The sequence below is a fragment of the Promicromonospora sp. AC04 genome (genome assembly GCF_003058225.1).
Classification (GTDB): Bacteria; Actinomycetota; Actinomycetes; order Actinomycetales; family Cellulomonadaceae; genus Promicromonospora.
Genome location: NZ_QBUG01000006.1, coordinates 1 through 113,060, shown reverse-complemented (window position 1 = coordinate 113,060; position 113,060 = coordinate 1). Strand labels below are relative to the sequence as shown.

Here is a 113,060-nt window from a genome sequence, read left to right as displayed (position 1 = left end):
GACTTGCGCGTCGAACGGTCCTCGGTGGACCGCACGGTGATGTCCAGGGTCGGGGCGTAGCCGAGCACGTGGTCGAGCGCGTCGGCGGCGTCCACGCGGCTGGCCGTCCGTCCGATGACGACGGCCAGCTCGCCCTCCTGGTCGGTCCGCACGTCGCTGTACGGCAGCCGGATCGCATCGGAGGGCCCGATGACCGAGGAGCTCGCCTTGAGGAACACGCCGTACTCGGCGATGGTCTTCTGCTCGCCCATCTCGGCCTTGTGGTCCAGGTAGTTGACCGGTGCGCCGACGACCTTGCCCGGGCGGGCGATCGGCGCCGCGAGCCGGGTGCCGTCCAGCGGGCGGCTCGGCAGCCCGTCCAGGTCCAGGGCGGCGAGCTCGGCCAGGGTGCCGCCGCGCTCCAGGTACGCGAGCAGCGGACCGCCCGGTCCGGGCCCGGCAATTCCCAGGGCATCGGTCAGGTCGACGAGACGGTCCTGGACGACGGCGTGCAGGCGGGCGTCGACGGTGCTGGCTAACCTCATCGTCAGTTGCTCCTTCGGTAACGTGACACAACCATCGGCGGTCGGAGTAAGGTATGTCAAGTATCGATCGGGCTGTTGATCTTCGACCAGAGGAAGGCGACCTATGACAAAGGCGACCAAAGCCGCCGGAGAACACCCCCGCCTGCCCCGCACCCGCCAGGGCTCGCCGCCGAGCCTGCTGCTGACCCTGCTGGGCGACTACTGGTGGGGACGCGCCGAACCGCTGCCGTCGGCCGCCCTGGTCGAGCTGCTGGCCGACTTCGGGGTCAGCGACGTCGCCGCCCGAGCCGCGCTGAGCCGCATGGTCAAGCACGGCCTGCTCGCCAGCACTCGCTCCGGCCGGAACACCTTCCACGAGCTCACGCCGCGCGCCCAGACGGTGCTGAGCGACGGCGCCGCCCGGATCTTCAGCTTCGGCGCCGACGACGGCGAGCCCTGGGACGGCCGCTGGAGCGTCGTCGCGTTCTCCGTGCCTGAGGCCAACCGAGCAGCCCGCGAGGCGCTGCGCACGCGCCTGCGCTGGCTCGGCTTCGCACCGCTCTACGACGCGCTGTGGGTCTCACCCCACGAACATCACGCCGAGGCGCTCGCCGAGCTGGTCGAGCTCGGGGTCACGGCGGCCACCGCCTTCGTGGCCACGGCACCCGACCTGCCCGCGACCGTGCCCCCGCAGAGCGCATGGGACCTCGAGGGCCTGGCCGCGCTTTACCAGGCGTTCGTCGACGACTGGGAGCCGACTCACGCCGCGCTCGGGCGGGGCGCGATCGACCCGGTGGACGCCCTCGTCCGGCGCACCGAGCTGATGGACGCCTGGCGCGCGTTCCCGGGCCTCGACCCCGACCTGCCGGCGTCGCTCCTGCCGACGGGGTGGCCTCGGCCGCGGGCCCGCGAGCTCTTCCTGGACACCTACGAGCGGCTCGGCGTCGCGGCCTCGGCGCGCGTGCGCGAGGTCATCGCCCGGCACGCACCCGAGCTCGCCGACCACGCGGCCGAGCGCGGCCCGGTCAGCAGCTGAGCGCCGCCCGCAGCTCCGGCGGCACCGCGCACGGCAGGCCGGCGTCGTCCACGTGGACGCAGGTGGTCGAACCCTCGATGCAGCTCGTGCCGTCCTTCAGCACCCGCCAGGCGTAGCTGACCGACGTCCGGCCGACCGCCGAGGCCGCGATCTCGACCACCACCTCGTCGCCGAACCGCAGCGGGGCCAGGAAGTCCACCTGGAGCCGGCGGCGCGGGAACCGGGTCAGCTCGGGCCAGCCGAGCGAGCGGAGCAGCTGGTGCTCCGCCCGCTCGGCCCAGCGCAGGGCGGCGGTGTGATGGATCCGGCCGCCCGCGTCCGTGTCGGCGAACTCGACCCGGACCGGCTCACGGTGCGAGGGCATCGGTCTCCAGCGGAGGCAGCGTGATACCGCTCGTCTGCCCGGCCGGGGCGAAGGTGGACGGCCAGGCGTCGGCGATCGCCTCGGCCGACCAGCCGCCCTCCCGGTAGGTGACCGCGAGCTCCTCGGAGTACGAGTACAGCGACAGCTTGTCGCCGCCGACGCCGATCGCCTGCCCCGTGACGCCCGCGCTGCGGTCCGAGGCGAGCCACACCACCAGCGGCGCCACGTCCTCCGGACCGCCGAGCGCATGCTCCCGGCGCACCACGCGCGGCAGGGGCTCGCCACGCTGGTACGCCTCGGCGACCTCCTTGTAGACGGGGATGGTCGCGGTCATCGCGGTGATCGCCGTCGGGATCACCACGTTCACCGTCACCTGTGCGCGCGCCAGCTCCAGCGACCAGGTGCGGGCCATCGCGACGACGCCGGCCTTGGCCGCCGCGTAGCTCGTCTGCCCGAAGTTGCCGTGCTGCCCGGCCGGGGACCCGACCACGACGATCCGGCCTCCCTCGCCCTGCTCCCGCAGGCGGGTCGCGGCCGCACGCACCGTGGTGAACGTGCCCCGCAGGTGCGTGCCGACGACGACGTCGAAGTCGTCGTCGGTCATCTTCCACAGCACCCGGTCGCGGATCACCCCGGCGTTCGCCACGAGCACGTCGAGCCGCCCGAACTCCTCGACCGCGGTCCGCACGAGCAGGTCGGCGGTGCTGGTCGGGCCCACGGGGGCGACGACGGCGACCGCCGCGCCGCCGGCGTCGGTGATCGCCCGCACGGCACGCTCGGCGGCGCCGCCGTCGACGTCGTTCACCACGACCTTCGCGCCGGCCGCGGCGAGCGCCGTCGCGTAGGCCAGCCCGAGGCCCTGCCCGCTGCCGGTGACGATCGCGACCTTCCCGGTCAGGTCGATGTGCCCGCTCATCCGAGGAACCTCAGGACCATCACGGCGACGACGCCGGGCTTCGCCTGGCCCTCGACCTCGACGACGTTCTCGAACACCGTCTGGTACCCGCCGGGCACATCGGTGACCTCGCGGAGCGTGGACTGCACCCGGACCCGCGCGCCGACGGGCACCGGAGCCGGGAAGCGCAGGCGGTCCAGCCCGTAGTTGATGCCGGTCGCCACGCCCGTGACCTCGAAGATCTCGGCCATGAGCGGGACGAGGAGGCTCAGCGTGAAGTAGCCGTGCACGATGGTGCCGCCGAAGGGAGACCGCGCGGCGGCCTCGGCGTCGACGTGGATGGGGTTGTGGTCGGCGGTGAGGTCGGCGAAGTCGTTGACCTCCTCCTGGCTGACGGTGCGCCACGACGACGGGCCGAACACCGTCCCGACGTGCTGGGGCAGGTCGGCCAGGGCCACTCTCGTGGGGGCTGTCGCCGTCTCGGGCGGTGTGGGTACTGGGGTCATCGGCTCGCTCGCAATCGAGGTCGTTGGTTCGTGAGGAGGGTCGGGTGGGCTGAGGTTTTCGGAGCTGGGCAGAGTCGGGGCGGGCTATCCGTCGACGCGGACCACGACGGCCCCGGCGGAGTCGCCGGCCGCGCAGCCCGTGAACAGACCGGTGCCGCCGCCGCGCGCGTGCAGGGCGTGGACGAGCTCGGTGATCGCCCGGGCGCCGGTCGGTCCCTGCGGGTGGCCGTAGACCAGCGAGGACCCGTAGGGGTTCATCCGCTCGAGCGGGTAGCCCATCTGGTCCGAGAACCAGAGATCGTTCACCGAGAACGGGTTGTGCGTGGTGACCACATCGACGTCGGACATCTCGATCCCGGCGTCCGCCAGGGCCACGCGTGCGGCTTCGACAGGCGCCTTGGGCATGTATGCGGGCTCGGCGCGGCCGAACCCGGTGGCCAGGATCTGCGCGGTGACGCCGTCCTGCCCGAGCTCCCGGGCCCGGTCGCCCGTCGCGACGACGACGCCGGCGCAGCCGTCGGCCGGGTGGGTCTGCGACCCGTAGGTGACCACTCCCCCGGGCCTGACGGCTGACAGCTTGGCCAGCCCCTCGGCGGTGGTCGGGAAGACGCCGTGGTCCTCCTCGACCCAGTCGGCTCCGTCCTTACCGCCCCTCCCGCCCTTGGTACGCGGGAGGCGCACGGGCACCATGTACTGCCGCTGGACGGCGCGGTCGTCGGCGAGCGAACTCAGGTACTGCTCGTAGCGCATCAGCGTCACCTCGTCGACCTGCTCGCGCGTGTAGCCGCCGTCGACGGCGGTGTTCTCCGCTGTGTCGTTCATGCTCTGGCCGGTGGTCGGGTCGAGCTTCATGGGATCGAGCACCCAGTGCTCGGCCAGCGGGGCGCCGCCGGTGCTGCGCTGGCTGGAGTAGAGCATCAGCGGGCCGTTGCTGGTCCGGTCGGTGATGACGCCGATCGTCGTGGCGTGCGCGCCGAGCTCGACCTGGGTGGCCAGGTGCTCCACGACCACCGCCGACGTCGCGCAGGCCCGCGAGAGCCACGGTCCGCCGTACCGGCCCGCGCCCAGGCGCCGGGACACGAGGGTCACGCCGTAGAACCCGTACTGCTGGGGCACGGTGCAGCCGAGCGTCCACTCGGTGATCTCCTCGGGCGGCAGGCCGCGGGCCTCCAGCGCCCGGCCGGTGACGTCGACGGCCAGGTCGAGGCTGTTCACCTCCGCCAGGGGGCCCTGCCACTTGGCGAACGGCGAGGTCCAGCTCAGGCCGAAGGGGATGTACGCGTCGCGGAACCTCATGTGTGCTGACCTGTCTCTAGCTCGGGGACGTGGGTGCGCAGAGCGCGCATGTTGAGCTTTCCGCTCGGGCTGCGGTCCAGGGCGTCGACGAAGAACACCTTGCGCGGCTTCTTGTAGCCGGCGAGCCGCCGCCCGACCTCCTCCTGGACCTGCTCCACGGTGAGCGACGCGCCGGGAGCGGTGACGACGTACGCGGTGACTACCTCTCCCCACCGCGGGTCGGGCGTGCCGAAGACGACGGCGTCGGTCACACCGGGGATCGCTGTCAGGACCGTCTCGACCTCGCCGGTGAAGACCTTCTCCCCGCCGGTGTTGACCACCGCCGACCCGCGGCCGAGCAGCTCGACCAGCCCGTCGCCGAGGACCCGCACGTGGTCTCCCGGCATCACGTACCGGACGCCGTTGATCGTGGGGTACGCCTCGGCGGTCCGCACCGGGTCGTCGTCGTAGCCGAGCGGCATCTGCCCGCGGTAGGCCAGGACGCCGGTCGCTCCCGGGACGTCCTGGACCTCACGCATCTCGGCGTCGAACACGACGGTGCCGGGGGCCAGCCGCGGGTGGCACGGGATGTCCTGGGGTCCGCGGACCACCCCGTAGGCGAACGGCCCGCCCTCGCTCGAGCCGAAGATGTCGATCAGCGTCGCCCGGGGGGCGTGGCCGATGAGCCGCAGCTTGAGGTCGTCGGACCACGCCATGCCGGAGCTGAGCACGGTGGTCAGGCTGGTCACGGAAAGTCCGGCGCCCTCGGGCGAGTCGAGCGCGTCGACGAGCGGGCCGACGACGGCGTTGCCCGCCACGATCAGCCGCGTCACCCGCATCTCGTGGATGGTCCGGGCAGCGGCCAGCGGGTCGTGGCTCACCGACGGCAGGAAGATCACGCACCCGCCGAGGACCAGCGCGTTCATCACGTTGAACAGCGCAAGGGCGTGCATGAGGGGGGTCAGCGGCAGGGTCACGGTCGGCGGGAGGTCCGTGCGCGCGGCGATGCGCGTCACCTCGTCGAGGTCCTTGGGGACGACGACGGGCAGGGAACCGTAGATCGAGAAGAGCTGGCTGTCGAACAGATTCCCGTGCGTCCAGACGACGGCCTTGGGCGTACCCGTGGTGCCGCCGGTGAACATGAAGATCTGGTGGTCCGGGGACAGCGACCGCGGGGCGAGCGGCTCGGCGTCCAGCGCGGTGGCGAACGGCCGGCCGGGCGCGGTGGGGCCGTCGTCGTCGGGCACGGCGAGCACGAGGGCCGGCAGCGGGACGTGGGGGGCGGCGTCGCGCACGTGCCGCCCGAGGCTCGTCGGGTGCACGAGGGCCGCGGCGCGCGACGCGCGCAGCAGGTCGGCGAGCTCGCGGCCCTGGTAGCGGAAGTTGATGTTGACCGGGATCGCCCCGATCTTGTACGCCGCGTACACGGTGACGAGGTACTCGACGCGGTTGTACATGAAGATCGCGACGCGCGACCCCGCGCCGAGGCCCTCGGCGCGCAACGTGCCGGCGACCCGGGCCGCTGCGTCGTCCAGCTCGCGGTAGGTCATGCTGCGGCCGTCCGCGATGACGGCGGCCCGGTCGGGCACCGCGCGAGCCACGGACTCCCAGATGGTCGCGTAGTTCGCTCGGCTCAGATGGTTGTTCGGGGTCGGCTGGTCCACTGCTCACATCCTCGTGGGCGGGCCTCGGTCGACTCCCGAGCCTCAGGCGAGGTTCAGGCGGCCGACCGTCGGCGAGGCTTCGATCGTGCCCCACCGACCCGCACGACGTCAAGCAGTTTCGTGACGCCCGTCATGAGAAAGTCGAATGTCAGCCGGCCGACGACACCACCGACCGGCCCAGCAGGCCCGTGAGACCGGCCCGCGCCGCGCCGACGAACGCCCCGCGCAAACGCCGGAAAGTGGCCGCAGAGCGGCCGGACGGCCAGTCGGCCGAGAGGTGCTCGGCGGGCAGCCGCGGGTCGGCGCGCAGGAGCGCGAGCCAGTCGGCCCCCAGGGCCGTCATGTCCCGCAGCGGGTCGGACGAGCCCTCGACATCGGCCCAGGTCTCGAGGAACTCGCGGTGGTGGGCGGCGATCTCGTCGAGCCGCCAGGCCGAGCGGACCGCCCGCGTCGCCGAGAAGCCCTCGATCTCGTACGCGCGGAACGCGGACAGCTCGACGTCGGCGAGGTCGCCGTCGAGCGGGCGGAGCGCGGAAGCGACATCGACGTCGCCGGGGGCGATCCACAGTCCGTCGCGCAGCAGGCCGAAGCCCGCCCAGGTCAGGGCTGCCCGTACCCGGTGGCGCGCGTCCCGCTGGCTCTCGGGCACGGAGAACGTCACGAGGGTCCACCCCTTGCCGACGGGCGCGAAGGGCTCGTCCGCGAGCACGCGGCCCCGCGCCTCGCGGAGCACGGACTCGCCGGCCGGAGCGAGGCCGTAGGCCACCTCCCGGCCCGAGCGGACCTTCTCGAGCAGGCCCCGGCGGCTCATGCGGGCGAGAGTGGCGCGCGTCGCGGCGTCGCCGACGCCGAGCTCGGCGAGCAGCCCGATGAGCACCGCGGAGGGAACGCGCTCGACATCGGCGTCGAGCACGAACTCCCCGAGGAACGCGAGGAGCAGCTGCTCGGGGCGGCGCGACGCCCGGCCCGCCGCGACACGTTCCCCGCCGCCCTGAGGTGCTGACATGCCCTGGAGTATTCCAGAGGTGCTCCGGACAGGAGTGAAGAGCCGAGGCCGTTGACATGCATGACATGTTGGCTGCACTCTGTACGCGCAAGTGTCATGCATTTCTCGCAGCCTCACGATTCAACGACGAATTGGGGAACCCTCATGAGCCGACGACGTTCCGTCGTTCTGGCCGCCTGCACGGTCCTGCTGGGCCTGGGCCTGGCCGCCTGCGGCGCTGACGCCGCAGATCCCGGCGAGACCACCCAGGACGGCACCCGGGCAGTGACGATCGGCGCGCTGACCATCAGCGAGACCGCGCCGCTGTGGGCCGCCGTCGACGCCGGCGTGTTCGCCGAGCACGGGCTCGACGTGACCGTCCAGCCGATCCAGGGCGGCGCTCAGGCGATGCCCGCGCTGATCAACGGCGACGTCGACCTCATGATCGGGCAGCCGTTCGGCGCCCTGCGGGCGACCGAGCAGGGGCTGCCGGTCGCGATCGTGGCCGGGTACGCCGAGAGCTACCCCGACGGCGACGACATCAACGCCGTGGTCGCGGGCGCGGGTTCGGACATCGTCCGGCCGGCCGACCTCGCGGGCGCGAAGGTCGCGGTCAACTCCCTCGGCGCGGCGGGAGACCTCACCATCCGGGCCGCCGTCGAACAGGACGGCGGGGACCCCGCGGCCATCGAGTTCGTCGAGGTGGCCTTCCCCGACGCGGCGGCCCAGCTGGAGGCCGGGAACATCGACGCCGCGTGGGTCCCGGAGCCCTTCGTCTCCATGATCACCGGAGCGGGCGGCACCAAGGTCGTCTACCCCTATCAGGCGGTCATCCCCGGGCTGCCCACCCTCGTGGTCCAGACGACCACCCAGACCGTCGAGCAGGACCCCGAGCTGGTCGCCGACGTCCGGGCGGCGCTGGCCGACGCGTTCACCTGGGCCGAGGAGAACGACGACGCCGTCCGCCAGTCGCTCGTCGACAACCTCGAGATCCCCGCGGAGGCCGCGGCGAACCTGCCGCTGCCGCGCTTCACCACGGCGGTCGACGCGGCCACCATCGAGGCGCTGGCCGACCTGGGAGTCCAGTACGAATACTTCCAGGAAGCCCCGGACGTCGACGCGATCCTCGCCGAATGATGGCATCGCTGACCGGATCCATCGCCCGATCCCGCACCGCGGTGTCCCGGCCGGCGCGACGGGCGCCGGCGGGACGGCGGCGGGCGCTCGGCCTGGTGGGGATCGGCGGGTTCCTGCTCGCCTGGGAGGTCGTTGCCCTCTTGGAGGTGGTCAGCCGCACCTACCTGCCGACCGCCTCGACGACGCTCCTCCGGCTCGGCCGTGAGCTCACCACGCCGGACTTCTGGGTCACCCTGGGCGACACGGTCATCACGTGGTCGGCCGGGCTGGGGATCGCCGTCGTCGCCGCGATCGCGCTGGGGGCCGTCGTCGGGCTCGTACCGTTCCTCGAGCGGGCCACGCACAGCAGCGTGGAGTTCCTGCGGCCGATCCCCTCGGTAGCGATCATCCCGCTCGCCGTGCTCGTCGCCGGGCTGTCCCGGGAGGCCGCGCTCATGGTGGTCGTGTACGCGCCGTTCTGGCAGGTATTCGTCCAGGTGCTGCACGGCGTCGCCGACGTCGACCCGGTCGCCCGGGACACCGCCCGCAGCTACGGGCTCGGCCGGCTCGACCGGCTGCGCCACCTCGTGCTGCCGACGGCCCTGCCGTACGTGATCACCGGGTTCCGGCTCGCCGCGTCGGTGGCCTGGTCCTGACCATCACGGCCGAGCTGGTGATCGGCAACCCGGGCCTCGGACGGCAGATCGAGCTCTACCGGTCCGCCCCGGACGCGCCGGGCCTCTACGCGCTGGTGCTGGTCACGGGCGGGCTCGGCATCCTCGTCAACCTCGCGACCCGCAGGGTCGAGCGGCGTCTGCTGCACTGGCACCCCTCGGTGCGCAGGGAGGAGGCACGATGACGCGGACCCGGCTCCGGCCTGTAGCAGGGGCGCTGCGCGCCGTCGGGTACGCGGCCGGGCTGCCCGCGCTCGCGCTGCTGGCCTGGGCCCTGGCCACGGACCGGTCGGCCTCGATCTACTTCCCGCCGCCGGGGACCATCGCGAACGCCTTCGCCGCCACCTGGTTCGGCCCGGCGTTCACGACCGACGTGCTGCCGAGCCTGGGCCGGTTCGCGGTCGGCGTGCTGCTGTCGATAGTCATCGGAGTCGTCGCCGGCACCGCGATCGGCACGACCCGGTGGCTGCGGGACCTGCTGGAGCCGCTGTTCGAGTTCTTCCGCGCGGTCCCGCCCGTCGTGCTGGTACCTGTGCTCATGCTGATGCTCGGCGTCGGGGACTCGATGCGGATCGCCGTCATCGTCTCGGGCTGCGTGTGGCCCGTGCTGCTCAACACCGTCGAGGGGGTGCGCGGCGTCGACACGGTGCTCACCGAGACGTCCCGCTCCTACCGCGTCCGGGGTGCGCTGTCGCTGCGCTACGTGGTGCTGCCTGCCGCGAGCCCGCAGATCATGGCCGGCATCCGCCTGTGCCTGTCGATCGGGCTGATCCTCATGGTGATCTCGGAGATGTTCGCGTCGTCGTCGGGGCTCGGTTACCGGATCGTCTACTTCCAGCGCAGCTTCATGATCGCCCAGATGTGGAGCGGCATCGTGCTGCTCGGGCTCATCGGCGTCGCGGTGGCGACGCTCTACGGGATCGCCGAACGGCGCGTCCTGCACTGGTACCACGGCATGAGAGAGGTGGCACGTGGCTGACACGGGAACACTGTCCGTACGGGACCTCGGCAAGACCTACCCGGTGGGAACGGGCGAGGTCGAGGCGATCCGGTCCATCAGCTTCGACGTCCGGGCGGGCGAGCTGGTCTGCATCGTCGGCCCCTCGGGCTGCGGTAAGACGACGCTGCTCAAGTGCCTGTCGGGGCTGCTCAGCCCGACGACCGGGTCGGTGCTGCTCGACGGGCAGGCCGTGCTCGCGCCGCCCGAGAAGATGGCCGTCGTCTTCCAGGAGTACGGACGCAGCCTGTACCCGTGGCTCAGCGTGCGGGACAACGTGGGCCTGCCGCTCAAGGCGCGCGGGGTACCGCGCGACGAGCGGGAGCAGGCCGTCCGGGCGGCTCTCGAGGAGGTCGGGCTGGGCCAGGCCCTCGCGTCGTTCCCGTGGCAGCTGTCCGGTGGCATGCAGCAGCGGGTGGCGATCGCCCGGGCCATCGCGTACCAGCCGGAGGTGCTCGTCATGGACGAGCCGTTCGCGGCCGTCGACGCGCAGACCCGCGCCGACCTGGAGGACCTGGTCCGGCGCGTGTGGCAGGACCTGGGGGTCACCGTCATCTTCGTCACCCACGACATCGACGAGTCGGTGTACCTGGGCGAGCGGGTGCTGGTGCTGTCGAGCTCGCCGACGGTGGTCCAGGAGGACCTGGCCGTCGACCTGCCGGCCGCACGCGACCAGATCTCCACCCGCGCCCTGCCCCGGTTCACCGAGCTGCGCACGCACGTCCACGAGCAGATCCAGCACGCCAAACGCGGCGCCCGGACGCCGCTTCCCCGCCCAACCAGCTGACCACGCGGTTGCTGCCGGATCACCGGCCGGTACCGGTAGCAACCGCATGGTCAACGGGAGTCAGGTGGCGGGCGCGTGGTGGCCGTGGGTGTCCAGGATTCTGGTGAGGAGGCGGCGCAGGGTGGTCTGCTCCTGCTCCGTGAGGCCGGCGGTGAGCGAGGCGTCCACCTGGGCCGCGTGCGGCACGAGCCGGCGCAGCTCGGCGCCGCCCGCCTCGGTGAGCCGGACGAGGTTGCGGCGGCGGTCCGCGGCCGCCCTGGCCCGCTCGACCAGCCCCCTGGCCTCGAGCCGGGCGACCAGGCCCGCGACGGTCGAGCGGTCCAGGTCGAGCGCGTCGCACAGCTCACGCTGGCTGGCGCCGCCGGTCCGGTGCAGCACGTTGAGCACGCCGAACTGGACGTTGCTCAGCCCCTGCCCCGCCTCCTCGGCCCACACCGCCAGGTGCACCTGCTGAGCACGCCGGATGAGGAAGCCGACGTGCTCGGGCAGGTAGAGGGACTGCCGGCCGCCGACGTCGTCGGCCCGCTCGGGCCGGTCGGGCCCGTCGGGCCGGTCGGGCCGGGTCGCGGCGACCTCGCTTCGCTGAGTCATGTACCGATCATCACAGCCAGCGCGGCGGCTCGGGCACGGGCGCGCCATCGGACGTGACCAGGCCGCGTGACCCCCGGCCCGTCGCCCACCGCGTCAGGTCCGCCGCGGTCCCGCGCACCGTCACCGTCCCGTTGGGCACCGTCCCGTCCGGCACCGTCCCGTCCGGCACCGTCCAGTCCGGCGCCGTCCCGTCCGGCGCCAACGCGTAGGTGACCTCGCGGTCGACGGGTTCGAGCACGAGCGCCGGCAGGCCGTCCGGGCCCAGGCGGCGCCGCCACGCACCGACGACGTCGGCGAGCAGCGCGTCGAGCAGCTCGGGCGGGAAGTCGTCGAACGAGCCGCCGTTGTCGAGGTCGACGGCGTGCACCCACACCTCCCGCGTCCGCATCCAGACGGTCTCGGAGGCCGGCACGACGCGGCCGAGCGCCGTGCGCACCGGTGCGCGCCACGCCTCCTCGGGCAGGTCCCGCCACTCCACGTCCAGGTGCACAGCTGCATGGGCGCAGAGGTTGCGCAGCGCCCGGGCGGGGAGCGTCGCGGCGAACTCGATCTCCTCGTCGCGCTGGGTGGGCGAGGCGTACATCGGCGTCTCGACGCCCGTGGCCGCCCACTCGGTGAGCCGGGTGAGCGCACGGGCGTTCAGTCCGACGTGCGCGACGACGTGCCGACGCGTCCAGCCGGCCACCAGCGACGGCGCGTCCAGCCGGTCGTTGCGGAGCTCGTTGAGCTTGCGGGAGAAGTACGCCTGCCCACGGCGGGCGAGCAGCAGGCCCGCAAGGAGCCGCGGATCGGTGGCCTGGTCGGTGCGAGCCGGCATGGCTCAGCCCTCCTTGACGACGGCGTTGCGCAGGGTGCCGAGCCCGGTGACGGACGTGACCAGCTCCTGCCCGGGCGCGAGGTAGCGCGGGGGCTTCCGGGCGTGGCCGACGCCGCCCGGCGTCCCGGTGGCGATGACGTCGCCGGGGTGGAGCGTGACGATCTGCGAGATGTAGGCCACGAGCGCAGCGGGGCCGAAGACCATGTCGTCGATCGGTGTGCGCTGCACCGGTTCGCCGTCGACCTCCGTCACCAGCTCGCCCCCCGGCTCGACGGCGTCGAGCGTCGTCAGCCAGGGGCCGAACGGCGTCGTCGCCTCGAACGTCTTGCCCTGCAGCCACTGCGGGGTGCGGTACTGGAAGTCGCGCATCGTCACGTCGTTGAGCACGGCGTAGCCGGCGATGGCGTCCGCGGCCTCCGCCACGGTGAGCCGGCGCGCGGTCCGGCCGACGACGACGGCCACCTCGCCCTCCCAGTCGACGGCGTCCGCGGCGTGCGCCGGCAGGACGACGGGGTCGTACGGGCCGATCAGCGCCTCGGGGAACTTGGCGAAGAGCGTGGGGTGCTCGGGCAGCTCGCGCCCCATCTCCCGGATGTGGTTGCGGTAGTTGAGCCCGATGCAGACGATCTTGGCCGGGCGCAGCACCGGCTGCGCCCAGGCCTGCGGGTCGAGGCCGGCGAGGTCGTGCGCCGGGCCGTCAGCGGAACGTGCGACCGAGGCCCACTGCGGGTCCTGGAGCAGGCGGCCGACGTCGGCGTGGCCCGGTATCTCGACCGCGACCCGCTCATCGACGCGGACGGCGGCGGTGCTCTCGCCGAGACGGAGGGTGGCGAGCCTCATGCGAGGTCCTCGTTTCGCTGGCCGGGGCGGTAGGTGCGCGTGAAGTGCAGGCGGTCGACGATCGGGCCGTCGTTGAACCGGAACAGGTCGAACTGGCTGTCCGCGTGCAGCGACCACGGGACCCAGCTCGGCACGGCGAACAGGTCTCCGGTGTGCAGCCGGTGCTCTCTCTCGCCGAGCACGACGGTGCCCTCGCCCTCGAACACCTGCCACACCGAGGACCCGACCTCGTGCGTGACCGGCGTGGAGGCGCCGGCGCGGAGCCGGTGGAACTCGCAGCGCAGGGTCGGCATCACGTCGCCGCCGGTGGTCGGGTTGACGTAGCGGATGGCGGCATGACCCTGCCCGACGGTCGCCGGGTGCCCGGCGTCCTCCAGCGCGAGCTGCTCGGTCAGGGCCCGGTCGGTGTGCTCCCAGCGGTACGCGGCGAGCGGCGAGCTCGTGGTGTCCTCGAGGCCGCTGAGCGGGCGCAGGCCGGGATGGGCCCAGAGCCGCTCGGAGCGGGAGACGTCCGGGGACGCCTCGTCGGTGACGCGCTCCGAGCCGAACTCGAAGAAGCCGACGTCGGCGTAGTGCGAGAACGGCACGTCGAGGCCGTCGATCCACGCCATCGGCCGGTCGGTGTCGTTGTGGTGGCCGTGGAAGTTCCATCCCGGCGTGAGCAGGAGGTCGCCGCGGCGCATCGCGACGGGGTCGCCGTTGACGACCGTCCAGACGCCCTCGCCCTCGACGACGAACCGGAAGGCGTTCTGGCTGTGCCGGTGCTCGGGCGCGGTCTCGAACCCGCCGAGGTACTGGATCGCGCACCAGAGGGTCGGCGTCGCGTAGGCCGTGCCGGGGAGCCCGGGGTTGGCCAGGCCGATCGCCCGCCGCTCGCCCCCGCGCCCCACGGGCACGAGCTCGCCCGACCGCTCGGCGAGACCGAACAGCGTGGACCACTCCCACACGTGCGGCACCGCCTTCGGCGAAGGCGTGAAGGGCATGAGGTCGTCGCGCTGGGTCCACAACGGGGACAGGTTGTGGGTGTCGAAGTCGGCGTAGAGCTGCTTGAGCTCCGCGGTGTCCGCCGTGCCGTCCATCTCCTGCATGGTCGCTCCTCCTGGTGGCGTCGTCGCCATTCGTTGGCATGCCAACGATAGGGTCATACGCGCGCCAAGTCCACCGCCCCCGACAGGCCGGGGCGCGGCCGGCGCGGCCGTCGTCGGCGCCCGGTCACCCATCAGGCGGACGAACCCCCCGGGTGAATTGTCCTGATAACGTTCTCCCGAAATCGAGCCCCCAGCCTCGACCGAACGGATCCAACATGCCCCAGAAGGACACGACCGGTCCGCGACCGGGCCACGCCCGCGAACCGCTCTCGTCGCCACGCAAGGTCACCCGCCGGGCGATCCTCGCCGGCACTGCCGTCGCCGTCCCGTTCGCCGCCTGGTACGCGTGGGCGGCGCGACCGGACGGGACCGGGACGCTCGCGGGAGCGGACGGCTCGGCCGTCCCGGCCGGCCACCCTGTACCGGGCAGGTCCCCGAGCGCCTCGGCGTCCGCGTCGCCGTCGGCCTCGGTGTCGGCCTCCCCATCGCCGTCGGCCTCCCCGTCGGCCGCTCCCTCGCCGTCCGCCTCGCCGTCAGCGACACCCTCGCCGACGCCGGAGCCCGTGGACCCGACCCGGCCCGGCCTGCTGCACTCCGCGTCCGACCTCGAGCGCACAGCCGGCCGGGTCGCCGCCGGCGCCCAGCCCTGGGCATCGGGCTGGGACCGGCTGGCCGCCAACGGCCGGTCCCACGCCGACTGGTCGCCCCGCCCCCTGCAGGACGTGATCCGCGGCGGCGTCGGCGACAACGTCGCCCAGATGTACATCGACATCCACGCCGCCTACCAGAACGCCCTGCGCTGGCGCCTCACCGGCGAGAAGGCGCACGGCGACACCGCCGTGGCCATCCTCAACGCCTGGTCGGGCACCCTGCGCTCCCTGGGCGGCAACGCCGACCGCTACCTCGCCTCCGGGATCTACGGCTACCAGTGGGCGAACGCGGGCGAGCTCGTGCGCGACCACCCGGACTTCGACCTGGCGCGCTTCCAGAAGATGCTGCTCGGGATCTTCTACCCGATGAACGAGGAGTTCCTGACCTACCACAACAACGCGGTGATCATGAACTACTGGGCCAACTGGGACCTGTGCAACATGTGCTCGATCCTGGCCATCGGCGCCTTCACCGACCGCAAGGACCTGGTGAACCGGGCCATCGACTACTTCAGGAACGGCGAGGGCAACGGGTCCATCAAGAACGCCGTTCCCGTCGTCTACCAGCGCGAGGGCCTCGCTCAGTGGCAGGAGGCCGGCCGCGACCAGGGGCACACCGTCATGGGCATCGGCCTCATGGCGACCTTCTGCGAGATGGCCTGGCACCAGGGCGTCGACTGCTACGGCTACGACAACAACCGGTTCCTCAAGGCCGCCGAGTACGTCGCCAAGTACAACCTCGGCTACGACGTCCCGTTCACGGAGTACGCGTGGCAGTCCGGCCCCAACACCAACGCCGCGCACGTCGGATGGGGCACGCAGACGGTCGTCAGCGCCGCCGGACGAGGCCACGTCCGGCCCGTGTGGGACCTCGTGCTCGGCCACTACGCCGGGCGCAAGGGCCTCTCGGCGCCCTGGACCCGGCGGATGGCCGCGAGCATCCGGGCCGACGGCGGGGGCGGGGACTACGGCAACGGCGGCGGCTTCGACCAGCTCGGCTTCACCACGCTGATGCACGCCGCCGGGTAGGTCGCCGACAGCCGGTGGGCCGGGCCGCGCGGTCCGGCCCACCGATGCCCGATACTTCTACGATGACGCGTGAACTCGCCCTGGACGGTCGCACGGCCGTCGTCACCGGCTCCGCCAGGGGTATCGGCGCCGCCACCGCGCTTCGGCTCGCGGAGGAGGGTGCCGGCGTCTTCCTCGTAGACCTCTCGCCCACCGTGCTCGACGTCCGGGACGAGCTGCGCGCCGCCGGGCACCGGGCCGCGGCGTCGGTCATGGACGTCTCCGACGAGTCCGCCTGGGCCGACGCCGTCGTCGCCTGCCGCGCCGAGGTCGGCCACCCCGCGATCCTGGTGAACAACGCGTACGCGACCAGCATCGCGTCGCTCGAGGACACACCGCTGTCCAGCTGGGAGCTTCAGCTGCGGGTCACCCTCACGGGCGCGTTCCTCGGCACGCGGGCACTGCTGCCCGACCTGACGGCGTCGCGGCATGGCTCGGTGGTCATGGTGTCGTCGGTGCACGCGCGCTTCGGGCTGCCGGGCCGCGCCGCGTACGCCTCGGCCAAGGCGGGGATGACCGGGCTGGCCCGCCAGCTCGCCGCCGAGTACGCGCCCGCCGTCCGGGTCAACAGCGTGCTGCCCGGCCCCGTGCTCACGCCGCACTGGGACGGCGTCGGCGAGGCGGAGCGGGCGAGCGCCGCCGCGGCGACGGCCCTCGGACGCCTGGGTGAGGCGTCCGAGGTCGCCGACGCGATCGCCTACCTCTGCTCGGACCGCGCGTCGTTCATCACGGGCGTCGAGCTCAATGTCGACGGCGGCTGGAGCATCACCAAGGACTCGGTGTGACGGAGGCCGGCCGCCTGCGGGAGTTGAGCTCGTCGAGCGCCGCCCGCAGGCGGTCCGGCGCGCCGGACGGCAGCCGCACCAGCTCGTCCTGAAGGGTGCGCTGGTCGGTCCACTCCTTGAGCGAGCGCAGGCTGGTGCCCGACTCCGGGCCGAGAGCGTCGAAGGCGTCCAGCACCGCCGCGTACGCCTCCGGGTCGTCGGCGATCTCGCCGAGCGTCGAGCCCAGCGTGACCGGCCGCGGCTCGGCCCGCACCCGGGGGTCGGGGACGGTCCACTCGTGCCGTCCGGAGCCCACCTCGGTCTCGTCGCCGGACGCCGCGCCGGGCAGCACCACCACCGCGGTGGTGTTCGGGGGCACCATCGCCCGCACCACGAGCCGCCCGTCCCGGGCCGCCCAGCCGGCCTCGGCGATCCCGTACGGGGTCTCGTGCCGGGTCGAGGCCCGGTCCAGGCCCGCGATCGGCACGGGCGCGATCCGCAGCCGCCGGTAACCGGGCGCGTCCGGGGCGAGCCCGGCCACGGTGCGGTGCAGCCAGTCCGCGACGGCGCCGAAGGCGTAGTGGTTGAACGACGTCATCTCGCCGGGGTTGATGCTCCCGTCGGGCAGCATGCTGTCCCACCGCTCCCAGACCGTGGTCGCGCCCATCGTCACGGCGTACAGCCAGGACGGCACGCCGGTCTGGAGCAGCAGGCGGGCGGCGACGTCGGCATGGCCCGTGACGGTGAGGGCGTCCTGGATGATCGGCGTACCCACGAACCCGGTGCCGATGCGGTAGCCCGCGCGGCGCACCAGCCAGGCGAGCCGGTCGCCCATCACCTGGCGCGTCGCCCCGTCCACGAGGTCGAACCGGATGGCCAGCGCGTAGGCGGTCTGCGCGTCGGAGACGACCCGCCCCGCCGGGGTCGTGTACTCCCGCACCCAGGCCTGCCGGGCCCGCTCGGCGAGGTCGCCGTACCGGCCGGCGGCCGCGTCGTCGCCCAGCTCCCGCGCCGCGGCGGTGACCAGCTGCAGCGAGCGCACCAGGTGGGCGCTCGCCACGATGTCCGGGTCCGCCTTCGCGCCCGCGGGGTCGTCCGGCGGCGCGTCCGGGTCGAGCCAGTCCCCGAACTGGAACATGCCCTCCCACAGCAGGCGGTCCCCTGCGATACCCAGCAGGACGTCGGCCCAGGCCCGCATGCTCGCGTACTGCTCCGCGAGCGCCCGCCGGTCGGCGAACCGTTCGAGCAGCGTCGAGGGCACGACGGTCGCCGCGTCGCCCCACGCGGCGGCCGGCGCCGACCCGAAGGACAGCACGAACGGCACCACGATGGGGCAGACGCCGCCGCGGTCGGCCTGCTCGACGGCGACGTCGCGCAGCCACGACGCGAGGAAGGCGTCGCTGTCGAAGAGGTAGCTCGCCGTCGGGCCGAAGACCTGGATGTCGCCCGTCCACCCGAGGCGCTCGTCGCGCTGCGGGCAGTCGGTCGGCAGGGAGACGAAGTTGCCGCGCATCCCCCAGACCACGTTCTCGTGCAGCCGGTTGACCCGCTCGTCCGAGCTGTCGAACCAGCCGGTGCGGCGCATGTCGCTGCTGACGACGACGACGGTGATCGCCGCCCTGGCCGTCTCCACGTCGAGCTCGCCGGGCCAGCCGTCCAGCTCCGCGTACCGGAACCCGTGGAAGGTGAACTCGGGCTCGAACACGTCCGCGCCGCCGGAGAGCACGAGGTGGTCGGTGGCCGCGGCGGCCCGCAGCGGGCGGACGCCGAGCTCCCCGTCCTCGAGCACCTCGGCGTGGCGGAGCGTGATGACCTGCCCCCGCTCCCCCATGACCTGCACCCGGAGCCGGCCGACGAGGTTCTGACCGAAGTCCAGCACGGTCCGGCCGGACGGCGTGGTGATGACCTCCCGCACGGGCAGCTCGTCGACCCGCCGCACGGGTTCGGCGATGGCGGGCTCGGGCACGACGTCGGACGCGTCCACCCGCACCGCCGGCCAGGCCGAGTCGTCGAACCCGGGCAGGCTCCAGCCGGGTACGGCACGGCCGGCGTCGATCCGCTCGCCCGCGTAGATGCCGCTGGTCACCACCGGTCCGGTCGCGGCCCCGCGCCAGTCCGGCCCGGTCGTCAGGACGCGGGTGGTCCCGTCGGCGAGCTCGACGTGCAGCTGCACCGCGGCGGCGGGCTGGTCGCCGTAGAACGTCCGGGCGGCACCGTGGAAGCCGTACTGCTCGGTCCACCACCCGCCGGCCAGGCGGACGCCGACGGCGTTGGCCCCGGACCGGAGCAGCGCGGTCACGTCGGTGGCCTCGTGCACGAGGCGGTGCTGGTAGGCCGTCCAGCCTGGTTTGAGCACGGCGTCGTCGACGTCCTGCCCGTTGATCTCCACCTGGTAGACGCCGTGGGCGGACGCGTAGAGGGTCGCGCGGGTCACCTCGCCGTCCAGGTCGAGCTCGGCGCGGAGCAGGCCGGGCGTGGCGGGCTCGGCCGGGTCGGTGAGCCCGACGAACGACGCCGCCCACTCGCCGTCGGCCAGGAAGGTGCTGCGCACCGTTACCGGCTCGCTCCACGGTGAGATCTCGCCGTCGGTGCCGGTGACGCGCACCTCCAGGGTGTGCCGGGCGTGCGGCGCCAGGGCGTCGAACGGCCAGGGCACGAACCGGGACTCGTCCGTGTCCAGGCGTCGCACCTGGTCACCGTCGAGCCGCACCTCGGCGCCGGCCTGCCACCAGCCGGGCACGGCGGACTCGACGGTCCAGCTCAGCCGCGGGGTGGGGTTGTCGGCGAAGGCGCCGTCGGTGCGGCGCTCGACGCGCACGCGGCTGACGGAGGTCGCGGCGCCGTCGGTGGGCAAAGGGGTGTTGTTCATCAATGAACCTCTCTCAGCCTTTGACCGCGCCGGACGTCATGCCGGCCACGATCTGGCGGTTGAAGAAGATGTACATGACCAGCGGCGGGACCGTGATCAGCAGGATGTCCATGAACAGCAGGTTGAACTGGCTGACCATCTGGCTCGTGAAGTTGTAGAGCGTGAGCTGGACGGTCGCGTTCTCGTCGCCGGGCAGGAAGTACAGCGGGTTGGTGAAGTCGTTGAACACGTTGACGGCCTGCACCACGACGATCGTGATGATCACGGGCCGCAGCAGCGGCAGGATGACGGTGAAGAACAGGCGCAGCGGTCCGGCGCCGTCGATGATCGCCGCCTCGTCGAGCTCCCGCGGGATCGTCGCGACGAACGCGCGGAACAGCAGGATGCAGAACGAGAGCCCGAACGTCGCCTCGATGAGGATCAGGCCGGGCATGGTCTTGAACAGCCCGATGCTCTGCAGCACCCACACGGTCGGGACCACGGCCGGCGGAACAATCAGCCCCGCCAGCACGAAGAAGTTCACCACCCCGTTGATCCGCGACTGCCGCCGCTGCAGGAGGTAGCCCACCATCGCCGCGAGGATCACCATGATCACGACGCTCACGACGGTGAGGACCGTGCTGTTGACGAAGGCCCGCACCACTATGCCGTCGCGCGTGGCGAGCACCTCGGTCAGGTTCTCGGCGAACGCCCAGGTGGTGGGCCAGGAGAACTCGAGGCGGGAGGCCTCCGACGCGTCCTTGGACGCCGTGAAGAAGATGAACACGAACGGCACGAGGAACACGACCACCGACACGAGGATGGCCACGATGCCGACGGCCCAGGAACCGTTGCGCCTCATAGCTCGACCGCCTTCCGGTTCAGCAGGATCGAGATCGGCACCATGATTCCCGTGACCACCAGGAACAGGATCACGTTGCCCGCGGTGGACAGCCCGTAGAAGCCGGCCTGGTACTGCTTGTAGATGACCGAGCCGATGACGTCGCTGGTGAACCCCGGCCCGCCGCCCGTGGTCGCCCAGATCAGGTCGAACGACCGCAGCCCGCCGATCAGGGACAGGATGATGACGGTCGCCGTTGCGGGCTGGACCAGGGGCAGCGTGATGGAGCGGAACTGCTGCCAGCGGCCCGCGCCGTCCACGCGTGCGGCCTCGAAGTACTCCTGCGGGATGGCGACGATGCCGGCGATGTAGATGAGCGTCGCGATGCCGAGCCCCTTCCAGACGTCGACGGCGGCGATCGTCAGGAGCGCCATGTTCGGGTCGGTGAACCACCCGGGGCCGTCGATCCCGAACGCGGCGAGCATCGTGTTGACCACGCCGTCGAACGGGTCGAGCAGGGCCGTGAAGGTGATGCCGACGCCGATCGTGGACACGAGCACCGGGAAGAACACCACCGACCGCAGGTAGCCGCGGCCGATGAGCTGCGACGTGAGCAGCACGGCGAGCGCCAGCCCGAGCACCACCTTGGCGCCCGACGTCACGAACCCGTAGACCAGCGTGTTGGTGAACCCGCGCGAGAGCTGCGGCTCCGAGAAGAACTGGACGTAGTTCTCCAGGCCGATGAACTCGACGTCGAACAGCGTCCAGCGCGTGAGGCTGAAGTAGAACGACGCGAACGTGGGGATCGCGAAGAAGATCAGGTAGAGCACGCCGGCCGGCAGGTAGAACCACGACGGGTAGGTGGCGCGCTGGGTCAGGGAGGTGCGGGCCGCCGTCCGGCGGCGTCTGGCGGCCCGCACCTCGGTTGCGGCTGACATCACCAGCCCTCGAGGCCCAGCTGCTTGGCCTGCTTCTCGACGTCCTGGTCGTAGAAGGCGGCGGCGTCCTCGGCGCTGCGGATCTGGGAGCCCACCTCGACGGTCGCCTGCTCCAGGTTCGGCCCCTTGACGGGCGAGATGAACTCCAGGGCGTTGGCGGTCTTGCCGGCGTCGAAGTAGGCCTGGATGTCGTCGAGCAGCGGCGGCGCCGAGTCCAGCACCTCGCACGTGCCCGCGTACGGTCCGGCGGGCGGGAGCAGCTCGTTCTGGATGTCGCACCCGGCTTCGCTGTTGACGAACGCGACGAACTCCTTGGCCGCCTCGAGCTCGGCGCCCTCGGTCGACTTGGGGATGTAGACCGCGTTCGGCTGCCAGATCGTCGCCTGGGTGTTCTCCGCGTCCGTGGCGGGGAGCGCGAAGAAGCCGATGTCGTCCACGGCGTCGGGCGTGTTCTGCAGGATCGTCTGGATCACGTTCGACAGCATCGGGTAGTGGACGCCCTCACCCTCGGCGACCATCCGGGCGCCGTCCGGGAACGTCGCGGACGGGAAGTCCTCGTTGAAGAAGCCCGCCTCGGCCACCTCCTGCTGGTGCTGGAACCCCAGGAGCGCGGGTTCGTCGGCGTAGAACCGCTGGTGCGCCGTGTACTGCTCGGCCCATTCGGGGTCGACGGCGGTCACGTTGGCGAAGTCGCCCAGCACGAAGAGCTGGCTCGTCCACGTCTCGCCGTAGGTCTGGATGACCGGCGCGACGCCGTCACCCTCCGCCGCGATCCTCTCGTTGTTCGCCATGAAGTCGTCCCAGGTCTCCGGGACCGTGAGCCCGAGCTCCTCGTAGAGCGGCTTGTTGTAGACGATGCCGCCGGCGAAGGACGCGCCCAGCGGTGCGCCGTAGGTCCCGTTGTCGGTGCTCACGACGGGGACGAACTCCTCGGTGAGCGAGCCGACCCACTCCTCGTCGCTCAGGTTCACCAGCGTCGAGTCCGGGTTGAGCGCCTGCAGCAGGGAGCCGGAGTTGTAGAAGAAGACGTCGGCCATCTCCCCCGTGGACAGCCGGGTCTTGATCAGGTTGTCACCCTCGGCGCCGCCCGGCCGGATCTCGACCGAGACCGAGACGTCGGGGTGCTCGGCCTCGAAGGCCTCGACCAGGGCGTCGGCGACCTCGGGGTTCGGCGCGTCGTTGGTCGTGAGAAAGGTGATCTCGGTGGTGCCGGTGTCTCCACCGGACGACGAGCAGCCGGCGAGGACGAGCAGCGGGACCGCTGCCGCGGCGACCACCACACGATGACGAGTGCTGCGTGCACGAAATGCGTGGGACATCTCTCTACCTCCTTGTAGAGCGAAAGGATCGTAGAGCGATCTACACTCCGTCGAATGAATCCTTTCAGCGGGACCACGCTAGCGAGGGCCCTGTAGGGTGTCAACCGATCTACAGAATCGGGAACAGAGTCGTGACCTCAGCAGAACCCAGGCGGGACGACGCCCGGTCGCCGGCTCCGACGCCGCCGCCGAGCGCCGATCCCGGCCCCCGGCCCTCGACGATCCAGGACGTCGCCCGCGAGGCCGGCGTCTCGCGCGCGGCCGTGTCCAAGGTGATCCGCAACGCGTACGGCGTCAGCGACCGGATGCGCACCCAGGTCGAGGCCGCGATCGAGCGCCTCCAGTACCGGCCCCGGGTGGCCGCCCGGGCGATGCGGGGGGCGAGCTTCACGCTCGGGTTCGAGATCCCCCAGGTGGGCAATGACTTCCTGACGATGATCGTCGACGGCGCGACGGAGGTGCTCGCCGGCACCCCGTACCAGATGATCATCGCCCCGCTCGGCCGGGACCAGAAGAGCGACATGGCGATAAACAGCCTCGCGGACCGCCAGGTCGACGGCATCGTGGCCATCTCGCCGCGCGTCGACCCCGCCTGGCTCGAACGGATCGCCGAGCACACTCCCCTGGTGATGATCGGCAGGCACGACAGGTCGGACCGCTACGACACGATCACCGGCGACGACCGGTCCGGCGCCGAGCAGGTCATGTCGCACCTCATCGAGCTCGGCCACCGGCGGATCACCCACCTGACCATCCACCCGTCCCGGCCGGAGCCGCCCTGGGCGGGCCAGGCCGGCGACGAGCCGCACGTCATCCGTAACGCCGTCTACCGCGAGCACATGCAGGCGCTCGGCGTCGAGCCGTCGGTGATCCACACGCTGTTCGACGGTTCGGAGGCCCACGCGGCGACCCGCGCGCTCCTCGACTCCCCCGACCGCCCGACGGCGATCTTCGCGGGCAACGACACCCTCGCGATCGGCGTGCTGAGCGCCGTCGCGGAGGCCGGTCTCGACGCGAGCGACGTGTCGGTGGTGGGCTACGACGACGTCCCGATCGCCCGGCACCCGCTCGTCTCGCTAACCAGCGTCGACCAGAGCGGCATCGTCATGGGGCGCGAGGCGGTACGGCTCCTGCTCGAACGGCTGGCGGGCCGGACCGAGGCCGTGCAGTCCCAGATCGCCGCCGAGCTCCGCGAGCGCCGGTCGAGCGCGGCGCCGCGCCGACCCTGAGCGGTGAGGCGGCGTTCGCGTCCGACGACGGCCGGCGGACTTACGCTGAGACGAGGGCCATCGACGGGAGGTGCCGGCACATGCGGCTCTGGTCACCGGATCCGGTCCTGCTCGACCGCCAGGGCCGGGCCTCGTGAGATCCACCCCGCACGTCGCGTCATCGCCCGACCCGCACTTGCGCGTGCCGCGCTGGCTCCGCGTGACCGTGCCGGCCGTGCTCATCCTCGCCTGGCTCGTGGGTGCGGCGATCGGCGGCCCGTACTTCGGCCGCGTCGACGAGGTCTCGTCCAACGACCGCACCGCGTACCTGCCCGCCACCGCCGAGGCGACCGAGGTACAGGGGCGGCTCTCCGGCTTTACCGAGGGTGACGCGTTGCCCGCCATCATCGTCTTCGTCGCGCCGGGCGGTTCCGCGGACGGGCTCACCGGCGACGACCTCGCCGCCGTCGACGAGCGGCTGAAGGTGGTCGCCGGCCTGGACGCCGTGGACGGCGCCGTCTCCCCGGCCATCCCCTCCGACGACGGCGCCGCCGCGCAGGCCTTCGTGCCGCTGTCCGGCTCCGCCGACCTCGGCGAGGCAACGGGCGAGCTGCGCGAGACACTGAGCACCGGCCTGCCCGACGGCGTCGAGGTGTACATCACGGGCCCCGCGGGCTTCTCCGGCGACCTGGTGTCGGCGTTCGCCGGCATCGACGGCATCCTGCTCGGCGTCGCCCTCGCGGCGGTGCTGGTGATCCTCATCGTCGTCTACCGTTCGCTGCTGCTGCCGCTGGCCGTGCTCGCGACCAGCATGTTCGCGCTGTGCCTTGCGTTGCTGACGGTCTGGCACCTCGCGCGGTCGGGGGTGCTGCTGCTCAGCGGACAGACCCAGGGCATCCTCTTCATCCTCGTCATCGGAGCGGCGACCGACTACGCCCTCCTGTACGTCGCGCGCTTCCGTGAGGAGCTGGCGCACACCCCTGACCGGTGGACCGCCACCCGGCGTGCCCTGCTCGGCTCGTTCGAGCCGATCCTCGCGTCGGGCGGCACCGTCATCGCGGGCCTGCTCTGCCTCCTACTGAGCGAGCTGCGCTCCAACAGCGCCCTCGGCCCGGTTGCCGCCGTCGGGATCGTGTTCGCGATGCTCGCGGCGCTCACCCTGCTTCCCGCGCTGCTGCTCGCGCTCGGCCGAGCGGCGTTCTGGCCTCGCCGCCCGGCGTACGACCCCGCCGCGGCGCGGGCCGGCACCCCGGACCGCGGGCTGTGGGGGCGAGTCTCCCGCGGCATCCGCACCCGGCCCCGGACCATCTGGATCACGACGGCGGTGGCCCTCGCCCTCGGCGCCGCGGGGATCACACAGCTTCAGGCCTCCGGCGTACCGCAGTCAGAGCTTGTCCTCGGCTCCTCCGAGGCACGCACCGGGCAGGAGCGGCTCGCAGAGCACTTCCCCGCCGGTTCCGGGAGCCCGGTCTACGTCGTCGCGCCGCAGGGCGAGCTGCAGCGGGCAGCCGACGTCCTGCTGCGGGAGGACGGCATAGCACAGGTGGCCGTCACCGCGGACACCCCCAGCGGGACCGCTCCGGTGACCGCCGACGGCATCGAGGCGGCCGGCCGGCCGGGTGGCGTGGCGGGTGGACCCGTGGAGGCGGCCGCGCCCGAGCCGGTGGTCTCCGACGGCGCAGTGCTGCTCCAGGGCACGCTCGGCGATGCCGCGGACTCGGCGGCCGCCGAACAGACCGTCCGCGACCTGCGCACCGCCTACGCCGACGCGGTGCCCGAGGCGCTCGTAGGCGGCGAGTCCGCCACCGACCTCGACACGAACGACGCGTCGATCCGGGACCGTGCCCTCATCGTGCCGCTCGTGCTCGTCGTCATCCTCCTGATCCTCATGCCGCTGCTGCGCGCCGTGCTCGCACCCGTGCTGCTGGTCCTCACCACCGTGCTGTCCTTCGGGACCGCCATGGGCGTGGCCGCTCTGGTGTTCAACGCTGTCGGGTTCCCCGGTGCGGACCCGGCGGTGCCGTTGTTCGGCTTCGTGTTCCTCGTCGCGCTCGGGATCGACTACAACATCTTCCTCATGACCCGCGTCCGCGAGGAGTCGCTCGCGCACGGCACGCGGGAGGGTGTGCTGCGCGGGCTGAGACTGACCGGTGGCATCATCACGTCGGCAGGCCTCGTGCTCGCCGCGACCTTCACTGCGCTCGCGGTCATCCCCGTGCTCTTCCTCGCGCAGCTCGCCTTCATCGTCGCCTTCGGCGTGCTGCTCGACACGTTCGCCGTCCGGTCGCTGCTGGTCCCCGCCCTGTCCTACGACGTCGGCCGGGCAATCTGGTGGCCCTCGAGGCTGGCCGGGCCCCCGGCGGCCGGGAACCCATAGCCGATCGCGATCCGGGGGTTGACGCCCGTTCCTAACGCGCGTAAGTTCCTCTCCTAACGCGCGTTAGTACGAAGGAGCGTCAATGTCGACGAGCGATGCCACACGCCGCCGCCCCCGTAGCGAGGGGGGCGGGCGTCCGCGACGCGGCGCCACGATGGGCGACATCGCGGAGCGGGTCGGCGTCTCCCGCACGACGGTCTCGTTCGTGCTCAACGACCGGGCCGACGCCGGGATCCCCGACGAGACGCGTCGCCGCGTGATCGACGCGGCCGCCGAGCTGGGCTACCGCCCGAACGCTGGGGCCCGCGCGCTCGCGGCGCGCCGGAGCGACTGGTACGGGATCGTGACGGAGATCGTCACCGCGCCGTTCGCGGTCGACGTGATCAAGGGCGCTCAGGACCGCGCTCTCGAGCAGGGCAAGTTCCTGCTGATCACCTCGAGCGAGCCGGAGGTGGCCACCGAGGCCGCCGGGATCGAGAAGCTGCTCGAGCAGCGCGTCGAGGGGATCCTCTACGCCGCCACCTGGCACCGGGCCGTCCGCGTGCCGGACGTCGTCCGCGAGGTACCGGCCGTGCTCGTCAACTGCTTCGACGCCGAGGGCAGCCTCCCCGCCGTCGTCCCGGACGAGGTGGGCGGGGGCCGGCGCGCCACACAGCGGCTGCTCGACGCCGGGCACACCCGCATCGGGTTCATCACGCTCGACCCGACGATCCCCGCGAGCGTGGGCCGCCGGCAGGGCTACGAGGAGGCGCTCGGCGCAGCCGGCGTCCCGGTGGACCCGTCGCTCGTGGTCGCGGGCGATGCCACCGCCGACGGCGGGTACGCGTCCGCCTGCGAGCTCCTGGATCGCGCGGACCGCCCGACGGCGATCTTCTGCGGCAACGACCGGATGGCCATGGGGGCCTACGACGCCATCAAGGAGCGTGGCCTCGCGATCCCTCACGACGTCGCCGTCGTGGGGTTCGACAACCAGGAGCTCATCGCCGCGTACCTGCGTCCGCGGCTCACCACCATCGCCCTTCCCTTCCAGGAGATGGGCGCTCGCGGCGTCGACATGCTCGCCGCGCTCACAACGGGTCAGTCGATCGGCACGGAGACCGTGACGATCGACTGCCCGCTGCTCGAACGGTCGTCGGTCTGACGCCAATCAACCCCGGCGACCACAACACCCACCCTTCGCCTTCAGCGATGAAGAGAGGAATGCGATACCGATGATTACACGTTTTCGCCCGGTTCGGCGCGCAGCGCGCGTGGTCGCGCTGGCGCTCGCCGGCGCCCTTGCCCTCGCGGCATGCGGGACGGGCGGCTCCGGCGGTGGCACCAACGAGGGTGCCTCCGCTGTGCCACTGATCGTGCCGCGCGAGGACATGGGGACCTTCGTGCGCAACTTCAACCCGTTCTCGCCGACCGTCGCCCCCATGACCCAGCAGGCCGTCTACGAGCCGATGTTCGTCTACAACCCGGCGGACGGCAGCACGACGCCGTGGCTCGCGACCGAGTGGCGCACGTCCGACGACGGGAAGGAGCTGACCTTCTCGCTGCGTGACGGCGTCCAGTGGTCCGACGGCGAGCCGCTGGTGGCCCAGGACGTCGTCACGACGTTCGAGCTGCAGAAGAAGCTTCTCGGCGGGCTGGACTACCTCGAGAAGGCCGAGGCGGTCGACGACGCAACCGTGGTCTTCCACCTCAACCGCGTCAGCTCGCCGGCCCTCTACGAGATCGGTCAGCAGATCATCATCCCGGACCACGTGTGGTCCGAGGTGGACGATCCGGCCAAGGACGCGAACGAGACCCCGGTCGGCACCGGGCCGTACACGGAGGTGCTCAGCTTCGAGAACCAGTCGTTCGACCTCGGGCCGAACCCGAGCTACTGGCAGCCCGAGAAGCAGAAGATCCCGTCGATCCGCATGCTCGCGTTCGCGGGCAACGACGGCGCGAACCTGGCCGCCGCCAACGGCGAGGTGGACTGGGCGCCGCAGTTCATCCCCAACATCGAGCAGGCGTTCGTCGCGCGGGACCCGGAGCACAACCACTACTGGTTCCCGCCGACCGGCTCGATGATCAACTGGCAGCTCAACACGACGAAGGCGCCGTACGACGACGTCGACGTCCGCAAGGCGCTCAGCATGGCGATCGATCGCGAGCAGATCGTCAACGTCGCGATGCAGGGTTACACCCACCCCGCGGACTGCACCGGTCTGTCCGGCGGCTACGACACGTGGCGCGACCAGTCCCTGGCCGACTCCTGCGAGTGGACGCAGCGTGACGTGGAGGCCGCCAACGCGTTGCTCGACGAGGCCGGCTACCCGCGCGGCGGGGACGGGAACCGCACGCTCAAGGACGGTTCTCCCTTCACCGTCACGATCTCGGTGGGCTCCACGTCGTCCGACTGGCTGTCGGTCGCCGAGATCATCTCGCAGAACCTGGCCGAGATCGGTGTCGAGGCCACCGTCGACTCGCCCGACTGGTCAGCCGTGGTGGCGGGCTACGAGGAGGGCTCCTTCGACAGCGGCATCGTGTGGAGCAACAACGCCCCGACGCCGTACCAGTTCTACCGCGGCACGATGTCGACCGAGACGGTCAAGCCCGTGGGCGAGCAGACGCTGGAGAACTACCACCGGTTCGGCGACGAGCAGGCGGACGCCCTGCTGACGGAGCTCGCCGCGACGACGGACCAGGACGCCCAGCGCACGATCGTCAACGAGCTCCAGGCCGAGTTCGACGCCGAGGCCCCGGTGATCCCCCTGTTCCCGGGCCCGGAGTGGGGCGCATACACCGACGCCCGGTTCACGGGCTGGCCGTCCGAGGACGACCCGTACGCCACGCTCAGCACGCGCGCTCCGACCACGGTGCTGGTGCTCACGACCCTCGAGCCCGCGCAGGGCTGACCGACGCCCGGCCGGCGTGACTCGCGCCGGCCGGGCGCCACACCATCACACCTCCCGCACCGCACCGAAAACGGAGGACGCCGTGCACTTCGTCCTGCGGCGACTGGGCTTCTACCTGCTCGCCTTCTGGGTGTCCATCACCCTCAACTTCCTTCTTCCGCGCTTCATGCCGGGCGACCCCGTCTCGCGGATGTTCGCCCGCTCCCAGAGCCGGATGACCCCCGAGCAGATCCTGCAGCTGCGCCAGCTCTTCGGGGTCGACGACCGCCCGCTCTGGCAGCAGTACCTCGACTACCTGGGCAACGTGTTCACGGGGGAGATGGGAGTCTCGATCTCCCGCTTCCCGACACCCGTCGTCGAGGTCATTGCCGGGCAGATCGGCTGGACCCTCCTCCTGGGCGGGACGGCGCTGCTGATCGCCGTCGTCGTCGGCAACCTCCTGGGCATCCTCGCCGCGTGGCGACGCGGCGGGTTCCTCGACTCGATGCTGCCGCCGGTCCTCGTCTTCGTCGGCTCGTTCCCGTACTTCTGGCTCGCGATGGGCGCGCTCTACCTGTTCGGGGTCTCGTTCGGGTGGTTCCCGCTGCGCCACGCGTTCAGCGCCGGCAGCTCCCCGGCCTGGACCGGCGAGTTCGTGAGCGACGTCGCCCTGCACCTCGTCCTGCCCGCCGTCACGATCGTCGTCGTCTCGATCGGCGGCTGGATGCTCGCGATGCGGAACACGATGATCGCCACGAACGCCGAGGACTACATAGTCATGGCCGAGGCGAAGGGCCTGCGCCCGGGCCGCATCATGTTCCGCTACGCGGCGCGCAACGCCATGCTCCCGGCCGTGACGTCCTTCGGGATGTCCCTCGGCTTCGTGGTCGGTGGAGCGCTGCTGACCGAGGTCGTGTTCGCCTACCCCGGCGTCGGCTACCAGCTCCTCGCCGCCGTGCAGGGACTCGACTACCCGCTCATGCAGGGCATCTTCCTCACGATCACGGCGGCCGTGCTGATCGTGAACTTCCTCGTCGACATCGTCTATGTCCGTCTCGACCCGCGCGTGCGGGTCTCCTGACGGAGCCAAGGAGACCGAGACCGTGTCCGTCACAGAATCCACGTCAGCATCCCTCGGCGCCCCCTCGGGAGTCGGCTCACGTCCCACCCCGAACGCGCGCCCCGACCTGGCATCCGACGCGTCGCCCCCGCCAGGGCCCGCCGGTCGGCCCGCTCCTCGTCGCGGGCTGCTGCGCAGCCTGTTCCGGAACCGTAAGGCGACCGTCGGCGTCGGGATCCTGCTGCTCTTCGGCGCGCTCGCACTCCTCGCGCCCCTCCTGGCCCCCGGGGACCCCATGGTCATCACCGACGCCGGTTCCCAGGCGCCGTCCGCCGAGCACCTGCTCGGAACTACGGCCAAGGGTCAGGACGTCCTCGCCCTCACCCTCTGGGGCGCCCGGTCGTCGCTCGCGGTCGGGCTTCTCGTCGGCCTCGCCGCGACCCTGGTGGGCGTGACGGTCGGGCTCGCCGCCGCCTACTTCGGCAAGGTCACCGACGACTTCCTGTCCCTCGTGACCAACGTCTTCCTGCTCCTGCCGGGGCTGCCGCTGCTCGTCGTCCTGGCGGCCTTCCTGCCGCCGGGCACCGGGACCGTGATCGTCGTCCTCATCGTCACCGGATGGGCCGGGGCGGCGCGCGTGCTGCGGTCGCTGGCGCTGTCCATCCGGGCGAAGGACTTCGTCGCCGCGGCGACCGTCACCGGCGAAGGCCCGGGCTGGATCATGTTCCGCGAGATCCTGCCCAACATGGCGTCCATCGTCATGAGCACGTTCCTGGGCGTGGTGATCTTCGGCATCGGCAGCCAGGCCGGGCTCGAGTTCCTGGGCCTCGGCGACATCTCGGTCGTCTCGTGGGGCACCAACCTGTACTGGGCCAGCAACGACGGCGCGCTCATGGTCGGTGCCTGGTGGGCCTTCCTGCCCTCGGGTCTGTGCATCGCGCTCGTCGCCTTCGCGCTCGCGCTCCTCAACTACGCGGTCGACGAGGTGACGAACCCGCGGCTGCGCGTGCCCCGGCGTCGGCGCGCCGGGGTGCGCGCGCCCGGCGGCGGGACGGCCGTGTCCGGTGCCGCGGAAGCCGTCACGGGCCCCGCAGGCGCGAACGGGCACGGCGCGGCCCCCGTGCTCGAGGTGCGCGACCTCACCGTCGAGTACCGGAGCGAGAACCGCACGGTCGTCGGTGCCGACCGCGTCTCGTTCACCATCGGCGAGGGTGAGGTCTTCGGCCTCGCGGGCGAGTCCGGCTGCGGGAAGTCGACGGTCGCCCATGCGATCATGCGCCTGCTGCGCGAGCCGGCCGTCATCACCGGGGGGAGCGTGCGGTTCTGCGGGCGCGACGTGCTCGCGATGCCGGACGACGAGCTGCGCAGCCACCGCTGGCGCGACGTCGCGATGGTGTTCCAGTCCGCCATGAACTCGCTCAACCCGGTCATGACCATCGGCGACCAGATCGTCGACGTCTTCACCACGCACGAACGTGTCTCGCGCACCGAGGCGCGGCGGCGCGCCGGTGACCTGCTGGAGCTCGTCAAGATCGAACGTTCGCGCCTGCGCGCCTACCCGCACCAGCTCTCCGGTGGTATGCGACAGCGCGTCGTGATCGCGATGGCCGTGGCGCTGCGCCCGCGGCTGCTCATCATGGACGAGCCCACCACGGCGCTCGACGTCGTCGTCCAGCAGGAGATCATGTCGCAGATCGCGGACCTGCGCCGGGAGCTCGGCTTCGCCGTGCTGTTCATCACGCACGACATGTCGCTCATGATCGAGCTCTCCGACCGGATGGCCGTGATGTACGGCGGACGGTTCGTCGAGTCCGCACCCGCCGCGACGATCCTCGCGGAACCGCGGCACCCGTACACGCGCGCTCTGATGAACGCGTTCCCGCCGTTGACCGGGCCCCGCACCGAGCTCAGGGGTCTAGCCGAGGGCGTGCGGTTCACCGGCATCGGCGACCTCGTCGAGGTGGCCGGAGGCCACTGGGTGGCGCCGCACGACGAACCCCACGACCAGGAGGTCCCAGCATGAGTGCCACGACCGACCACGCACCCGGCCGGGCCGGCATCGCCGACCCCGCCACGCCGGTGGTGCAGATCCGCGGGCTGGTCAAGGACTTCCCGGTCGGCGGACTCCTCTCGAGTGCCACGTTCCGGGCGCTCGGCGGTATCGACCTCGACGTCCGGCGGGGCGAGATCATGGCCCTCGTCGGCGAGTCCGGCAGCGGCAAGTCCACGATCGCGCGTTGCCTGGCGCGCCTCGAGCAGCCGACGTCGGGCACGCTCCTGGTCGACGGCGTCGACGTGCTGAAGACCGAGCCGCGGCGCGCTTCTCGCGCGTACCGGGCCAAGGTGCAGATGGTCTTCCAGGACCCGTTCGGTTCCCTGAACCCCGCGCACCGCGTCGAGCACTTCCTCACGCGGGCGCTCCGGCTGCACCGCCGCACGGCCTCGGACGCCGCACTCAGGAGCCGGCTCGCCGAGCTCATGGACACCGTCGACCTCGACCGGGCAATGCTCGACGCGTATCCCCACGAGCTCTCCGGCGGCCAACGTCAGCGCGTCGCGATCGCCCGCGCGCTCGCCGTCGAGCCGGAGGTCATCCTCGCGGACGAGCCCACGTCCATGCTCGACGTGTCGGTGCGCATCGGGATCCTCAACCTGATGCGGCGCCTGCGCGACGAGCGGGGCATCTCCGTGCTCTACATCACCCATGACCTCGCGGCGGCACGGTACGTCGCGGACCGGACCACCGTGATGTTCGCCGGCGAGGTGGTGGAGGCGGGCGAGTCGACGGCCCTCATGGCCGATCCCGCCCACCCCTACACCCGGCTGCTGCTGTCGGCCGTCCCGGACCCGCGCCGCGCGGGAACGTTCGACCCGGTCGAGCGGGCCGCGCTGCGTGCGCAGGTGCTCGGCGCCACGACGTGCCCCTACGGGGCCGACGAGCAGTGCCGGGACGACGCGCCGGTACAGCATGTCGTCGCACCCGGCTGGACCGTGCGTTGCCACCGCTTTCGCCCGCAGGCCGAGGTGGCCCGCCGGGCTCTCGACGTGGCCGGAACGGCCTCCGCCTGAACACCGCCCGCCCCGGACAAGGAAAGAGCTGCATGAACGAGCTGACCGTCGGCACCGCACGACGCGCCGACGACGGGATGGTCGAGCGCGCCGAGGCCGACCCGCATCGACCCCGCTTCCACTTCGTCTCGCCGGCCGGATGGCTCAACGACCCGAACGGTCTGAGCCAGTGGGACGGGACGTTCCACCTCTTCTACCAGTACAACCCCTACTCACCCGTCCACGACCGCATCCACTGGGGGCACGCCACCAGCACCGACCTGGTCCACTGGACGGACGAACCGGTCGCGCTCGTCCCCGGCGAGACCGGACCCGACGCCGAAGGATGCTGGTCCGGCGTTCTCGTCGACGACGGCGGGACCCCGACTGTCGTGTACTCGGGGCGGCACGCCGGGCGCGAGCTGCCGTGCGTGGCGGTCGGCTCCGCCGACCTGCGCACCTGGACACCGGTCAAGGAGAACCCGGTCATCGCCGCCACTCCCCCGGATGTGGACGTCACCGCATACCGCGACCACTGCGTCTGGCGGGAGGACGGCCGGTGGCGCCAGCTCGTGGGATCGGGCATCCGGGGCCGGGGCGGCGCCGCGTTCCTGTACGAGTCCGCCGACCTGCGCTCCTGGACGTACGTCGGCCCGCTCGTGGTCGGCGACGCGTCGATCGGCGCGCTGGGGGACCCGGACTGGACCGGGACGATGTGGGAGTGCGTCGACCTGTTCCGGCTCCCTGGCCAGGACGCGACCACGGACGTCCTCGTCTTCTCCGCGTGGGACGAGGGGGTCACCCACCACCCGCTGTACTGGATCGGCGCCTACGCGGGCGACGCCTTCACGCCGCACCGCCTCGGTCGACTCGACTACGGCGGCCGATACTTCTACGCTCCGCAGTCCTTCCAGGACGCTCAGGGCCGGCGCCTGATGTTCGGGTGGCTGCAGGAGGGCAGGCCGGACGCCGCGGCGCTGCTCGCCGGATGGTCGGGCGTCATGTCGCTGCCTCGGCAGGTGACCCTGTCGCCCGACGGGGCACTGGCCCAGGAGCCCGCTCCCGAGGTCAGCCTGCTGCGGCGCGAAGGCATCAGCACCGCCCCGGGCCTGCTGGGCGGCGGCGAGCGCCGGGCCGTCGAGATCTCGGGGGATCAGCTCGACCTCGAGATCGATGTCGTCCTGGCGCCGGGTTGCAGCCTCGAGCTGGACGTCCGGGCCGCCGGACAGGTCGACGACCCTGCCGGGGAGCGCACGCGCCTCGTGCTCGAGCGCGAGCAAGGCGGCGCGGTCATGCTGCGCCTGGACCGCTCGCGGACCAGCCTGGACCCCGCCGTCGACGCGACGCCCCGGTCGGGCGAGATCCCGGCCGGGCCCGACGGCGCGGTGCGGCTGCGGGTGATCGTCGACCACTCGGCCCTGGAGGTCTTCGCGAACGGCCGGCCGCTCACCGCGCGGGTCTATCCGACCCGGCTCGACGCCACCGGCGTCGAGCTCGCCGCTCCCTCCGGTGCGGTCACCGTGACCCGCCTCGACGGCTGGCACATGGCCGACGCCTGGGACGACCGGACCCGGGAGCTCTGGCCGACGCCCTGACCACGCCCGCTTCAACACGACGCAGCGCACGCAATCGCGACAGAGAGGTCGACCCCTATGAACACCATCCAGCCAACCCGCCGAGCCCTGATCCTTGGTGCGGCCAGCGGCCTCGCCGCCGGCGCCGCGGGTGGCGCGCTCGGGCCTACCGGTGCGGCGGCCCACGCCTCCGCGAGCCCTGCACCCGACAAGCGCAGAGGAGACCGGCGCGTGCACCAGACCTATCGTCCCGCCTACCACCTGAGCGTCCCGGACAACTGGAAGAACGACCCGCAGCGCCCCGTCTACCTCGACGGCGAGTACCTCTACTACTACCTGTACAACGCCGACTACCTCGCCGGCGGCCCTGGCACGGCCTGGCGGCTCACCACGACCCGTGACCATGTCTCGTTCGCCGACCAGGGTGTCGCCATCCCGAAGAACACCAATCCGAACGGTGACTGCTGGTCCGGATGCCTCGTCGTCGATCACGCGAACACGGCGGGGTACGGGGCCGGCGCCGTCATCGCGCTCGTCACGCAGGCGCCCGCCGGCAAGCAGGCGCAGTACCTGTGGTACTCGACCGACCGCGGTCGTACGTTCCAGGCCGGTGGCACCGACCCGGTGCTGCCGAACCCTGGCGAGCACGACTTCCGGGACCCCAAGGTCATCTGGGACGACGCGCGGTCGCGCTGGTTCATGGCGAACGCCGAGGGGCACCGGATCGGGTTCTACGCGTCGGACGACCTGCACCGCTGGGAGAGGGTCGGTGAGTTCGTGCGGGACGACATCGGGCTGCTCGAGTGCCCCGACATCTTCCCGATGCGAGCCGGCGACGGCTCGGACCACTGGATCCTGGGAACCAGCGCCAACGGCAAGGGACGCGGGCTTCCGGCGACGTACGCCTACTGGACCGGTGGCTTCGACGGGGCCGGCTTCGTCCCGGACGAGGCGGAACCGCAGTGGCTCGACTGGGGGTACGACTTCTACGGCGCCGTGACCTACCCGCACCACCGAGCGGACGGGACCGAGGACTCCGCCATCCGTCACGCGCTCGGGTGGGCGAACTTCTGGGACTACCCCCACAACGCACCCAGCATGGCGACCGACGGCTACAACGGCGACGACATGATCGTGCGGGACGTGCGACTCGAGCGTGGCGACGACGGGACCTACTACCTCGCATCGCAGCCGACGGCGGCGCTCTCCGACCACGTCACCCGCACCCACCGGCTGGGCGACGTCAGTGTCGACGGCACGCGCGATCTCGACGTGACCGCGAGAGCGTACGAGATCTCGTGCGACCTCGTGTGGGACCCCGCGAACCGGCCCGGCAACATCGGGTTCGAGCTCTGCCGGGCGCCCGGCGGTGGGCGGCACGTCGCGGCGGGCGCCTACCTCGACGGCGGGTTCGTCTTCGTCAACCGGCGCCCGACCTTCAACCCGGCCGGGGGCGAGTCCCAGACACCTGTCGACCGGACGGCCGGACGCCTTCGCTTCCGAGCCCTGGTCGACCACGCCAGCGTCGAGGTCTTCGTGGGTGACGGCCGGATCGTGCACTCGCACAGGGTCTTCCCGCTGGCCGGCGACAACCACATCCGACTCTTCTCCTCTGGCGGGGTGGCGACGTTCGAGGACCTGACGGTGCGGGAGCTCGAGGTGAGCTGACCCGCCGCAGGGCACCTCAAGAGTTCTCGACGTGCCCTGCGGAGCGTCACACGTCCGGCCCCGTCGAACCTCCGTAGGTGGCGATCTTGTACTCCGTGGCCGCCAGCGAGAGGGTCAGCTCCCGGATCCGGCGCCGGATCGTGTCGCGGTGCTCGAGCAGGATGTCGAGCCGCTCGGGCTCGGTCTGCTTCCCGGCGTCGACCAGCGAGACGTAGTGCTGCAGGTCCCGCATCGGCATGCCGGACAGCCGCATCCGGGTGAGGAAGACCAGGCGCCGCACCGCCTCGGCGTCGTACACCCGATGGCCGACGGCGTCGCGGGACACCGCGACCAGGCCGGACCGCTCGTAGTAGCGCAGCGTGTGGGGCGAGACGTCGAGGTGGGCGGCGGCCTCGGCGATCGTCATGGGCTCGGGCGTCCCGGTCAGGTCCGCGAGGGCGTGGATCACCTCGACCGACGGCGCGCCGTCCTCCCCCAGCGCCGCCAGCGCCCGCGACATCAGATCGTCCGTGGCCATGGTCTCCAGCCTAGAAGGCCCGGACGGCCGGGGGCACGCCCGGGAAGTCCGCCGACTCGCTCACCCGGGCCCACTTGTCGACGTCGTCGAGCGCGCGGACGTAGGCACGCTTGAGATTGCGGACGGACTCGGCCCCGAGCGGCAGCCGCAGCGGTGCGTCGAACGCGTCGAGCACCTCGCGGATCACGGAGGCGCCGCGCTCCGGGTCGCCCTCCTGGATGCCGTCGGCCTCCGCCATGTTCGCGCGCACCGCGCCGGTCACCGCGTCGTAGGACGGGTCCTGCGCCGCTGTGTTGAGGACCTCGGACGCGTTGAACTCGGTGCGGAACCGGCTGGGTTCCACGATCATCACCCTGATCCCGAACGGGGCGACCTCGCCGGCGAGGGCCTCGGACCAGCCCTCCAGCGCGAACTTGCCTGCGGAGTAGCTGCCGACCGCCGGGAACGACATGCGCCCGCCCTGGCTGCTCATCTGCACGATCGCGCCCGAACCGCGTTCCCGCATGTGCGGGAGGACCGCGCGCACGTAGGCGGCAGGACCGAACAGGTGCTGGTCGAGCATGTCCCGCAGCTCGCCGTCGCTGACCTCCTCCGCCGCCCCGACCTGCCCGGCACCGGCGTTGTTGACGAGCACGTCCACCTGCCCGAACGCGTCCAGGGCCCGCCGCACGACCGCGGCGGCCGCACCCGTGTCCCGCACGTCGTGCTCCACCGCGAGCAGCTGATCCCCGTACCGGGCCTGGAGAGCGTCGAACCGGGCGGCCCGGCGCGCCGTCCCGACGACCCGCTCGCCGGCCCGCAGCGCGGCCTCGGCCAGGGCCAGGCCGAGACCCGAGCTCGCGCCGGTGATGATCCATGTCCTGCTGTTGGTTGTCGTCATGCCGGCGACGCTAGGTCTTCGAGCGCGCTCGAAGGCAAGCCCTGGCGGACGCCGGCCGGGACGCCGTCCGCCAGGGTCAGCGCGTCGGCGACCTGCCCGCGGTGGACCCGGGTCTGCTTGGGCATGTTCCAGCCGACGACGGCGCGGGCGACGCCGCCGCTGCGACAGAGCGCGACGAAGCGGCGGGCTGCCGGGTCGCCCTCGACGACCTCGACCTCGGCGTCGGCCGGGATCAGGCCGTGGACCATCACCTTGACGTCGTACTGGTCCGTCCAGAAGTACGGGACCGGGGTGTACGGCTGGTCGGCGCCCAGGATGTTCGACGCGACCGCCACCGCCTGCTCGGTCGCGTTGGTCCGGTTCTCGAGCCGCAGCAGGGCACCGAGGCCCTGGTGCCGCCACCGGGCCACGTCGCCGACCGCGTAGATGCCGTCGGCCGCCCGGCACGTGGCATCGCAGACGATCCCGTTCTCGCAGGTCAGTCCGCTGTCGGCCAGCCAGTCGGTGGCGGGGATGCCGCCGATGGCGACCACGACGACGTCGGCCGGCAGCCGCTCGCCGGACTCCAGGACCACCCCGGTCACCCGGCCGGACACGCCGGCCAGCCCGCTGACTCCGGTGCCGAGCCGCAGCCTGACGCCCTGCTCGGTGTGCAGGTCGCCGAGCAGGCCCCCGGCCCACGCACCGAACTGGCTCTCCATCGGGACGGACTGCGGCCCGGCCAGGGTGACGTCCAGGCCGAGGCCGCTGCCCGTGGCCGCGACCTCGGCGCCCAGCACCCCGTCGCCGACGACGACCAGCCGGCCGGCGACGGCGAGCTCCGCACGCAGGGCGACGGCGTCGTCGAGGGTGCGGATCACGTGCACGCTGGCCAGGTTCGCCTGCCCGGGGAAGGTCCGCGCCCGCACGCCGGTCGCGATCACTATCGCGTCGGCGCCCAGCCGGCGCCCCGACTCGGTCCGGACGGTGCGGTTCATGACGTCCAGGCCGGTGGCCCGGTCGCCGAGGACAAGCTCGGCGTCCAGCGCCCGCAGCGCGGGCTCCGGGCGCAGCTGCGCCCGGACCGGCTCCCATGCGCCCGACAGCACCTGCTTGGAGAGCGGCGGCCGGTCGTACGGGAGGTGCGTCTCGTCGCCGAGCAGGGTGATCCGCCCCTCGAACCCCTTGCGGCGCAGGGCCTCCGCGGTGGTCAGGCCGCCGGCCGAGGCGCCGACGACCAGGACGCTCCCGGGCGGGACAGTCACTCGATCAGGCCGATCGCGGCGGCCGGGCAGACGCTGACGGCTTCACGGACGGCGTCGTGCAGCTCCGGGCCGGGGGCCTCGTCGAGCAGCATCACTATGCCGTCGTCGTCGCGCTGGTCGAACACGTCCGGGGCGACCAGGACGCAGGTTCCCGCGCCGCAGCACTTGTCTTCCTCGACGATGACCTTCATCTTGTTCCCTCTTTCGTGAGCTCGTGCTTCGAACGGACCGCTACCACTGCACCGGGAGCTCGCTCAGGCCGCCGACGGCGAGGCCGTCGACCCGCACGAGCTCCTCGGCGCCGACCGCCAGGTCCAGCGTCGGCAGCCGGCGGAGCAGCGTCTCCAGGGCGACCTGGAGCTCCGTCCGGGCCAGCGCCTGGCCCAGGCAGGAGTGGGCGCCCGCGCCGAACGCGAGGTGCGGGTTCGGGCTGCGGGTCAGGTCGAGCTCGTCCGCGCCGGCGAAGGTCGACTCGTCGCGGTTGGCGGCGGCCATGCTGCACACGACCGTCGTGCCGCTCGGCACGGCGACGCCGGACAGCTCGATCTCCGTGTCGATGTAGCGGACCATGCCGAACCCGGCGTTGGCGTCGAAGCGCAGCGCCTCCTCGACCGTGGACCGGACGAGCTTGGGGTCGGCCAGCACCTGCTCCCAGCGCGAGCGGTCCGCCAGCAGCATCGCGACCATCTTGGTGATCATGTTGGCGGTGGTCTCGTGCCCGGCCACCAGCAGCCCCTGGCCCGTGGCCACGAGCACCGCCGTCGACAGCGGCCGCCCGTCGGCGTCGGTGGCGTCGATCAGCTCGCTGAGCAGGTCGTCGCCGCGGTTGGCCCGCTTCAGCTCGACGTGGTGTGCCATGTAGGTGCCGAACTCGGTCATCGCGGCGACCATCTCGTCCTGCGTGTAGCGCGTCATGCTGAGCATGCAGTCGGACCAGTAGGAGAACTTGTCCCGGTCGCTGTCCGGCACGCCGAGCATGTCGCAGATCACCCAGACCGGGAGCGGGAACCCGAAGGCGGCCTTGAGATCGACCGGGCCGCCCTTCTCGATCATCGAGTCGATCAGCTGGTCGGCCATCGCCGTGATCCCCGGCCGCAGGGCGGCCATCCGCTTGGCGGTGAACCACTTGCCGACCAGGCGTCGCCAGGTCAGGTGGCCCTCGCCCTCCTGCGGCAGCACCGTCGCCATCTCGCTGTTGAAGAGGCCGCCGTCGTCGGTGTCGGCGACCCGGGCCGCGTCCTTCTTGCCGGTCCCCCGGCTGAACCGCGGGTCGGACAGGACGGCCCTCACGTCGTCGTACCGGGTGACGAGCGACGCCGGGTCGCCGCTGGCGAACCGCACGTGGGCCACCGGGCACTTGGCGCGCAGCTCGGCCCACTCAGCAGGCGGCTCCAGCGCAAGGTCGGAAGGAATCGGGTAGGACAGGATCTCGGACTCGGTCATGAACGGGATCTCTCTGGTGGGGGTTCCTTGGTGCCGAGGGCGAGCTTTCACCCCCGGTGACCTCAGTAGATCGACCAGAGTGACCTAAGTCAAGCAACTGCTTTAAAATTGACGGAACCTGACTCTCCCCTGGAAGGGACCCCCGTCTGAGGTGGCGTTCCAGCCCCACCGGAGCAAAGCTCTCTAAGCTATAGCCCACAACGAACAACGAGAGACAAGAGGTCACAGTGCAAGCCAAGCCGACGCGGGCGGACAAGGTAGCCCAGACCCGCGAGCGGATCCTCGACGCGGCCGAGCGGCTCTTCGCCGAGCACGGGCTGTCCGCGGTGTCCAACCGGCAGATCAGCGAGGCCGCGGGCCAGGCGAACAACTCCGCCGTCGGCTACCACTTCGGCACCAAGTCGGAGCTGATCAAGGCGGTCGTCAGCCGCCACGTCCTGCCGATGGAGCAGATCCGCGAGCGGCTCCTGGCCGAGCTCGGCGACGATCCCGGGGTCCGGGACTGGGTCGCCTGCACCGTCCGGCCGATGACGGACCACCTCGCCTCGCTGCCCGGCGTCACCTGGTGGGCCAGGCTCGTCGCCCAGATCTCGACCGACCCGAGCCTCTACCTGGCGGAGCTCGACGAGTCCACGGCGTCCGACGTCCGGCGACGGACCGACGAGGGGCTGCGCAGCAGCGTGCCGAGCCTGCCGGACGAGGTGGTCGACGAACGCGAGCGCATGGTCCGCAACCTCGTCGTCTACGTCTGCGCCGAACGCGAGCAGGCCCTCGCGGAGGGCTCCCCCACCGCTCGCGCGACCTGGGACGAGACCGCCGTCGGCCTGATCGACGCGATCACCGGTATCTGGCAGGCGCCGGTCACGCCGGTAGTGCGGGCCGGCTGAGCCGCGCCGCGGCACCCACCGCGGCTCGCCGCCGCGTTCAGCGCAGCACCACCGTATGGATCGCCGCGATCAGGCCGTTGGCGATCTGCAGCCGGATCAGCGCCACCGGGTCGCCGCCCTGCGTGGCGACGACGGCCATCCCGTCGTCCAGGGCCAGCGGCGCCAGCGTCCAGCCGGACTGCGGGCCCAGGTACCTCAGCGATCCGCTCGCCACCCGCTCGGCGCCGACGTCGAACCCGACGCGCCTGCCGTCGAGGGTCGCCCAGCCTGACACGTCCGGGTGCAGGGTCCGGGCCAGCGCATCCAGGTCTCCCCCGGCGCACGCCGCGATGAAGCTGTCGACGACGTCCTGGAGCCTCGGGTCGGGGCGCGGCACGTCCGACGTCGGACCGGACTCCCGGATCGCCCGCCGGGCGCGGCTGGCGAGCTGGCGGCACGCGGCGGGAGTCCTGCCCACCGTCTCCGCCACGCTGTCGAAGGGGATCCCGAACACGTCGTGCAGCAGGAACGCCGCACGCTCGCCCGGTGTGAGCCGTTCGAGCACGACGGCTAGCGCGCGCCGGATCTCGTCGTCCAGGGTGACGCGGTCCGCCGGGTCCGGCGCGTCGGCAGCGCCGTCGAAGCCCCACTCGGTCGGGTCGTGCGGCGCGGAGAGGCGGCCGTGCGCGGACCCGATCCGGTCCAGCGCGAGCCGCCGCACCACCACTACCAGCCAGCCGCGCAGGTCCCGGATCTCGCCGACCTCCTGCGTCGCCAGGCGGGCGAACGCGTCCTGGACCACGTCCTCGGCCTCGGCGGGGTCGCCGAGGATCCGGTGCGCGACGGCGAGCAGGTAGGCCCGGTCGGCCCGTGAGGAGGCGGCAACGCGTTCGGCCGCGGTGGGTTCGGCCCGGTCCGGTTCGGCTGCGCCGCGTTCGGTTTCGCTCATGCTCACAAGACGATCGTTCACCCTCGGATGTGACAGCTCGGCGCGGCAGCTCCTGCGAGACGGCTCCGGTGAGACGGCTCCCCAGCGACAGCGTCACACACTCGCCCACTCGTTCGTCCTGTCCCGCACCGGCCGGCAACCCGCCGTCCGACAAGCTGAAGGAGCCACCATGCTCACCACCACCCTGTGGGCGGCGCAGATCATCCTCGCCCTGTTCTTCCTGTTCGCGGGCCTGCCCAAGATCCTCGGCCGCGGCATCGACCGCTGGACCGGGTTCGACGACGTCCCGCGGCCCCTCACGATCCTGATCGGCATCGCGGAGGTCGCCGCGCCGGTCGCGCTCGTGCTCCCGATGCTCCTGGGCGGCCTCGAGTGGACAACTCCCCTCGCAGCCGCCGGCCTCGCGGTGGTCACGCTCATGGCGTGCGGCTTCCACCTCCGGGCCGGCGAGTGGCTCCCGGCCCTCGAGACAGCGATGTGGGCGATGCTCGCGGGCGCCGTCGCCGTCGGTCGCTGGGGCCTCCTGGCCACCGGGCCGTCCCTGACGCCCGAACTCCTGGTGCCCGTGATCGGGGTGCTCGTGGTGGCGCTCGTCGTCAACATCATCGCGATCTTCCGGACGCCGGCGCCGTCGCGCGCCGAGGCACTCGACACCGAGGCGGCGCGCGCATGAGGCTCGCGGTCGTCGCGGCCACCGGTGGCGTCGGCCGGCACCTCCTGGACCAGGCGCTCGTGGCCGGACACTCGGTCACGGCCCTCGTCCGCACCCCGGCGAACCTTCATGTGTCGGTCCCCGCGGTAGCGGTGGACCTCGCCGCTCCCGACACGGCACTCCTGCGCGAGGCACTCGTGGGCCAGGACGCCGTTCTGTCGTGCCTCGGGCCGCGAGGCACTGGCGAGTACGGGATCGTCGAACCCGGCACCCGGGCACTCACCGAGGCGATGCACGACGCCGGGTGCCGCCGCATCGTCGCCGTCAGCGGCCTGGGCGTCTCCACGGTCCCGACGCCGAGCCGGCCGCACCCGCCCCGGCGCGAGCCGGGTGCGGGCGTATGGAACCAGTACGTCGCGACGCCGCTGGGACGGCGCATGCTGGGCGACCACTTCGTGGACGTCGCGATGATGGAGCACGTGCTGCGCACGAGCGGGCTGGACTGGACGACCGTCCGCCCGCCGTATCTCAGCGACGGCCCGGCGACCGGCCGCTACCGCACAGCGTTGGGTCACGGCGTTCCTTGGGGCGTCCGGCTGTCCCGGGCGGACACGGCCCACCTCATGCTCCGGGTCCTGGACGACGCGGCGATGATCGGTCAGGCGGTGGGTGCCGCGGACTGATCTGGGCGACGGCGACCGCCGTACCGAACCGCAGCCGGTCTCACTGGCGCAGCAGCGGCAGAGTGATCTGATCAAGGATCTCCTCGATCGCACCGGGGTCGACCGTGCCACGCGCGAAAAACTCTGAGCGGATCAGGTCCAACGGGAGGGTGAGCTCGCGGGCGGAGCGCGGCCGCGCCGCCAGCTCACCACGGCCCTCGGCGCGTGTGACCACGGTCGCGACCATCTCCTCGGGCAGCACGTCGACGAGCTCGTCACGAACCGTCGCGGCAAAGGTGCTCTCGCCTGCGCTCTCGGTCAGCAGCCCCCACACGACGTCGGGAGTGACGTCTCCCGCCACCCGGACTACAGCGTTCATCAGCGCGAGGAGGTCGCCCCGGAGCGAGCCGGTGTCAGGCGGGACGATCGCACGGTGCCCGCTCGCGAGCGCGGCGTGCACCAGGTGGGCGCGGTTGGGCCAGCGTCGGTAGAGCACCGGCTTGCTCGTCCCGGCTCGTTCCGCGACCCCAGCGATCGTCAAGCCCGCATAGCCGTGCTCGGCAAGCTCGTCCCAGACAGCAGCGAAGATCGCCGCCTCGAGCACAGGGCCACGCCGTCGGGTGCCGGGAGAATCGCTCATCCGCCGATCTTAAGATACCTTGCGTTCCCTTTCGAGCCGGCCTACGGTTAGGATACCGCGAGTATCCTATCGACTGGAGCAAGCCATGCCCATGCCGCGTTCGTTCCGCCGCGTCGCCCGTGCCCTCAACCCCGCCGTTCGCCCGCTCGCACGCCGGCTGCCACCACTCGCGGTCGTGAACCATGTTGGGCGCACGACCGGGCGGCAGTACGAGAGTCCCGTCATGGCGTTCCAGACCGAGAGCGGATGGATCGTCAGCCTCGCCTACGGAAGCGACGTGCAGTGGGCTCGGAACCTCGATCGCGCAGGCAGCGGTGCGCTGACCCGGGCCGGGCGCACGCACCAGGTCAGCGGGATCCGTGCCATCGGCTGGAAGGACGCCGCACCGTCCCTGCCCGCTTGGGCGCGCGGCGTACTGCGCTCGGCGAACGTTGAGGACTTCCTCCTCCTCATCCGCTGAGCAGACGCCGTTGAAGGCGGTCGAGCCGGAGACCTGCTACACCCTGGTAGGCCTGACGCAGCATGGCGGCGAGCGGGCCGGAGTGCGTGAAGTCGTGCCGCACGAGCGTGCGTCCGCCCTCCGCGCCGAACTGCCAGTCGCCGATCTCCGCGAAACCGGGCACCTGCCACACCATCCGGATGAGGTCCGGGTCCATCGCCTCGTAGGCGAAGGTGCCCTTCAGTCCCGGCCGGACAGTGATCCGATACTCCGCTTCGAGGGTGGCCGCGGCGGGTCCGGCAAGGCTGAGGAAGGCGGAGTTCCACGAGGGGAGGGACAGCGCGTCGAGCAGGACCTCGCGCACCCTCGCCCGTGGGGCGTCGATGAGCAGCGTCGCGCTGCCGGTCGCGGTCACCCTGCGACCTCCGCCGGTGCGCCGCCCCTGCGGACCACGGCCTGCCCGGCCGGGAACGCGCCCGCGAACGCCCGCAGCAGCGTCAGCGCCTCCGAGACCGGCGTGCCCGTCGTGAGGCCGTCGATCCTCTCGTACAACCGCTCCTCCACCTCCGCGATCCTTGCCGCCAGCCGCTCGCCGTCGGCGGTCAGGGCGAGGGTGACGCGCCTGCGGTCGGTCGCGCCCGCGCCCCGGTCGACCAGTCCCACGGTGACCAGGCGGTCCACAAGCCGGCTCGGGCTTCCGCCCGTCTCGCAGACCAGCAGCTCGCCCAGCCCGGCCAGGGTCAGGGGTTGATAGTCGGCCAGGACACGCACCACCTCGGCCTGCGACGGCGTCACGCCCAGCGGGCGCAGCTCCGAAGCAAGCAGCCGGTTGCCCTCCCGCTGGATGGCCAGGACCAGATATCGCAGCTCTTCGGCGGGCCTCATCGGTGTTCCGCCCTCTCGGCCAGCGTCTCGGCGAGGAGGCCGGCCGCCCTGGGATCGTGCGCCGCCAGCACCACCAGGCCGGGCAGGGTGTCGCGCAGCGCGTTGACCCTGCTCACCGTGGCACGCATCTGCCGCTTGTCGCCGGCGCCGGGCAGCTTGCCGGCCGCCAGCAGGCGGGCGTCGTAGGTCAGGTCACCGACGAGCAGCAGCGGAGCCGTGGCCGGTCGGCGAACCAGCAGGGACAGCGATCCGGGCGTGTGGCCCGGGGTGGGCAGCAGAACCAGGCTGCCGTCTCCGAACAGGTCGTGCCCGTCGGTGAACGGCGTCAGCTCCGGGTCGGCCAGCGGCCCGGGAGTGATCCGGTTCCAGCGCAGCCCGGGCAGGTCGATGTGTGAGGTCAGGAGTCCCCGCGCCTCGGGTAGCGGTCCGTCCAGGCTGTTCCACTCCTGCTCGCTGATGAGGATCTCGGCGCCGCTCAGCACCGGTAGCCCGCCGATGTGGTCCTGGTGCAGGTGCGAGATCACCGCCTTGTCGACGTCGTCCACGCGGTAGCCCAGCCCGGACAGGCCCGCCTCGAGCGTCTCGGTGGGGCCGATCTCGAACTTCGCCAGCCGCGAGTAGATCAGTCCGTTGAGACCGCCGGGGAAGTAGCGGGGGTCGGTCACCGATGCACGGTCCTGACCGGTGTCGAACAGCACCAGGCCGTCACGGTGCTCGATCACGTAGACGTTGATCGGTCGCGGCGCCGTCCATCTGGTCGAGGTGAACAACCACACGTAGGTGTTCTTCCGTGTCGGGCCGACGTGCTCCGGCCGGATGACCACCGAACCGGTGCTGATCACCGAGACACGTGCGATCGGGTCTGTCGTGGGCATGGTCAGCTCCTTCCAATAGATGATGTGTCATCAGATTACACATCATCTAGACCCCGGCGCCAGTTCGCCCAGATCTAGACATTGACAAGATGACGACCGTCAAGGCATCTTGTCATTGTCAAGTTTGCGATCTCATCGAAAGGGAGGCCTCGTGGCTCCGCTCGTCGTCCTGGTTCTCGTCACCGCTGTTCTGCTCGCTGCGGGGGCCGTGGGAGTGCGTCTCCTGCGGCCATGGGTAGTGCCGCTACGCGGCGGGCTGGCAGCCATGTTCGTCCTGACCGGCACCTCCCATTTCGGCAGCATGCGGGACGACTTCATCAGCATGGTGCCGCCGGCCCTTCCGGAGCCCGGCCTGCTGGTCACCCTGTCCGGTCTCCTCGAGCTCGCCGGCGCCGTCGGGCTGCTGCTGCCCCCGACAGTCCTGTGGGCATCCGGCGGACTCACCGCACTGCTGCTCGCGATGTTCCCGGCCAACATCTACGCGGCGTCGCAAGGCCTGATGGTCGGTAGCACGGAGGCGATGCCCCTGGTCCCGCGCACCCTGATCCAGGTCGTCTACCTGTCCGCGACCGTGGCGGTCCTGGCCTTCCAGCTTCGTGCGCGGCGGATGGCTCGCCGCACGCCCGGCCCGGCGGCCAACATGCACAGCGCCCTCGAGGTGGCCATGCCTCACTTTCAGTTCCGCAACCACCACTCCCGATGGATCGACGCCCCACCAGCCGCGGTGTGGGAGGCTCTGGCCTCGCTCACGCTCTCCGACCTGACCATCAGCAGGGCGCTGGTGGGCCTGCGCTACCTCGGGCGCGCCCAGGCCGGCGACGGTCCCCTCTTCGACACCGGTCCGATCACCATGCTGCGGCTCGACGCCCCCGACTACGCGATCGGTGGATCGATCGCCCGACCCTGGCAACGAGTGCCGCAACGGCAGCCGATCGAGACCCTCGCAGCACTCGCCGCATTCGACGAGCCTGGCTGGGCCAAGTACCTCACCGACTTCAGCCTCACCGCCGAACGAGGCGGCACCCGCCTTCGCACCGAGATGCGCGGATACTGCACCGACGACCACGCATGGAAGCGATTCAGGATCTACTGGAACGCGATCCGCATCGGAAGCGGGTTGGTCCGCAGGGACATCCTGCGTTCGGTCGCTCGAGCCGCTCGGACCGGCAGCGGGCCGGTCCGTCCAGACGGTCCCCGCTCAGTCGCCCGGAAGGTCCAGCTCGAAGCCGGGACGGATGGGACGCGACCATGACCGGCGACCCCGCAGTCCGCCACTCGACCTCGAGCAACCGCTGGATTCCTCGACTGATCTTCGCGGCATCCGCGTTGCACCTGTCGTTGGGCGTCGTCACCTCCTTCGCGCACTGGACCGACGTCGTCTCCGAAGGAGTCTGGAACACCGTCGCCGACGACGACGCCCGGAGGGCGGCTCTCTGGTTCATGCTCACCGGGATCGCCCTTGCCGGCCTCGGTCTACTCACTCGGAGACACCTCATCGTGACGGGCAGGCTTCCCACCGAGATCGGGTGGATCCTGCTGGTCCCGGGAATTCCGCTGGCACTCCTGAACCCAGCCTCAGGCGGCTGGTTGCTGATCGGAATCGGCGTCCTGGCACTGGTCATGTCCCGGCGCAACGCCGCACAGGAACACCCGGTCCAGCCATGATCGCGCCGGCGCTGATCCTCGCAGCCGCCGGCGTCTTCGCCCTGCTGGGGACCGGCCACCTGGTGCTGCTCTACACCACATCCCTCCTGCACCCCAGTGACGAAGCAGTGCGGAAACAGCTCGACGAGGCAACCGTGCCCCTGTCGGACGCGACCACGATGCGGCGGCTCTGGGTCGGGTTCAACGCCAGCCACGCCGTCGGCGCCATCCTCTTCGGAGGGGTGTTCGGCTATCTCGCGCTGGTCAGGATCGAGTTCCTGCTCGGCTCTCCGTTCCTGCTCGTGCTGGGCGCGATCTACATCGCGGCCATGCTGACCCTGAGCGGTCGCTACTGGTTCCGCACACCATCCACAGGGATCGCCGCAGCCGGCTGTCTCTACCTCGCCGGCATCGTCACATCGACGCTCGGATGACGGCGTCAAGCGTTCGTCGTGATCCCTGTCCTGACCGCCTCAGGGCTGTTCATCTGGCAGCAGGCGCGCATCCACAAGCTCGTCAGGAAGACCCGACGCACGCCCTCACCGGCCTCCTGAGTATGTGCAGTGGACGTGGCCGGGGCCGTGTGGTTCAGACGTGGCTGGTTCACCCGAGGACACGACCCGGCACCCTCGCGCGCCGCGGAGGCGGCGCTGCGCCGAGGACGACCGTGCTGGAATGCGGGCGGCCGGGCACCAGTTGGTGATGGACGTGAACCTCTCGTCCGGAAACCTCGCATGAGCATCATCGACACCCCGCGCGACGGCGCCCCGGTCGACGAGACCGCGCTCGACGACGCCGTCTGGGCGTCGCTCACCGGAGCGCACGCCCACCTGGCCGAGGGTGGCGACCTCGTCCGCCGGTACTCGACCGACGTCGCGCCGTTCGCCGCCGTCCGGACCTGGGACGACCCCGGCGTCTGGGACGCGATCGTCGACATGGTCGGCCCCGGCGCCGAGTTCCCGGCCCCGCCGGAGTCCGTCCAGCTCCCGGCCGGCTGGGACCGCGGGGAGCCCTTCCACGGAGTGCAGCTCGTCGAGACCGACCGCCTGCACGGGCGGCCCGACGACGAGGCGGTGCTCCTGGGGGCCGACGACGTCCCGGAGATGCTGGACCTGGTGGCCCGCGCGCAGCCCGGCCCGTTCCTGCCGCGGACCTACCTGCTGGGCCGGTACGTCGGCATCCGGCGCGACGGGCGCCTCGTGGCCATGGCCGGCGAGCGCCTGAGCCCCGCCGGGTGGACCGAGATCAGCGCCGTCGCGACCGACGAGCGGTACCGCGGCCAGGGACTGGCCTCACGCCTCGTGCTCGACGTCGTGCACCACATCCACGAGCGCGGCGACCGCGCCATGCTGCACGCCGCGGCGGGCAACACGGGCGCGATCCGGCTCTACGAGAGCCTGGGCTTCAGGCTGCGCCGCCCCATGGCCTTCGCCAGCATCCGCACGCCGGTCAGTGGCTGACCGGCTCCTCTTCCTTCTTCTTCCGGGAGGGCAGCAGGTGCAGCACGGCCACCACGACGGCACCGACCACGAGGCCGACGACGGCGGAGCACAGCGTGTTGAAGAGCCAGCCGAGGGTGCCGCCGAACACGCCGGTGGCGTCGTGGATGGCGACCTCGAGGTGGTGCACCCACTCGTACGGCCCGGGTAGCCAGCCGGTGCCGTCCGCGCCCAGGTTGACGAGCAGGATGTGCCCGCCGACCCACAGCATGGCGATGGTGCCGACCACCGAGATGACCGCGAGCACCCGGGGCATCGCCTTGACCAGCCCGCGGCCCAGCGACTTGGAGAACCCTGAGTCCCGCTGCGCCAGGCGCAGTCCGACGTCGTCCATCTTCACGATCGCCGCGACGATGCCGTAGACGATGATCGTGATGACGAACGCCACGACCACGAGGATCGCGAGCCGGGACCAGAAGGGCTCGCTGGCCACCTCGGCGAGCGCGATCACCATGATCTCGGCCGACAGGATGAGGTCGGTGCGGATGGCACCCGCGATCATCTTCTTCTCGGCCTCGGGGCTGACCTCCGTGGCCGGCAGGTCGGCGTCGTGGTGGCCGGAGACCTTGTGCCAGATCTTCTCGGCGCCCTCGTAGGCCAGGTACGTGCCGCCGATCATGAGGATGATCGGCAGCAGCCACGGCAGGAACTGGCTGAGCAGCAGCGCGGCCGGGAGGATGAAGATCAGCTTGTTGCGGATCGACCCGATGGCGATCTTCTTCACGATCGGCAGCTCACGCTGCGCCGCGACGCTGCGCAGGTACTGCGGCGTGACCGCGGTGTCGTCCACGACGACGCCCGCCGCCTTCGCGGTCGCCCGGCCCGCGGCGGCGCCGACGTCGTCGATCGACGCCGCCGCCAGCTTCGCCAGCGCTGCGATGTCGTCCAGCAGTCCCATCAGGCCACCCACGGCGCCCCCATCTGCGATCGATGTGTCGTCATGCCGAGCAGCCTATGCAACTCCGGCGCCTGACCGGACATCCGGCGCCCGACGGCGCCGACGTCCGGTCAGCGCCCCGGACGGAGGTCGAGCCGGCGCAGGAGCTGGGCGTTGAGCGCGACCACGACGGTCGAGAGCGACATGAGCAGCGCGCCCACCGACATCGGCATCACGAACCCGATCGGCGCCAGGACGCCCGCGGCCAGCGGCACCGAGATCAGGTTGTACCCGGCGGCCCACCACAGGTTCTGCTTCATCTTGCGGTAGCTCGCCCGCGACAGCTCGATCACCGACAGGACGGACCGGGGGTCGTCGCTGGCGAGGATGACGCCGGCGGACGCGATCGCGACGTCGGTCCCGGCACCGATCGCGATGCCGACGTCGGCCTGCGCCAGCGCGGGAGCGTCGTTGACGCCGTCGCCCACCATCGCGACCTTCCGGCCCTCGCCCTGGAGCTGCTGGACCTTGGCGGACTTGTCCTCGGGCCGCACCCCCGCGAAGTACCGGTCGACGCCGATCTCCTCCGCGACCGACCGGGCGACCGCCTCGGCGTCGCCGGTGATCATGACGACCTGGACGCCCAGGTCGTGCAGCTTCCGGACGGCGTCGGCGGACTCGGTGCGGACCTCGTCCGCGAGCTTGATCCCACCGACCACCACGCCGTCGCGCAGGACGTGCAGGATGATCGCGCCGTCCCGGCGCCATTCGTCGGCCACGGACAGCTCGTCCCGGCCGGTCTCCTCCAGCAGGCGCGGGCCACCGACCCGGATCCCGTGGCCGTCGACCGTCGCGGTCACGCCCACCGCGGGCGACGAGGTGAAGCCGGAGGCCCGCGGGACAGTGAGTCCGCGTTCCTGGGCCGCCCGCACTATCGCCTTGGCCAGCGGGTGCTCGCTGTCCGACTCCGCGGCCGCCGCGAGCGCCACGAGCGTGTCGGTGTCGAGGCCGCCGGCCGACTGCACGTCGGCGACGGTGGGCTCGCCCTTGGTGAGGGTGCCGGTCTTGTCGAACAGCACGGTGTCCACGGTGCGCATGCTCTCCAGCGCCAGCCGGTCCTTGATGAGTACGCCGCCGCGGGCAGCCCGTTCGGTGGCGATCGAGACGACGAGCGGGATGGCGAGCCCCAGGGCGTGGGGGCAGGCGATCACGAGCACGGTGATGGTGCGGATGACGGCGTCGTCCGGCATCCCGGCGAGCGACCAGACCACGGCCGTGACCGCGGCGGCGCCGAGGGCGAACCAGAACAGCCAGGCCGCGGCGACGTCGGCCAGGCGCTGTGCGCGCGAGGACGAGTTCTGTGCCTCGGTGACCAGCCGCTGGATGCCGGCCAGAGCGGTGTCGTCACCGGTGGCGGTCACCTCGACCCGCAGCCCGGAGTCGGTGGCGACCGTTCCGGCGGTCACGGGCTCGCCGAGGCCGCGGCCGACCGTGCGCGACTCCCCCGTGACCATCGACTCGTCCATCTCCGCGCGCCCGTCGACGATTCGGCCGTCGGCGGGGACGCTCCCGCCCGGCCGCACGACGACGACGTCGCCGACCGCGAGGTCGGCCGGCGCGACCTTGACGATCAGGTCGCCCTCGACGCGCTCGGCCTCGTCGGGCAGCAGCGCCGCGAGGGAGTCCAGGGCCGACGTCGTCTGCGCGAGCGAGCGCATCTCGATCCAGTGGCCGAGCAGCATGATCACGATCAGCAGCGCCAGCTCCCACCAGAAGTCGAGCTGGTGGTCCAGGAGGCCCAGGCTCGCGCCCAGGGAGGCGACGAACGCGACGGTGATCGCGAGCCCGATCAGCAGCATCATCCCGGGCTTGCGGGAGCGGAGCTCGCCGACCGCCCCGGTGAGGAACGGCGAGCCGCCCCACACGTACATGACCGTGCCGAGCACGGGCGAGACCATGGTCACCCAGGTGGCGTCGGGCAGCTCGTAGCCCAGGATCATCGCGAACATGCCGGAGAAAGCGACCACCGGCACGGCCAGGACGAGCATGATCCAGAACAGCCGCCGGAACTGGCCTACGTGGTCGCCGTGGCCGGCGTGGCCGCCATGGCCCTCGTGGCCGCCATGGCCCTCGTGGCCGCCATGGCCTTCGTGGCTGCCATGGCCTTCGTGGCTGCTGTGGTCGGCGTGGCCCTCGTGGCCCGCATGGTCACCCTGGTGCGACGCATGTTCCTGGTGCATCTCGTGGACGGCCGCGCCGTGCTCGTGGCCGTGCCCGTCATGCACTGCGGGGTCGTGGGCGACGGGCTGTCCGGTGGGGTGGTCGTGTGACTCGTTCATGGAATCGCTCCTGGGTTGAAGCAGTGACACCTGCGGGGCGGCGGCAGTAGGACCAGATATACCCCATGGGGGTATCAACGTCAAGAGGTCGCCGAGCCGCCGCCCGGGCAGGGTCGCCGCCGACGGCGAACGGCTACGCTGAATAGGCCATGCACGTGATCTCAGCCCTTCGATCGCTGCTTGCCGCGCCGCGGCGAGGGGTGACCGGTGCGCTCCTGATCGCCCTGGTGATCGCGGGCGTCGTGTCGATGCACTCGATGAGCGCCTCGCCGAGCGTCCATCTCTCGCCCGCCGGAGCAGTCGCGACAGACGATGTCGCGCACGCGAGCCCCGCCGAGGCCATGGCGCCCGGAGCGGGGTTCGCCGAGGCGACGCCGGCTCAGGTGCCACCCGTCCACACCCATGTCGCGGCCACGCCGGACGGCGCCGAGCACGCGGGCTGTGCGCCGGGCTGCGACGCGCACGACCAGCACGACATGACGACGGCGATGTGCCTCATGGTGCTCGCCGTCCTGCTGACCCTCGCCGCACCGCCGGCGAGCTTCCTCCATGCGGTGGTGCCGGCGTTCGCCAGGCGGAGGCTCGCGGCCGGGCCGCGTTCGCGACCGGCGGCAGCGCCGTCGCTGTGCGCGCTGGGCATCTCTCGGACGTAGGAGCACACGCCCTTCGGACCGTCGGTCCGATCGTCTGGCGACCCCTCGGGGCCGCGCCGTGTGTCTACCACTCCGAACTGAAAGGCATGACCATGAAGCGCATCCTTGCGCCCAGTCTCGTGCTGGCCGCTGCCCTGACCCTCTCCGCCTGCTCCGATGACCCGGGCATGGACATGCCCGGCATGTCCAGGTCCGAGGACGCGCCACGTCCTGACGGCCAGGGCGCAGGCGGCGAGGCGTTCAACCATGCCGACGTGATGTTCGCGCGGATGATGATCCCGCACCACGAGCAGGCCATCGAGATGTCCGACATCATCCTCGGCACCGACGGCGTCGACCGGACGATCAAAGACCTGGCCACCCAGATCAAGGAGGCCCAGGCCCCGGAGATCGTGCAGCTCACCGCCTGGCTCGACGAGTGGGGTGTCCCCGGGCCGGGCTCCATGGGCATGGACAACGGTTCGATGGGTGGTGGATCCATGGGCGGCATGATGACCGAGGACGACGTGCGGGCACTCGACGACGCCGAAGGACCGCAGGCCGGCCGGCTGTTCCTCGAGGGGATGATCGTCCACCACCAGGGCGCCATCGAGATGGCGCAGACGGAGATCGACAACGGGGCGCACGAGGGCACCATCGACCTGTCCCGGTCGATCGTCGAGTCCCAGACCCGCGAGATCCGGATGATGGAGAACCTGCTCGCTGACATGTGAGACGCGGTCGGCCGGAGTCGATGACGATCCCTACACGTCGACGTGCGACCCGAGCAGGACGGTCCGGTCGCGCGGCAGCGCGAAGTGCTCGGCCGCGTCGGCGGTGATGAACGACGTCGCGATGAACAGCCGCCTGCGCCAGTCCGGCATCCCGGGCTCGTCGCCCAGGCGCAGCTCGATCCGGGACAGGAAGTAGGTGGCGTTCTCGAGGTCGAGATCACCCTCGGTGTCCTCCGGCCCCAGCTGGGCGAGGGCCGCGGGGACGTCCGGCTTCTCGGCGTAGCCGAACCGCACGGTCAGGTGGGTGATGCCGTCCTCGCCTTCGCCGAGGTGCTCGACGGTCACGCGTTCGTCGTCGGCGAGGCGCGGGACGATCGCGACCTCCACGGCCACCACTGCCACGTGCTCGTGGCGCACACGGTTGTGCTCGACGTTGGCGCGGAGCGCCAGCGGTGCGGTCTCGCTCCCGCGGTTCAGGAAGATCGCGGTACCACTGACGATCTGCACCGGAGCAGGACGGTCCGTGAGGCCGTCCACGAACGCGCGCAGCGAGCCCTCCATGGCCTCGCGCTTCTCCGTGACCAGCTCCCGTCCGCGCTGCCACGTCGTCATGACGGTGAAGGCGGTGACGGCGATGAACAGCGGGAGCCAGGCACCGTGCACGAGCTTGGTCAGGTTCGCGGCGAGGAACAGGAGGTCGACCGCCAGCAGCACGACGGCCATCGTCGCGAGCGCCCACCTGGGCGTACGCCAGGTGCGCCAGGCGACGTAGAAGAACAGGATCGTCGTGATCGTGATGGTGCCCGTGACGGCCATGCCGAAGGCGTAGGCCAGCGACGCGGAGCTACGGAACGCGAAGACCAGGGTGAGGACCGAGACCATCAGCAGCCAGTTGATCCACGGGACGTAGATCTGGCCGCGGGACGACCGCGACGTGTGCAGGATCCGCAGACGGGGCAGGTAGCCGAGCTGCGCGGCCTGGGCCGTCACGGAGAACGCGCCGGTGATGACGGCCTGCGACGCGATCACCGTTGCGGCGGTGGCGAGGACGACCATCGGGATCAGTGCCCAGTCCGGCGTCAGCAGGAAGAACGGCGCCGAGATGTTCGCCTGGTCCTGGAGGATCAGCGCGCCCTGGCCCAGGTAGCTCAGCGTGCAGGCCGGGAGCACGAGGAAGATCCACCCGACGGAGATCGGCCTGCGGCCGAAGTGGCCCATGTCGGCGTACAGGGCTTCCGCGCCGGTCACCGACAGCACGATCGCGGCCAGCGCGAAGAAGGCCAGGTCGAAGTGCCCGGCCAGGAACCCCAGCGCATACGTCGGCGAGAGCGCCTTCAGGATCTCCGGCTCGCTCGTGATGCCCCACACGCCGCAGGCCCCGATGACGACGAACCACGTGATCATCACGGGCCCGAACAGCCGCCCCACGGCCGCCGTCCCGAACTTCTGGGCGGCGAACAGGCCCACGATGATCACCGCGGTGACCGGGACTATCCACTCCTCGAACGAGGGGTCGATGATCTTGAGGCCCTCCACCGCGGAGAGCACCGAGATCGCCGGAGTGATCATGCTGTCGCCGAGGAAGAGCGCGGCCCCGAACAGCCCGAGACCCGCCAGCGTCATGGTCACCCGGGTCTTCCCGTTGGCGGCCCACCGGCGCAGGAGGGTGATCAGGGCCATGATCCCGCCCTCGCCGTCGTTGTCCACCCGCATGGCGAGGAGCACGTACGTGATGGTGACGATCAACATCACGGACCAGAAGATCAGCGAGATGACGCCGTAGACATTCTCAGTGGTGGCCGCGACCGGGTGCGGGTCCGCGGGGTTGAAGATCGTCTGGATGGTGTAGATCGGGCTGGTCCCGATGTCTCCGAACACGACGCCGAGCGCGCCGACGACAACAGCGAGGCGCAGAACGTCTGCGGGCCGCGATATAGGACTCGTCACCCGAGGAACACTAGTCATCTGAGGAACCTAGTGGCGCACGTCGCGCGCCGCCTCGACCTTGACGGCTTCCTGACACCCCGCGCGTCGTGTCCGACGCCGGCATGCCGGCGTGAGGTGCGCTGGTAGCCTCCGCGCGTGCTCCCGAAGCGCCGTCGCGCCGTTGCCCTGGCCCTGGTCGCCGCCGTCCTGGCCGTGACCGCCTGCACGTACGACCGGGGCGCGGCCGTGCGCGGCGAGCCGGCGCCGGAACCCTCACCCACCGGTGCGCTCTACAGCCGGGTCATGCACTCGGACGGGTACTCGGCCCCGCGTTCCTCCGTCTCGGTGTACCTGTACGACGCCGAGAACGACGTCAAGGCCGTGACCGCGGCCATGTCGCTCGGGTTCTTCTGCGTGCTACCGGGGCCGTTCTGCCCGCGGCCGGTGTCCGCGGAGCCGGACGAGCGAGGGCTCTGGTCTCTGGAGGACGACGAGGTGGGCGACGCCACCGCCGGCCTGCGGGCCACCGCGACGCTCCACGTCGACGACGCCGTGTTCGGCCCGAGCACCGTGCTCACCCTCCCGGCGTCGGACACCGACGGGCCGCGGCGCGTCCCGGACCTCGTGTACTGGGAACCCGAGCTCACGGTGACCGGCAAGAACGGCCTGCTGCGGGTGAGCTGGCCGGCGGCGGCGGAGATACCGACCGGCAAGAAGGTCACCTACACAGTGGTGTCCGCCAGCACGGAGGCCACGGCTTCCGAACCGCGCCTCCTCGCCGGGCCGACGACCGAGACGACTGCCCGGGTGGACGCCCGGGTCTACGCGGACGCGCGGTCCGAGCTCATGGTCGTCGCGCAGACCACCACGAAGATCGACGGCGAGCAGGTCGAGGCCACCTATCGCAGCGCCGGAGTTCCCCAGCCCAGCGACCTGACGCCGCCGTCAAGGGGCGCTGAGTGCCTGGCGGAGGACAAGGCCTCCGGGCGGCTCGAGCAGGCAGTGTCACCGTGCCCGATCACTGACGGCGACGTCGAGTGGAACACTGACGGCGTCCGGCTCCCCACCGACTGCGCCCCCGAGGCGGCCGACGGCTCGGCCGAGCCGACCGACGGCACGTCCGGCTCCGGGACGAACGCCCGCTGCACCGCGCCGGAACACCCGCGGGCCTGCGTAGCCCTCCCGGAGCCTCGGGAGGTCAGCCTGGTGGTCGTCCGGACACCATTCAGCCCGAGCGGGCTGACCGTGGAGCTGCTCGACGCCGAGCGGCGCACCGTGCGCAGCAGCACCGTGACCGGGGACGCGTTCGACGAGGTCTATCCCGTCCGGTTCGCCGAGCCGGTGGAGACCGGCCTGGTCTGCGTCCGGGACGCGGGCGGGAGCAGCGGCACCCTGAGCGAGGTCTCCGTCTGGTAGCGGCCTAGGCCGGCACGCCGGCACGCCGTGCGCGCCAGACCAGCTTGCGGATCTCGTCGAACCAGAGCACCGACGAGGCCATGGCGACCGCCACGCCCCAGTGCGCGAGGTCGAGACCGGCGGTGCCGAACGCGACCTGGAGGAACGGCACCTGCACGACGGCGACCTGGAGCACCACGCCCAGGCCGATCGCTCCCCAGAGCCAGCGGTTGACGAACATCCGGTGGAAGGCGCTGGTGGTCTCCGACCGGGAGTTGAGCACGTTGAACAGCTGGGCGAGGACGAGCGTGGTGAAGCCGGCGGTGCGCGCCACGGTGAGCGAGTCGTTCCCCTCGACCAGTCCGCCCGGCAGGAAGATGTCGATGGTGAGCAGGGTGGCCACGCCCATGACGAACCCGATGCTCAGGACGCCGGTCCACATGCGGGCGTCGATGATCCGCTCGTTCGTGCCGCGCGGCGGCCGGGCCATGACGTCGTCCGTCTCCGGGTCCACGCCCATGGCGAGGGCCGGCCCGGAGTCGGTCACGAGGTTGATCCACAGGATCTGGGTGGCCAGCAGCGGCACGACGACGGCCTCCCCGCCGGCCGCACCATCCAGGCCGACGACCCCGGCCAGCACCACGCCGAACAGCACCGTGCAGACCTCGCCCATGTTGGAGGAGAGCAGGTAGCGCAGGAACTTCTTGATGTTGTCGAAGATGATCCGGCCCTGGCGCACGGCGGCGACGATGGTGGCGAAGTTGTCGTCGCCCAGGATCATCTTGGCCGACTCCTTGGTCACCTCGGTGCCCGTGATGCCCATGGCCACGCCGATGTCGGCGGTCTTCAGGGCGGGGGCGTCGTTCACGCCGTCGCCGGTCATGGCGACGACGTGGCCGTCGGCCTGGAGCGCGTCGACGATCTGCAGCTTGTTCTGCGGGGCGACGCGGGCGTACACCGACACGGTCCGGGTGGTCTCGCGCAGCCCGGCGGCATCGAGGCCGTCGAGGTCGACGCCGGTAACGGCGCGGGCCCCGGGCTCGACGATGCCCAGGTCGGTAGCGATCCGGGTGGCCGTGATCGGGTGGTCGCCGGTGATCATGATGACGCGGATGCCGGCCCGGTGGGCCTCGGCCACCGCGGCCGTGACCTCAGGGCGCGGCGGGTCGATGATGCCGACCGTGCCGAGGTAGACCAGGTCGGACTCGTGCTCCTCCAGCCCCTCGGAGCCGAGCCCCTCCGCCACCCGCCGGTAGGCGACGCCCAGCGTGCGGTACGCCTGCCGGGACAGTCGCTCGACGGCATCGAGCGCCGCCGCCCGGCGCTCGTCGTCCAGCGGGACGGTCTCGTCGCCGACCTGCACGTCGCTGCAGCGCGTCAGGAGCACGTCGGGTGCGCCCTTGGTGACCAGCGCCCAGGCGCCGTCGCCGGGCGGGTCAACGAGCGCGGACATCATCTTGCGCTCGGACGTGAACGGGACCTCGCCGCGGCGCTCGAAGCCGGCCACGCGGTCGACCGTGCCGGTGAGCTTGTGCGCGGCCACGAGGAAGGCGGCCTCGGTGGGGTCGCCCTGCACCGCCCACTCGCCGTGGTGCTCGACGAGCTGGGCGTCGTTGGCCAGCGAGCCGCCGCCCAGCACCATAGCCACCTCCCGGACGAGCCGCTCGTCCGTGACCGGCTGGCCGGCACCGCCGTCGTCCGCGCCGGTCCGCGCCTCGCCGTCGGGCCGATAGCCCACACCGGTGAGCGTGACCTCGCCGGAGGCGGTGACGACGCGCTGGATCGTCATCTCGTTCTTGGTCAGGGTGCCGGTCTTGTCCGACGCGATGACCGACGCCGAACCGAGCGTCTCCGCGGAGTGCAGCTTCTTGACCACGGCGTTGCGGCGGGCCATGGCCTGCACCCCGACGGCCAGGACCACCGACAGGATGGCGGGCAGGCCCTCTGGCACGGCGGCGACGGCGAGCGAGACGCCGAGCAGCAGGACGGTGACGAGGTCGGCGGCGGTGCGGACGCCGTTGACGACCGCCGCCAGGACCATTACGACGACGGCGATGCCGATCACCGTGAGGCCGAGCACCTTGCTCACGTGCGAGATCTCCCGCTGCAGCGGGGTGACCTCCTCCTCGGTGGCGTCGAGCAGCTGCGCGATGGCACCCATCTGGGTGTCCATGCCGGCGGCCACCACGACGGCGCGGCCGACGCCCTGGGCGACGGCGGTGCCCTTGTAGACCATGTCGAACCGGTCGCCGAGCGGTGCCCTGGCCGGGAGCACTGCCGCGTCCTTGAGGACCGCCTCGCTCTCCCCGGTCAGCGACGACTCCTGGACACGCAGGGCCGTAGCGCTCAGCAGGCGCGCGTCGGCGCCGACGGCATCGCCCTCGGCCAGCACGAGCACGTCCCCGCGCACGAGCTCGGCCGACCGCACGGTGACCCGGCGGCCGTCGCGCAGCACGGTGGAGGTCGCCTCCGTCATGGATCGGAGTGCCGCGACGGCGTTCGCCGCCTTGCTCTCCTGGACCAGGCCGAGCACCGCGTTGAGCACGATGATGGCGGCGATCACCACCGCGTCCACGGGTACGCCCTCGGCGCCCTCGACCCACCAGACGGCGACCGAGATGCCAACGGCCACCAGCAGCAGGGCCACCAGCGGGTCCCGGAACTGGTCCAGGATCTTGCGCCAGAGCGGCACGGGCGGCCTGGACCGCAGCTCGTTCGGGCCGTCGGCGGCCAGGCGGCGCGCGGCCTCGGCGTCGCTCAGCCCGACGGCCGGGTCGACGCCGAGCTCGCGGGCGACGTCGTCCGCCTCCCGCACCGACGGATCAAACGGCGTACCGACGGGTGCGGCGACGGACGGCGGCTGCGCGGGCCGGTATGGAGCTGCCACACAGCGATCATCCATCGACGGCGCCGGACGCGCGCGTCCTGGGCCGTCGGCCCGCGCCGGCCCGGGTCAGGAGCGGACGAGCCGCGCGATCGCGTCGGAGGCTTCCTTGACCTTGGCGTCCGCCTCGGCGCCGCCGGCCCGGGCGGCGTCGACCACGCAGTGCTTGAGGTGGTCGTCCAGGAGGCCGAGCGCGACGCTCTCGAGGGCCTTCGTCAGGGCGGACACCTGGGTCAGGATGTCGATGCAGTACTGCTCCTCGTCGACCATCCGGTGGATACCGCGCGCCTGCCCCTCGATGCGCCTGAGCCGCGCGAGGTACTTGTCCTTGTCGGTGATGTAGCCGTGGGTGGTGGGCGCGTCACCCTCTCCGGCCACGTCGGCAGGGGATCCTGATTCCGTCATGGTTCCCATGGTCTCATCTCCGTCTGGTCAAATGCCCTGGCCGGGCGGGCGATCTGGCGGGTTCCGCGGCGCACCGCACGAGGTGCGCCGCGGAACCTGCGGGCTGGGTCAGGCCGCCGCCGCGTACTTGGCGGGGTCGGCGTCGAACGGGTCCTCGCACGCGGCGCAGCAGAACCAGTACCGCTGGCCCTCGTAGTCGCGGAACAGGCCCTTGGCCTCTGCGTCGGCCTTCACCACCGTGCTGCCGCGCATCACCGGGCACTCCGCGAGCTCGTCGTCCGACGGGCCGAGCAGGTTGAGGCCGAACTGGCTCGCTCCGCCCGGGTGCGAGTGGTCGTCGTGCGCATGACCGTCGTGCGCATGACCGTCGTGCGAGTGGCCGTCGTGCGAGTGGCCGTCGTGCGAGTGGCCGTCGTGCTCGTGGCCGTCGTGCGAGTGGCCGTCGTGCTCGTGGTCGCCGTGCTCGTGGTCGCCGTGCGAGTGGTCGTGTCCCATGTGGGTCCTTTCGTCGGTGCGGGGTGGTCAGGCGTCCTGCAGCGCCCGGGCGGTCCGCCCCGACGGCGCGGGCGCCTGGGTGTCCGCCGTCCGGCTCGCGAAGGAGCGCAGGCGGAGGCTGTTGCCGACGACGAAGACGCTGGAGAACGCCATCGCCGCACCGGCGAGCATGGGGTTGAGCAGGCCGAGGGCGGCCAGCGGGATCGCGGCGACGTTGTACCCGAAGGCCCAGAACAGGTTCGTCCTGATGGTGCCGAGCGTCCGGCGGGACAGCCGGATCGCGTCAGCCGCGGAGGTGAGGTCGCCCCGGACGAGCGTGATGTCCGCCGCCTCGATCGCGACGTCGGTGCCGGTGCCCATCGCCAGGCCCAGGTCGGCCTGCGCAAGGGCCGGGGCGTCGTTGACGCCGTCGCCGACCATCGCGACGACCTTGCCCTCGGCCTGCAGCCGCGCGACGACGTCGGCCTTGTCCTGGGGCAGTACCTCGGCGATGACCCGGGTGATCCCGACGGCCGCCGCCACCTGCTCGGCCACGGCCCTGTTGTCGCCCGTGAGCAGCACGGGCGTGAGGCCGAGCCTGATGAGCTGCGCGACGGCGGCCGCGCTGGTGGGCTTGACCTGGTCCGCCACGACGAGGATGCCCCTGGCCTGCCCGTCCCAGCCGACCGCTACGACGGTCTTGCCTTCGCCCTCCGCATGAGCCTTGGCGTCCGCGAGGTCCGCCGGCAGGTACAGCGACCAGTCGGCGAGCAGGCTCTCGCGCCCGACGACGACGGCGTGCCCCTCGACGACCCCCTGCACGCCCTTGCCCTGGATGCTCTCGAACGACTCCGGAGCCGGCAGGTCCCCGACCTGCTGGGTGGCGCCCTTGGCGATCGCCTGCGCGACGGGGTGCTCGGAGGCGTCCTCCAGGGCGCCCGCGAGCCGGAGCAGCTCCTCGCGCGTGGTGCTGTCGTCCGGGACGACGTCGAGCAGGGTCATCTTGCCGGTGGTGACGGTGCCGGTCTTGTCCAGCACGATCGTGTCGACCTTGCGGGTGGACTCCAGCACCTCCGGCCCCTTGATGAGGATGCCCAGCTGCGCGCCCCGTCCCGTGCCGACCAGCAGCGCGGTGGGCGTGGCCAGCCCGAGCGCGCACGGGCAGGCGATGATCAGCACCGCGACGGCGGCCGTCATCCCGGCTGTGACGGGGAAGCCGCCGCCGAGCCAGACGCCGAGGGTCGCGACCGCGACGGCGATGACCACCGGGACGAAGATCCCGGAGACCCGGTCGGCGAGGCGCTGGATCTCGGCCTTGCCGGACTGGGCGTCCTCGACGAGCTTGGCGATCCGCGCGAGCTGGGTGTCCGAGCCGACCTGCGTGGCCCGGACGACGAGCCGGCCGCCGAAGTTCACGGTCGCCCCGGCAACGGTGTCGCCGACGCCGACCTCGACCGGGACGGACTCCCCCGTCAGCATCGACGCGTCGATGGCGGACGAGCCCGTGACGATGACGCCGTCGGTGGCGACCTTCTCCCCCGGCCGCACGACGAACTCGTCGCCGACGGCGAGGCTCTCGACCGGGATCCTGGTCTCGGCCCCGCCCCGCAGCACGGCGACGTCCTTCGCGCCGAGCTCCAGCAGCGCGCGCAGCGCGGCGCCGGCCTGGCGCTTGGACCGTTTCTCGAAGTAGCGCCCGGCGAGCACGAACATCGTGACGCCGGTGGCGACCTCGAGGTAGATGTTGCCTGCGCCGTCGGACGGGGCGACGGTCAGCTCAAACCCGTGCGTCATCCCGGGCTCGCCCGCGGTGCCGAGGAACAGCGCGTACAGGGACCATGCGAACGCGGCCACGACACCGACCGAGACGAGGGTGTCCATGGTCGCCGCGCCGTGCCGCAGGTTGGTCCACGCGGCCCTGTGGAACGGCCAGGCCGCCCACAGGACCACCGGGGCCGCGAGCGTGAGCGACGCCCACTGCCAGTAGGTGAACTGCCACGCCGGGACCATCGCCATGGCGATCACCGGGACGGCGAGCACTATCGAGGTGATGAGCCGGTTCCGCAGCGACAGCAGCTCCGCGTCCCGCGGGTCGACGGCGGCGCCGTCGTCCGCCGGGGTGTGCTTCGGGGCGGGCAGGGCCGCCGTGTAGCCGGTCTTCTCGACCTCCGCGACGAGAACGCTCAGGTCGTACCCGGCCGGCGCGGTGACCTGCGCCTTCTCCGTGGCGTAGTTGACCGTCGCACTCACCCCGTCGAGCCGGTTGAGCTTCTTCTCGATCCGCATGGCGCACGAGGCGCAGGTCATTCCCCCGATCTCGAGGTCCACGGTGGTTCCCGGCGCGTCCGTCCGGGACGTGGTGTCCGACATCAGCCCCTCCTTGTCGTGTCCAGGACGAAGCGCGCCGTGTGCACGTCCCCGTCGACCTTGAAGTCCAGGTACAGCAGGTACCGGCCCGGCGTGGGCGCCTCGGTCATGAAGGTGACGTCCGGCCCCGAGAGGGAACCGGGGGCCGGCTCGTCGCCCTCGGGGTGCACGTGCAGGTAGGCCAGGTCGCCCTCGCGCAGCGCGACGAGGTGCCCGTACGCGCCGAGGTACGGCTCCAGGTCCGTGACGGGCTCGCCGTCCTTGGTGATGGTCGCGGTGAGCATCGAGTCGCCGCTCGCGCTCAGGTCTCCCGTGAGCGTGGCGGTGTATCCGCCAGTCGTGTCTTTCGCCGACACCGACGTCGCGGGCTCCGGGGAGAGCCGCCCCGCGACGTCGACCGTGCGGCTGAGCGTCACGTTCTCGCCGGTCTCCTCCGGGACGAAGTCGGTGAACACCCGGTAGGTGCCCGCCTCGTCCCAGGTCCACGGGATGGACCAGACGCCGTCGGCCGACATCGTCGGGTGGACGTGCCGGAACAGGTCGCCGTCGGAGCGCACCACGATCAGGTGCAGCTTCTTGTCGTGCTCGGTCTCGAAGCCGGTCACGGCCTCGCCGTCGGCCGACGTGATCGTGAACGAGAGGACTCCCTCCTCGCCCACCTCGTCGGGCACGGTCACCGGGCTCAGGAGGAGGCCGTCCTGTTCGAGCGACAGCCCGCGCACCGGCGTCGGGCCGGCCTCGGCGGGCTGCTCGTCCATGCCCGCCATGCCCTCCATCTCCGCGCCGTCCGCCGCTTCGTCCTCGGCCGACGCCGACCAGGCCGCGACGGAGCTCTCCGGCACCACCGCGCCCGCGACGACGAAGGCCGCGACGAACAGCGCCGCGAGGCCCGCGCCGTACAGGCCGAGCCGCTGGGGCGCGTTCATGCGACCCGCTCCGCCTCGTACCCGGCCTCGTCCACTGCGCCCAGGACCGCTGCCTCGTCCAGCACCGCAGTGCTCCGGACCACGAGCTTGCCCGTCGCGGCGCTCACGTCGACCTGCTCCACGCCGGGCAGCCGGCCCACCTCGCCACGGACCGCTACCTCGCAGTGCCCGCAGCTCATCCCGGTCACCTGGTACTCGCTCGTCGCCATCGTCTCGCCTTCCACTCACGCGATGCTACCCCTAGGGGGTAGCCGTATGCCCTCACCATATACCCCTCTGGGGTATCTCCGTCAACGCGGCCCGGACGAACTGGCAGGCTGGCGTCCATGACGAGCAGCGATTCACCGCACGACGGCGGCGCGGAGCTGGCGGTACGCCCGGCGCTCGCGGCCGCCGAGGAGGCGGCGTACTCGGGCGCCGCGTGGCTGCACGTCGACTACGAGCCACACCTCGAGTCCTTCTACGCGCAATGCGGACTCCGGCCGACGGCGGCGGGCCTCATGCCGCTGTCGGGGCGTCGGGGTTCGAGCTAAATCGACGCGAGCGCTCCCAGAGCCGATGTGAAGGCCAGGAGATGGCACACGGCGCTGGCGATGCCCCATCGGCCGAAGCGGTTGAGGAGCGCTGCGACGAGATCCTGGTCGCCGTCCGGGGTGGCCCAGAGCCTTCTCATTGCGGGATAGGCGCCGGCCGTGCCCACGAAGCCGGCCACCGTCGCCGCCAGGCAAGCGGCGAGGAGACCGGTCGCCCAACCGCCCTCGCCGCGCGCGACGGACAGCGTCAGCGCAGCGATCGTGAGCAGCAGGCCGAGGACGGTGACCACCGCGTACACCCGGACACCCCAGGACTGATACATCGACCGGAGGGCTCGCGCGTACGGCACAGGACCGAGCCGCGACCGGGCAGGCATCGTCAGCAGCAGGATGCCCGTGATCATGCCCGCCCCCAGGCCCCGCAGGAACACCGTGGCGACCAGCAGGATCGAGAACCCGTCCATCAGGCGCCCACCCGGGTCGCGTGCATCGTCTCGCGACGCAGCCGGAGAAAGGTGTACCAACCCAGGACCGCGGGCAGCAGAGCGGTCCACGCTCCCCCGACGTAGTGCCACGAGCCGCCGTCGAGGAACGGCGCGATGTAGTGGGTCGGCTCCATGAACATCATGCCGAACAGGAAGACGCACGCCAGGTAGTACCCCGCCGTCCATCGCCTCAGGAACATGACGGCGGCCGCCAGCCACACGACGGGCGAGAGGAACGCGGCGTGCGAGACCAGCGTGTCGAGATCGAGATCGACCACCGGGTCCAGGACGCTGGGGAATCCCAGGACGAATGCGCGGTACTCCTCATACACGTGCACGAGGAACGCGATCACGGTCAGGAGGTACGGGACGGCGATCCGATGAGGATCCACCCGCCGATCCGCCGGCGCGAACCGCCAGAGGACGAGTCCGCCGACGAGCAGGACACCTGCCGACAGCATCACCCGTGGTGCGAGGACGAGCTCGGCCAGCAGGTAGATCGCCGCGCACGCCACGACACTTGCGGCGTCGACCCAGAACCTCCTTTCGCGCTCGCCTGCCCCTGCCCCGGGCACGTCAGGGAGCCGTCTCTGGTTGCGGCGTCGGCCCACCGGCGTCGGCGGTGCGCAGCAGGCGGTACTCCTCGCGTCGCAGCAGGCTCAGCACGAGCCGGGCCGGGAACCCGAACGCACGGCGTCCGGCGTCGGACGGGTAGGACTCAATTGCGATGACCTGGCGCGGAACCCCGCCGACGACGAGCTCGCAGCCGCCCGCGGCGACGATGTTGCGGTACCAGCTCACGTTCTCGCCGTAGGTGAGCTCGGCGATGAAACCGTCCTCGGCCTCGGCGACGATGATCGGGGTCTCGTAGGCGGTGCCGGACTTGCGTCCGACGTGCCGGACCAGGGAGAACGGGCCGGTACCGGCCCGGGCGAGCCTGGTCGTCCAGCGGTTGAGGGTGTTCTTGAGCAGCCAGAGCAGGCCGTGTCGCATCGAGGTCATTCCTGTGCTCCGATTCCGGTGAGGATGGCGTCGACGAAGCCGTCGACCCACGGCTCGACGGGCTGGCGGGTCACGCCGAGCACGAGGATCCCGCTGATCAGCAGCCGTAGTGGCGCGCGCGGATCGTGGGGACGCAGCTCGCCGGCGTCGATCCGCTCCGCGAGATAGCTCGCGAGATTGTCGAGCACCTGTTCCTGGATGTCGGCCATCCCGATCGGCAGGGACGTCTCGGGGGCGAGCATCTCCCGGAACAGGACCCGCACGACGTCGCCCCGCTCCTCGAGCGCGGCCGCTGCGCGGACGCAGAACTCGCGGAGTCCAACGGCGACCGGCTGGCCGGAGAGGCTCTCGGCCAGGCCCGCGAATGCGTCGCGTGGGTCGGCCGCCGCGAAGACCGCGCTCAACAGCCCGTCCTTGTTGCCGAAGTAGTGGTAGAGCAGCCCGGGCGCGACCCCCGCTCGCGTGGCTACCTCGGCGATCGTCACGTGCTCGATACCTCGTTCGACGAACAGGTCGAGGGTCACTTTCACGAGCTGGGCCCGACGGGCGTCCGCCTGTTCGCGTCGTGTCGGCGGCGTCATGCGGGGCGATCCTCTGCGTCGAAAGTTGTTGGCACCCGCACAGGCTACTCGTTGACTGAACAGTCAGTCAACGAATCTGGACAGAAGGGCCGACTATCCGAGTGTCGTCAGCGGGTCGGCCGCTACGGTTCCGTCATGTTTCCCTTCATCGAGACCGCCCTCGCAGCGATCTTCGTCATCCTCCTGCTGCTGTTCATCACCGTCAGCGGCAACATGAGGGCCAACGGGCGGACCGTCGAGAGGGTCGAACGCAAGCTGGACCTGGTGATCAACCATCTCGGGATCAAAGGCCTCCCCGCCGACGGGATCCCGCTGGACATCCTGGCCGAGATCGACCGGTGCATCTGGTCCGACCGGCGGATCGAGGCGATCAAGCTCTACCGCCAGGCCACCGGCGCCACCCTCGCCGATGCGAAGGCGTGGGTCGACCAGCGCAGCGCCTCCTACTGACGGCAGTCGGAAGGGTCATATGGGTAGTTCTGCCCACCCGACTTTCGACGACTATTCACCCCTCGCCTAGGTAGGGTGCACCAGTTGCGCCCGTGTGTGCTGGCCGGGCGGTCCTTTCGTGGAGTGATGAATGAGGAGGACGCATGAGCTTTGCCTCACGCGTGTATGAGAACCGCCGGTCGATAGTGTCTGTCGGGTTGGTGACCCTCTTCGCCGCGGGGCTCCTGGGCTTCGCTCTCCTGTACGACGGCGAGTCGACCGCGGAGGTCGACCTCAACGACTCGGGCGTCTGGGTGACCCGGACCACGAAGGGCGAGCTCGGGCGGTTCAACTACGAGGCGAAGGCTACGGACGGCGTCCTGCAGGCGAGCTCCACGGGCTTCGACGTGGAGCAGGACGCGCAGCGCATCCTCCTGAACAGCGCGAGCACCTCTTCGGCGAGCCCGGTGAACGCGGCGCAGCTGGCGCTGGACAGCACCATGGAGCTCCCCGCGGGAGCGCAGGTCTCCTCGGGCGGCCCGACCACCGCGGTGTATGACCCGGAGACGGGCAGAGCCTGGGTCATGCCGTTCGACTCGGCCGCCTTCGACGAGAAGAAGCTCAAGCCGACGGTCAAGGCCGGCAAGGGCGGTCGGCTCACCGTGGGCAACGACGGCACCGCCTTCCTCGCCGTGCCGAGCGACGGCAAGATCTACACGATCCCGACCAGCGCGCAGGGCGTCGCGGACGACGTGCAGGAGTCGTCCCTCCCGGTCGCCACGGATGCGGAGGTGCAGGTCTCCGCCGTCGGCGACAAGCCTGTGGTCCTGGACCAGGCGACCGGGAACCTGGTGCTGCCGGACGGCGACACGGTCGAGGTGGCGGACGGCTCCCAGGGCATGCTGCAGCAGCCGTCCGGCGAGGCCGACAACGTGGTGCTCGCCACCCCGAAGAGCCTGGTTCTCCAGCCGCTGGGCGGCGGCGACGAGACGACCCAGGTGGTGGACGGTGGCGCGTCGGGTACGGCGTCCGCCCCGGTGCAGCTGAACGGGTGCGTCTACGGTGCCTGGGCGGGGTCGGGTCAGGTCATCCGGAACTGCGAGGACGAGGACAACGACTTCGGCCAGGTGCTGGAGGGCCTGATTCCCTCCGCGAGTCTGGTCTATCGCGTGAACCGCGACGTCATCGTGCTGAACGACATGACGAACGGCCAGCTGTGGATGGCCTCGGACGAGTTCGAGCTGGTCGACGACTGGGACACCACGGAGCCCAAGGCCGGCAAGGGTGAGAAGACCGAGTCGGAGCAGACCACGCCGCTGATGGTCGACAACTTCGTGGCCGATCGGAGCAAGCCCAACACCAAGCCGGAGCCCAAGGACGACACGTTCGGCGTCCGGCCCGGCCGCACCACGGTGCTCAACGTGCTGGGCAACGACACGGACAAGGACGGCGACGTGCTGACGGCCACGGTCAAGACCGAGCCCCAGAGCGACATCACCATCGACCGCGTGCTCGACGGCGTGGCCCTGCAGGCCGACGTGCCCGACGACGCGACGGGCAGGATCACGTTCAAGTACGAGGTCGACGACGGGCGGGAGGGCGGCAAGGCGGAGGCGTCCGTGACCCTCAACGTGGTGCCGCCGGCCGAGAACCACCCGCCCACCCAGCCCGACGGCGTGCCCGTGCTGCGGGTGGCGCAGGACGAGCAGGCGAGCATCAAGGTGCTGCCGTACTTCAAGGACCCGGACGGCGACGACCTGTTCCTGTCCAACGCGACCACCGCGGACCCGATGGACGAGGTGCGGTTCCGCCCGGACGGCACCGTCGAGTTCCTTGACGGCGGCAGCGGCACGGGACTCAAGATGGTCGACCTCCAGGTGTCGGACTCGAGTGGCACCCCCGTCGAGGGCAAGCTGCGCGTGGACGTCGTGTCCACCAACGTGAAGCCCGTGGCGGTGCAGGACCACGTGACCGTGCTGACCGGCGAGCCGGTCACGGTCAGCCCGCTGAAGAACGACTACGACGCCAACGGTGACGAGCTGAGCCTGAACCGCGTCGACGAACCGCTCGGGACGACCGTCACCAAGAACACGGCGGCCCGTACCTTCAAGTTCGAGAGCGACCAGGCCGGCTCGTACGACGTGACCTACCAGATCACCGACGGCCCCGAAGCGACGATGGGGCTGGTGCGGGTGGATGTGGTCGACCCGCCGACCGAGGCGGGCGCACCCGTCGCCGTCTCGGACCAGGTGCTGCTGCCGACCGGCGGCACCGCGCTCGTGGACGTGCTTGCCAATGACACCGACCCCGCGGGCGGCGTGCTCGTGGTGCAGGGCGTCAGCGTGCCCGCCAACGCCCCGATCAGCGTGTCTGTGCTGAACCATCAGATCCTGAAGGTGTCCGAGATCAAGCGGCTCGGTGAGCCGGTGATCGTGAACTACAAGGTGGCGAACGGCTCGGGCACGGTCACGGGGCAGGTGCGCGTGGTGCCCATCCCGACGCCCGCGCAGATGCGGCCGCCGGAGGCAGGCAACGACGAGGCTGTCGTCCACGTCGGGGACGTGGTGACCATCCCGGTGCTGAAGAACGACACGCACCCCGACGGCGTGGCGATGAGGGTCACCGACGAGCTGCAGGAGGAGCCGTCGGCCTCGGCGGGCGAGGCGTTCGTCTCCGAGGACACGGTGCGCTTCCGCGCGGGCGACGACGCCGGGGTCTACGACGCCGTCTACGAGGTGGAGGACGCCAACGGGCAGAAGGACTCCGCACGGGTCACGATCACCGTGAAGGACGATCCGGAGAACACGGCCCCACAGCTGCCCGACATCGAGGCACGGGTGCTCAGCGAGGGCATCGTCCGGATCCCGCTGCCGCTGGACGGGAGCGATCCTGACGGCGACTACGTGACGCTGAGCTCCATCTCGGGAGCGCCCGCCAAGGGCAACGCCACCATCGTGGACGGGTTCATCGACTACAAGGCCGCGAACGCGACGGGCCTGGACACCTTCACCTACCAGGTGGCCGACACGCGCGGTGCGGTGGGCGAGGGCTTGGTCCGCGTCGGCATCGTGGCGCCCCCGGCCACCAACCAGGAGCCGCAGGCGCTCGACGACGAGACGACGGTCCGGCCGGGCCGGACGGTGGCCATCACGGCGCTCGACAACGACTCCGACCCGGACGGCGACCAGATCGGTCTGGTGGCCAAGGGCTTCGAGGGCACCGAGGGCCTGAAGCCCAAGGCCGTGGAGGACGACGTGGTCGTCACCGCGCCCGGCGACGAGGGACCGTACTCCTTCTACTACGGCATCCAGGACAGCTACCAGGCAAGCGCCAGTGGTGCCATCACGGTGAACGTGGACCAGAACGCGCCGCTGCTACGCCCCATCGCGCACGACGACGTGGTCACGGTCGACGACGTCGAGGGCTCGACCAGTGTCACGGTGCAGGTGCTCGACAACGACGTGGACCCGGACGGGGTGGGTGCCGACCTCGAGGTCTCGGTGGACCCGGGCCTCGAGGGCGTTGCGGTCACCGAGTCGAACGCGATAGAGGTACAGCTCACCGAGAACGCGCAGGTCATCACCTACACCGTGACGGACATGGACGGCCTGGAGGCCAAGGCGTTCGTGCGGGTGCCCGGCGACCAGCTGCGACCGCACATCAAGCCCGGCCTGGATCCGCTCAAGGCGTTCAGCGGCGAGCCGCTCACGATCGACCTCGCCGACTACGTGGTGGTCCGCGAGGGCCGGGTGCCGCGCATCACCGAGGACAACACGGTCAAGGCGCTGGAGGGCAAGGTCGAGATCACCGACAACGACACCCTGGTGTACACGTCGGCCGAGGACTACGCGGGTGCGGCGTCGGTCAGCTTCGAGGTGACCGACGGCACCGGCCCCGACGACGAGGAGGGTCTCACCGCGGTGCTGACCCTGCCGATCGACGTGACCCCCTCCGAGAACCAGCCGCCGAAGATCACGGGCACCCCGGTGCTCAAGGTGGCGGCCGCCGAGGAGGCGGCCGTCGACCTGTCGCGGTACGTCAAGGACCCGGACAAGGACCCGCTGACCTTCGAGGTCGAGGGCAGGGACGGCTTCGAGATGTTGGTCTCCGGCGCCACGGTCACCGGGGAGGTCAACGCGTCGGTCCCCAAGGGCACCATCGTGCAGCTGCCGATGACCGTCTCCGACGGCAGGCACTCCGTGCAGGCCGAGCTGACCGTCGAGGTCACGCCGTCGACCCGGCCACCGGCGAAGACGACCGATGACGTGGTGCTGGACGCGCACCAGGGCAAGGCGACGACGGTCCCGGTGCTGGCGAACGACTCCAACCCGTTCCCCGAGACCCCGCTCAAGGTCGTCGCCGCGGCCAGCGAGGCGGGCGGGGGCGATGTGACGTTCACCGACTCCGACGTGGTCGTCACCCCCGAGCCCGACTTCACCGGCGTCATGACCGTGCGCTACACGGTGCAGGACGCGACCGGGGACCCGGCCCGCCAGGTCGACGGCTTCGCGAAGCTGACGGTGCTGGGCAAGCCCGACGCTCCCCGCGCACCGCGCGTGGAGGAGGTGCGCTCCGAGACCGTGGTGCTGAGCTGGGACCAGCCCAACAACAACGGCGCAGACATCACGAGCTACATGCTGCGCACCAACACCGGTCAGGAGCACAAGTGCGACACGACCACGTGCACGTTCGACGGACTGAAGAACAACGTGAAGTACACGTTCACGGTCACGGCCACCAACGAGGTGGACGAGTCGGCGCCGTCGCCGTCGTCCCGCGAGGTGCGTCCCGACGAGCGTCCGGACAAGCCCGAGCCGCCGTCGCTCAAGTTCGGCGACAAGAAGCTCACCGTCTCGTGGCAGAACAAGTCGTACACGGACCGGTCCCCCATCGACTGCGTCACCCTGGAGATCAGCCCGCCCCCGACCGACGGCGCGACACAGAAGGTCTGTGAGGACAACAGCCCGGTCGTCTGGGAGGGGCTGGACAACGGCACCGCGTACACGGTGCGGGTGCAGGCCAAGAACGCAGCGGAGGAGCCGTCGGAGTGGAGCGATCCGTCCGCGCCGGAGATCCCCGCCGCGAAGCCCGCACAGCCGGAGCCCCCGACCGCGAGCCGCGTGAACAACAAGGTGGGCGGCCAGATCAACGTGGGCTGGACGGCGCCGGCCAACAACGGTGACGCGATCAGGATGTACTACCTGGACGTGTACGAGAACGGGAGCAAGACCAAGACGCTGACGCGGTCCGGTACCTCGACGGTTGTCGAAGCGCTGAACCCGGAGTCGTCCTACACGTTCACGGTCCAGGCCGAGAACAAGGCGGGCAAGTCCCTGGTCAGCGCCCAGTCCGCCGCGGAGCCGGCCTACGGCGAACCCGACAGCCCAAGTGGCGTGCGCGCGAGCAACCCCGGTGACGGGCGCGCGACCGTGAGCTGGAGCGCTATCTCGAGCACGGGCTTCCGCGGCCCGGCGCACCGGTACGAGGTCTCGGCCAACGGCGGGGCCGCCGAGAACGCCGGGGACACCACGTCGTACAACGACACCGGCCTGACCAACGGGACGTCCTACACGTTCCGGGTGCGGGCCTGCAACCAGTACATATGCGGTGCCTGGTCCGCGGCGTCCAACGCCGTCAAGCCGTACGGCCCGCCGATCCAACCGACGATGACCGCCACCGACGGGATCGAGAAGGTCACGTTCACGTGGGATGGGGACGGGTACAACGGCCTGAAGACCACGGTCCAGGTGAGCGGGGCGGTCAGAAGCACGAACAAGACAGGCACCGTGACGGTGGCCGGCAGCCCCGGCCAGACCATGGAGGCCTGCGTCACGGTGGAGGACGAGATGGGGAAGACCGCGCAGGACTGCGACTCTGGGACGGTTCTGACGCCGAGGGCATGGGTGACCGAGGGCGCCGTGCGCAGCGGATGCGCCGAGACGTGCCGGTACTGGGAGCTGAACTGGTCGGGCTTCGACGCGGGCAACCACCAGGCGGCCTGCTGGGCCGGCGACACGTCGGCCGAGGGCGGCCCGTCGGGCTGGCACGACATCCACGAGGGACACGCCACGACCTGGGCGGGCGCCACCAAGTACCCGATGGACGGCTCCCAAGGCTCGAGGCAGCTCTCGTGCTACATGGGCGCGAACTACAACGGTACGGAGGTCGCCTTCTACGTCGACGGCAAGCGGTACGAGGTCTCGAGGTGGAACAGCTGATGTCAGCCGCCGCGGCGCCGCCAGGCGCCGCGGCCGCGACCGGCCACAGCGGTCAGAGCAGGACCACGCCCTTGCCACCGATGACGTTCGCCTCCATGTCACGGTGCGCCTGGACGATGTCGTCGATGCCGTAGGTGCGGCCGACGGGGACCACGGCGGCCCCGTCGGCCACGGCGTCGAGGAACTCCTGGAGGGCCTCGGCGGGGAGGTCGGCGGCCTCCCCCGAGTACGCGGTCAGGCGCACCCCGTTGGGCAGCCAGTCCATCGGGTAGAAGTCCGGGATGGTCCACTGGTCCGAGAGCATCCCGGTGAAGCAGGTCGTCCCGCCCTGCCGCGTCGCCCGGAGGGTGTCCCGCATGACGTTCACACCGACGAGCTCGACGGCGCCGTCGACTCCCTGCGGGACGATGCGGCGGACCGCGGAGGCGACCTCGCCGTCGTCGACCAGGACGTGGTCGACGCCCACGCCTCGGAGCCGCTCGGTCCGCGAAGCGGACCGCGTCGTCGACAGCACCGTGACGCCCCGCAGCTTCGCCAGCACGGCTATCGTCAGGCCGACCGATGAGGTACCGCCACGGATCAGGAGGGTCTGCCCCGCCGTGACGCCGGCCCCGATCACCAGGGAGCCGTACGCGGTCTGCAGCATCTCCGGCACCGCGCCGATCGTGTCCCACGGCAGGTCGCTGCGGAACGGGATCACCTGGGACGCCGGGACGCTGACGTACTCGGCGTACCCGCCGTCGAACTCGCGGCCCATGCCGCCCATCATCGTCACCACCTGCGTGCCCGGGGCCAGCTCGCCACCCGGCGCGTCCTCCACGATCCCGGCCGCCTCGATCCCCGGGATGCGCGGGAAGCTGCCCGAGTAGGCAACGCCCTGCCGGAAGTGCAGCTCGGACCGGTTGAGCCCGAACGCCCTGACCCGGATCAGCACCCGTCCCGGCACGCTCTCCGGGACCGGCACCCGGCGGACCTGCAGCACCTCCGGGGCCCCGGGGGCGTCGATCACTGCCGCCCGCATCGTCGTGTCACTCATGCCAACACCCCTGCTCTCCGTCGAAGGTTCTGTCTGAGGCTCTCGATCCGCGCGGCCAGGTCCCGGAGCTCAGGACCCGACATCTCCGGGCCCAGCAGCTCGGCCAGGATCTCCGCCAGGGCGTCCGAGACGCCCTGGAACCGCCCGTCGCCCTCGGGCGTGAGGGCGATCAGCGAGGATCGGCCGTCGTGCGGGTTGGGCCGGCGGACGGCGAGCTCGTCCCGCTCCAGCCGGTCCACGAGCTTGCTCGCCGCGCCGATCGTGATGTCCAGGTCGGCAGCGATCTCGTTGACCCGGCAGTCGCTCCCCCGGGTGCGCACCACGCGGAGCGCCTCGAACCGCGCGAGCGTGACCCCGGTCCGGCGCACGAGCTCCCTGTCGACCGTGTTCCACAGCGTGGTCTCGAACCGGACCAGCGATGTCAGGAATCCGATGTAGTCGGTCACGTCTCTCCCCTCGACGACCGAACTATATTCCTCGGAATCTATTTTTCGCCAGCAGGGCCGTTCACGACGCCGGGGCTCGGCCGCGCCTACCCCGCGCTGTCCGCCGTGAGCCGCTGGGCGACCCTCGCCGCCTCGGCTGCCCTGACCTGCGCCTTCTCCGCCCGGCGCGCCGCCCGGGCCGCGCGCTTTCCGGTGCGGTCCTCCGTACGCCGCTCGAACAGCGTGTAGATCACCGGCACCAGGTACAGCGTGAGCAGCGTCGAGGAGACGAGCCCGCCGATCACCACCAGCGCCAGCGGCTGCGAGATGAACGCCCCGCCGCCCGTCAGGCCGAACGCCATCGGCGTCAGCGCGAGGATCGTCGCGGCCGCCGTCATCACGATGGGCCGCAGGCGCTGGCGCGCGCCCTCCCGCACGGCCTCGTCGAGCGGCCGGCCGTCGGCCCGGTACTGGTTGATCAGGTCGATCAGCACGATCGCGTTCGACACCACGATCCCCACCAGCATGAGCACACCGATCAGCGCCGCGACGTCGAGCGGCGTGCCGGTCAGCAGCAGCGCGAGCAGCGCGCCGGTCGCGGCGAACGGCACCGAGACCAGCAGGATCAGCGGCTGCCCGATGCTCCGGAACGTCGCCACCATCACCAGGTAGACGATGAGGATGGCCGCCAGCAGCGCCAGGCCCAGGTCCGCGAAGGCGTCGGCCTGGTCGGCCGCCACGCCGCCCATGGTCACCTCGGCGCCGTCCGGCAGGTCGAGGTTGTCGATCTCCTCGGTCAGGGCAACGGTCAGCGAGCCCAGGTCCTGCCCGGCGGGCGTGACCGCCACGGTGGCGCTGCGCTCCCCGTCCAGCCGCGTGACCGACGCCGGGGCCGACACCCGCTCGACCGTCACCAGGTCGCTCAGCGGGACCATGCCCGCCGCCGTCGGCACCTGGATCTCCTCGATCTCGGCGGTAGTGGCCGGCACGTCCCCGGCGACGACGACGTCGAGCGACGAGCCGTCCAGGTCCACGGTGCCGATGCTCGACTCGTTCATCGCCCCGGCCAGGAGGCCGGAGACCGTGGACTCGGTGAGCCCGGCCTCGGCGGCCGCGTCCCGGTCCACCGTCACCTGCACGGTGGACTGCTCCGCGGCGAGGTTGTTCGTCACGTTCTCGACGGTGTCGAGGCCGGTCACCGCGTCCTCGACGGCGCTGGCGGCCTCCGCCAGGGTGTCGGCGTCCGGCGCGGTGACCGCCAGGTCCACCGTCGTGCTGGCGAACCCCGTGTCGCCGGCGGCCACGGTGATCTCGCCGTCCAGGGCGGCGGCGTCGAGCGCTTCGCTCACGTCGTCCTGCACGGCCTCGCCGTCGGCGTCCTCGTCCAGCGTCATCGCGAACGAGGCGCTGCTCGCGCCCCCGCCCCCGCCGAACGCGGCGGCGAACCCGTCGCCGGACCCGACGGTGGTCTGCACCGTCGCGATGCCGTCGACGTCGTCGAGGACGTCCTCGACCTCCTTGGCCGCCTCGTCCTGCGCCTCCAGCGACGTGCCCGGCTCGAACTCCTGCGTCACCGAGAGCGTGTCCTGCCCCGCGGCCCCGATGAAGTTGGTCTCCATGCGCGGCACCAGCGCGAGCGTGCCGCCCAGCAGCGCGATCGCGACGACCAGCGTCACGGCCGGGTGCCGCAGCGCGGCGCCCAGCGACGGCACGTAGGCGCGCTGCCAGACGCCGCGGCGCTCCTTGAGCTCGGCGGCCTCGCGCATCGCGACCCCGCCGTCGGCCGACATCGGGACCTTGATGAACCAGTACGCCAGCACCGGCACGACGACCAGCGCCACGACCAGGGACGCGCCCATGGCGATGGCGACCGTGACGGCGAACGGCTGGAACAGCTCGCCGGCCATGCCACCCACGAGCGCGATCGGGGCGAACACCGCGACCGTGCAGACGGTCGACGCCGTGATGGCCGCGCCCACCTCGCGCACGGCGGTGACTATCGCGTGCACCCGCTCCTCGCCGTACGACAGGTGTCGCTTGATGTTCTCGATCACGACTATGGAGTCGTCGACGATGCGCCCGATCGAGATGGTCATGGCGGCGAGCGTGAGGATGTTCAGGGTGTAGCCGGTCAGGTTCATCGCTGCGAACGTCACGGCCAGCGACAGCGGGATCGAGAGCGCCGCGACGAGCGTGGCCCGCACGGAAGCCAGGAACACCAGGATCACGAGCACGGCGAACAGCAGGCCGAGCCCGCCCTCCGTCGTCAGGCCCTCGATGGACTCCTCGATGAACGGCGCCTGGTCGAACGTGATCGCGGTGCTCACGCCGTCGGCGTCGAGCTCGTCCTCGACGTCGGCCAGCACGTCCTGCACGGCGTGGGAGACGTCCACCGTGTTGCCGTCCGGCGTCTTGGTCAGGGCGATCGCGAGCGACGGCTCGCCGTCCAGGCGCGAGAAGGAGGTGGGCGCCACGTCCTGCACGCTCACCTTCGCGACGTCGCCCAGGTGCACGACGGCGGCGGGACCCGCCTCGGCGTCCGGGGCCGTCGGCGTCCCGGGGACGGCGCCCGCGGCGTCGGCCGAACCGGCGGCCGGGCCTGCGGAGGCGCCGGTGCCGGCGGAGGCGGACGCGCCGGCGGACGAAGCCGCGGCGGGGACGATCGGCAGCTTCTCGAGCTCCTCGACGGAGGCGACCGACGTGCCCACCTGGACGCTGCTCGTCTCACCGTCCTCGGTGACCGAGCCGACCGGCGTGACCGTGCCGTTGTCCTGCAGCAGCGACGAGAGCTGCGCGGCGGTGAGGCCGGCCGCGGCGAGCTTCTCCTCGTCGGGCTCGATCACCACCTGCTGCTCGGTGGTGCCGGTCACCGTGACGTCGCGGACCTCCGCGATCCCCGACAGCTCGGGCACCAGGACCGTGTCGATGGCGTCGGTCAGCTCCTGCTCGCTGCCGTCGCCGGACACCGCGAGCTGGACGACCGGCAGGTCGTCGAGGGAACCGGCCATGACCTGGGGCTCGACGTCCTCCGGAAGGTCCTGGATGTTGCCGAGGGCGGACGTCACCTCCTGGTCGACCTCGTCGATGTCGGTGCCGTACTCGAGCTCGACGGTGGTCGTCGAGATGCCCGTGGAGACCGTGGAGCTGACGCCCGTGACGCCGTCGATCACCTGGACCGCCGTCTCGATCGGGTCGGTGACCCGCTCCGCGACGATCTCCGGCGAGGTGCCCGGGTAGGCGGCGGTGACCGCCACCATCGGCACGTTCAACGACGGGATGAGCTCCTGACGGAGCTGCCCCATGCTGAAGATGCCGACGAGGAAGACGGCGATCGTCGCTAGCGCGACGACCGCACGGTTCGCGATCGACATTCGGGCAAGACGAAACACACTGCCTCCAGATCTGGGGTTCACGCCGGGTCCCGCGACTCCTTCGGCGCAGTATTTTGCCTAACGCAAAGGATCTCCCCGGGGTTCCCGCCCCGCAACTCCGGTTCCCGCCCGGCCCCAGGGGGTGAAGTGACGACTACAGTCGCTCCGTGACCGACGAGAACCGCGACCAGCTCCTCACGGAGCTCGCCACCCTGCACCAGCAGCTCGGCGAGGCGTTCTTCGCCTCCCGCCTCCGGCCCCTGCTGGAGACGGACCTGACCGTGCAGCAGATCCGGGCGCTCGCGCTCGTGCAGGTGGACCGCGAGTCGACACCTCAGCGTCTCGCCGAGGCGCTCGGCGTCTCCGCCGCGACCGTGTCCGGGATCCTCGACCGGCTCACCGCCGCCGGCATGACGGTACGCACCCCCGACCCGGCGGACGGCCGCGTGCGCCGGGTGACCAGCACGGAGAAGGGCACCGAGGCGATCCGGCGCCTCTTCGCCCACGAGGACGCGCTGCCGCCCGAGCTCCTCGCCCTGCTCGACGTCGACGACCTGCGCGCGCTCGTCCAGGGCACGCGCGGCCTGCTGGAGGCAGCCCGCAAGCTGGCGCCGTAGCTCCGGGACAGGCTCGACCACGAGTGCCGGCGGGGAGAGTCACTCCACGGACGGGATGCGTTGCTGACGGTAGACAACGTCTACGCACAGCAACAGACCCCGGGAAACAGCAGTTTCCCCTTGGCCGTCACACCGACGCCTGGCCGAGCACGCTCCCTCGGCCAGGGCTCACGACGCGAGCGGGTCGCCGCTCGGCGGCGCGTCTCCGCGCTGCGTCGCGCGGTCCAGGGTCCGGTCCGGGAGCCAGACCGTGAACGTGCTGCCCCGCGGGCCGTGATCGGTGTGCAGGAGGTGCCCGTCGTGGCTCTCGGCGACCTGGCGGGCGATCGCCAGGCCGAGCCCGGAGCCGTCCGGGCGGTCCTCGGCCCCGTTCGAACGGCCCGCGCCGCCGCCGTCCGCGCCCCGGTAGAAGCGGTCGAAGATCCGGTCCCTGGCCTCGGGCGGTACGCCGGGACCTTCGTCGGCGACGGCGATCCACGCCCAGCCCTGCCTGCTGCCCACGCCCACCGTGATCGCGCTGCCCACGGGCGCGAGCCGCACCGCGTTGGACAGCAGGTTGTCCACCGCCCGGGCCAGCGCGTTGGCGTCGCCGTAGGCGACCGGCCCCGGGTGGGTCCGCTCCGCGATCGACACGCCGCGCCGCTCGGCCACCGCGCGGTTCTCCCGGACCGCGCCCTCGGCCAGGGCCGCGAGGTCGACCTCCCGGTCGGTGAAGGCCTCCGAGCGGAACCGCGCGGTCGCCAGCAGGTCCTCCAGGAGGCGGGACATCCGGCTGGTCGCACCGAGCACGACGGCGGTCGCCTCGGCGCGCTGTGCCCGGTCGGCCTGGTCGTTGCCCAGCACCGCCTCGACGTTCGCCTGCACCACCATGACGGGGTTGCGCAGCTCGTGGGACACGTCCTCGATGAGCCTGCGCTCCGCGCTGAACGCCCGGTCGAGGCGGTCGAGCATCCCGTCGATCGTGTCGGCCAGCGTGCGCAGCTCGTCGTGGGGACCCGTCGCGCCGATCCGGCGGGACAGGTCGGTGGCGCCGATCTCCTGGGCGGTGCGCGTGATGGCCTCGACCGGCCGCAGGGCACGTCCCGAGACCCACCAGCCGACGGCGACGCTGAGCAGGAACATCACCACGAGCGCTATCGCCGAGTAGTCCCGCAGGGTCTGCAGCGCCGTGTAGTTCACGGCGTGCTGGACGGTGTCGAGGTCGGCGGCCTGGAACTGTTCGCCGGGCTTGTAGGCGATGCTGCCGTCGGACTTCTTCTCGAACCGCTTGACCGTGACGGGGTCCAGCGGCGCGGCGACGATCGTCTGCGACAGCGCGAAGTACACCCCGGCCAGGATGAGCGCGGTGATGCCGAACAGCGTCGCGGAGTAGGTCAGGGCAAGCCGCATCCGCACGGTCCTGGCCCACCCGGGAAGCCTTACCCACCCGGGAAGCCGCAGACCGGTCATGCGGGAACGCCCTCGACGGACGCGGGCAGCTCGCGCAGCCGGTACCCGCGGCCGATGACGGTCTCCAGCGCGGGCTCCTCGCCGTCGACGCTCAGCTTGCGCCGCAGCGTGCCGACCGTGACCCGGACCGTCTGCGTGAACGGGTCCGCGTTCTCGTCCCACACGTGCTCGAGCAGCTCCTCCGCCGCCACCACGTAGGCGGGCCGGTTCATCAGGTAGCGCAGCACCGCGAACTCCTTGCGGGTCAGGACCAGCTCCCGAGTGCCGCGCCAGGCGAGCTGCCGGGCGGCGTCGAGCCGGATCGGGCCGTGCACGAGCACGGCCGCCGCCTCCCGCGCCTCACGGCGCAGCAGGGCGCGGATCCGGGCGGACAGCTCGATGATCGCGAACGGCTTGACGAGGTAGTCGTCGGCCCCAACGTCCAGCCCGGTCACCCGGTCGGTCAGCCGACCCCGCGCGGTCAGCATGAGGATGCGCGGCGGGTCGCCCTCGGCCAGCGGGACCTGCCCGGCGCGGACCGCGCGGGTCAGGTCGAAGCCCGTCCCGTCGGGCAGGGTCACGTCCAGCAGCACGACGTCGTAGGGGTTGAGGCCCAGCTTCTCCCTGGCCTCGGCACACGTGCGCGCCTGGTCGACGGCGTAGCCCTCGCGGCGCAGTGCCACCTGCAGGGCACTCACCAGGCCAGCCTCGTCCTCCACGATCAGCAGCCGCACAGCAGCACGGTAACCGCCCGGCGCAGGTCCTGACAGGTTCTGTCGGGACCTGCTTTCGGTCGGCTTTCGCTCGGGTTTCCCGCAGTTTTCTTCACTGTCGGGTGGAGTCGGTGCCATGGAAGAGCCCATGGAAGTACACCGGCCCGCCACCCAGGACATCCCTGCCGTCGCCAAGCACCCGCCGCTCCGCCCGGCCGCAGCCCTCCTAGAACGCGCCCTGTTCGAGGTCAAACGGGTGATCGTCGGGCAGGACCACATGGTCGAGCGCATCATGATCGGCCTGCTCTCGCGCGGCCACGTCCTCCTCGAGGGCGTGCCGGGCGTCGCCAAGACGCTCGCCGTGCGCACCCTGGCCACCGTCGCCGGGGGATCCTTCGCCCGCCTGCAGTTCACCCCGGACCTCATGCCGTCGGACATCGTCGGCACCCGGGTCTGGAAGCCCTCGCGGGAGGACTTTGACGTCGAGCTCGGCCCCGTCTTCGCCAACCTCGTCCTCGCCGACGAGATCAACCGCGCTCCGGCGAAGGTGCAGTCCGCCCTCCTGGAGGCCATGGCCGAGCGCCAGGTCAGCATCGGCGGCCGCACCTACGCCCTGCCCGACCCCTTCCTCGTCCTGGCGACCCAGAACCCGATCGAGAGCGACGGCGTCTACGCCCTGCCGGAGGCCCAGCGCGACAGGTTCCTGCTCAAGGTCGACGTCGACCATGCCGACGAGCTGGAGGAGCTGACGATCGTGCAGCGCATGAGCGCCACTCCCCCGCAGGCCGAACCGCTGCTCGACCCCGTGCTGGTCCGCCAGCTCCAGGAGGAGGCCGACCAGGTGTTCGTCCACCACGCCGTCGCGCAGTACGCGGTGGCCGTGGTGATGGCCACCCGCCGGCCCCACCAGTACGGCCTGCACCACCTCGACGGCGTGCTCGAGTACGGGGTCAGCGCCCGCGGCAGCCTCGGCCTGATCGCCGCCGGGCGCTCGCTGGCCCTCCTGCGCGGGCGGGACTACGTGCTGCCGTCCGACCTGGTCGACCTGGCGGGCGACACCCTCGCGCACCGGCTCGTGCTCACGTTCGACGCCGCCGCCGACGGCGTCGACCCCCGCACCGTCGTCGACGCGGTCCTGGCCGCCGTGCCCCAGCCGCGCGTGGCCCCGGCCGAGGAGGAGGTGATCACGCGATGAACGACTCGGCGCGCAGGTTCCGCCGGCTCGAGCTCACCGTCCGGCGCCGCGTCGACGGCCTGCTGCAGGGCGACGTCGACGGGCACGCCCTCGGGCCCGGCGCCGACCCGGAGGAGCTCGCCCACTACCGGCCGGGACAGGACGTGCGGCGGATCGACTGGAACGTCACCGCCCGCACCGGCGAGGCGCACCTGTGGCTCACGCGCGCCCAGCACGTGCTGGACACGTGGCTCCTGGTCGACCGCAGCCCCAGCATGGCGTTCGGCACCGCGCTCACCGAGAAGGTCGACGTCGCCGAGCAGGTGGCGGCCGCCGTCGGGCTGCTCACCGCCGCGCCGGGCAACCGGGTGGGCATCGGCCTGCTCGACTCGGCCGGCCTGCGCTGGATCGCGCCCCGCCCGGGGCGCGCCGCCGCGGTGACGCTGTCCAGGCTGCCCGCGGCGGGGCGGCAGGGCAGCCCGCAGGTCTCGCTCTCGAACGCCCTGCGCGGGCTCGGCGCCCGCGCCCGACGCCGCGGGCTGTGCGTGGTCGTCACCGACCTGGTCGGGCCCGACTGCGGCGTCGAGCGGCCCTTCGAGTGGGAGGAGGCGCTGCGGCGGCTGACCGCCCGGCACGACGTGATAGTCGTCGAGGTGGACGACCCGCGCGAGCAGGAGCTGCCGGACGTCGGTGAAGCGGTCTTCGTCGACCCCGAGACCGGGATGCAGCGCGAGGTGTCGACGTCGGACCCCGAGCTGCGCTTCGCCTACGCCATGGCCGCCGCCCGCCACCGCGACCAGACTGCCGCGGCCGTGCGCGCCTGCCGCGCCGAGCACCTGCGCGTGAACACCAGCCAGGACTGGGCGGCGGCGCTCGCCCGGTTCGTCAAGGACCGTCGGCGCGCCCCCGCCCGACGCCACCGGAGGACACCGTGACCTTCACCAGCCCCCTGATCCTGCTCGCGCTCGTCCCCGTCGCCGCCCTCGCGATCGCCTACCTGGTGCTGCAGCGGCGGCGCACCCGCTACGCCGTCCGCTTCGCGACCCTGCCGATGCTCGACCGCGTCGCGCCCACCCGGCCCCGCTGGCGGCGACACGTGGCCACGGGCCTGGTCCTGCTCGCGCTCGGCGCGTTCGCCACCGCGGCGGCCGGGCCCCAGATGGAGCTCCGGGTGCCGTACGAGCGCGCGACGGTCATCGTCGCCATCGACGTGTCGGGCTCGATGGAGGCGCAGGACGTGCCGCCCGACCGCATGACCGCGGCGAAGCAGGCCGCCGTCCAGTTCGTCCGCGAGCTGCCGCCCACCGTCCAGGTCGGGGTCGTCGCGTTCTCCGCCGACGCGGAGCTGATAGTGCCCGTGACGGACGACCGCGCGCTCGTCGAGGACTCCATCGACGCCCTCCAGCCACAGGGCGGCACCGCGATCGGCGAGGCAGTGTTCGCCTCCGCGGCGGAGGTCGTGCGCCAGGCGGCCGCCGACGACGCGGCGTCGGGCTCCGGCTCGCCCGCCCAGGCCGACGAGCAGACCGGCGGGCAGGACGGCGAGCCGATCCCCGCCCGGCTGGTCCTGCTCTCCGACGGGTTCAACACGGCGGGCCGCAGCCCCGCCGACTCCGTGCGGGCGGCGCTCGACGCCGAGATGCCCATCTCCACCATCGCCTACGGCACGCCCGGCGGCGTCATCGGCAGCGGCTTGCGCACCCAGCCGGTGCCGGCCGACGACGAGTCCCTGCGGATGCTCGCGGAGGAGACCGGCGGCCACTTCTACCGCGCCGAGAGCGGCGCCGAGCTGGACCAGGTCTACGAGGACATCGGGTCGGCGATCGGCTGGCGCACCGAGACCACCCTCGTCACCACGCCGCTGGTGATGCTCGGCCTGGCCCTCGCGATCACCGCCACCGCGCTGTCCCTGCGCTGGTTCTCCCGCCTGGTCTGACCCGTTCGAAGGAGCGTTCCGATGCAGAACCCCGACGCACAGCTGAATGGACGTCCGCACGACCGGCCTGCGCCCGACCGACCTGCGCCCGATCATCCTCCGCACGGTCTGGGCCGGCCCGCCGGTCCGCGCCGCTTCGTCGTCGGCGAGCCGGCCACACCCCGACCACCTGCGCCGGCCCCCGCCGTCCGGCTGGTGCCGACCCCCGCCCCGGCACCGGCGCCCGGGGCGCCGGTGGATTCGGCGCCGCCAGGTCCGCTCCTGAGCCCGCGGCCCGACGGCGAAGACCCGCACGGCGCCGCACCCCGCCGTCAGCGCCCCCTGCTGACGCTGGCCACCGCCCTGGCGCTGGGCGCGCTGCTCGGCTCGGCCACCACCGGCGTCGTGACCGGCCTGACCCTCGCCCAGCAGGACGCCCCGGCACCCGCCGTCGCGAACCAGGCCGGCGGCAGCACGACGACGGCGAGCGCCGCAGAGCGCGTGCTGCCCAGCGTCGTGCAGGTCCGGGCCGGTACGCGCGGCGGGTCGGGCGTGATCATCGACGAGAGCCACGTGGTCACCAACGGGCACGTGGTGGTCGGCAGCGAGACGGTCGAGCTGCTTCTCGGCGACGGGCGCTCCGTCGTCGGACGGGTGCTCGGGGCCGACGAGCGCAACGACATAGCGGTGGTCGAGGCGGACCTCGGTGGCACCCCGGCGGCGGCACTGGGCAGCAGTGCCGGGCTGCAGATCGGCCAGCCGGTGATCGCTGTCGGGTCGCCGCTCGGGCTGACCGGCAGCGTCACGGCGGGAGTGGTCAGCGCCGTCGACCGCAGCGCCGACGACTATCCCGGGCCGATGATCCAGACCGACGCGTCCATCAACCAGGGCAACTCCGGCGGGCCGCTGGTCGATCTGCGGGGGCAGGTGATCGGGATCAACACGGCCATCGCGACCGTCGGCAGCTCGGGGAACATCGGCATCGGGTTCGCCGTTCCGATCGACCGGGCGGCCGACGTCGCCGACAGCATCATCGCCGGGTAGCGGCGCACGCCGCCGGGCCGACGACGGGCCGCCGGGGACCGGTCAGTCCAGCGGTTCGACCCCGGTGAGCCGCAGCTCCTCGACGTCCATCCGGGTCTGGATCCGGAGCGCCACCGTGTCGTCGATCTTGCCCTCGCGGCGCAACCGGTACAGCGCCTCGCGCTCGCGGTCCAGGAGGGCGAGCCGGAGCCGGGTGTACTCCTCGTTGCGGGCGAGCGGCGCGTGCCCGGTCACGGCAACCCGCTGCAGTGGCGTCGTCGTCTCGGTGCTGGTGTCCGCTTCACCGACGGTGCCGGCGTCCTCGAGCACGGCCTCGAGCGCCTCGACCTCGGGTGGGGTCTGCCCGGCGGACTCCCGGCCCCTCGCCTCGGCGACCCGCAGGTGCTCGTCGTAGTCCCGGCGGAGCCGGTCGCGCACCTCGTCGCTGATGTCGTGCTCGACGGCCAGCTCGGGGATCGCCTCGATGGCGGTGGTGGTGATCACCCGCTCGGCCAGGCCGAGCTCCTGATCGGTGGCGGCGTCGTGCGGCAGGTTCGCCCAGCGTACGACCGCCGGCAGCAGCGGGCCCTGGACGAGCAGCGTGAGGAGGATGACGCCGGCGGTGACGAAGACGATGTCGGCCCGGCCGGGGAACGGCTCCCCGCTGTCCAGCGCCGCCGGGACGGACAGCGCGATCGCGAGGGACACCGCGCCGCGGAACCCGGCGAACGCGCTCACCACCCGGGCGCGGTAGCCCATCCGGCGGGCCCGCTGGGCGGGTCGCCGGTCGACCAGCCGGATGATCGCAACGGAGACCGTCTGGAACAGGAACCGCACGACGATCAGGGCCACCCAGGCCGCGACGACGATCACGAGGAGCCGGCCGACCGAGCCGCCGGCCAGGTCGCGGGCCACCACCTGGACCTCGAGCCCGATGAGCACGAACAGCGCCCCGTTGAGCAGGTACGAACCCAGCGGCCAGACCGACTCCGTCTGGCGGCGGGAGGCCGCCGTGCTGATCAGCGGCGCGACGTACGAGACGATGAGCCCGGCGACCACCACGGCGAGCACGCCGGACGCCCCGGCCAGCTCGGCCAGCAGGTAGGCGGTGAACGGGATGAGGAGCAGGGCGATGTTGATGACCGTCGCGTCGCGCAGCCGCCGCAGCACGAGATAGGCCGCGCCCCCCACCAGGGCGCCGGCGGCCAGCCCGCCCGCGTAGGACAGGACCACCAGGCCGGTGATGTCCAGGGGCGTGTAGCTCCCTCCGACGGCGGTGCCGACGGCGATGGCGTAGACCACCAGCGCCGTGCCGTCGTTCGTGAGGCTCTCGGCCTTGAGCACCATGAAGTTGCGGTGGGGCAGGGTGCGGCCCAGCGCCGCGACGGCGGTGGCGTCGGGCGGCGCCAGCGCGGCGCCGATGATGAGCGCGGCCTCCCACGGCATGCCGAGCGCGTAGGCGATGCCGGCCACGCCGAAGGCGGTAGCGACCACCAGCAGCGTGCTCAGGATGACGATGCCGCGGAAGTCCCGCTTGATCGAGCGCAGCGACGTGGTGAGGCTCTCCCAGAACAGCATGACCGGGAGGAAGAGGAGCAGGACCGTCTCGGGCGGCAGCTCGACCTCGCGCAGCTCGGGGACGAACCCGAGCGCGAGGCCGAAGACCAGCAGGAGCAGGGGTGCGGCGATCCGCAGCCGTGGCGCCAGCACGGCACCCGCGAACACCGCGGTGCCGAGCATCACCGTGATCTCCAGCCCGTTCATGACCGCTCCTCGATGGCGTGACAAGTCATCTCATCAGAGCGGACGGCGGCGGGCCACTCGGCTGTGCCGACGACCGGTGTGCTCATGCCGCTCACGCTACGGACGGCCGACGCCGGACGGGAGCTCCTGTCGAACCAGGCAACGACAGTGCCTCCCACGGCCGCGCCCGGCGACCTAGCGTGAGAACGCCCGCACACCCGCCGGGCGGCCGTCCGGCGCCTACCGCGAAGGAACCCGCGCATGACCCAGCTCGACCGCCGGACCTTCGTCCGGTCCGCCCTCACGCTGGCCGGCGCCGGCCTGGTCGCGAGCGCCGCGGGCTGTTCTCCGTCGCCCACCCCCGGCCAGACCGCCAGCCAGACCCCGAGCGAGGACCCAACCGTGACCGAGACACCCGACGCGACGCGCGGCAGGGCCCTGCTTGCCTACTTCTCCCGGGCCGGCGAGAACTACTACTACGGCGACCGGATCGACCTGACGACGGGCAACACGGCGGTGGTCGCCGGGATCATGGCGGACCTGGTCGACCTCGACGTCTACGAGATCGAGGCCGCCGACCCGTACCCGGAGGCGTACGAGGCGACGGTGCAGCGCAACGTCCGCGAGCAGGAGTCGGACGCCCGCCCCGAGATCGCGGGTGCGCTGCCCGACCTCGCGGGCTACGACGTCGTCCTGCTGGGCAGCGGGGTGTGGAACGTCCGCGCGCCGATGATCATGCGCACGTTCGTGGAGAGCTTCGACCTCACCGGCAAGACCGTCTTCCCGGTGGTGACCTACGCCGTCAGCGGGATGGGCCAGGTCGCCGACGAGTACGCCGAGCTCTGCGCCGGCGCCACGATCGGCGAGGGCCTCGCCGTGCAGGGCGAGGAGGCCGAGCAGTCGCGGCCCGACGTCGAGGACTGGCTGCGCCGGGTCGGCCTGCTCACCTCATAGGGCCCGGCGAACCGGCAGGATCAGCGCCGACGGATGCTCCGGGTCGTGGTGGACCGCCTGGTCGCCGGCCCGGAGCGTCGTGGCGGTCGCGATCGGCTCGCCGGTGCCGGGGTTGCGGGCATACCGCGGGAAGGCGCCGCTGGAGACCTGGACCCGGATGCGGTGACCGCTCTTGAACCGGTACGCCGTGGGCCAGAGCCGCACGTCCGCGCGGGTGAGCTCCTCGGCGGACGTCAGGCTCGTCAGCCCGTCGCAGACGTTGTGCGAGCGGCCCTCCTCGTCGACGTCGCAGAGCCGCACGAACACGTCGGCGTGAGCCAGGCTCGACCGGAACCAGACCTCGGCGCTCACCTCGCCGACGACCTCGACGTCCTCGTCGAGCACCGCTGTGGTGTACGTGAGCACGTCCGGCCGCGCTTCCAGTGCCGTGTTGTCGATGCGTCCGCCGTTGGTGATGCTGATGCCCCCCACCGCGGGCGTCGGATCGGCTGGGTCGTACCGATACACGTCGGCCTCGGACTCGCCCGGCGCCGCGACGGACAGCCGGCCGTCGGCCTGGAGGTGGAACCGCTCTGGTGCATAGTCCTTCGGCGGCCAGCTCTCGAAGTCGCGCCAGGCGTCCTGCCCCATCACGAACAGCCGCACCGGTGCCCGCTCGGGCGGCTCCTCGCCGCGCGCGTGGGCCAGTCCGAAGTCGATGGCTTCGGGCACGACCGGAGCCTCCGGGTGCGTCCAGGGCCCGACGGTGAGCCGGGCGGGCCTGCCGGCGTCCTGCAGGACCGTGAAGTCCCGCAGCTGGCCCGGCAGGAAGATGTCGTACCAGCCCGCGACCGAGCTGACCGGGACCATCGTGCCGGCGACCCGGTGGCGGTGGTCGAGGCGATCCCAGTGCGGGTCGTCGCCATCGTGGTCGAGGACGTCCTGGATGTACTGCGAGTGCCGGCCGATGGCCTCCACATCGGCGTCCCGCAGCGGCAGCGTGTGCAGCGCGCGGGTGTTCTTCCTCGTCTGGCTACCCCTGCGAAACATCGCGAGCGGACGCTCCTGGACGGCGACCAGGGCGCCCCACTCGAACGGCAGCTCCAGGGACCGGCCGTCGGCGCGCATGAACTCCTTGGTCAGCGCCGACTCGGTCACCACCGGGATCATGGCCTTGACCTGCGGCGGCAGGCTGTCCGCGACCGCCCACTGCACGTAGCCCAGGTAGCTCATACCGACCAGCACCATCGAGTCGCCGAACCAGGACTGCTTGACGACCCAGTCCAGCGTGTCGAGGCCGTCCTCGCGCTCCTGGCGCATCGGGTCCAGGACCCCGCCGGACCCGAAACCGCCGCGGGTGCTCTGGACGATCACCTGGAATCCGCGCTCGGCGAGCGGGCGGGCCATCATCGTGCCGAAGATGCCGGCGCGGCCGTACGGGCTGCGGAAGAGCGCAGTCGGCAGTCCCTGCCCGCCTCCTCGAGGTGCCCAGCGGTCGGCCAGGAGCTCGACGCCGTCGCGCATCGGCACGCGCAGGTCGCGGTCGACGGCGAGTCGGCGCGTGGGTGGGTCGGAAAGCTTCTGCTGGCGCTGGAGGGCGTGGCTTGTCAGGGTCATCGGTTGGTCTCCGTGTGCGAGGTGGCTGTCTGGCGCAGTGCGGTGGTGACGACCTCGGCCACGGCGATCAGCCGATCGGCGAGGTTCTCGGGATCGAGCGGGTCGTCCGCTTCGGTCACCCATTCGTTGATGACGGCGGCCGCGCCGCCGGTCATGAAAGCGGCCAGGTCCTCGAGCCGCTGCGGGTCGACGTCGGCAGCGAAGTGTTCCTCCATCGCACGCCGGTTGACCGGGACGAGCAGGCCGCTGAGGGCCTTGTTCAGCGCGAAGGCGCTGGAGCTGGTCAGCATCGCCCGGTAGAAGACCCGATGCCGGGCGAAGTGCCGGGCGATGACCAGCACACGGTCCCGCCCCGCCACCGCATCGGCTTCCGTCGCCTGGGACAGCAGCTCGGTCCTGGCCAGGTCGAGCGCCGCTTCGAGCAGCAGGGCGTCACGGTCACCGAAGTGCTGGTAGACGAGCTGCCGGCTCACATCGGCGGCCGCCGCGATATCGGCGATCGGAATCGCGGCGGTCCCCCGCTCGGTCACCAGCGCGACGGCGGCCTCGGTGAGGGCCGCCCGGGATCGCCGCACTCGGCGGTCCTTCGCGGGTGTGGCCACGGCCAGATCGAATCCCATGAGCACGATCATATACACCTGTAAGTTATTTAACAAGTGTCGTCTAACGCTCGGGCGCACCGCCGTGCGCCCCGCCGACGCGTCCTCGGCGGGCGGTCCGATCGCCGATGGGGCGGATGCGCCCGGCGACCGCGGTCCACGTAGGGTGAGCACCGTGCCGGACAACCTCCCTGCCCCCGAGCCGTTTGCCCCGCAGACCACCCCAGAGGCGATCGAGGACCTACGCGCGCGGCTGCGGGCGACCCGCTGGCCCGACGCGCCCGAGGACGTCGGGTGGTCCCTGGGCACGGACCTCGACTATCTCCGCGAGCTGGTCGCGTACTGGGCGGACGGGTTCGACTGGCCCGCGCAGGAGGCCGCGCTCGCCCGGCTGCCCCGCTTCCGGGTCTCGGTCGGCGGGCTCGGGATCCACTTCGTGCACGCCCGGGCCGTCGCGCCGGCCGGTCCCGTCCTGCCGCTGGTGCTCAGCCACGGCTGGCCCGACTCGTTCTGGCGGTACTCGAAGGTCGTCTCCCTGCTGACCGACCCGGGCGCGCACGGCGCGGACCCGGCGGACGCGTTCGACGTCGTCGTCCCCGACATGCCGGGCTTCGGGTACTCCGACCGGCCGACGGGGCCGCCGCTGAACTCGATAGCCGTCGCCGGGCTGTGGGCCGGGCTCATGACCGTGCTGGGCTACGAGCGGTTCGGCGCGGCGGGCGGGGACATGGGCAGCCATGTGAGCCGCTACCTCGCGCTCGACCATCCCGACCGCGTCGCCGCCGTCCACCGCACCGACGGCGGGCTGCCCATCTTCACCGGGGACCCGGCGACCCTCGCGGCCGAGGAACGGGCCTGGTTCGCGGAGACCGCCACCTGGAGCGCCACCGAGGGCGCCTACGGTGCCGTGCACCGCACCAAGCCCCAGACTCTCGCCGCGGCGCTCAACGACTCCCCCGCCGGCCTCGCCGCGTGGATCGTCGAGAAGCTCCAGTCCTGGAGCGACGGCGACATCGAGGACAGCTACACCCGGGACGAGATCCTCACGCTGCTGTCGATCTACTGGTTCACCGGGACGATCGGCTCGTCCATGCGGATGTACCACGCCAACGCGGCGATCTCGGCCAAGCAGCTCACGCGCCGGGTCGAGGTGCCGTCCGGGTTCTCGCTGTTCGCGGGCGACGTCGTCCGCCCGCCGCGGGCCTGGCTCGAACGCACAGCGAACACCGTGCGCGTGACCGAGCCCGAGCGCGGGGGCCACTTCGCCGCGTTCGAGGAGCCCGAGCTCTACGCCCGGGAGCTGCGGGACTTCTTCCGCCCGTACCGCGGGACCGTCCCGGCCTGAAGCCAGGCCCGAGCGCCCCTAGACCACCGACTGGTGACCGGACTCGACGACCCCCGACAAGGTCGGCAGTTTGCCTCACGAACTCGGCAGTTTGCATCGAGATCGGTCCAGGCCTGGACCGATCTCGATGCAGACTGCCGACCCTGCTGATCCACCTCAGGAGTGTGCCGACCTCGTGGCAGTGCTCGGGTGTAGGTCAGCGGCGTGCAGTCGGGATCAGCCCGCCGATCACCACCCCAGCGACTCCCCGCGCACGGAGACCGTCCGGGGCACGCCCCAGGGGTTGTCGTCGCGTAGCGCCGGGGGCAGCAGCTCCTGGGGCGCGTCCTGGAACGTGACCCCGCGCAGGAACCGGCCGATCGCCGCGGTGCCGACCGACGTCCCGTCGGTGGTCGTCGCCGGCCAGGGGCCGCCGTGCTGCATCGCGGGCGTGACGGCGACGCCGGTGGGCCAGCCGCCGAGCAGGATGCGGCCCGCGTGCGGGGCCAGCCGGGTCACCAACCCGCCGAACCCACCGGGCGTGCCCTGCTCCCCGGCCGCCTCCCCCGACCCCAGGTGCAGGGTCAGGGTCAGGTTGCCGGGGAACAGCTCGGCGACGACGGCCGCCAGGTCCGTGCCGTCCGGGTACTCCACGATCACGGAGAACGGCCCGAACACCTCGTCGAGCAGCGCGGCCCCCGCGCGGCGCAGCGCGTCGAGCGGCACGGCGACGAACGTGGGCCTCACCCAGGCCTGCCCCTCGGCGTCGCGGCGGAAGTCGCCGGAGTGCACAACCCGCACGCCGTCCGCCCCCAGCGCCTCCGTGACCCGCCGCTCGTACCCGTCCGCGATCGACGGGTTGAGCAACCGGTGCACGGGTACCTCCGAGGCTGCGGCGACCACTGCGTCGTCGTAGGCGGAGCCCTCGGGGACCAGCAGGAAACCGGGCTTGGTGCAGAGCTGGCCGGCCGAGCCGGACACGCTCGCCACGTAACCGCCGAGCAGGCCGTCGCCGCGCTCGCGCAGCGCCTCCCCGGTCACGAGGACGGGGTTGACGCTGCCCAGCTCGCCGAAGAACGGGATCGGGTCGGGCCGCGCGGCGGCCCGGGCGGCGAGCAGCTGCCCGACCCGCTGGGACCCGGTGAAGGCCGCCGCCCGCACCGCCGGGTGCTCGACCAGGGCGACGCCCGCCTCCTGCGAAGTCACGAGCTGCAGCGTGCCCTCGGGCAGCCCCGCCGCGACGAGCGCGGCGGCCACGAGCTCCGCGACGCGCTCGGACAGCCGCGGATGCCCCGGGTGCGCCTTGACGATCACCGGGCAGCCCGCCGCGAGCGCCGCCGCGGTGTCCCCGCCGGCCACGGAGAACGCGAACGGGAAGTTGCTCGCCGCGAAGTTCAGCACAGGCCCCACCGGCCACAGCAGGCGGCGCAGGTCGGGCCGCGGGCCGAGGACGAAGTCCGGGTCGGCCTCGTCGACGCGGGCGTCGAGGTAGGTGCCGTCTTCCGCGACGTGCGCGAACAGGCGGAGCTGGACCTGGGTGCGCTTGAGCTCGCCGCGCAGCCGCGCCTCGGCGAGGCCGGTCTCCTCCTGGGCGATGGCGACCAGCTCGTCCGCGTGGTCGGCCAGGGCGGCGGCCGCGCCGCGCAGGCCCTCGGCGCGCACGCGGGGCGCCGTCCGGGACAGCTGGTCGAAGGCGTCGGCGGCCCGGCGGGCGACGTCGTCGACGGTGCGATCGAGGTCGGGTGCCGCGGTGGCGGTCATGGATGGGCTCCTCAGCGGATGACGGGCAGGGCGGGCGGGTCGAGCAAGCAGGTTCAGAAGACGAAGCCCGTGGGGAACGGGTCGCTCGGGTCGAGCAGGTAGTTGGCGGTCGCGGTCACCCAGGCCCGCCCCGTGATGGTCGGCACGACGGCGGGCACGCCCGCGACCGTGGTCTCGGAGACCAGCCGGCCGACGAACCGGCTGCCGATGAACGACTCGTTGACGAAGTCGTCGCCGATCGCGAGCTCGCCGCGGGCCCAGAGCTCGGCCATCCGGGCCGACGTCCCGGTGCCGCAGGGCGACCGGTCGAACCAGCCGGGCCAGATGGCCATGGCGTGGCGGGAGTGGCGGGCGTCCGAGCCGGGGGCGATCAGCTCGACGTGGTGGCAGCCCTCGACGCCGTCGAGCTCCGGGTGCTTGGGCTTCGCGGTCTCGTTGATCGCGTCCATGATCGCGAGCCCGGCGGCGAGCAGGTCCTGCTGGCGCGCCCGGTCGAAGGGCAGCTTCAGGTCGTCCAGGTCGACGAGCGCGTAGAAGTTGCCGCCGAACGCCATCGAGTACGGGACGGTGCCGTAGCCGGGCACCTCGATCGTCTGGTCGAGGGCCGTCACGAAGCTGGGCACGTTCTCGATGGTCACGGCGTCCGCGTGGCCGTCGCTGACGGCGACCTTCGCGACGACGAGCCCGGCGGGCGTGTCCAGCCTGATCTCGGTCACGGGCTCGACGACGTCGACCATGCCCGTCTCGACCAGGACCGTGGCGACGCCGATGGTGCCGTGCCCGCACATGGGCAGGCAGCCGGACACCTCGATGTAGACCACGCCCCAGTCGCAGTCGGGCCGCGTGGGCGGCTGCAGGATGGCGCCGCTCATCGCGCCGTGCCCGCGCGGCTCGTCCATCAGGAAGTGCCGCAGCTCGTCCATGTGCTCCATGAAGTACAGCCGCTTGTCGTTCATCGTCTCGCCCGGTATGGGCCCGACGCCGCCGGTGACGACGCGCGTCGGCATGCCCTCCGTGTGCGAGTCGACGGCGGTGATGGTCCTGCTGCTGCGCATGGTCGCTCCTGTGCTCGGTCCGGCCGGGTCAGCGCGAGGCGATGTAGCTGAGCGCCGCCTCGGTGTCCTTGCGCACCTGCGCCTCGTGCTCCGCGGTGAGCGGTCCGCGCGGCGGGCGGGTCGGACCACCGTAGCTCTGCCCGGCCATGTCGATCGAGAGCTTGATCGCCTGCACGAACTCGGTCCGGGAGTCCCACCGGAAGGCCGGCACCAGGTGGCTGTACAGCTCGCGGGCCTCGGCGATCTTGCCCTCGGTGACCAGCGTGTAGATCTCGACGGCCTCGCGCGGGAACGCGTTGGGGTAGCCGGCGAACCAGCCGGTGGCCCCGGTCACGAGCGACTCGAAGAGCAGGTCGTCGGCGCCGGCGATGACGTCCAGGTCCGGGGCCAGCTCCTTGATCTCCAGCACGCGCCGCACGTCGCCGGAGAACTCCTTGACGGCCACCACGTTCTCCAGCTGGGCCAGCTCGGCCAGGATGCCTGGGGTGAGGTCGACCTTCGTGTCGATCGGGTTGTTGTAGATCATGATCGGGATGCCGACCTCGTTGACGCGCGCGTAGTGCTCGATCACCTCGGAGCGGTTCGCGCGGTAGATGGTCGGGGGCAGCAGGAGGACGGCGTCCGCGCCGTCCTCGGCCGCGAGCTCCGCCCAGTACTTGGCCTGGTGCCAGCCGACGCCGTGCACACCGGCGACAACGAGCCCGCGATCACCCACCGTCTGGACGGCGGTCTGGACCACCTTGCGGCGCTCGTCGTCGGTGAGCGACGAGTACTCGCCCAGCGAGCCGTTCGGGCCGACGCCGCGGCAGCCGTTGTCGACGAGGAACTCGCAGTGCGCGGCGAACCGCTCGTAGTCGACGGCGAGCCCGGCAGGGGCTGACGCGTCCGGCTTGAAGGCGAGGGTGGTGGCGACGATCACGCCGCCGAGGTCGAAGCGCTGGTTCATGTCTGGTCTCCTGGTGGTCGGGATGCTGAGGGCAAGGTTCAAGGCAAGGTTCAAGGCAAGGTTCAAGGCAAGGTCGAGAGCAAGGCTCAAGGTGAGGTAGAGGCAGAGGTCGAAGGCAGGGATGCGAGGTCACCGAGCCGGACCGGCACCACGAGCGGACGGCGGTCGACGCCGGGCGCGGTGCCGCCCGCATCCGAGTCGCCGCCGGGTGCGTCCCCGAGCAGCTCCTGGAGGGTCCGGCCGCACATCCGCGCCTGGCACGGGCCGAGCCCGGCGCGGCTGGTGAGCTTCACGGAGCGGGTCTCGTGCGACCCGGTGAGCTCGACGACCTCGCGCACGCGCCCGTAGGTGGTCTCCTCGCAGCGGCAGACGACGGTGTCGTCGCGCAGCCAGCGCACCCACCCGCCGCGCACGCCGTGGGCGGCCTCGATGCGGGCGGCGAAGCCGCGGGCCCTGGCCCGGGCGCGGACGGCGACGCGGACGACGCCGAGGTCGCCCCCGGCGGCCGCCGTGCCCGCGACGGCGCCCTCGGCGAGCGCGGCGTCGGCCCCGCCGATGCCCGTGATCTCGCCGGCGGCCCACACGCCCGGGACGGACGTGGCCTGCGCGTCGTCGACGACCACGAACCGGCTCGGCGAGAGCGCGCACCCGGCGGCGACCGCCAGCTCGAGGCGCGGGGTGAAGCCGTGGCTCACGCACACGGCGTCGGCCTCGACCTGCCGCTCGGTACCTGCAACGGGCGCCCAGCGCTCGTCCAGGCGGGCGATCGTCACCGCCTCGACCTGCCCGTCGCCGTGCGCGGCAACCACTGCCTCGCCGGGCCGCCACGGCACGCGGTGCCGCGCCAGCTCGCCGACGTATCCGGCCAGCTCACCGGCCTTGCCCGCCGCGCCGGCCAGCTCCCAGGGCCGGCTCAGCCAGCCGCGCGCGAGCGCACCCGGCCCGGCTGCCTCGTGCACGCCGACGACGGTGGCGCCGGTCCACAGCAGCGCCGACGCGACGGGGAGCAGGAAGGGCCCGGCCCCGGCGACGACCACCCGGCGCCCGACGGCGACCCGCTCCCCCTTGGCCAGCGCCTGCGCCGCCCCGGCAGAGTAGACCCCGGGCAGCTGCCAGCCGGGGAACGGGAGCGTCCGGTCGTGGGCGCCGGTGGCCAGCACCAGGGCGTCCGGCTCCAGCACCAGGACCGCGCGCCCGACGGCGTCCGGTTCCCCGACGAGCACATTCAGGCGGATGCCGCCGTCCGGCCGTTCGAGCGACCAGACCTGCGCCGACTCCACCACCGTCACGGCCGGGTTCGCCCGCAGGGCGCCGCTCAGCTCGCCGAACGTCGACCAGCGATGGTGCAGCACGTGCTCGCGCCCCGCCGGCCGCGCGGCGGGCAGGTGCCGCCAGTACTGGCCGCCGAGGCCGTCCGCGGCGTCGAGCAGCGTGACCCGCGCCCCGGCCTCCGCAGCCGCCCGCGCGGCGGCCAGCCCCGCCGGGCCCGCGCCCACGACGACGACGTGCCGCAAACCCTTGCTCACGACGTCACCTCCGGCAGCGACCCGCCCGACGGCGGAGCGCCCTGGTCGGCCACGACGTCGCCGTCCTGCGCGCGCCGCAGGCAGGCCCGCACGTCCGGCAGGCCGTTGACCTCGACGAGGCAGTCGAAACACACGCCGATCCCGCAGAACACGCCGCGGGGCGCGCCGCCCTCGCGGGTGGTGCGCCACTGGCGCCGTCCGGCACCCAGCAGCACGCCGGCGATCGTCTGCCCGGCCGTCCCGGTGACGGGCTCGCCGTCGACCCAGATGGTCAGTGGCCGGTCGGGACCCGGTTCGACGGGGTCCCGCTCCACCGCTATGCGCTGCGACGTCATGCCAGTGCCTCCCCGTGAGCAACCCTCGGCCGGAGCGTCGGCCGGTCGACGGCGTACGGGCGCGGGTCCACGGCCGCCGCCAGCCCCAGCATCCCGGCGGCGAGCAGGTCCCCGGTCGCCGGGGCCAGCCCGACGCCCGCGCCCTCGTGACCGGTCGCGAACCACAGCCCGGGAAGGGCCGGGTCGGGGCCGATCACCGGGAGATGGTCGGGCATGTACGGCCGGAAGCCGAGGTAGGAGCGCATGACGTTCGTCCGCGCCAGGAACGGGAACACGGCAACAGCCCGCCGCGCCAGCTGGGCGAGCACCTGGGTGCTCAGGCGATCGTCGAATCCCACCTGCTCCCGGCTCGACCCGATCAGCACGGTCCCGCCCCGCGTCGACTCGATCACGGCGGACGTCTGCAGCTCGGCGCCCGCGGACTGGGTGGCCGCGAAGTAGTCGCCGTCGTAGACCTTGTGCCGGACTCGCTGCCGCATCGGGGTGGTGACGAGCACCATCCCGCGGCGCGGGCGCACCGCGATCCGGGCGCCGAGCCTCTCTGCGACCTCCGCCGACCAGGGGCCCGCCGCCACGACCACGGCGCCGGCGGAGACCTCGCCCCGCGTGGTGGCGACGCCGGTGAGGCGACCGCCGTCGCCCAGCAGCGGTCCGGTCACCTCGACCTCGGTGCGGACGACGGCGCCTGCCCGGCGCGCGGAGGCGAGCAGCGCCTCGGCGGCGGCCACCGGCTGCACCTGCGCGTCCTGCGGGTAGTACACGGCGCCGACGACGCCGGGGGCCAGGTCGGGCTCGAGCTCGCGCGCCTGCTCGGCGGTCACCTCGACGGCCTCGACGCCGGCCGCGCGCTGCGCCTCGGCGAACCCGCGCAGCCCGTCCAGGCCGTCGGCGGAGGTGACCACGACCAGGCCGCCCTTGGCCTCGTGCTCGATCGAGGGGAACAGCGGCCCGAGCTCGTCCGCCAGCTCGTCGGCGAGATGCGCCCACCGGCGCAGGGACACCTTGGCCAGCTCCAGCTCCGGGCCGGGGCCCTTGTCGGAGACCAGCAGGTTGCCCTCGCCGTGGGCGCTGGTGGCGGACGCCGCTGCCACGCGGTCGAGCACCGTCACCCGGGCACCGGCCCGCGCGAGGGCGCGCGCGCACGCGGCGCCGACTATCCCGGCGCCGACGATCACGACGTCCGCTGCCACATCCACCCTCTCGATCATCGATCCCGGAACTCACCTCGTCGGCCGCGGTTCGGCCGGCGAGGCATTCAGTCCTCCGGCTTGCCCGCCCACGTGCCCAGCGAGTGCCCGATGTGCCGCTCCATGAGCGCCTTTGCACCGGGGCCGTCCCCGGCCGCAAGCAGGTCGAGCAGCTCGTGGTGCTCCTGGGCAGAGCTGGCCAGCGTGCCACTCGCGACCATCGTCGACAGCCCGAGCAGGCGCGCCCTGTCCCGCAGGTCGGCCACGATCTCGCCGGCGACGGGGTTGCCGAGCAGCCCCATGAGCCGCAGGTGGAACGCCTGGTCCGCCTGCAGGTAGGCGATCAGGTCGCCCGTGCGCGCGCCCTCGACTATCTCGTCGGCCAGCGCGCGGAACTCCCCCAGCTGCCCCACCGGGAACGACTTGGCCAGCCGCTCCATCCAGACCGGCTCGATCACGAGGCGGACGGCGGCGACATGCCGCAGCGTCTGGTCGCTGACGCGAGTGACGCGGAATCCCTTGTTCCGCACGGCCTCGAGGAATCCCCGCCGCTCCAGGTCCAGCACGGCCTCCCGCACCGGCGTCGCCGACACGTCGAAGCGCGCGGCGAGGGTCGGTACGGAGACAAGCTCACCGGGCTCCAGCTCGCCCGCGACGATCGCCGCCACGAGGGCGCGGTGAACCTGCTCGCGCAGGCTCGCGACCGGCGGAAGACGACGGACCGACGGGGTTGGTGATGCCGTGCTCATGGTGCACTCCTGGGTGGTCAGGCAACGCTAGTAGAATATTACACGAGACGGGAATCCCATCGTCAATGCGCCTGAGGGTACCTGAGCGCGGCCGCCGACGCCGGGGCACGAGACCCTAGAAGTGGCCTGATGCCGCCGAAACTTGACGTTTACATTCACCCCATCGACACCGTTGTTCTCGATCAGTAACATATCACGCATCACATATCGAAGGCGGGGACGAGTCGACGACGACCGCGGCCGCGCCGGGGCCAGACCTGTACGACCCCCCGACGCACCCCGCGTCACCGACCGAGAGGCCACATCGTGAAGCACCAACCTCTTGTGACAGCAGCCATCGCTGTCGCCACGACACTCGCGCTCGCCGCCTGCGGCGGCGCCCAGGACGACTCCTCAGGGGGCGGTGGGTTCACCGCCGAGCCCGCCGAGGGTGGCACCGTCCACGTGCTGCAGAACGCCGACTTCTCGTACCTCGACCCGGCCCGCGGCTGGGACGGCGGGGTGAACAACTTCTACCGGCTGGTCTACCGCCAGCTCACCACGTCGGCGCCCGGCTCGTCCGAGGACCCCACCGAGATCGTCCCGGACCTCGCCGAGAGCCTCGGCGAGGCGTCCGACGACGGCCTGACCTGGACCTACACGCTCAAGGACGGGATCAAGTTCGACAACGGCGACCCAATCACGTCGGCCGAGGTCAAGTTCGGCATCTCCCGGGCGTGGGACCCCGAGATCGGCATCGGCTCGCCGTACCTCAAGCAGGTCATCGACGCCCCTGAGGGCTACGAGGGCCCGTACAAGACCGGCGACCTGCCGACGATCGAGACGCCCGACGACAAGACCATCGTCTTCCACCTCATCAAGCCGTTCCCCGAGTTCGACGCCGTGCTCTCCCAGGTGAACGCGACGCCGTTCCCCGTGGACAGCGGCGCGGGTGACGAGTTCATCCACAAGATCATCGCGTCGGGCCCGTACAAGCTGGCCGAGTACGTGCCGGGCAGCACGATCAAGCTCGAGCGCAACGAGAACTGGGACCCCGAGACCGACGACGTGCGGGCCGCCAAGCCGGACGGCTGGGAGTTCACCATCGGCCTCGACCCGGCCACCATCGACGAGCGCCTCATCGCCGGGCAGGGGGCCGACGTCAACGCGATCTCCGGCAACATCCAGCCGGCCACGCTCCCCCGCCTGCAGACGCCCCAGCTCAAGGAACGCGTCCTGGAGTTCCCCGGGATCTGCACCACGTACATGGGCCTGAACACCACGAAGGAGCATCTCGACGACGTCCGCGTGCGGCAGGCGATCAGCTACGCCATCGACCGCACGACCATCGTGAACGCGAGCGGCGGCACGCAGCTCGGCGCCCCGGCCACGACGATCCTGCCGACGTCGGTCGCGGGCCACAAGGACTTCGACCTGTACCCGTCGCAGGACGGGACGGGCGACGTCGAGGCCGCCAAGAAGCTGCTCGACGAGGCAGGCCTGGCCGACGGGTTCACCCTGACGCTCGACATCCGCTCGCAGGAGTCCATGCAGGCCCAGGGCGAGGCGGTGCAGCAGGCGCTCGAGCGGGTCGGGATCACCGTCGAGCTCAACCTGATCGACACCTCCACCTACTACGAGACCATCGGCACCCCGTCGCAGCAGCACGACGCCGCCATCACCGGCTGGTGCCCCGACTGGGCCTCGTCGGCGGCGACCTTCCTCCCGCCGCTGTTCGACGGCCGCAACATCTACGAGAAGGGCAACGGCAACCTCGCCCAGATCAACGACCCGGAGATCAACAAGCGGATCGACGAGATCGGGGCGATGACGGACAGCGACGCCGCGAACGAGCAGTGGGGTGACCTCGACGAGCAGATCCTCGAGCTGGCCCCGGTCGTCCCGCTCATGGTCGCCAAGACCGTCCTGCTGCCTGGCGAGAACGTGGCCGGGCTGTACTCCTCGGCGAACGCCGCGACCGGTGGCATCGACTACGTCGGTGTCGGTCTCAAGGACCCTGAGAAGGGCTGATCCATGACGTCCTTCCCGACTGACCTCACGACGGCGCAGCCCGTCGAGGCCGGGACCGACGACACCCCCGAGGCGCCGGCGGCAGCAGCCGCCGGCGCCCTCCGGTCGGGTGCCGGCGGGACCTGGCAGGCACTGCGCCACGACGTCGGCGCGATGCTCGGCCTCGGCTACATAGTCCTCGTCACGCTCGTCGCGATCCTCGCGCCGGTGCTCACCTCGATCAGCGGCTGGACCCCGTACGAGTTCGACCAGACGGCGATCGACCCCAACCTCGGCGGCATGCCGATCGGCCCGTGGGGCGGCGTCAGCGCCGAGCACTGGTTCGGCGTCGAGCCCGGTAGCGGCCGGGACATCTTCGCCCGCATCGTCTACGGCGCGCGGGTGTCCATGAGCATCGCACTGTCCGCCACCCTGCTGACGACGGTGCTGGGCGTGTCGCTCGGGCTCATGGCCGGCTACTTCGGCGGGCGGGTGGACCTCGTCATCTCGCGGGTCATGGACTTCCTCATGGCCTTCCCGGCGCTCATCTTCATGATCGCCGTGCTCTCCGCCCTGCCGGCGGGCAACCGGTCGGCGCTGCTCGTCGTCGTGATCTCGGTCTTCGGGTGGCCCTACCTGGCGCGCATCGTCCGCGGGCAGACCATGTCGCTCGCGCAGCGGGAGTTCGTCGAGGCGGCCCGGGCCGCCGGTGCGAGCGGCACCCGCATCGTGTTCCGCGAGATCCTGCCCAACCTGCGCTCGACCATCATCGTGATGTCCACGCTCGCGGTGCCCGGCTACATCGGCACCGAGGCCGGGCTGTCGTTCCTCGGCGTCGGCGTCGTCCCGCCCGCGCCGAGCTGGGGGCAGATGATCTCCGCCTCCGTGAAGTGGTACGCCGTCGACCCCGCGTACTTCGTGGTGCCCGGCGTGTGCCTGTTCCTGCTCGTGCTCTCGTTCACCGTGCTCGGTGACCGTCTGCGCGCCGTCGTCGACGCCCAGGAGGGTCGCTGATGCCCCGGTTCCTGCTCTCCCGCGTGACGTCGGGCCTCGGCGTGCTGCTGCTGGTGTGCCTGTTCACGTACCTGGTGTTCTTCGCGCTCTCGCCGGACCCGGCCGTGCAGATCTGCGGCAAGAACTGCACGCCCGAGCTGATCGACCAGATCCGCGGGAACCTCGGGCTGGACCAGCCGTTCTGGACCCAGTTCGTCCAGTTCGTCGTCGGGATCTTCGCCGGCCGCACCTACGGCGAGGGCGTCAGCGCGGTCGACTGCGCCGCGCCCTGCCTCGGCTACTCGTTCCAGTCCAGCCAGGCGGTGTGGGACATGATCGTGCAGCGGCTCCCGGTCTCCGCGACCGTCGCCGTCGGCGCCGCCGTCCTGTGGCTGCTCGCCGGTCTGGCCGGCGGCCTGCTCAGCGCGGTCAAGGAGGGCACGTTCGCCGACCGGTTCATCACCGGCCTGACCCTGACGAGCATGTCGATCCCCAACTACGTGCTCGCCCTCGTGCTGCAGTACGTGCTGGTCGTCAAGCTCCAGTGGCTCCCCTTCCCCCAGGCGGTCCCGTTCGCGGACGACCCGGTGCAGTGGTTCCTCAACTTCGTCATGCCGTGGATGGTCCTCGCGATCGGGTACGCGGCCGCCTACACGCGGCTCACCCGCGCCAACGTGCTCGACGTCCTGCGCGAGAACTACGTGCGGACCGCCTTCGCGAAGGGCCTGCCACCGTCCCTCGTCTGGCGGCGGCACGCGCTGCGGCCGGCCCTGACGCCGGTCGTGACGATCTTCGGCATGGACTTCGCCGGCCTGCTCGGCGGGGCGCTCATCACCGAGACGGTCTTCGGGATCAACGGCGTCGGCAAGATGGCCGCCGACTCGATCGCCCGCAACGACCAGCCGGTGATCATGGGCGTCACCCTGCTCGCGGGTTTCCTCGTGGTCGTCGGCAACATAGTGGTCGACGTCGTGTACACCACCATCGACCCGAGAGTGCGGGTGAACGCATGACCGCGACGACGTCCGACGCGCTGCTCGAGGTGCGCGACCTGACGGTCACCTTCCAGACGCCGCGCGGCCCGCTCGACGCCGTCCGGTCGCTGGACCTGGACCTGGAGCCCGGCGGGGCGCTCGGCATCGTCGGCGAGTCCGGCTCGGGCAAGTCGATGACCAGCCTGGCGATCATGGGCCTGCAGCCCAGGGCCGCGCGGCGCACGGGCAGCGTGCGGCTGCTCGGGCGCGAGCTCGTCGGCATGTCCGAGCCGGACCTGCGCCGCGTGCGCGGCGACCGCGTGGCCATGGTCTTCCAGGACCCGCTGTCGTCCCTGAACCCCTACTACACGGTCGGGCTCCAGATCGAGGAGGCGTACCGCGCCCACCGGCCCGGCGTGACCCGCCGCGAGGCGCGGCGGGTGGCGGTCGAGGCGCTGGAGCGGGTGCACATCCGCGACGCCGCGCGGCGGGTGAACCACTACCCGCACCAGTTCTCGGGCGGCATGCGCCAGCGCGTCATGATCGCCATGGCGCTGAGCACCGAACCCGAGCTGCTGATCGCCGACGAGCCCACCACCGCGCTCGACGTGACGGTGCAGGCACAGATCCTCGACCTGCTGCAGGAGATCCGGCGCGAGACCGGCACCGGCCTCGTCCTGATCACGCACGACCTGGCGGTGGTCAGCGAGATCACCGACCACATAGTCGTCATGAAGGACGGCGTGTGCGTCGAGCGCGGCCCGGTCGAGCGGATCTTCACCCGGCCCCAGCACCCGTACACCCGGGCGCTGCTCGACGCCGTCCCCCGCATCGACGACGAGATCGGCGAGCTGCGCGCGGTGACGCCGGGGTCCGCCGTCGTCCCCGACCAGGTCGTCCCCACGAACGGAGGTCCGGCATGAGCGAGCCGCTCCTGAGAGCCACCAACCTCGTCAAGGAGTTCCCCATCATGGGCACGGGCGGCCTGCTGCGCCGTCCGGCCACGTTCCGGGCAGTGGACGACGTGAGCTTCGAGATCCGCGCGGGCGAGACGCTCGCCCTGGTGGGCGAGTCCGGCTCGGGCAAGTCGACGACGGCGCGGCTCGCCGCACGCCTGCTGGACGTCACCTCGGGCACCGTCGAGCTCGACGGCGAGGACGTCACCGGGCTGGGGCGCTCCGAGCTGCGGAGATTCCGCAGCGAGGTGCAGGTCGTCTTCCAGGACCCGTTCTCCTCGCTCAACCCGCGACACACGGTGGAGCGGATAGTCACCGCTCCCCTGACCTACCAGCAGCGGACCGTCCCGGGCGGCGCCCGCGCCTTCACCCGGTCGCTCATGGAGCGGGTCGGGCTGGACCCGGACCACTCGCAGAAGTACCCGGCGCAGTTCTCCGGCGGGCAGGCGCAGCGCATCGGGATCGCCCGGGCGCTGGCGGTCGGGCCGCGCGTCGTGGTGTGCGACGAGGCGGTCTCGGCGCTGGACGTGTCGGTCCAGGCGCAGGTGATCAACCTGCTGCGCGACCTGCAGCGCGAGGAGGGCCTGACGTACCTGTTCATCGCGCACGACCTGGCGGTGGTGCGGCAGATCGCCACCCGGGTCGCCGTGATGACGCAGGGACAGATCGTCGAGGAGGGCGACCGGGACAGCGTCTTCGGCGCGCCCCGCCACGAGTACACCCGCAAGCTGCTCGACGCCGTGCCGCGCATCCGTCCCGAGTGGGAACGGCAGCGCCGAGCCAACGCCGCCCGCTCGGCGGGGGCTCCGGCATGAGCCCGGTGACGAGCACGGCAACGAGCACGGCCGCGGGCATCGAACCCAGCCCCTGGACCACGTACCTGCTGCCGGGAATCGGCGTCCGCGAGCGCCGTGTCGCGGTGCCGCTGGACCGTTCGGGCCGGCTGCCGGGCGAGGTGGAGCTGCTGGTCCGCGAGCTGGTCGACCCGACGCGGGACGACGACGACCTGCCGCTGCTGGTGTACCTGCAGGGCGGCCCGGGCGGCGCGAACCCGCGGCCGCTGCGCCGGGACGGCTGGCTGGACGTGGCGCTGCGCGACTACCGCGTGGTGCTGGTCGACCAGCGCGGCACGGGCGGCAGCAGCCCGCTGGACGGCGAGGTGCTGGCCGGGCTCGGCGCCCGCGAGGGCGCGGACCTGCTGGCGTGCTTCCGGGCCGACTCGCTGGTCGCGGACCTGGAGGACGTCCGGGCGCGGGTGTACGGCGGGCGGCCGTGGACGACACTCGCGCAGAGCTTCGGCGGCTGGATCACCCTCACCTACCTGTCCGTGGCGCCCGAGGCGCTCCGCGCCTGCTACATCGCCGGGGGTGTGCCGGGCACGCCGCCGGACGCCGCGGAGGTCTACCGCAGGACGTTCGGCCGGGTCGCCGGTCGCACCGCCGAGTTCTACCGGCGCTACCCGGCCGACGTCGAGGCGGTCGCAACGATCGCCGACCGGCTCGCCGAGGGCGACGTCCGGCTGCCCGACGGCGACGTGCTGACCGTCCGCCGGTTCCAGTCCATGGGGATCGACCTGGGCATGAAGCCGGGCACAGAGCGGATGCACTGGTTCGTCGAGAAGGCGTTCGTGCGGGCCGGCCGGCTGTCGGCCGGGTTCCTGCAGGAGGCGATGGTGCGCACGTCGCAGGCGGACGGCCCGCTGTTCTGGACGCTGCAGGAGTCGATCTACGGCCACGGCGCCAACGGCCCGACGGGTTGGGCGGCGCAGGCGGAGCGGGACCGCCGTCCGGAGTTCGACCCGGCCCGACGGCCGCTGCTGTTCACCGGCGAGATGGCGTTCCCCTGGATGTTCGAGGAGGTGCGGCTCCTGCGGCCGTTCGCACCTGCCGTGCACGAGCTGGCGGCGCGCCAGGACTGGTCGCCGCTGTACGACCTGGACCGCCTGGCCGCCAACGAGGTGCCGGTCGCCGCGGTGGTCTACCACGACGACATGTTCGTCGACTCCGGTCTGCAGCTCGACACGCTCTCGCGGGTCGGGTCGTCCCAGGCATGGGTCACCAACGAGTACGAGCACGACGGGATCGGCGACGGGCGCGTGCTGGAGCGCCTCCGTGAGCTGGTCCGCGACCGAGGAGGAGAGAGATGAGCTCGCACACCACCCCGTCCACCAGCCCAGACACCAACCGGGAGCGTCCCCCGTACGCCGGGACGCGTGCCCCCCGGCTGGTCGAGAGCGACGCGTTCAACGCCCACATGTCCCGCGGGTGGGGCGCGCCCGACGTCGTCGTGCCCGTGCCGCCCGGTGGGCCGGCCGCCGCGGCCGCGCACCGCCGTCGGCTGTCCGAGCGCATCGGGGCCGTCGATGCCGTGGTGAGCGCGGGGCACGCCGCCCTGCGCAACGGCGACGTCCAGTACGGGTTCCGCGCGGACAGCGACTTCGTGTGGCTCACGGGGGTGCAGGCCGAGGCCGGCGTGCTCGTCCTGCGGGCGAGCGACGGCGGCCACGACGCCACGCTCTACCTGCCGCCGCCGGCCAAGCCGGGCGACAGCGCGTTCTTCGGGAACGCGGCGTACGGCGAGCTCTGGGTCGGGCCGTCGCCCGACCTGGGGGACTGGGCGGAGGCGTTTGACATCGCCGTCGAGCCGCTGTCCGCGCTCGACGGCGTCCTCGCCAGGCTGGACGGAGCGCTCGCCGCGCCGTCGGTCGACGACGAGACCGTGCGCCGGTTCGGCCTGAAGCCGTCGGAGGACCTCGCCCGCGCGCTGTCGGACCTGCGCATGATCAAGGACGACTGGGAGATCACCCAGCTGCGCGAGGCGGTCGACCACACGGTGACCGGGTTCGAGGCGGTTGCCGGCGAGCTGCCGCGCGCCATCGGCGGGCTGGGCGAGCGCTGGCTGCAGGGGACGTTCGACCGGCACGCCCGCACGTTCGGCAACGGGCCGGGGTACTCGACCATCGTCGGCTCCGGACCGCACGCCCCGACCCTGCACTGGGTGCGCTGCGACGGCCCTGTGCTGCCCGACGTGCCGCTGCTGCTGGACATGGGCGTCGAGGCCAACTCCCTGTACACCGCGGACGTGACCCGGACGATCCCGCCGTCGGGCGCCTTCAGCGCGGTGCAGCGCCAGGTGCACGACCTCGTCGAGAAGGCGCACCGCGCCGGCATGGCGCAGATCCGCCCGGGCGTCGAGTACCTCGACTTCCACTACGCCTCCATGGAGGTCATCGCCCAGGGGCTGCACGACTGGGGGCTCCTGGACGTCTCGGTCGACGAGGCGCTGTCGCCCGGGGGTCAGCAGCACCGGCGCTGGCTGGTCTGCGGCATCGGCCATCACCTCGGTCTGGACGTGCACGACTGCGCCCACTCGGACTACCCCACCTACCAGGCTGCTCCCCTGGAGCCGGGCGTCGTCATGACCGTCGAGCCCGGCCTCTACTTCCACGCGCACGACGAGACCGTGCCGCCCGAGCTGCGCGGCATCGGCGTCCGCCTGGAGGACGACCTCCTGGTCACGCCCGACGGCGCCGAGGTACTCTCGGACGCGCTGCCGATCGACGCCGCCGGCATCGAGCGCTGGACGAAGGAGCGGATCGGTGACGCCCGGTGATGTCCGACGCCGTCGCCGAGCCGTTCCCGCTCTCCGCCGTCGAGCTGCACGACGGCATCTTCACGCGGGCCCGGGACCAGCTGCTGCACCTGGCGCGGGTCTACCCGGTGGACCGGGTCCTCGCCGTCTTCCGCGCGAATGCCGGCCTGGACACGCGCGGCGCCCTGCCGCCCGGCGGCTGGGAGGACTTCGGCCACCCGGACGAGGACGCGTGGGGTCCCGACGACTACCCCGGCCGCGAGGCCGCCCCCACGGCCAACCTCCTGCGCGGCCACTACGCGGGCCACTTCCTGTCCATGCTGGCCATGGCCTACGCCGGGACGGGCGACGCCGCACTGCGGGCCAAGGTCGACGATATGGTCGAGGGGCTGCGGGAGGTCCAGGAGGCGCTGGCGGCGTCGGGCCGCTACAGCCATCCCGGGTTCCTCGCGGCGTACGGCGAGTGGCAGTTCTCCCGCCTGGAGGGCCTGGCCCCGTACGGCGAGATCTGGGCGCCGTACTACACGTGCCACAAGATCATGGCCGGGCTGCTCGACGCGCACCGGCACGCGGGATCGCAGGCCGCGCTGGAGGTCGCCGCGGAGATGGGGCGCTGGGTGCACGGCCGGCTCTCGGCCCTGCCCGCGGACCAGCGCACTGACATGTGGTCCCTGTACATCGCCGGCGAGACCGGGGGCATGAACGAGGTCCTGTGCGACCTCGCGATGCTGACCGGCGACAAGCAGTTCGTGGAGACCGCCCGCCTGTTCGACCTGGGCTCGCTGCTCGACGCCGCGGCGTCGGGCCGGGACGCGCTCGACGGCATGCACGCCAACCAGCACGCCGCGACGCTCCTGGGCTACCTCGCGCTGCACGACCTCACGGGCGAGACGTCGTACCTGGACGCCGTCAGCAACATCTGGGACATGCTCGTCCCCGGCCGCACCTTCGCCCATGGCGGCTCGGGCGAGAACGAGCTCTGGGGGCCGCCGGGCGCGGTCGCGGGTGACATCGGCAACCGGAACGCCGAGACGTGCGTGACCTACAACATGCTCAAGATCGCCCGCGCCCTGTTCGAGCGCACGGGCGACGCGCGCTACGCCGACTACTACGAGCGGGCCGTCACCAACCAGGTCCTGGGGTCGCGGCGCGACGCCGACTCCGACGACTCGCCCGAGGTGACGTACATGTTCCCCGTCCACCCAGGGGCGCTGCGCGAGTACGACAACGTCGGCACCTGCTGCGGCGGCACCGGGCTGGAGAACCACGTCAAGTACCAGGACTCCGTCTACTTCCGGTCCCGCCGGGGCGCCGGCCGCACGGTCTGGGTCAACCTCTACGTGGCCTCGACCCTGCGCTGGGCCGAGGAGGACGTCCGCCTCGTCCAGGAGACTTCCTACCCCCTGGAGGGCACGAGCAGGATCCGGGTCGACGCCGCCGGCGAGCTCGAGCTCCGGCTGCGGGTGCCCGGCTGGGTCATGGGCTCGGGCGGGTCGACGGCAGCCTTCACCGTGACCGTCGACGGCGAGGCGCAGGCCCTGCACGCGGTCCCGGGACACTACGTCTCGATACGGCGTTTCTGGCGCCCGGGCACGGTGGTCGAGATCAGCATGCCGCTGACGCTGCGCGAGGTCCCGGCGCCCGACGACACGTCGGTGGTCAGCCTGGAGCTCGGGCCGACCGTCCTGCTCGCCCGCAGCGCCGCCACCACCTGGCTGCCGATCGCCGCGGCGACCTGGCGGCGCCTCGACGGGACGCTCGACGTCCCGCTGACCCGGGCCGACGGCGGGACGTGGCGGCTGGGCGACCTCGTCCTGGAGCCGGCGTGGTCCGGGTCCGACGCGCGGTACCACATGTACCTGCGGCGGGCGGATGCGCGGATCGCGTTCGCCGGGGTTGGTCCTGGGGCCGACGTCCGGGCCGGTTCCGGGGCCGACCTTGGGACCGGCTCCGAGGCCGAGTCCGACTCCGGCGTGCCGAACCCGGCGCGCGAGGACGGCCGCACGTTCCTCGACGTCCTGTGGTCCGACGGCGGCTTCGCGTCCCGGGCCGAATTCCTCCGGACGGTGCTGAGCACCACGCACGAGTTCGTGGACGTCGGGCTGCTCAGCGCCGACGAGGCACGGCGGGTCCTGGTGGCGGCCGCGCGCTCCGGCGTCGGCCGCGATGCGGACCAGGATCCCGAGGCCTCCCGCGCGGCCGAGGCCGCGCTCCTGTCCAGGGCGCCCACCGCCGCCCACGCCGGGTCCGCGCCGCGGATCGAGATCGTCCCGGCCACGGCGCCCAGCGTCACCGGCTGGTACCACCGGCCCGCCGAGCTCACCGTCACCGCCCGGGCCGACGCCGGCGAGGCACACGTCGAGATCCGGGTCGGCGACGCGTCGTGGGCTCCGGCCGGACCCGCGCCGCTCGTGCTGGGCGACGGCGTGCACACCGTCACCGCCCGCGCCGTCGACGGCGCGGGCCGCGAGCGCCGCGTCGTGCGCGAGGTGAGCGTCGACACCAAGCCGCCCCGGACCACGGTCACGGCCCGCCGCCTCGGCCCGCGCGGCGTCGAGATCAACCTCACCGCCGTCGACGACGTCTCCGGCGTGGACAGCATCCGGTGGAAGGGACCGGACACGTTCTGGGCCACCTTCGGCGAGCCGTTCACCCGGGCGCTGGGCGACGAGCCCCAGGTCATCGAGTTCGCCGCGACCGACCGGGCGGGCAACGAGGAGCCCGTGAGGACCCTCGTCCTCCCGCCCGCCGACTGACCCGCCGGCGTGTTCGCCGGGCAGCACGCACGAGCACGACAACGAAGGAGTTGGAACCTCATGCACCAGAAGCGAGCCACCCGACCGCCCCTTGCCCGACCGTCTTTCGCCCTGCCGTCCTTCGCCCTGCCGGTCGCGGCCGTGGCCGCGACGGTCCTCGCCCTCGGCGTGGTTCCCGCGAGCGCCTCGACCGACCTGTCCGAAGTCTCTCTCGGGGCCACCTCTCTCGGGGCCACCTCTGTCGGGGCCGCCCCTCTCGCAGCCACCTCTCTCGCAGCCACCCCTGTCGCGGCCGCCCCTCTCGCAGCCACCTCTCTCGCAGCCACCCCTGTCGCGGCCACCCCTACCGGGGCCACCTCTGTCGCGGCCGCCCCTACCGGGGCCACCCCCGCCGGGGCACCACCCGCGGCAACCTGCCGGCTCCCCGCCGCCGTCGACGGCCTCGGCTCCGGGTTCCCGGTCGACGACCAGGCGCTCCCGGCGGTCGGCACGCTCAAGGCGGCGCTGCTCTTCGTGGACTTCGAGGACCACCCGGCCGCCGTCGGCTCGCTCGACGAGGCGGAGACCAACCTCGCGTCGGGGGTCGAGTACCTGGAGCGAGTCTCGGGTGGACGGCTCGACGTCACCACGACGTCGTCGGACGGCTGGGTCCGGATGCCCGAGCCCTCGACGTCGTACCCGTTCGAGCGCGGGCTGAGCTACGAGGACCACGTGCGGTACATCGGCGACGCCATAGCGGCCGCCGACGCCACGTTCGACTTCTCCGACGTCGACGTCGTCTGGGTGACGGCCACGAAGGAGGCGCCGAACATCACCTACTCGCCGACGACGAACTTCCTGGACGTCACGGCGGACGACAACCACCTCACGCACGCCGTCACGTTCGGCTACGACCAGTGGCGCTGGGGCGGGCTCGTCCTGGCCCACGAGTCGGGGCACACGCTCGGCCTGCCCGACCTCTACCTGTTCGAGGCGCCGCCGTCGGATCCCGGCAACTGGCATGCGGCGGTCGGCGGCTGGGACCTGATGGGCCTCATCTCGGGCTCGGGGCCGGAGTACTTCGCCTGGCACCGCTGGCAGCTCGGCTGGCTCGACGACGCCCAGGTGGTCTGCGCCGACCCGCGGCGGGCCACCACCGCGCGGCTGGGGCCGGTGGCGGGATCCGGAAACGCGCCGTCGTGGCAGGACACGATGCTGGTGTACCCGATCTCGGCCACCCGCGCGGTGGTCGTCGAGAACCGGCAGCCCGTCGGCTACGACGAGGCCATCGGCGCGAGCGGCGCGCTGGTCTACACGGTCGACACGTCCGTGCGGTCGGGCGAGGGCCCGGTCCGGGTGGTGGACTCGACGCCGGGCTCGGCGGACGGTCTCGACGACGCCCCCTTCGCGCCGGGCACGTCCTGGACCGAGCCGACGACGGGTGCGGTGCTCACGTTCCGGGACGGCCCGGGGAACGCCGTCGGGGTCACGGTCAGGCCGTGAGCCCTGAGCCCTGTCAGACCCAGTTTCGTGTCAGGTGTGCAGGCCGCCCGGGTGGCCTGCACACCTGACCCGTCAGCTCGCCGAGCTCGCCACGCGGTCGAACTCCCTCACGGCCTTGGCTGCCTCCGCCGCGACGTCCGGGTCGGCGTCCGTCTCGGCCATGTCGGCGAGAACGTCCCGGAAGACCGGCCACTCCGTGTAGACCATGGCCCAGACGGCGGCCGCGCGGACCTGCGCGTTCGTGTGGCCGATGGACTCCTTGACCCGCATGACCACTTCGTCGTCGGCCTGCTTCGGCGCCCCAGCGCCCAGGCGTAGCAGGGCCTTCGCCCACCCAGCCGGGTAGACGTGCACATCGAAGTCGTTCAGCAGTTCGTCCAGTGTCCAGAGCGGCAATGCGGCGGCGATGCGATCGGCCACCTGTTCGGCGATCGACGGGTCGTCATGCCGCGCCACCATGTAGATGGCATCCACCACCTCGTCGACGATGTAGTGGACGGTCCCGCCGTCCGCGGTGTCCCAGCGCACCTCGTAGAAGATGCCGCGCTCCGGGTCGGCGTCGACCTCCGCGAAGAAGGCCCACCCGCTGTCGTCGGCAAAGGCTCTGACTTCGGCCGGCTCGAACGAGGGCCGCAGCACGAGGTTTCGGCTCGCATGGCGGGGCACTGGCACGGGGGTTTCCTTTCGCAGGGTCTGGCGCCCGCACGACGACGGGCCGGGCCGGAAACGCCCGACCCTATCGGCAGTCGCACGGGTCACGGGTGATGCTGCCGATACCAGCCGACGCACCCTGGAGCGGGGTTCTTACGCGGCTGGCAGAAGCGCAGGCGGGTGTGGGTGGCTCGCCATAGGATCAAACAAGTGTCCGCAGCAATGGGACGGCTCCATAGACTTTACGACGTGAGAGAGACGTGAGAGAGGAGCGTGCTGGTATGCGTGAAGGACAGCTCGACGGCGGTACGGGCAGCGGGCCCGCGGCCGGTGCGTTCCTGGACGACGGACTCGCGCAGCAGGGCGGTCCGGGTGAGGCGTTCGTGCGTGACGAGACACTCGTGCGCCTAGTGCCGGACGA

102 protein-coding genes and 1 pseudogene (1 of these 103 running past the window's edge) are annotated in these 113,060 nt (G+C 71.9%); 49 read left to right on the top strand and 54 right to left on the bottom strand.

The genetic code is table 11. From position 1 onward, the window contains the following. Window positions 1-524: the 5' portion of a fumarylacetoacetate hydrolase family protein gene (locus tag C8K30_RS16810; protein ID WP_108494066.1), read on the bottom strand. It extends 337 nt beyond the left edge of the window; only the first 524 of its 861 coding nucleotides appear in the window; it begins with the start codon at window positions 522-524; its stop codon lies beyond the left edge, outside the window. 103 nt (window positions 525-627) lie between these two features. On the opposite strand from C8K30_RS16810, the gene C8K30_RS16805 reads away from it, so the two are divergent. Next, window positions 628-1,539, top strand: coding sequence for a PaaX family transcriptional regulator C-terminal domain-containing protein (locus tag C8K30_RS16805; RefSeq protein ID WP_108494065.1), 912 nt, complete (start codon window positions 628-630; stop codon window positions 1,537-1,539). Here C8K30_RS16805 and C8K30_RS16800 read toward each other — a convergent pair. From C8K30_RS16800 to C8K30_RS16775, 6 genes are all read right to left on the bottom strand, one after another. Further along, the gene (locus tag C8K30_RS16800) at window positions 1,529-1,903 is read right to left on the bottom strand and encodes a thioesterase family protein (RefSeq protein ID WP_108494064.1); all 375 of its coding nucleotides are present in this window, start codon (window positions 1,901-1,903) and stop codon (window positions 1,529-1,531) included. The genes C8K30_RS16805 and C8K30_RS16800 overlap by 11 nt on opposite strands. Then, a complete protein-coding gene (locus C8K30_RS16795; protein ID WP_199230558.1) occupies window positions 1,887-2,807 on the bottom strand; it encodes an SDR family NAD(P)-dependent oxidoreductase in 921 nt (306 codons plus the stop codon). The genes C8K30_RS16800 and C8K30_RS16795 overlap by 17 nt, the downstream gene beginning before the upstream one ends. An 8-nt stretch (window positions 2,808-2,815) precedes the next feature. Then, on the bottom strand, window positions 2,816-3,304 hold the full coding sequence (locus C8K30_RS16790; RefSeq protein ID WP_108494062.1) for a MaoC family dehydratase: 489 nt from the start codon (window positions 3,302-3,304) through the stop codon (window positions 2,816-2,818). A gap of 84 nt (window positions 3,305-3,388) precedes the next feature. Next, a complete protein-coding gene (locus tag C8K30_RS16785) occupies window positions 3,389-4,600 on the bottom strand; it encodes a thiolase family protein (protein ID WP_108494061.1) in 1,212 nt (403 codons plus the stop codon). Then, the gene (locus tag C8K30_RS16780; protein WP_108494060.1) at window positions 4,597-6,243 is read right to left on the bottom strand and encodes an AMP-binding protein; all 1,647 of its coding nucleotides are present in this window, start codon (window positions 6,241-6,243) and stop codon (window positions 4,597-4,599) included. Before C8K30_RS16780 ends, C8K30_RS16785 begins: the two co-directional genes overlap by 4 nt. Before the next feature lie 148 nt (window positions 6,244-6,391). Further along, window positions 6,392-7,249: a PaaX family transcriptional regulator C-terminal domain-containing protein gene (locus C8K30_RS16775; RefSeq protein WP_158281036.1), complete on the bottom strand. Its 858-nt coding sequence runs from the start codon at window positions 7,247-7,249 to the stop codon at window positions 6,392-6,394. Between the two features lie 144 nt (window positions 7,250-7,393). Between C8K30_RS16775 and C8K30_RS16770 the strand changes: the two genes are divergently transcribed. Genes C8K30_RS16770 through C8K30_RS16755 form a run of 5 tightly spaced genes read left to right on the top strand, consistent with a single transcriptional unit; the run spans window position 7,394 to window position 10,802 of the window. Beyond that, entirely contained in the window at window positions 7,394-8,365 is a 972-nt protein-coding gene (locus C8K30_RS16770; protein WP_108494058.1) for an ABC transporter substrate-binding protein, read from the top strand. Continuing rightward, window positions 8,362-9,000 (top strand): ABC transporter permease, encoded by a 639-nt coding sequence (locus tag C8K30_RS16765; protein ID WP_233257227.1) that lies wholly within the window; start codon window positions 8,362-8,364, stop codon window positions 8,998-9,000. The genes C8K30_RS16770 and C8K30_RS16765 overlap by 4 nt, the downstream gene beginning before the upstream one ends. 17 nt (window positions 9,001-9,017) lie before the next feature. After that, on the top strand, window positions 9,018-9,203 hold the full coding sequence (locus tag C8K30_RS31300; RefSeq protein ID WP_233257226.1) for a hypothetical protein: 186 nt from the start codon (window positions 9,018-9,020) through the stop codon (window positions 9,201-9,203). Continuing rightward, the gene (locus C8K30_RS16760; RefSeq protein ID WP_108494057.1) at window positions 9,200-9,997 is read left to right on the top strand and encodes an ABC transporter permease; all 798 of its coding nucleotides are present in this window, start codon (window positions 9,200-9,202) and stop codon (window positions 9,995-9,997) included. The genes C8K30_RS31300 and C8K30_RS16760 overlap by 4 nt, the downstream gene beginning before the upstream one ends. After that, entirely contained in the window at window positions 9,990-10,802 is an 813-nt protein-coding gene (locus C8K30_RS16755; protein ID WP_108494056.1) for an ABC transporter ATP-binding protein, read from the top strand. The genes C8K30_RS16760 and C8K30_RS16755 overlap by 8 nt, the downstream gene beginning before the upstream one ends. A 60-nt stretch (window positions 10,803-10,862) precedes the next feature. Here the strand turns inward: C8K30_RS16755 and C8K30_RS16750 are convergent, their stop codons facing one another. The 4 genes from C8K30_RS16750 to C8K30_RS16735 are packed head-to-tail and all read right to left on the bottom strand — an operon-like array spanning window position 10,863 to window position 14,138. Beyond that, on the bottom strand, window positions 10,863-11,393 hold the full coding sequence (locus C8K30_RS16750; protein WP_108494055.1) for a MarR family winged helix-turn-helix transcriptional regulator: 531 nt from the start codon (window positions 11,391-11,393) through the stop codon (window positions 10,863-10,865). A gap of 10 nt (window positions 11,394-11,403) precedes the next feature. Then, window positions 11,404-12,210 (bottom strand): maleylpyruvate isomerase family mycothiol-dependent enzyme, encoded by an 807-nt coding sequence (locus C8K30_RS16745; RefSeq protein WP_108494054.1) that lies wholly within the window; start codon window positions 12,208-12,210, stop codon window positions 11,404-11,406. 3 nt (window positions 12,211-12,213) lie between these two features. After that, a complete protein-coding gene (locus C8K30_RS16740) occupies window positions 12,214-13,050 on the bottom strand; it encodes a fumarylacetoacetate hydrolase family protein (RefSeq protein ID WP_108494053.1) in 837 nt (278 codons plus the stop codon). After that, window positions 13,047-14,138, bottom strand: coding sequence for a cupin domain-containing protein (locus tag C8K30_RS16735; RefSeq protein ID WP_108494052.1), 1,092 nt, complete (start codon window positions 14,136-14,138; stop codon window positions 13,047-13,049). The genes C8K30_RS16740 and C8K30_RS16735 overlap by 4 nt, the downstream gene beginning before the upstream one ends. Before the next feature lie 215 nt (window positions 14,139-14,353). Between C8K30_RS16735 and C8K30_RS16730 the strand changes: the two genes are divergently transcribed. Together C8K30_RS16730 and C8K30_RS16725 are read left to right on the top strand one after the other, a co-directional pair. Further along, window positions 14,354-15,817, top strand: coding sequence for an alginate lyase family protein (locus tag C8K30_RS16730; protein ID WP_199230538.1), 1,464 nt, complete (start codon window positions 14,354-14,356; stop codon window positions 15,815-15,817). Between the two features lie 62 nt (window positions 15,818-15,879). Further along, a complete protein-coding gene (locus C8K30_RS16725) occupies window positions 15,880-16,641 on the top strand; it encodes an SDR family NAD(P)-dependent oxidoreductase (protein ID WP_108494051.1) in 762 nt (253 codons plus the stop codon). Here the strand turns inward: C8K30_RS16725 and C8K30_RS16720 are convergent. Genes C8K30_RS16720 through C8K30_RS16705 form a run of 4 tightly spaced genes read right to left on the bottom strand, consistent with a single transcriptional unit; the run spans window position 16,622 to window position 22,566 of the window. Beyond that, the gene (locus C8K30_RS16720; protein ID WP_108494050.1) at window positions 16,622-19,489 is read right to left on the bottom strand and encodes an alpha-L-rhamnosidase; all 2,868 of its coding nucleotides are present in this window, start codon (window positions 19,487-19,489) and stop codon (window positions 16,622-16,624) included. The genes C8K30_RS16725 and C8K30_RS16720 overlap by 20 nt on opposite strands. 13 nt (window positions 19,490-19,502) lie before the next feature. Continuing rightward, window positions 19,503-20,330, bottom strand: a complete 828-nt coding sequence (locus C8K30_RS16715; protein WP_108494049.1) for a carbohydrate ABC transporter permease — start codon at window positions 20,328-20,330, stop codon at window positions 19,503-19,505. Next, window positions 20,327-21,247, bottom strand: coding sequence for a carbohydrate ABC transporter permease (locus tag C8K30_RS16710; protein WP_108494048.1), 921 nt, complete (start codon window positions 21,245-21,247; stop codon window positions 20,327-20,329). The genes C8K30_RS16715 and C8K30_RS16710 overlap by 4 nt, the downstream gene beginning before the upstream one ends. Next, complete coding sequence (locus C8K30_RS16705; protein ID WP_108494047.1) at window positions 21,247-22,566, bottom strand: ABC transporter substrate-binding protein; 1,320 nt, start codon at window positions 22,564-22,566, stop codon at window positions 21,247-21,249. Before C8K30_RS16705 ends, C8K30_RS16710 begins: the two co-directional genes overlap by 1 nt. 131 nt (window positions 22,567-22,697) lie before the next feature. On the opposite strand from C8K30_RS16705, the gene C8K30_RS16700 reads away from it, so the two are divergent. The 10 genes and pseudogenes from C8K30_RS16700 (at window position 22,698) to C8K30_RS16660 (ending at window position 36,368) form a co-directional block, all read left to right on the top strand. After that, complete coding sequence (locus C8K30_RS16700) at window positions 22,698-23,795, top strand: LacI family DNA-binding transcriptional regulator (RefSeq protein WP_108494046.1); 1,098 nt, start codon at window positions 22,698-22,700, stop codon at window positions 23,793-23,795. A gap of 133 nt (window positions 23,796-23,928) precedes the next feature. Continuing rightward, window positions 23,929-26,151 (top strand): MMPL family transporter, encoded by a 2,223-nt coding sequence (locus C8K30_RS16695; RefSeq protein WP_108494045.1) that lies wholly within the window; start codon window positions 23,929-23,931, stop codon window positions 26,149-26,151. 82 nt (window positions 26,152-26,233) lie between these two features. Next, on the top strand, window positions 26,234-27,292 hold the full coding sequence (locus tag C8K30_RS16690) for a LacI family DNA-binding transcriptional regulator (protein WP_108494044.1): 1,059 nt from the start codon (window positions 26,234-26,236) through the stop codon (window positions 27,290-27,292). A 70-nt stretch (window positions 27,293-27,362) separates the two neighbouring features. Further along, the gene (locus C8K30_RS16685) at window positions 27,363-29,039 is read left to right on the top strand and encodes an ABC transporter substrate-binding protein (protein WP_233257224.1); all 1,677 of its coding nucleotides are present in this window, start codon (window positions 27,363-27,365) and stop codon (window positions 29,037-29,039) included. Window positions 29,040-29,121: 82 nt separating this feature from the next. Further along, window positions 29,122-30,099: an ABC transporter permease gene (locus tag C8K30_RS16680; protein ID WP_108494043.1), complete on the top strand. Its 978-nt coding sequence runs from the start codon at window positions 29,122-29,124 to the stop codon at window positions 30,097-30,099. After that, window positions 30,065-31,054 (top strand): annotated as a pseudogene (locus C8K30_RS31295) (ABC transporter permease); the annotation flags it as partial. The gene C8K30_RS16680 and the pseudogene C8K30_RS31295, both read left to right, overlap by 35 nt. Window positions 31,055-31,198: 144 nt before the next feature. After that, window positions 31,199-32,101 carry an ABC transporter ATP-binding protein gene (locus tag C8K30_RS31290; protein ID WP_233257263.1) on the top strand — a complete coding sequence of 301 codons (903 nt, stop codon included), beginning with the start codon at window positions 31,199-31,201 and terminating at the stop codon, window positions 32,099-32,101. Continuing rightward, window positions 32,098-33,147, top strand: coding sequence for an ATP-binding cassette domain-containing protein (locus C8K30_RS16670; RefSeq protein ID WP_108494041.1), 1,050 nt, complete (start codon window positions 32,098-32,100; stop codon window positions 33,145-33,147). Before C8K30_RS31290 ends, C8K30_RS16670 begins: the two co-directional genes overlap by 4 nt. A 32-nt stretch (window positions 33,148-33,179) precedes the next feature. After that, a complete protein-coding gene (locus C8K30_RS16665; protein ID WP_108494040.1) occupies window positions 33,180-34,721 on the top strand; it encodes a glycoside hydrolase family 32 protein in 1,542 nt (513 codons plus the stop codon). A gap of 57 nt (window positions 34,722-34,778) precedes the next feature. Further along, window positions 34,779-36,368 carry a glycoside hydrolase family 32 protein gene (locus C8K30_RS16660; RefSeq protein WP_108494039.1) on the top strand — a complete coding sequence of 530 codons (1,590 nt, stop codon included), beginning with the start codon at window positions 34,779-34,781 and terminating at the stop codon, window positions 36,366-36,368. A gap of 46 nt (window positions 36,369-36,414) precedes the next feature. Here C8K30_RS16660 and C8K30_RS16655 read toward each other — a convergent pair whose 3' ends face one another. From C8K30_RS16655 to C8K30_RS16635, 5 genes are read right to left on the bottom strand one after another with little or no spacing between them, the layout of a single operon-like run. Next, a complete protein-coding gene (locus tag C8K30_RS16655) occupies window positions 36,415-36,885 on the bottom strand; it encodes a MerR family transcriptional regulator (protein ID WP_108494038.1) in 471 nt (156 codons plus the stop codon). Between the two features lie 10 nt (window positions 36,886-36,895). Beyond that, a complete protein-coding gene (locus C8K30_RS16650) occupies window positions 36,896-37,765 on the bottom strand; it encodes an SDR family NAD(P)-dependent oxidoreductase (RefSeq protein WP_108494037.1) in 870 nt (289 codons plus the stop codon). Continuing rightward, window positions 37,762-39,009 (bottom strand): NAD(P)/FAD-dependent oxidoreductase, encoded by a 1,248-nt coding sequence (locus tag C8K30_RS16645; protein ID WP_108494036.1) that lies wholly within the window; start codon window positions 39,007-39,009, stop codon window positions 37,762-37,764. Before C8K30_RS16645 ends, C8K30_RS16650 begins: the two co-directional genes overlap by 4 nt. Continuing rightward, complete coding sequence (locus tag C8K30_RS16640) at window positions 39,006-39,200, bottom strand: ferredoxin (protein ID WP_108494035.1); 195 nt, start codon at window positions 39,198-39,200, stop codon at window positions 39,006-39,008. Before C8K30_RS16640 ends, C8K30_RS16645 begins: the two co-directional genes overlap by 4 nt. 40 nt (window positions 39,201-39,240) lie before the next feature. Beyond that, entirely contained in the window at window positions 39,241-40,452 is a 1,212-nt protein-coding gene (locus C8K30_RS16635; RefSeq protein WP_108494034.1) for a cytochrome P450, read from the bottom strand. A 227-nt stretch (window positions 40,453-40,679) separates the two neighbouring features. Between C8K30_RS16635 and C8K30_RS16630 the strand changes: the two genes are divergently transcribed. Beyond that, window positions 40,680-41,339 (top strand): TetR/AcrR family transcriptional regulator, encoded by a 660-nt coding sequence (locus tag C8K30_RS16630; RefSeq protein WP_108494033.1) that lies wholly within the window; start codon window positions 40,680-40,682, stop codon window positions 41,337-41,339. 37 nt (window positions 41,340-41,376) lie between these two features. Here C8K30_RS16630 and C8K30_RS16625 read toward each other — a convergent pair whose 3' ends face one another. Next, entirely contained in the window at window positions 41,377-42,267 is an 891-nt protein-coding gene (locus tag C8K30_RS16625; RefSeq protein ID WP_108494032.1) for a sigma-70 family RNA polymerase sigma factor, read from the bottom strand. Window positions 42,268-42,436: 169 nt separating this feature from the next. Between C8K30_RS16625 and C8K30_RS16620 the strand changes: the two genes are divergently transcribed. Next, window positions 42,437-42,940, top strand: coding sequence for a DoxX family protein (locus C8K30_RS16620; protein ID WP_158281035.1), 504 nt, complete (start codon window positions 42,437-42,439; stop codon window positions 42,938-42,940). Continuing rightward, window positions 42,937-43,602 (top strand): NAD(P)-dependent oxidoreductase, encoded by a 666-nt coding sequence (locus C8K30_RS16615; protein WP_108494030.1) that lies wholly within the window; start codon window positions 42,937-42,939, stop codon window positions 43,600-43,602. The genes C8K30_RS16620 and C8K30_RS16615 overlap by 4 nt, the downstream gene beginning before the upstream one ends. Before the next feature lie 40 nt (window positions 43,603-43,642). On the opposite strand, the gene C8K30_RS16610 is transcribed toward C8K30_RS16615, so the two are convergent. Beyond that, the gene (locus tag C8K30_RS16610) at window positions 43,643-44,221 is read right to left on the bottom strand and encodes a TetR/AcrR family transcriptional regulator (RefSeq protein ID WP_108494029.1); all 579 of its coding nucleotides are present in this window, start codon (window positions 44,219-44,221) and stop codon (window positions 43,643-43,645) included. Window positions 44,222-44,444: 223 nt separating this feature from the next. Here C8K30_RS16610 and C8K30_RS30355 point away from each other — a divergent pair, with 223 nt between their 5' ends. Continuing rightward, on the top strand, window positions 44,445-44,681 hold the full coding sequence (locus tag C8K30_RS30355; RefSeq protein WP_146197509.1) for a hypothetical protein: 237 nt from the start codon (window positions 44,445-44,447) through the stop codon (window positions 44,679-44,681). On the opposite strand, the gene C8K30_RS16600 is transcribed toward C8K30_RS30355, so the two are convergent. From C8K30_RS16600 to C8K30_RS16590, 3 genes are read right to left on the bottom strand one after another with little or no spacing between them, the layout of a single operon-like run. Further along, a complete protein-coding gene (locus tag C8K30_RS16600) occupies window positions 44,671-45,075 on the bottom strand; it encodes an SRPBCC family protein (RefSeq protein WP_199230537.1) in 405 nt (134 codons plus the stop codon). The two genes, C8K30_RS30355 and C8K30_RS16600, sit on opposite strands and share 11 nt — an antisense overlap. Next, entirely contained in the window at window positions 45,072-45,545 is a 474-nt protein-coding gene (locus C8K30_RS16595; protein ID WP_108494027.1) for a MarR family winged helix-turn-helix transcriptional regulator, read from the bottom strand. The genes C8K30_RS16600 and C8K30_RS16595 overlap by 4 nt, the downstream gene beginning before the upstream one ends. Next, window positions 45,542-46,420: an N-acyl homoserine lactonase family protein gene (locus tag C8K30_RS16590; protein ID WP_108494026.1), complete on the bottom strand. Its 879-nt coding sequence runs from the start codon at window positions 46,418-46,420 to the stop codon at window positions 45,542-45,544. Before C8K30_RS16590 ends, C8K30_RS16595 begins: the two co-directional genes overlap by 4 nt. 151 nt (window positions 46,421-46,571) lie before the next feature. Between C8K30_RS16590 and C8K30_RS30985 the strand changes: the two genes are divergently transcribed. From C8K30_RS30985 to C8K30_RS16565, 4 genes are all read left to right on the top strand, one after another. Next, the gene (locus C8K30_RS30985) at window positions 46,572-47,672 is read left to right on the top strand and encodes a hypothetical protein (RefSeq protein WP_199230536.1); all 1,101 of its coding nucleotides are present in this window, start codon (window positions 46,572-46,574) and stop codon (window positions 47,670-47,672) included. Beyond that, window positions 47,669-48,085: a DUF6463 family protein gene (locus C8K30_RS16575; protein WP_108494025.1), complete on the top strand. Its 417-nt coding sequence runs from the start codon at window positions 47,669-47,671 to the stop codon at window positions 48,083-48,085. Before C8K30_RS30985 ends, C8K30_RS16575 begins: the two co-directional genes overlap by 4 nt. Beyond that, window positions 48,082-48,498, top strand: coding sequence for a hypothetical protein (locus C8K30_RS16570; protein WP_108494024.1), 417 nt, complete (start codon window positions 48,082-48,084; stop codon window positions 48,496-48,498). Before C8K30_RS16575 ends, C8K30_RS16570 begins: the two co-directional genes overlap by 4 nt. A gap of 300 nt (window positions 48,499-48,798) precedes the next feature. Then, complete coding sequence (locus C8K30_RS16565) at window positions 48,799-49,524, top strand: GNAT family N-acetyltransferase (protein ID WP_108494023.1); 726 nt, start codon at window positions 48,799-48,801, stop codon at window positions 49,522-49,524. Here C8K30_RS16565 and C8K30_RS16560 read toward each other — a convergent pair. Then, complete coding sequence (locus tag C8K30_RS16560) at window positions 49,514-50,461, bottom strand: DUF808 domain-containing protein (protein ID WP_108494320.1); 948 nt, start codon at window positions 50,459-50,461, stop codon at window positions 49,514-49,516. The genes C8K30_RS16565 and C8K30_RS16560 overlap by 11 nt on opposite strands. 110 nt (window positions 50,462-50,571) lie before the next feature. Continuing rightward, the gene (locus C8K30_RS16555; protein WP_233257223.1) at window positions 50,572-52,488 is read right to left on the bottom strand and encodes a heavy metal translocating P-type ATPase; all 1,917 of its coding nucleotides are present in this window, start codon (window positions 52,486-52,488) and stop codon (window positions 50,572-50,574) included. 39 nt (window positions 52,489-52,527) lie between these two features. Between C8K30_RS16555 and C8K30_RS31285 the strand changes: the two genes are divergently transcribed. The 3 genes from C8K30_RS31285 to C8K30_RS16545 all read left to right on the top strand — a co-directional run bounded on the left by C8K30_RS31285 (window position 52,528) and on the right by C8K30_RS16545 (window position 54,145). Next, entirely contained in the window at window positions 52,528-52,770 is a 243-nt protein-coding gene (locus C8K30_RS31285) for a hypothetical protein (RefSeq protein ID WP_233257222.1), read from the top strand. A 158-nt stretch (window positions 52,771-52,928) separates the two neighbouring features. Then, window positions 52,929-53,432: a hypothetical protein gene (locus tag C8K30_RS16550; RefSeq protein ID WP_146197508.1), complete on the top strand. Its 504-nt coding sequence runs from the start codon at window positions 52,929-52,931 to the stop codon at window positions 53,430-53,432. Window positions 53,433-53,524: 92 nt separating this feature from the next. After that, a complete protein-coding gene (locus C8K30_RS16545) occupies window positions 53,525-54,145 on the top strand; it encodes a DUF305 domain-containing protein (RefSeq protein WP_199230535.1) in 621 nt (206 codons plus the stop codon). A gap of 30 nt (window positions 54,146-54,175) precedes the next feature. Here the strand turns inward: C8K30_RS16545 and C8K30_RS16540 are convergent, their stop codons facing one another. Next, the gene (locus tag C8K30_RS16540) at window positions 54,176-56,110 is read right to left on the bottom strand and encodes a potassium transporter Kup (RefSeq protein WP_108494020.1); all 1,935 of its coding nucleotides are present in this window, start codon (window positions 56,108-56,110) and stop codon (window positions 54,176-54,178) included. A 117-nt stretch (window positions 56,111-56,227) separates the two neighbouring features. Here C8K30_RS16540 and C8K30_RS16535 point away from each other — a divergent pair, with 117 nt between their 5' ends. After that, a complete protein-coding gene (locus C8K30_RS16535; RefSeq protein ID WP_108494019.1) occupies window positions 56,228-57,487 on the top strand; it encodes a hypothetical protein in 1,260 nt (419 codons plus the stop codon). A gap of 4 nt (window positions 57,488-57,491) precedes the next feature. On the opposite strand, the gene C8K30_RS16530 is transcribed toward C8K30_RS16535, so the two are convergent. The 6 genes from C8K30_RS16530 to C8K30_RS16500 all read right to left on the bottom strand — a co-directional run bounded on the left by C8K30_RS16530 (window position 57,492) and on the right by C8K30_RS16500 (window position 64,731). Next, window positions 57,492-60,368 carry a cation-translocating P-type ATPase gene (locus C8K30_RS16530; protein ID WP_108494018.1) on the bottom strand — a complete coding sequence of 959 codons (2,877 nt, stop codon included), beginning with the start codon at window positions 60,366-60,368 and terminating at the stop codon, window positions 57,492-57,494. 51 nt (window positions 60,369-60,419) lie between these two features. Then, a complete protein-coding gene (locus tag C8K30_RS16525) occupies window positions 60,420-60,755 on the bottom strand; it encodes a metal-sensitive transcriptional regulator (RefSeq protein ID WP_108494017.1) in 336 nt (111 codons plus the stop codon). A 108-nt stretch (window positions 60,756-60,863) separates the two neighbouring features. Next, on the bottom strand, window positions 60,864-61,250 hold the full coding sequence (locus C8K30_RS31830) for a YHS domain-containing protein (protein ID WP_369940241.1): 387 nt from the start codon (window positions 61,248-61,250) through the stop codon (window positions 60,864-60,866). 27 nt (window positions 61,251-61,277) lie between these two features. After that, complete coding sequence (locus C8K30_RS16510; protein WP_108494016.1) at window positions 61,278-63,599, bottom strand: cation-translocating P-type ATPase; 2,322 nt, start codon at window positions 63,597-63,599, stop codon at window positions 61,278-61,280. After that, window positions 63,599-64,522, bottom strand: a complete 924-nt coding sequence (locus tag C8K30_RS16505) for a heavy metal-binding domain-containing protein (protein WP_108494015.1) — start codon at window positions 64,520-64,522, stop codon at window positions 63,599-63,601. Before C8K30_RS16505 ends, C8K30_RS16510 begins: the two co-directional genes overlap by 1 nt. Continuing rightward, window positions 64,519-64,731: a heavy-metal-associated domain-containing protein gene (locus C8K30_RS16500; RefSeq protein WP_108494014.1), complete on the bottom strand. Its 213-nt coding sequence runs from the start codon at window positions 64,729-64,731 to the stop codon at window positions 64,519-64,521. Before C8K30_RS16500 ends, C8K30_RS16505 begins: the two co-directional genes overlap by 4 nt. A 117-nt stretch (window positions 64,732-64,848) precedes the next feature. Here C8K30_RS16500 and C8K30_RS16495 point away from each other — a divergent pair, with 117 nt between their 5' ends. Next, window positions 64,849-65,055, top strand: coding sequence for a hypothetical protein (locus C8K30_RS16495; RefSeq protein WP_108494013.1), 207 nt, complete (start codon window positions 64,849-64,851; stop codon window positions 65,053-65,055). Here the strand turns inward: C8K30_RS16495 and C8K30_RS16490 are convergent. The 4 genes from C8K30_RS16490 to C8K30_RS16475 are packed head-to-tail and all read right to left on the bottom strand — an operon-like array spanning window position 65,052 to window position 67,123. Beyond that, window positions 65,052-65,519 carry a hypothetical protein gene (locus C8K30_RS16490; RefSeq protein ID WP_108494012.1) on the bottom strand — a complete coding sequence of 156 codons (468 nt, stop codon included), beginning with the start codon at window positions 65,517-65,519 and terminating at the stop codon, window positions 65,052-65,054. The two genes, C8K30_RS16495 and C8K30_RS16490, sit on opposite strands and share 4 nt — an antisense overlap. Next, a complete protein-coding gene (locus C8K30_RS16485; RefSeq protein ID WP_146197507.1) occupies window positions 65,519-66,115 on the bottom strand; it encodes a hypothetical protein in 597 nt (198 codons plus the stop codon). Before C8K30_RS16485 ends, C8K30_RS16490 begins: the two co-directional genes overlap by 1 nt. Before the next feature lies 1 nt (window position 66,116). Beyond that, window positions 66,117-66,542, bottom strand: coding sequence for a nitroreductase family deazaflavin-dependent oxidoreductase (locus tag C8K30_RS16480; RefSeq protein ID WP_199230533.1), 426 nt, complete (start codon window positions 66,540-66,542; stop codon window positions 66,117-66,119). Next, complete coding sequence (locus C8K30_RS16475) at window positions 66,539-67,123, bottom strand: TetR/AcrR family transcriptional regulator (protein WP_108494010.1); 585 nt, start codon at window positions 67,121-67,123, stop codon at window positions 66,539-66,541. The genes C8K30_RS16480 and C8K30_RS16475 overlap by 4 nt, the downstream gene beginning before the upstream one ends. 135 nt (window positions 67,124-67,258) lie before the next feature. Here C8K30_RS16475 and C8K30_RS16470 point away from each other — a divergent pair, with 135 nt between their 5' ends. Together C8K30_RS16470 and C8K30_RS16465 are read left to right on the top strand one after the other, a co-directional pair. Further along, entirely contained in the window at window positions 67,259-67,573 is a 315-nt protein-coding gene (locus C8K30_RS16470; RefSeq protein WP_199230532.1) for a hypothetical protein, read from the top strand. A gap of 143 nt (window positions 67,574-67,716) precedes the next feature. Continuing rightward, complete coding sequence (locus C8K30_RS16465; RefSeq protein ID WP_233257220.1) at window positions 67,717-73,770, top strand: Ig-like domain-containing protein; 6,054 nt, start codon at window positions 67,717-67,719, stop codon at window positions 73,768-73,770. A gap of 52 nt (window positions 73,771-73,822) precedes the next feature. Here C8K30_RS16465 and C8K30_RS16460 read toward each other — a convergent pair whose 3' ends face one another. The 3 genes from C8K30_RS16460 to C8K30_RS16450 form a co-directional block, all read right to left on the bottom strand. Next, a complete protein-coding gene (locus C8K30_RS16460) occupies window positions 73,823-74,806 on the bottom strand; it encodes a zinc-binding dehydrogenase (RefSeq protein WP_108494008.1) in 984 nt (327 codons plus the stop codon). Continuing rightward, on the bottom strand, window positions 74,803-75,252 hold the full coding sequence (locus C8K30_RS16455; protein ID WP_108494007.1) for a MarR family winged helix-turn-helix transcriptional regulator: 450 nt from the start codon (window positions 75,250-75,252) through the stop codon (window positions 74,803-74,805). Before C8K30_RS16455 ends, C8K30_RS16460 begins: the two co-directional genes overlap by 4 nt. An 86-nt stretch (window positions 75,253-75,338) precedes the next feature. Next, window positions 75,339-78,602, bottom strand: coding sequence for an efflux RND transporter permease subunit (locus C8K30_RS16450; protein WP_108494006.1), 3,264 nt, complete (start codon window positions 78,600-78,602; stop codon window positions 75,339-75,341). A 167-nt stretch (window positions 78,603-78,769) separates the two neighbouring features. Here C8K30_RS16450 and C8K30_RS16445 point away from each other — a divergent pair, with 167 nt between their 5' ends. Beyond that, window positions 78,770-79,219, top strand: coding sequence for a MarR family winged helix-turn-helix transcriptional regulator (locus tag C8K30_RS16445; protein WP_108494005.1), 450 nt, complete (start codon window positions 78,770-78,772; stop codon window positions 79,217-79,219). A gap of 168 nt (window positions 79,220-79,387) precedes the next feature. Here the strand turns inward: C8K30_RS16445 and C8K30_RS16440 are convergent, their stop codons facing one another. Then, window positions 79,388-80,608 (bottom strand): cell wall metabolism sensor histidine kinase WalK, encoded by a 1,221-nt coding sequence (locus C8K30_RS16440; RefSeq protein WP_199230531.1) that lies wholly within the window; start codon window positions 80,606-80,608, stop codon window positions 79,388-79,390. A 56-nt stretch (window positions 80,609-80,664) separates the two neighbouring features. Continuing rightward, window positions 80,665-81,381, bottom strand: coding sequence for a response regulator transcription factor (locus C8K30_RS16435; protein ID WP_108494003.1), 717 nt, complete (start codon window positions 81,379-81,381; stop codon window positions 80,665-80,667). 127 nt (window positions 81,382-81,508) lie between these two features. On the opposite strand from C8K30_RS16435, the gene C8K30_RS16430 reads away from it, so the two are divergent. From C8K30_RS16430 to C8K30_RS16415, 4 genes are read left to right on the top strand one after another with little or no spacing between them, the layout of a single operon-like run. Further along, window positions 81,509-82,555, top strand: a complete 1,047-nt coding sequence (locus C8K30_RS16430) for a MoxR family ATPase (protein WP_199230530.1) — start codon at window positions 81,509-81,511, stop codon at window positions 82,553-82,555. Then, a complete protein-coding gene (locus tag C8K30_RS16425) occupies window positions 82,552-83,469 on the top strand; it encodes a DUF58 domain-containing protein (protein WP_108494001.1) in 918 nt (305 codons plus the stop codon). Before C8K30_RS16430 ends, C8K30_RS16425 begins: the two co-directional genes overlap by 4 nt. Continuing rightward, a complete protein-coding gene (locus C8K30_RS16420) occupies window positions 83,466-84,470 on the top strand; it encodes a VWA domain-containing protein (RefSeq protein ID WP_108494000.1) in 1,005 nt (334 codons plus the stop codon). Before C8K30_RS16425 ends, C8K30_RS16420 begins: the two co-directional genes overlap by 4 nt. A 21-nt stretch (window positions 84,471-84,491) precedes the next feature. Next, window positions 84,492-85,493 (top strand): S1C family serine protease, encoded by a 1,002-nt coding sequence (locus C8K30_RS16415; RefSeq protein ID WP_108493999.1) that lies wholly within the window; start codon window positions 84,492-84,494, stop codon window positions 85,491-85,493. 42 nt (window positions 85,494-85,535) lie between these two features. Here C8K30_RS16415 and C8K30_RS16410 read toward each other — a convergent pair whose 3' ends face one another. Continuing rightward, complete coding sequence (locus C8K30_RS16410) at window positions 85,536-87,236, bottom strand: Na+/H+ antiporter (RefSeq protein WP_108493998.1); 1,701 nt, start codon at window positions 87,234-87,236, stop codon at window positions 85,536-85,538. 240 nt (window positions 87,237-87,476) lie between these two features. On the opposite strand from C8K30_RS16410, the gene C8K30_RS16405 reads away from it, so the two are divergent. Continuing rightward, window positions 87,477-88,169, top strand: a complete 693-nt coding sequence (locus C8K30_RS16405; protein ID WP_108493997.1) for a flavodoxin — start codon at window positions 87,477-87,479, stop codon at window positions 88,167-88,169. On the opposite strand, the gene C8K30_RS16400 is transcribed toward C8K30_RS16405, so the two are convergent. Both C8K30_RS16400 and C8K30_RS16395 read right to left on the bottom strand, forming a co-directional pair. Then, the gene (locus tag C8K30_RS16400) at window positions 88,164-89,765 is read right to left on the bottom strand and encodes a CocE/NonD family hydrolase (RefSeq protein WP_108493996.1); all 1,602 of its coding nucleotides are present in this window, start codon (window positions 89,763-89,765) and stop codon (window positions 88,164-88,166) included. The two genes, C8K30_RS16405 and C8K30_RS16400, sit on opposite strands and share 6 nt — an antisense overlap. After that, window positions 89,762-90,550, bottom strand: a complete 789-nt coding sequence (locus C8K30_RS16395) for a TetR-like C-terminal domain-containing protein (protein ID WP_233257219.1) — start codon at window positions 90,548-90,550, stop codon at window positions 89,762-89,764. The genes C8K30_RS16400 and C8K30_RS16395 overlap by 4 nt, the downstream gene beginning before the upstream one ends. Between C8K30_RS16395 and C8K30_RS16390 the strand changes: the two genes are divergently transcribed. Next, a complete protein-coding gene (locus C8K30_RS16390) occupies window positions 90,540-91,709 on the top strand; it encodes an epoxide hydrolase family protein (RefSeq protein ID WP_108494314.1) in 1,170 nt (389 codons plus the stop codon). The two genes, C8K30_RS16395 and C8K30_RS16390, sit on opposite strands and share 11 nt — an antisense overlap. Window positions 91,710-91,937: 228 nt before the next feature. Here the strand turns inward: C8K30_RS16390 and C8K30_RS16385 are convergent, their stop codons facing one another. From C8K30_RS16385 to C8K30_RS16355, 7 genes are all read right to left on the bottom strand, one after another. Next, on the bottom strand, window positions 91,938-93,449 hold the full coding sequence (locus C8K30_RS16385; protein WP_108493995.1) for an aldehyde dehydrogenase family protein: 1,512 nt from the start codon (window positions 93,447-93,449) through the stop codon (window positions 91,938-91,940). Between the two features lie 53 nt (window positions 93,450-93,502). Continuing rightward, window positions 93,503-94,504, bottom strand: a complete 1,002-nt coding sequence (locus tag C8K30_RS16380; RefSeq protein ID WP_108493994.1) for a proline racemase family protein — start codon at window positions 94,502-94,504, stop codon at window positions 93,503-93,505. Window positions 94,505-94,532: 28 nt separating this feature from the next. After that, on the bottom strand, window positions 94,533-95,450 hold the full coding sequence (locus C8K30_RS16375) for a dihydrodipicolinate synthase family protein (RefSeq protein ID WP_108493993.1): 918 nt from the start codon (window positions 95,448-95,450) through the stop codon (window positions 94,533-94,535). A gap of 86 nt (window positions 95,451-95,536) precedes the next feature. Beyond that, entirely contained in the window at window positions 95,537-96,976 is a 1,440-nt protein-coding gene (locus C8K30_RS31680; RefSeq protein WP_199230528.1) for an NAD(P)/FAD-dependent oxidoreductase, read from the bottom strand. Then, window positions 96,973-97,311 carry a (2Fe-2S)-binding protein gene (locus C8K30_RS16365; protein ID WP_108493992.1) on the bottom strand — a complete coding sequence of 113 codons (339 nt, stop codon included), beginning with the start codon at window positions 97,309-97,311 and terminating at the stop codon, window positions 96,973-96,975. Before C8K30_RS16365 ends, C8K30_RS31680 begins: the two co-directional genes overlap by 4 nt. Further along, on the bottom strand, window positions 97,308-98,507 hold the full coding sequence (locus C8K30_RS16360) for an FAD-binding oxidoreductase (RefSeq protein ID WP_233257218.1): 1,200 nt from the start codon (window positions 98,505-98,507) through the stop codon (window positions 97,308-97,310). The genes C8K30_RS16365 and C8K30_RS16360 overlap by 4 nt, the downstream gene beginning before the upstream one ends. 59 nt (window positions 98,508-98,566) lie before the next feature. Then, entirely contained in the window at window positions 98,567-99,247 is a 681-nt protein-coding gene (locus C8K30_RS16355; protein WP_165919619.1) for a GntR family transcriptional regulator, read from the bottom strand. A gap of 324 nt (window positions 99,248-99,571) precedes the next feature. Between C8K30_RS16355 and C8K30_RS16350 the strand changes: the two genes are divergently transcribed. Genes C8K30_RS16350 through C8K30_RS16310 form a run of 9 tightly spaced genes read left to right on the top strand, consistent with a single transcriptional unit; the run spans window position 99,572 to window position 111,988 of the window. After that, on the top strand, window positions 99,572-101,257 hold the full coding sequence (locus C8K30_RS16350; RefSeq protein WP_233257217.1) for an ABC transporter substrate-binding protein: 1,686 nt from the start codon (window positions 99,572-99,574) through the stop codon (window positions 101,255-101,257). Window positions 101,258-101,260: 3 nt separating this feature from the next. Beyond that, complete coding sequence (locus C8K30_RS16345; RefSeq protein ID WP_108493990.1) at window positions 101,261-102,250, top strand: ABC transporter permease; 990 nt, start codon at window positions 101,261-101,263, stop codon at window positions 102,248-102,250. Beyond that, complete coding sequence (locus tag C8K30_RS16340; RefSeq protein ID WP_108493989.1) at window positions 102,250-103,242, top strand: ABC transporter permease; 993 nt, start codon at window positions 102,250-102,252, stop codon at window positions 103,240-103,242. Before C8K30_RS16345 ends, C8K30_RS16340 begins: the two co-directional genes overlap by 1 nt. After that, window positions 103,239-104,126: an ABC transporter ATP-binding protein gene (locus tag C8K30_RS16335; RefSeq protein WP_108493988.1), complete on the top strand. Its 888-nt coding sequence runs from the start codon at window positions 103,239-103,241 to the stop codon at window positions 104,124-104,126. The genes C8K30_RS16340 and C8K30_RS16335 overlap by 4 nt, the downstream gene beginning before the upstream one ends. After that, entirely contained in the window at window positions 104,123-104,974 is an 852-nt protein-coding gene (locus C8K30_RS16330) for an ABC transporter ATP-binding protein (RefSeq protein WP_108493987.1), read from the top strand. The genes C8K30_RS16335 and C8K30_RS16330 overlap by 4 nt, the downstream gene beginning before the upstream one ends. Next, window positions 104,971-106,305 (top strand): alpha/beta fold hydrolase, encoded by a 1,335-nt coding sequence (locus tag C8K30_RS16325; RefSeq protein WP_233257216.1) that lies wholly within the window; start codon window positions 104,971-104,973, stop codon window positions 106,303-106,305. Before C8K30_RS16330 ends, C8K30_RS16325 begins: the two co-directional genes overlap by 4 nt. Beyond that, window positions 106,302-107,771, top strand: coding sequence for an aminopeptidase P family protein (locus C8K30_RS16320; protein WP_108493986.1), 1,470 nt, complete (start codon window positions 106,302-106,304; stop codon window positions 107,769-107,771). The genes C8K30_RS16325 and C8K30_RS16320 overlap by 4 nt, the downstream gene beginning before the upstream one ends. Beyond that, a complete protein-coding gene (locus tag C8K30_RS16315) occupies window positions 107,771-110,506 on the top strand; it encodes a beta-L-arabinofuranosidase domain-containing protein (protein ID WP_108493985.1) in 2,736 nt (911 codons plus the stop codon). The genes C8K30_RS16320 and C8K30_RS16315 overlap by 1 nt, the downstream gene beginning before the upstream one ends. A gap of 60 nt (window positions 110,507-110,566) precedes the next feature. Next, window positions 110,567-111,988, top strand: a complete 1,422-nt coding sequence (locus C8K30_RS16310) for a M6 family metalloprotease domain-containing protein (RefSeq protein WP_108493984.1) — start codon at window positions 110,567-110,569, stop codon at window positions 111,986-111,988. 72 nt (window positions 111,989-112,060) lie between these two features. Here C8K30_RS16310 and C8K30_RS16305 read toward each other — a convergent pair whose 3' ends face one another. After that, on the bottom strand, window positions 112,061-112,660 hold the full coding sequence (locus tag C8K30_RS16305) for a HEAT repeat domain-containing protein (RefSeq protein WP_146197506.1): 600 nt from the start codon (window positions 112,658-112,660) through the stop codon (window positions 112,061-112,063). Window positions 112,661-113,060: the final 400 nt, after the last annotated feature.

Excerpts from the sequence above, each read along its gene's own strand:
- C8K30_RS16575 (WP_108494025.1), top strand. The coding sequence starts at position 47,669 with ATGACCGGCGACCCCGCAGTCCGCCACTCGACCTCGAGCAACCGCTGG.
- C8K30_RS16545 (WP_199230535.1), top strand. The coding sequence starts at position 53,525 with ATGAAGCGCATCCTTGCGCCCAGTCTCGTGCTGGCCGCTGCCCTGACC.
- C8K30_RS16500 (WP_108494014.1), bottom strand. The coding sequence starts at position 64,731 with ATGGCGACGAGCGAGTACCAGGTGACCGGGATGAGCTGCGGGCACTGC.
- C8K30_RS16770 (WP_108494058.1), top strand. The coding sequence starts at position 7,394 with ATGAGCCGACGACGTTCCGTCGTTCTGGCCGCCTGCACGGTCCTGCTG.
- C8K30_RS16715 (WP_108494049.1), bottom strand. The coding sequence starts at position 20,330 with ATGAGGCGCAACGGTTCCTGGGCCGTCGGCATCGTGGCCATCCTCGTG.
- C8K30_RS16315 (WP_108493985.1), top strand. The coding sequence starts at position 107,771 with ATGTCCGACGCCGTCGCCGAGCCGTTCCCGCTCTCCGCCGTCGAGCTG.
- C8K30_RS16745 (WP_108494054.1), bottom strand. The coding sequence starts at position 12,210 with ATGCCGGCTCGCACCGACCAGGCCACCGATCCGCGGCTCCTTGCGGGC.
- C8K30_RS16720 (WP_108494050.1), bottom strand. The coding sequence starts at position 19,489 with ATGAACAACACCCCTTTGCCCACCGACGGCGCCGCGACCTCCGTCAGC.
- C8K30_RS16800 (WP_108494064.1), bottom strand. The coding sequence starts at position 1,903 with ATGCCCTCGCACCGTGAGCCGGTCCGGGTCGAGTTCGCCGACACGGAC.
- C8K30_RS16530 (WP_108494018.1), bottom strand. The coding sequence starts at position 60,368 with ATGGATGATCGCTGTGTGGCAGCTCCATACCGGCCCGCGCAGCCGCCG.
- C8K30_RS16525 (WP_108494017.1), bottom strand. The coding sequence starts at position 60,755 with ATGACGGAATCAGGATCCCCTGCCGACGTGGCCGGAGAGGGTGACGCG.
- C8K30_RS16725 (WP_108494051.1), top strand. The coding sequence starts at position 15,880 with ATGACGCGTGAACTCGCCCTGGACGGTCGCACGGCCGTCGTCACCGGC.
- C8K30_RS16660 (WP_108494039.1), top strand. The coding sequence starts at position 34,779 with ATGAACACCATCCAGCCAACCCGCCGAGCCCTGATCCTTGGTGCGGCC.
- C8K30_RS16470 (WP_199230532.1), top strand. The coding sequence starts at position 67,259 with ATGTTTCCCTTCATCGAGACCGCCCTCGCAGCGATCTTCGTCATCCTC.
- C8K30_RS16615 (WP_108494030.1), top strand. The coding sequence starts at position 42,937 with ATGAGGCTCGCGGTCGTCGCGGCCACCGGTGGCGTCGGCCGGCACCTC.
- C8K30_RS16490 (WP_108494012.1), bottom strand. The coding sequence starts at position 65,519 with ATGGACGGGTTCTCGATCCTGCTGGTCGCCACGGTGTTCCTGCGGGGC.
- C8K30_RS16415 (WP_108493999.1), top strand. The coding sequence starts at position 84,492 with ATGCAGAACCCCGACGCACAGCTGAATGGACGTCCGCACGACCGGCCT.
- C8K30_RS16735 (WP_108494052.1), bottom strand. The coding sequence starts at position 14,138 with ATGCAGGAGATGGACGGCACGGCGGACACCGCGGAGCTCAAGCAGCTC.
- C8K30_RS16430 (WP_199230530.1), top strand. The coding sequence starts at position 81,509 with ATGGAAGTACACCGGCCCGCCACCCAGGACATCCCTGCCGTCGCCAAG.
- C8K30_RS16510 (WP_108494016.1), bottom strand. The coding sequence starts at position 63,599 with ATGTCGGACACCACGTCCCGGACGGACGCGCCGGGAACCACCGTGGAC.
- C8K30_RS16465 (WP_233257220.1), top strand. The coding sequence starts at position 67,717 with ATGAGCTTTGCCTCACGCGTGTATGAGAACCGCCGGTCGATAGTGTCT.
- C8K30_RS16650 (WP_108494037.1), bottom strand. The coding sequence starts at position 37,765 with ATGACGACAACCAACAGCAGGACATGGATCATCACCGGCGCGAGCTCG.
- C8K30_RS16670 (WP_108494041.1), top strand. The coding sequence starts at position 32,098 with ATGAGTGCCACGACCGACCACGCACCCGGCCGGGCCGGCATCGCCGAC.
- C8K30_RS16595 (WP_108494027.1), bottom strand. The coding sequence starts at position 45,545 with ATGAGGCCCGCCGAAGAGCTGCGATATCTGGTCCTGGCCATCCAGCGG.
- C8K30_RS16345 (WP_108493990.1), top strand. The coding sequence starts at position 101,261 with ATGACGTCCTTCCCGACTGACCTCACGACGGCGCAGCCCGTCGAGGCC.
- C8K30_RS16320 (WP_108493986.1), top strand. The coding sequence starts at position 106,302 with ATGAGCTCGCACACCACCCCGTCCACCAGCCCAGACACCAACCGGGAG.
- C8K30_RS16805 (WP_108494065.1), top strand. The coding sequence starts at position 628 with ATGACAAAGGCGACCAAAGCCGCCGGAGAACACCCCCGCCTGCCCCGC.
- C8K30_RS16790 (WP_108494062.1), bottom strand. The coding sequence starts at position 3,304 with ATGACCCCAGTACCCACACCGCCCGAGACGGCGACAGCCCCCACGAGA.
- C8K30_RS16480 (WP_199230533.1), bottom strand. The coding sequence starts at position 66,542 with ATGACCTCGATGCGACACGGCCTGCTCTGGCTGCTCAAGAACACCCTC.
- C8K30_RS16565 (WP_108494023.1), top strand. The coding sequence starts at position 48,799 with ATGAGCATCATCGACACCCCGCGCGACGGCGCCCCGGTCGACGAGACC.
- C8K30_RS16665 (WP_108494040.1), top strand. The coding sequence starts at position 33,180 with ATGAACGAGCTGACCGTCGGCACCGCACGACGCGCCGACGACGGGATG.
- C8K30_RS16710 (WP_108494048.1), bottom strand. The coding sequence starts at position 21,247 with ATGTCAGCCGCAACCGAGGTGCGGGCCGCCAGACGCCGCCGGACGGCG.
- C8K30_RS16550 (WP_146197508.1), top strand. The coding sequence starts at position 52,929 with ATGCACGTGATCTCAGCCCTTCGATCGCTGCTTGCCGCGCCGCGGCGA.
- C8K30_RS16495 (WP_108494013.1), top strand. The coding sequence starts at position 64,849 with ATGACGAGCAGCGATTCACCGCACGACGGCGGCGCGGAGCTGGCGGTA.
- C8K30_RS16635 (WP_108494034.1), bottom strand. The coding sequence starts at position 40,452 with ATGACCGAGTCCGAGATCCTGTCCTACCCGATTCCTTCCGACCTTGCG.
- C8K30_RS16340 (WP_108493989.1), top strand. The coding sequence starts at position 102,250 with ATGCCCCGGTTCCTGCTCTCCCGCGTGACGTCGGGCCTCGGCGTGCTG.
- C8K30_RS16760 (WP_108494057.1), top strand. The coding sequence starts at position 9,200 with ATGACGCGGACCCGGCTCCGGCCTGTAGCAGGGGCGCTGCGCGCCGTC.
- C8K30_RS16775 (WP_158281036.1), bottom strand. The coding sequence starts at position 7,249 with ATGTCAGCACCTCAGGGCGGCGGGGAACGTGTCGCGGCGGGCCGGGCG.
- C8K30_RS16690 (WP_108494044.1), top strand. The coding sequence starts at position 26,234 with ATGTCGACGAGCGATGCCACACGCCGCCGCCCCCGTAGCGAGGGGGGC.
- C8K30_RS16555 (WP_233257223.1), bottom strand. The coding sequence starts at position 52,488 with ATGCTCGTCCTGGCCGTGCCGGTGGTCGCTTTCTCCGGCATGTTCGCG.
- C8K30_RS16355 (WP_165919619.1), bottom strand. The coding sequence starts at position 99,247 with ATGAGCACGGCATCACCAACCCCGTCGGTCCGTCGTCTTCCGCCGGTC.
- C8K30_RS31830 (WP_369940241.1), bottom strand. The coding sequence starts at position 61,250 with ATGGGACACGACCACTCGCACGGCGACCACGAGCACGGCGACCACGAG.
- C8K30_RS16505 (WP_108494015.1), bottom strand. The coding sequence starts at position 64,522 with ATGAACGCGCCCCAGCGGCTCGGCCTGTACGGCGCGGGCCTCGCGGCG.
- C8K30_RS16325 (WP_233257216.1), top strand. The coding sequence starts at position 104,971 with ATGAGCCCGGTGACGAGCACGGCAACGAGCACGGCCGCGGGCATCGAA.
- C8K30_RS16750 (WP_108494055.1), bottom strand. The coding sequence starts at position 11,393 with ATGACTCAGCGAAGCGAGGTCGCCGCGACCCGGCCCGACCGGCCCGAC.
- C8K30_RS16310 (WP_108493984.1), top strand. The coding sequence starts at position 110,567 with ATGCACCAGAAGCGAGCCACCCGACCGCCCCTTGCCCGACCGTCTTTC.
- C8K30_RS16380 (WP_108493994.1), bottom strand. The coding sequence starts at position 94,504 with ATGCGCAGCAGCAGGACCATCACCGCCGTCGACTCGCACACGGAGGGC.
- C8K30_RS16365 (WP_108493992.1), bottom strand. The coding sequence starts at position 97,311 with ATGACGTCGCAGCGCATAGCGGTGGAGCGGGACCCCGTCGAACCGGGT.
- C8K30_RS16405 (WP_108493997.1), top strand. The coding sequence starts at position 87,477 with ATGACCCAGCTCGACCGCCGGACCTTCGTCCGGTCCGCCCTCACGCTG.
- C8K30_RS16705 (WP_108494047.1), bottom strand. The coding sequence starts at position 22,566 with ATGTCCCACGCATTTCGTGCACGCAGCACTCGTCATCGTGTGGTGGTC.
- C8K30_RS16560 (WP_108494320.1), bottom strand. The coding sequence starts at position 50,461 with ATGGGACTGCTGGACGACATCGCAGCGCTGGCGAAGCTGGCGGCGGCG.
- C8K30_RS16625 (WP_108494032.1), bottom strand. The coding sequence starts at position 42,267 with ATGAGCGAAACCGAACGCGGCGCAGCCGAACCGGACCGGGCCGAACCC.
- C8K30_RS16475 (WP_108494010.1), bottom strand. The coding sequence starts at position 67,123 with ATGACGCCGCCGACACGACGCGAACAGGCGGACGCCCGTCGGGCCCAG.
- C8K30_RS16400 (WP_108493996.1), bottom strand. The coding sequence starts at position 89,765 with ATGACCCTGACAAGCCACGCCCTCCAGCGCCAGCAGAAGCTTTCCGAC.
- C8K30_RS16640 (WP_108494035.1), bottom strand. The coding sequence starts at position 39,200 with ATGAAGGTCATCGTCGAGGAAGACAAGTGCTGCGGCGCGGGAACCTGC.
- C8K30_RS16410 (WP_108493998.1), bottom strand. The coding sequence starts at position 87,236 with ATGAACGGGCTGGAGATCACGGTGATGCTCGGCACCGCGGTGTTCGCG.
- C8K30_RS16730 (WP_199230538.1), top strand. The coding sequence starts at position 14,354 with ATGCCCCAGAAGGACACGACCGGTCCGCGACCGGGCCACGCCCGCGAA.
- C8K30_RS16375 (WP_108493993.1), bottom strand. The coding sequence starts at position 95,450 with ATGAACCAGCGCTTCGACCTCGGCGGCGTGATCGTCGCCACCACCCTC.
- C8K30_RS16425 (WP_108494001.1), top strand. The coding sequence starts at position 82,552 with ATGAACGACTCGGCGCGCAGGTTCCGCCGGCTCGAGCTCACCGTCCGG.
- C8K30_RS16570 (WP_108494024.1), top strand. The coding sequence starts at position 48,082 with ATGATCGCGCCGGCGCTGATCCTCGCAGCCGCCGGCGTCTTCGCCCTG.
- C8K30_RS16385 (WP_108493995.1), bottom strand. The coding sequence starts at position 93,449 with ATGACCGCCACCGCGGCACCCGACCTCGATCGCACCGTCGACGACGTC.
- C8K30_RS16785 (WP_108494061.1), bottom strand. The coding sequence starts at position 4,600 with ATGAGGTTCCGCGACGCGTACATCCCCTTCGGCCTGAGCTGGACCTCG.
- C8K30_RS16610 (WP_108494029.1), bottom strand. The coding sequence starts at position 44,221 with ATGAGCGATTCTCCCGGCACCCGACGGCGTGGCCCTGTGCTCGAGGCG.
- C8K30_RS16540 (WP_108494020.1), bottom strand. The coding sequence starts at position 56,110 with ATGACTAGTGTTCCTCGGGTGACGAGTCCTATATCGCGGCCCGCAGAC.
- C8K30_RS16765 (WP_233257227.1), top strand. The coding sequence starts at position 8,362 with ATGATGGCATCGCTGACCGGATCCATCGCCCGATCCCGCACCGCGGTG.
- C8K30_RS16740 (WP_108494053.1), bottom strand. The coding sequence starts at position 13,050 with ATGAGGCTCGCCACCCTCCGTCTCGGCGAGAGCACCGCCGCCGTCCGC.
- C8K30_RS30355 (WP_146197509.1), top strand. The coding sequence starts at position 44,445 with ATGGCGTTCCAGACCGAGAGCGGATGGATCGTCAGCCTCGCCTACGGA.
- C8K30_RS16330 (WP_108493987.1), top strand. The coding sequence starts at position 104,123 with ATGAGCGAGCCGCTCCTGAGAGCCACCAACCTCGTCAAGGAGTTCCCC.
- C8K30_RS16460 (WP_108494008.1), bottom strand. The coding sequence starts at position 74,806 with ATGAGTGACACGACGATGCGGGCGGCAGTGATCGACGCCCCCGGGGCC.
- C8K30_RS16685 (WP_233257224.1), top strand. The coding sequence starts at position 27,363 with ATGATTACACGTTTTCGCCCGGTTCGGCGCGCAGCGCGCGTGGTCGCG.
- C8K30_RS16450 (WP_108494006.1), bottom strand. The coding sequence starts at position 78,602 with ATGTCGATCGCGAACCGTGCGGTCGTCGCGCTAGCGACGATCGCCGTC.
- C8K30_RS16440 (WP_199230531.1), bottom strand. The coding sequence starts at position 80,608 with ATGCGGCTTGCCCTGACCTACTCCGCGACGCTGTTCGGCATCACCGCG.
- C8K30_RS16620 (WP_158281035.1), top strand. The coding sequence starts at position 42,437 with ATGCTCACCACCACCCTGTGGGCGGCGCAGATCATCCTCGCCCTGTTC.
- C8K30_RS16655 (WP_108494038.1), bottom strand. The coding sequence starts at position 36,885 with ATGGCCACGGACGATCTGATGTCGCGGGCGCTGGCGGCGCTGGGGGAG.
- C8K30_RS16335 (WP_108493988.1), top strand. The coding sequence starts at position 103,239 with ATGACCGCGACGACGTCCGACGCGCTGCTCGAGGTGCGCGACCTGACG.
- C8K30_RS16590 (WP_108494026.1), bottom strand. The coding sequence starts at position 46,420 with ATGCCCACGACAGACCCGATCGCACGTGTCTCGGTGATCAGCACCGGT.